This is a genomic window from Flavobacterium taihuense (assembly GCF_019351435.1).
GTDB lineage: Bacteria > Bacteroidota > Bacteroidia > Flavobacteriales > Flavobacteriaceae > Flavobacterium > Flavobacterium taihuense.
This window is the reverse complement of record NZ_JAHWYN010000008.1, coordinates 109,529-224,871: the sequence shown is the minus strand read 5'-3', so window position 1 is coordinate 224,871 and position 115,343 is coordinate 109,529. Positions and strand designations below refer to the sequence as shown.

Genomic DNA, 115,343 nt, shown 5'->3' with positions numbered 1-115,343 from the left:
TTCAGGATGCCTTCCATGGGTATTAAAAAAGTCAATCCCATTTTCTGTTTTGGCATACCATATTATAGCTTCACCATTTTTAAAAAAGGTGGTAGTATCGCAAACGTGAACCTTTTTAAGGGGTAAAATACTTTTATCTAAAGGAATTATTTTAAATTTTGCTGAATCATTGGGTAACTCGCAGTCAACATTTTCAAAGTGATCCCCTGACCACTGCATACATTGCTTCTTTTGAAATGCAAAATAATAAGTAGTTATCAAGCTAACCATCAATAATAGTATTACTATCTTTTTTTCATATTTTTTTTGATAAAAGGACTTATTGAAAAATTGTATTGTATCTGGATAAATAGTAACTTCTTCAGTTATTGCATGCCCCTCTTCAACTTCTTCACTTTCTCTGACAGGACTATTTCTTTCACTTTTTGAAAATTTCAAAAATGGTCTTGGTTGAAAATCTACCAAAATTGCAGCCAGATTTATGGCTTCAACATCCATCAAATTAGTTTCTCCTTTAAAGAATGTTTCAATGGGTCTAAATTTATCTGTTTGCCCTTTTAATTTACCGCTACAACTAGGACTAAAATCAAATCTAAAAAAAGAAGAAAAAACATTTAAATCGTTTTGATCTTTTTTTGATTTGAAAATTTCCAGGCACAAACTTCTTAGTTTGGCACGAGAAGGCTTTATAAAAATACTGGAATGCACCCCTCTTTTTTCTGTCTCATATTTTGCTTTTACTGCTATTTTATAATCTTCTAAAGTATTGTTCTCCATAAGCTGTGGTATTTTTAGGAATTGTCAGGAATGTCTAGGAATTGCAGGAATTATAGGAATTCCCAGTAAATACATGAGAAAAAGCATCTTTACTTTGCCTCAGAATTAGTTATTGTTCAATTCGCGATAAATGTACAAAACTAGTTCAATTAAAAGTGTGGCTGAACAGTGTAGTTTGTTTATCCGGGAAGTATAAATGACATTATACTGTTTTCGCCCACTTCACTTCCCAAAAGTAAAAATCAATTTTTAACGGCCAGCCCATTCAGGGTAATGATTCGATTTCAAAATCGAACGGCCAAACTTATGTCTAATTTTTAATTCTAAACCCATGAAAAAAATATTTTTAGTATCGTGTTTTATCATTGCAAGTGTAGCAATGACCTCTTGTACCAGTGATGATGTGGAAACAGCTGAAACAACCCCAAAAACGCTGAAGCAAGAATTGAGAGCTGATGCACCAGGAGATGGCTCAACTGGCCAAATTCCAGTTCCCAGACCCTAATAATAAGATAAAAATAAATTTATAACTGTTTTTAAATTATTTATGTAATTTCGGGAAATGATAACAAAAAAGTTACATTTCCCGATTTTTATTTTATTGCTGATGTTTTTTTATATCATTATGTCATGTAATGAAAAAAAGGTAAAACAGAGTGAATCTAATAATCATTCCCAATACAATACTTATTTAGATTTAGCCGAAAACTATTCCAGTAAGCAACATTATGATAGTGCTTTTTATTATTACAATAAGGCAAAATCAATTTGTAACGTACCACAAGACAATAACAAAATTATATATACACTACTCAATATAGCAATACTCCAACAAAATCAGGGCGATTATTCAGGCTGTGAAACCAGTGCAACGGAAGCAATCTCCTTTTTTGGCAAATCAACAAAATCGTATTATAAATGTGCCATTTATAATACCCTTGCAATTAATTATCAGAGATTATATGATTATGAAAATGCTGTTCATTATTATAGTGAATCGTTAAAACTAGCTGAAGATGAATTGCAAAAAATAATTCTTAAAAACAACATAGCTGTTGTCTATTTAGAACAGCAAAATTACCATAAAGCTATATTAAGTCTGTTGCCTCTATCCTTAAAAAAAGAGACACTAGAAAATACGGAAAATTATGCTCGTATTCTTGACAATTTAGGCTTTTGCTATTTCCGTCTGAAAAATTTAAAAAGTTTGCACTTTTTAAATCAGTCTTTACAAATAAGAGATTCCATTAAAGATAATATCGGATTAACTAAAAGTTATATTCATTTATCTGAATATTATAAAAGCAAAGACCCGCAACTATCCTACAGATATTCCAGGCAAGCTTACGATAAAGCCACTGAAACAAATAATGTTGACGACCGATTGAAATCTTTGACCCTTTTAATGCAAAATAGTGTAGGGACTGATTATAAGAAACATACTGAAACCTATCTCCGAATCAACGACAGTTTAACTCAGGCAAGACAAAAAGCAAAAAACCAATTTGCCAAAATCAAATATGATTCTACTGAAGAAAAGAATGAAAACCTGAAATTGAAGGCTCAAAAAACGGAAAATTTATTGCAATTGGAGCAACAAAAAAATGGCAATTATGTTTTGTCTTTTCTAATATTTATAGGATTTATATCTGCTTCCTTTGTGTTTTACTATCTAAAAAAGGAACGTCAAAAAGCTATTTACGAGAGTGAAACCCGAATGTCCAAAAAACTGCATGATGAACTAGCCAACGATGTTTATCAAACAATGACTTTTGCAGAAACGCAAGATCTGCAAGATCCAATAAAAAAAGAAACCCTTTTGGGCAATCTTGACAAAATATACGCCAGAACCCGAAACATTTCCAGAGAAAACAGTAAAATTGAAACGGGTACTAAGTTTGGGGAAGAATTAAAAGAAATGGTTTCGGCTTATTCCAGCGATCAAATCCAAGTAATTATTAGGGATAATGGTGATATCAATTGGTTAAAAATTCAACCCGAAAAGAAAATTGCTCTGCACAGAGTATTGCAAGAACTGATGGTCAACATGAAAAAACACAGTCAATGCTCATTCGCCGTTGTTAGTTTTGAATCGACTAACAAATGTATTGAAATCAATTATTCGGATAATGGAATTGGAATAGACAGTGCACTAATTTTAAAAAACGGACTACACAATGTGGAAAACCGTATTCATGCGATAAAAGGAACTATTACTTTTGACAAACAAACCAATAAGGGTTTTAAAGTAAAAATAACAATCCCTAAATAATTACTGAGTATGTTCAAAAAGGTTTTGATAGTAGATGACATCGATTTTAATGATATTGCAGCAGTTCAGGTTCTTGAAGAACTTGGAGTTCCTGAAATTGCTTTTACCAAATACTGTGATGATGCATTGTTAAAAATAAAAAAAGGCTTCAAAGACAACGAGCCTTATGATTTGCTGATTTCTGATTTGTCGTTTAAAGCCGATTATAGGGAAAATATCCTTAAGTCTGGCGAAGAATTAATAGCGTCAGTAAAACAATTGTTTCCGGAAATAAAAATCATTGCTTTTTCTATTGAGGACAAATCCTATCGCATAAAATCATTGTTTGATAAATACAGCATTAATGGTTTTGTGATGAAAGGCCGCAATAGTATTGCAGAACTTAAAAAAGCGATTGAAGTTGTTTATGACAATGACCAAAAATATTTGTCTCCGGAATTGAACTATATTCTTCAGGATAAAACCGTCAACGAAATCGATAATTACGATATTCAACTGCTCAAATACCTGTCTATAGGCGTGACCCAGGAAAATATGGAGTCCACATTTAAAAATGCCGGTATTACACCAAACAGCAAAAGCACTATCGAAAAGCGCCTCAACAAACTCAAAATTTACTTCAAGGCAAATAATCCGACACATCTTGTGGCAATAGCCAAGGACTTAGGATTGGTATGACATTAAATTAAGCCTATATCCAAAGTTTAAAATTTCACTTTTTTACGGTTTTCCGTAAAGGAGTTCGCTGCAGCAATTTTAAGTTTGCTTTATATTCCAAAATAATATGCGAGCCAATAATCAAACAAAACCTACTGCTTCAAAATACAATGTCAAAAGGAAAAACAAACTGAAAATAGTAGCTCACAAATCAAATTCATACGTTAAGCATTTATCTAGAAACAATACGTTTGTAATGTCTATTATTATAGCTACCGGGTGTATGACAAGTCTCTTCATTTTAGGGCTGACCAATTATTTTACTTCTCTAAATTGGAAAATCAGCTTTATTCCTCTTATGGTAGCTTTCTTACTCCTCTTTCTCTTGAACGCTTTGAAATATAGATTCAAAAAAATCTAGTTTATTTCTTCAGTTCAGCTAAAGCCTCGGGTGTTTTAGATAGTTGATCTACTTAGCGGGCACGGATTACAAATCCTCGATCGGGGTTTAACCGTGATTTATAGCGCTGGGTAATTGATTTGATATTAAAATAATACTAAAAAGTATAGTTTTATTTGGTAAATATGTAATTAGTTGTACTTTTGTCGCAACAGTACACACCACGCGATAGGTCTTTTTAACGAAGACACAGCGTCCCAGGGTGTGTCTTTTGCTTTATAAAGGTTTTTTTAAATTATAGTTTAACCCTGCTTTAGTTACATTTTTTTGTAGATTAGCAGGGTATATTTTTATATTATGTTTGAGAAAAAACCGACAACCATTCAGGAGCAAATAGACCAATTAATTAAAAGAGGACTAACCATAAAGGATAGAGACATAGCGGCTCACCATCTTTCACATATTAGTTATTATCGATTGGGAGAGTATTGGTATTCTATGCAGTCTGATAAGGAACAACATATTTTTAAAGAAAAAAGTAAGTTTGAAGATGTTATTGCTTTATATTGCTTTGATGGCGAACTAAAAATACTTTTGTTTGATGTTATTGAAAAAATTGAAATAAGCTTACGCACAAAACTTATTTACCATTTGTCGCATGAGATAAGTCCCTGGTGGTTCCAGAATTTTGATTTGTTTAATGATAGTAAGGCTTTAGTGAAAACCTTATCCAGTCTTGAAGAAGAACTTGAACGTACCAAAGATGACAGTATAAAGAATCATCATAGAAAACATAAGGACGATTTGCGTTTTCCTCCTGCTTGGAAATCATTAGAGCAGACTAGTTTTGGAGCTTTGTCCAAATTGTATGGAAACCTCAAACATACTGTAAGTTCTAAAGACATTATCGCCAAAGAATATGGAGCAGTCAACCACACTTACTTGCCTAGTTGGTTACAATCAATTGCTCAGATACGAAATTATTGCGCTCATCATTCTCGCTTGTGGAACAGAAATTTACCTGGGAATCCTAAATTATTGAGTGCACCACCTAACCCATGGATAGCGGATGTGCCAAAACAACATGAATTTCAGAAGCTGTACGTTCATCTTTGTTTGATGAAATATTTTTTAAATATTATACAACCCCAAAATTCATTTACGGAAAAGCTTTATGGGTTGTTTGAAAAGTATCCTAATGTTGACCCTAATGCTTTGGGAATGAAAAACAATTGGTATAATGAACCTTTATGGACTAAAGAATAAGACACAAAAACTTGTTTAAATTTTAATTACATTGTTTTACAAATCTATATTTGTTTTTCTTTTGAGAAATAATAGATTTCTCATTGCTAATTAATAAATTACTTCATTCGCAATCAGATTTTGGACAACTGACAATAGTTCGAGGCCATGAGACCTCGAAGAGTCTGGTTCAAAAAAATCTAGCCCACCATTACTTTAAATATAGAAACCATTAGCTTCTTGCAAGACTTGTTTTTCAGGAATACGTAAATATGTTTCGAAAAAAGCCTCTTTACGGATTCCCGTAAGGAATTGATTTTTATTGGGTTTAAGTTTGAATTAAATATTAATCAAATAAAAAAACCATCCATGAAGTTTCCAAAATTTATCATTAAAAAAAGTACCAACGATCAATTCTATTTTAATCTATGGTCAAAAGATGAAGCTATTGTTTTAAAAAGCGAAATGTACACTACAAAACAGAATTGCAAAAACGGAATTGAGTCCGTAAAAACAAATGCTCCATTGGACAAAAATTATGACAGAAAAATGTCTGATAACTCCAAATATTATTTTGTTCTAAAATCTCAAAATAACGGCCAAATAATTGGAACCAGTAATATGTACCCAAACGCATCGGATAGAGATACTGCAATTGAGAGCGTCAAAATTGATGCGCCAATTGCCGAAACGGAAGATTTATCTTAATTCATACAATCTATGGAACTCTCTACCCAACTGAAATCTTTGGCTGATAAAATTAATCAGCTCAAAGACAAAATTGAAACCGAAGAATCTACAAAACATGCTTTTGTGCTTCCTTTTATCAACATTCTAGGTTACGACACTTTCAATCCAACCGAAGTAGTACCAGAATTCACCGCCGATATTGGTCTCAAAAAAGGTGAGAAAGTTGATTATGCCATTATTCAAGATGGAGCTCCAATCCTGATTATCGAATGCAAGAATTGGAAGGAGAAATTATCCGTTCATAATTCGCAATTGTTTAGGTATTTCCATGTTACCAAAACTCGTTTCGCGCTTTTAACAAACGGAATTAGCTATCAGTTTTTTACCGACTTGGACGAAAAAAACAAAATGGACCCAAAGCCATTTCTGGAATTCGAAATCACCTCATTAAAAGATAATGTGATTAATGAAATAGCAAAATTTCACAAGTCCAGTTTTGATGTGAATCATATTGTAAGCAATGCCAGTGCATTAAAATACATACAGGAAATAAGAAAGCAGATTAATGATGAATTATCCAATCCATCCAATGAGTTTGCAAAATTGTTTGCCAATAAAGTCTATTCTGGGCGCTTGACCGAGAAAGTAATGGAAGAATTTAAAGATTTGGTTCAAAAAGGCTTCAATCAATTTATTAGCGACAAAATAAACGACCGCCTTAAGGCAGCTCTTACTAAAGAATCTCAACAACAAGAAGAACAAATTGAAACTTCGACAGAAGAAAGCAAAATTAATACCAGCGAAGAAGAACTTGAAGCCTATAAAATTGTAGTGGCCATTTTGAGACGGAAACTGCCAACCAGCAGAATTGTTTCTCGTGACACGCAATCCTATTTTGGAATTTTATTGGACGACAACAACAGGAAACCTTTATGCCGATTACATCTCAATGGTGGTAAAAAATATATTGGACTTTTCAATACTGATAAAACTGAAGTCCGCCAATCCATCCAAACCATTGATGATATCTATTTATTTGAGAAAGAGTTGTTGGAGACGGTGGGAGGATATGAAAAGGAATGAATCATATCTACTAGATGATGATATCTTTAATATTTATCAACATCAAACTAAATTTTAACAAAGAATAAAATATGAACGACATCATAACTAACGGAACAGAAATTAAACTAAGAATACTTTCTGAAATTAACAATGCAAGACAATGTATTTATGTAGCAATGGCCTGGTTTACAGATAGAGATATTGCAATGGCAATCATTGAAGCAAAAAATAGAAATTTAACAATTGACATTATTCTTTCTTCAAACGCTCAAAATGAAACTGTAAAATTAATGCTAAAAGGAGCAAACATAAGTGTACATGCTTTTGAAACAGGAGATGCACGCGGAATAATGCATCATAAATTTTGCCTTATAGACAACGGAATTTCCATTAACGGTTCCTATAATTATTCTATAAATGCAAGCAATAATAACGTTGAAAACATACAGGTTTCAGACGATATCAAAACATATTCTCAATTTTTGTCAGAATTTGAACGTTTAAGATATAACATTGACAACAATATAGGCGTAAATGAAATTATTCAAAGACCAGAAACAAAAATTCAACAACTTCAACCCATAAATGTTATAGACACTTTTGCACAACAATTACAAAATCTCATTTATTCGGCAGCACAAATTGACACGGAAAGCTACAAAGAGAAAGGTTATGAAAATTCAAAAGAAAACCAAGGCAGCATTGATATTTTCAGAACAGAGTATAACCGCATAAAAGAAACAATTAAAACTTATGCCACAGATGAAGGTTTGGGAAGTAAAAAAAATGTTCTAACATCTAATATTTCTAATGCTTTTGAAAGTACTAAATCAAATTTAGAAACAGAAAAACAAGAAAAAATAGCAGTTGAAAAAAGAAATTATGAATTAGAAAAACGACAAATCACAGATAAAATATCAAATTTAAAACAAGAAAAATCTATTTTAGAATCAGGTAATCAAAATACAGGCGAAAAAGGACTTTTCCAAATCAATAAGGAAATTGAGAAAAATAAACTTGAAAGAAGATCTTTAGAACAATCTTTTGTTGTAAAAAAGTTTTGGTCAATCGGTACTATTTTTATCGTGCTTGGATTAGCCATTTTTGTTTTTTATTTATCAGTATTTTTTGCTTCGGCTGTTTATAAAGTTTTTTTTGAAGGCAACGTAATTCGTGCTTCTTTGGAAGCGGGTATTAATCCTGGTATTCCGCAACTTGTAGATGCTAACGCAATAATTAAAATATTCAAACAACAAGGTTCATTATTCGGATTTATTGCTGCTCTTTTCTTTCTTATTCCAATTTTATTATCCAATTTAAAAATTATTGGAAGTGAGAAAAAATGGGTAAATGATCTTTTTTTTGTGGTTGGTTTATTAGTTTTCGATATTGTAGTTTCTACAATGGTTACTTTCAATACAGACGAAATAAAATGTTTGTTAGCAGGTAAAGAATCTACACTCCAAATTTGGCAAGTTGGAAAGCATGGTGAGTTTTGGTTGATTTTTGTTTTTGGTATGTTCCCTCTAATTATTACACACTTTTTAATTGATAACATAATCAATGCTTACAAAAATTCTCAACGAGAAATTGTTGACGCTGAAAAAAACAATAAAATTCAATTTTTAGATGAAGAAATGATAGAGCTTAATGCAGAAAAAGAATCTTACACAAACAAGGTTAAAGAAAAGGATAGTACAATTGATGAAAACAACAGTAAAATTGTTAATCTGGAAACAGAAATTAATAATTTCCAAAATCAAATAGAAAATAGATATGCAGAAATGCAAAGCCAAATTAAAGCTATATTCAATGATTTTAGTGCAAAAATAATAAGCGGTAAAATCTTTACTGATGTAATTTTGGCTAGTGTTATATCCGCTTACAAATCAGGTTTTATTGAGTTTCTTCCTCAATATTATTGCGCTGATGAAGTGGGTAAAAGGGTAAAAGAAATAGAACAATCAAACAATTTAATAACTCAATAGCAAAAGTGAAAAAAAATTTAACCCTTTGTTCGGTATTTCTCTTGTTGGTTTCGTGCGTACCCCAGCCTCAAAATAAAAATCTAACATATCAAAATATTGTTATCCTTTCTGATTTATCAAGCCGTATAGCCAATAAACAACCAAAAGACATAGGTGAGATTTATAAAATAGTTCAAAATTTCAAGACAGAATGTGTTAAACCCGGAGAAAAAATTGGAGACAAATCTTGCATATCTTTTTCAACGTTTTCAGATAAAGTAGTAGCCTCTATAGATATCCAAAAAATTAAAAGCCTAGAAGAAAAACAACGTTTTATAAACTCAACAAAAGAATATAAGAACAGCGGATTCGTGCAGAAAATTAACGATTTTGAACAGAAAGTAAAAAGCGAGTATTCAAACACAAGAAATCAGGGGCTTGACTTAATAAGTATCTTGATAGAAAAAATTGAAAACGAACCAATTATTAAAAAAGATACTCTTTATACAGATACCATAGATACAACATTCGTTAAATACGATAACCATATTTATATTTTCACAGACGGTTATTTAGAATATCTAAACAAAAATGCGAATAATCAATTCTATTTTGGAAGTTCTGAAATAGACAAAATAAGACAGTTTTGTAAAGCTAATAATGTAGATATAACAAATGCACTGGAAATTAATAGTTCATTATGTCTTCCTTCTAATAAAAGTAATAAGAATAAATACATCAACCTTCACATATTAGAAACACAGGAACGAGATAAAAATGATAAACTACAGACTTACAAGTATCCCAAAGGACAGAGGGATAATGAAATCCTTGAAGCAGTTTGGCGAAAATGGGCAAAAGAAAGTGGGTTCAAAAGTTTAGAATGGAAAAAGTATTAATGCCACTAAATAACACAAAACATTCTTATTACTTGCCAATCGAGCAGAATGTAAAGTCTTTATATATACATTCCTTATGGTTTCCCGTAAGGATTTCAACTATAATCCTTCTACATTTTAAATAAAATTAGCATGAATAAAAAATCACTTTTTATATTATTTTCGTTTTGGCTACTAACTTCCTGCAAAAAAGAGCAGCCAAAAATACAGCCCCAAACGCTCTATAAAGAAGTTGCTACTGTGGATGATCGAAAAACGATTACTCCCGAAGAAGCAAAAACGTATCATAATGATACCCATCGTCAATATGAGTACCGCACTGGTAAACCAGGTCATTATGAGTATAATTATGATGTAAGTGGCACTAATGCTATTGGAGATTCCGTGTCTGGGAACATCAATATTCAAGGAAAATATGGAGCTGGCATACTAATTGATATGGCTGGGGGAGAAATTGAGATCACAGCAGAATGGATTGATTATGGCAAACTAAAAGGGGTTGACAAGGAAGGGAATGAATACCATCTAGAAGTGAATTAATTCTAGTAACGCCAAAATAATTTAAATGAAAGCTACTATAATCCTACTTTTTATTTTTCTCACTTCTTTTCATCCTGCCGAAACTAAAGTATACATCTGTGGGCCAACGGTAGCAAAGAAATATCATTATACTGAAACTTGTCGGGGATTGGTTGCCTGCAAACATGAAATAGTAAAAACATCACTTTCTCAAGCGCAAAGCTACGGGCTAACATTATGTGGATGGGAAGATTGATTGTGGTAATTGATCAAAATGCTTTATTTATGATGATGTATGTTGAAAATAACATATGCAAAACACTTTTAAGCATGGGTATAATTAACAAAACCCACTTTTGATTATTACAAAAGTGGGCATGGTTATAATAATCTATTTTTTTATTATTTGTAAGTTATAGTCGCGAGCTGGGCGATAACGTTAGCCAGGATAATATTATAAATTCGTTTTAGCTCCTTCAAGTAAAGACAACAGTTTAGGCAAATCATCTATATCCAAAAACACATATGATTTTCCGTCATATCGCTCAAGTTTCATATAAACATCCCATGAAGTTTTTTTTGAAAAACAACCAGCTTCAAATCCGCTTCTACTTTTAAATGAAACTTCGGTATAGCTTGTTGCGGTGGTGGGTATTACTTTTTCTTGAATAAGTTTGAGAGATTTTATAAGTCCGTCGATTTCGTCCGCATCTAAAAGTGCAAGTTTTGTATCACTTGAGTATGTACTGACATAACTATACTCAAATCTTACTGCTGAAGTTTTTTGATTACTTACTAAATCTGTGAACTTAGCTATTTGAATTTTACATTTTTTTAAATCGCCTACATCAATAAATTCTTTTTGAATGAGTGTTCCAGATTTATCAGAAAATTTTTCTGCATTACTTCTTTCTTTCTCTTTTTCAACTTGAGCAATAGAATTAAATGTTAGTAAAAGACAAATTGATGCCATAAGGATTTTGATTGGTTTCATATTTTTTGTTGATTGGTTACGTTTTTTTTGTTGATATAGTTTAAAAATGAACTTGTCAAAATGTATATTTTTTCCAAGGAATTTGAGATATACCGACTGTTTATATTTCTCAAATCATTATTGTTTAAGCCAAGTTTTTTAAGGTGATCTTCGACATTTAGTTGGATTTAATAAAATAGAAACCACTCTTACGAGTGGCTTAATTTACAATCCGACAAATTCACTCGCTTTTACTGCGACAGCTTTTTCAAGTGTAACTTTTAAATCGGCACAAATTTTTTTCATATCAGCCATTGCCTGATCAGAAGACTTCGTTTTATGCCATAAAGTTGTGTTTGGCAGATAATGATTTTTACCATCTTGAGGAAAATAATCATAATAACTTAAGGCTTGCAAAGCCACTTTAACTTCTGGATTTTTAGCACTAACGTCGTACGATATTAATACATTGCCTACAGTTGTTCCCATATTATTGATTTTAGAATTAGCTGTAAATAAACAACTAATTTTCAACCATTTTTTACGGTAATCCGTAAGGTTCAGAGATTACATTGAAAATATTTTACTAATCAGTTTATTTTATTTATCAGTGTGAACTATTTCATAAATGGATGTTTATTAAAGGCCACTAGCGTCACGGTACTACAGCAGGTTTGGGCTTAAATTAAACCCACTATTTGGATTTGCCAAATAGCGCAAATACAATACCAATTTTCCATTAACCTAATTGCTCAAATCTGTTGTAGTAGCGGGAACATTCTGAAAGAATTCTCAGAAAAGTCAGGAGACTTTTATTATACTTAAGGCTTTCATGGTATATTTAAAAAAAATGGAAAGTCATGAGACATTTGCACAGCTTAGGGATTAACACTTCTGCAGCGGCGCAATTTTTGTGATAAGTAATTAGTGTAGTATAAATCTTGCAATATGAATAATTTTCTGTTGATTTTTTATTTGAATGTATTATGGTTTCCCGTAATGAAATGATTAATTTGTTAATGATATTTGTGATTGTATATTGACTTTATGGCAAACTATACAAAAGAAATAATTTAATTTAAAACAAGTATTATGGAAAACATTCATGCAATTAAACCAGGTCCAAAACCCAAAACGCCAGATGGAACACCAGATGAAAGAAGACGTGTAACACCTCCAAATCAGCCTAGATATCCTGATTTAAAACCACATATTCATAAGCCAAAAGATTGAGAAAATCTTAGAGAAGCCATTCTATAAAGGAGTGGCTTTTGTTTTACAGCTTTTCTTCAAACATATCGAAACACTAAAGCTCTGTTAATGCACTAAACTTAATTCATAAAATTTCTTCGAAATCAGGACTTTTGATGCTATTAGAAAAGGTGCAGATTGAAAAGTTACAAAGAGGACTATCCAATATATTTCCAGTAAATCGAAATATGAATATTTAGATGGTAGAGAGTTGATATTTTAACCTATAATTTATTTTGAGATTAAATTACGGTTTCCCGTAAAGAAATTACAATGATTTGTATTACTATTGTCTTTGAAGAATTTTCTTGTTTAAAAGAGGTAGTTTTTAGCTTGAAAATAAACTTTTTTTCTATCTTTAAACCAGATTAACAGCGTAAGCCCATTTAATGCTCAACCAAAACCCCGAACAAATCGCCAGAGACCATATCGACAAACAGTTGATTGCTTGCGGGTGGATTATACAGGACAAAAAAAGAATCAACTTAGCCGCTGGTTTGGGAATCGCCATTCGGGAATACCAAACAGATATTGGTCCAGCGGATTACGTTTTGTTTGTTGATAAAAACGCGGTAGGGATTATTGAAGCCAAACGCGAAGAAGAGGGCATTCACTTAACTTCTGTTGAAGAGCAATCCTCTCAGTATGCTAACGCAAAACTCCGTCTATTAAACAACGACCCATTACCTTTTGTGTATGAAAGCACAGGTGAAGTCACTCGATTTACCGATTATAGAGATCCTAAACCACGTTCCCGGAATGTATTTACCTTTCACCGTCCAGAAATTTTCTTGCAATGGTCGAAAGAAGCCAAAACACTTCGAGCTCGTTTACATGACATTCCTGTTTTGCCAGTTGATGGTTTGCGGGATTGTCAAATTACCGCTATTACCAATCTTGAAAAATCATTCAAGGAGCAAAAACCAAAAGCCTTAATTCAAATGGCAACGGGTTCTGGTAAAACTTTCACGGCGATTTCTTTTGTGTATCGCTTACTGAAATATGCCAAAGCCAAACGCATTCTTTTTTTGGTTGATACCAAAAATTTAGGGGAACAGGCCGAAGGTGAATTCCGTTCCTACACCGCCAGTGAAGATAACCGTTTGTTTACTGAATTGTATGGCGTAACCCGTTTGAGCAGTTCCTTTATTCCGAATGACAGTCAAGTGTATATCAGTACGATTCAACGGATGTATTCTATTTTAAAAGACACGGACTTAGACGAAAGTGCCGAGGAAGAAAATCCGAACGAAAGAACTTTCGAAACCAAAACGGCCGTTCCTGTTGGTTACAACGAAAAAGTGCCTATTGAGTTCTTTGACTTTGTAGTGATTGACGAATGCCACCGTAGTATTTACAATTTGTGGAAACAAGTTTTGGACTATTTTGATGTCTTTCAAATTGGACTAACCGCAACACCAGATAATCGAACCTTTGGTTATTTCAACCAAAACTTGGTTTGTGATTATGGTTATGAAAAAGCCTTGATTGATGGTGTTTTAGTACCCTACAATGTGTTTACCGTTGAAACCCAAATTACCAAAGAAGGTAGCGTCATCAAACTGGGCGAAAAAGTAGACAAACGAAAACGACTCACCCGCAAGAAATTCTGGGAATCTTTGGATGAAGACGAAGTCTACAGCGGCAAACAATTGGACAATGATATTGTAAACCCAAGTACGATTCGTACCATAATTAGGGCAGTCAAAGATAATTTGCCCGCCATGTTCCCCGATCGTATGGATGAAAAGGGAATTTTCGAAGTGCCAAAACTATTGGTATTTGCCAAAACCGATTCCCACGCCGAAGACATTATCGAAATGGTACGTGAGGAATTTGGAGAAGAAAATAAATTCTGCAAAAAGATAACCTACAAGAGTGACGAAGACCCAAAATCGGTCTTGCAGCAATTTCGTAACGATTATTACCCACGTATTGCGGTAACGGTGGACATGATTGCGACGGGTACCGATATTCGCCCGCTCGAAGTATTGTTGTTTATGCGCGATGTAAAAAGTCGTTCGTATTACGAACAAATGAAAGGCCGTGGGACCAGAACCTGTTCTGTGGAAGAATTGAAAGCCAAAGGAACACCTTCGGCAAAATTTAGCAAAGACCATTTTGTGATTATTGATGCCATTGGTGTCGAGAATTCTCAAAAAACCGATAGCCGACCGCTCGAAAAAGCGCCTGGCGTTTCCTTGAAGGATGTTTTGGCCAATGTGGCGATGGGAAACACCTCCGAAGACATGTTGACTACCCTTGCCAATCGTTTGATTCGTTTGGAACGTCAACTTTCTGAAAAAGACAAACTCAAGTTTGCCGAACAAGCCAATGGTTTTACGATCCATCATATTGTAAAGCAATTGTTAAACGCCTATGATCCTGATTCTATTGAAAAAGTAGAAAAGACAACCAAAGGCGCTATGCGGGGATTTCCTCCTATAGAGATTGATGCGGCTATAGCCAAAGGAAAACAGCAGTTAATAGAAGATGCCGTTGCCGTTTTTCACAATCCTGATTTGCGTGATTTTATTGTGGATATCCGCAAGCAATACGACCAGATTATTGATGTGGTTAATATGGATGCCATTACCAAAATAGGGTGGGTAAAAGACCATGCCGAACAAGCCAAAGTGGTAATCACTGATTTCAAAGCTTGGATACAGTTGCACAAAGACGAGATTACGGCTTTACAAATTTTTTATACTCAAGATTATAAAAACAGAAGCTTGACTTATAAAATGATTAAAGACCTTTACGAATTGTTGTTGATTGAAAAACCAGCCATTAAGTTGCCTGTTTTATGGGATGCTTACGCCACTCAAGAAGATACCGAAGCCGAAGGAAAACGGATACAGCGCATGCCAAGAACCGAAAAACCCAAACAAGAATTGGTTTTATTGGTTTCATTATTGCGAAAAGCCATAGGAACTGACGAATGGCTAACGGGTTATGATAAAACGGTAGACCGTAATTTTCAAGAATGGGTGTTCAAGAAACAAGCAGGAACTTTAAAGTTTACCGAAGCCCAAATGCAATGGCTGCGCATGATGAAAGACTATGTAGCCAATAGTTTTAGTATAGAGAAAGACGATTTTGATTTAAGTCCATTCAATGCCGAAGGCGGATTGAGTAAAATGTGGCAGTTGTTTGGCGATCAAACGGATGCTATAATTAATGAATTAAACGAAGTTTTAGCGGCTTAAAAATTTATTATTATGAAGTTAGAAAATCCAATGCCAAAAATAAAATTTGGAATCGATTATTTTATTCAAGAACAATTGAATATGCAAAATTGGACCAATGATTTATTGCTGGAAGAATTAGATCTATCAAAAGAAGAGTTTGATAAAGTTTTAGAAAGCAAAGAACCAATCACAGAAGAATTTGCAAATAAGCTCTCTATGCTTTTTTCAACATCTGCTAAATATTGGATAAATATTGATAGGAATTATAAAAAATGGTTAACAATTTCAGCTAATTTTTAGTTGAATTAAAAGAGGTATTAGCGACTTAAAAGTATAATTTTGTATCAACTTTAAATATAGAAATGTTCGAAAATCATTTACAACTGGGCAATGGAGTTTTTACTACGCAAGAGATTGCGCAGATTCTACGTGTGCCTTATTACAAAGTTAGCAAGTGGATCACTCAATATTGGGATGGAGAATTAGGAAAATGCTATGAACACCAATATTCTTGGTCAGTTGGAAACACACGTGCTGTAGGTTTTCATACACTTATCGAGTTTTATGTAATGATGCAATTTACACTAGCAGGAGTAAAAACTAAAGCAGTTTTAAAAGCACACAAAGAACTAGGTGAGCATTTTAGAACTAATTTTCCTTTTGCTAAAAAAGAAGTGTTAGACAATATTTCTACAGATGGTTTGAGAGTATATTTTAAAGTTGATGGAGTAAATATTACTCTTGACGGAAGTAAACAATTCAATTTAGACATTATTAAACTATTCTTTAAAAATCTAGATTTTGATAATGATATGTTGGCTTCTCGTTTTTGGCCAATGGGCAAGAACCATAAAGTTGTTTGTGATCCTCATAGAAAGTTTGGACAACCTGTTTTAGACGGAACAAGTATTCAATCAGAGGCTATTTATAGAATGTATCTTGCTAAAGAACCTATTTCTTTTATTGCTTCTATATATGAACTCCCATTAAAGTCGGTTAAAGATGCCATAGCTTTTCATAAAAATGCAGCTTAATGGTTAGAAAATACAAAATCTATATCGACGAAAATATGCCAAGTCAATTGGCTCGTGGTTTACATGCTTTACAACAACCTCAAAATGCAAAAGATGGTTTCGAGATAGAAGTACTTTCTATCAAAGAAGTTTTTGGACAAGGCGCACAAGACGAAGATTGGATACCAAAAGTAGGTGCCGAAAACGGAATTGTAATCACACAAGATTTTAATATTCAATTACAAAAACACCAAAGAGAGTTGTATAAAGAATCTGGCGTGGGTATTTTCTTCCTCAGCACCCCTTCTAAAAGTGGTTTCCAGTATTGGGATTTTGTAAAGAAACTAATCAATGAATGGGACGATATAAAAAAAATAGTAAGGAAGAACAAAACTCCATTTGCCTATCGAGCATCATCTAAAAAGAGTTTTGAAAGAGTGGAGTAAGTTTTATCGAAACAATTAAATCGCTCTTTTTTACCGCAATATTTTATTTGACGGTTATTTGACTGGGTTTAATTTTTAAAACCAAAAAGAGTCTTAAACTCCTTATTTTATTGAGTTTTTTTATTTGACTGTAACTCAAAATTATTAACAATTTGACATTAATGACACATAATAATAAATTACCAAAGGATTGGAAATGGGTTTCACTTTCTAAAGTAGCAAAATTTCATCAAGGATATGGTTTTCCAAAAGATTTACAAGGAAATAAAGTTGGGGAATATCCATTTTACAAAGTTGGAGATATTTCAAAAAATGTAAAAGCTGGAAATAGATTGTTAGAATTGTGTGATAATTTTATTGATGAAAATATTTTATTAAAGTTAAAAGCAAAGCCATATCCAATTAATACAATTGTATTTGCCAAAATAGGTGAAGGTTTGAAATTAAACAGAAGAGCAATTGTTAAAAAGCCTAGTATAGTTGATAATAATGCGATGGGGCTAAAGGCGATTGATAATCTTTGTGAAGATTTATTTTTATATCATTTTTTTAATACAGTTAAATTAGAAGATTATTCAAAGGCTACCACAGTTCCATCTGTTAGAAAATCTGAAATTGAAGAAATACAATTTCCACTTCCCCCACTCGAAACTCAACAAGCCATCGTCTCCAAAATAGAAGAACTGTTTAGCGAGTTAGACAAAGGCATTGAGGATTTAAAAACCGCACAACTGCAACTCAAAACCTATAGACAATCTGTGTTGAAATATGCTTTTGAAGGAAAATTGACGAATGAGAAAGTGAAGGATGGAGTTTTGCCGAAGGGATGGGAGAAAGTAACCATTGGAGATGTGTGTTATAATGTGGAATATGGTTCGGGAACAAAATCTAAAAAAGAAGGTAAAGTTCCAGTATTAAGAATGGGAAATATTCAAAATGGAATATTTGATTGGAATGATTTAGTATATTCAGATGATGATTTAGAAATTAAAAAGTACTTATTAAAAAAGAATGATGTCCTTTTTAACAGAACAAATAGTGCTGAATTAGTTGGAAAAACTGCAATTTATAAAGGAGAAAGACCTGCAATATTTGCGGGTTACTTAATTAGAATAAACAGAATTGAGGAGTTGATTGATGCTGCATTTATCACTTATTATTTAAATTCTAAAGAAGCTAAAAAATATGGAAATTCTGTTAGGAGTTTTGGTGTTAATCAATCAAATATAAATGGTACAAAACTAAAAACTTACCCATTATTACTTCCTCCACTAAAAGAACAAAATCGAATCGTCCAAGAAATAGAAAGCCGTTTAAGTGTTGCGGATAAAATGGAGGAAAGTATTACACAAAGTTTATTACAAGCCGAGGCATTGAGGCAGAGTATATTGAAAAAGGCTTTTAGTGGGGAGTTGATTTAAAAGATAAAAATATGGCAATACCAAATAACATTGAAAGAGAACACATTCTTGCAGCTATTTCTGAAATCAGCAGAGAAGGCATCAGAGCAGGTAGAGAGGGGCAGAGATATTTTTTAGTTGACGATAAGGGTATCAATTACCCCTTAAAATATATAATTTCAATTGCAAATAAATATGCTAACGGAGAAGAGCTAGACCCAAATCCAAATAATTTTAACACCTACTCTGCTTGGAATCATTTAGCTGACTTAAAGTTTAAATTAATAGATATTCAAGAAGATAAGGTCACAAAAAATAATGGTTTCAAACTGATTCGTTTAGAATTATATAATAATAGTTTAGTTTGCAAAAACTCATCAATAATTTACGATTTTATTGATGATAAAGATGATCAGGATAAAATTTACTCAACTGTCATTATTGGCTCTAATGGTACTGGGAAAAGCAACTTATTTAGAATTATAATTTTACTTTTTAAAGACATCTATGACAATAAAGAACTTAACCCAAGATCATATGGCGTAGATGGAAAATATAAATTAGAATATTCAATTGATGAGAACATATACACATATTCAAATTTTGTAGACATAGGTGAAGTAAAATTTAAAAATACTTCTCAAATATATAGAAATTCTGAACTTATCCCTTTTGAGGAGGCTGAACTTCCTTCCTTTATTGTTGCAAATTCTATTATGCTAACTGATAAATATCCATTTATTAGAGATAGTGATACTTTTCCTTTTTATAAATATTTGGGAGTTAGAAATATTGCTCAAGCTGCAAGTACTAGGTCATATGTTAGAAAAACTGTTGAGTTTATTGTAACCCAAATAAATTCAGATGTCTTCAAAAAAGGAATCGCTAAAACTGGAGATTTTTTAGGTATTAGTAAATCAATTGATATATTATTTTATACTTTAAACACTCCACTTTTTTTTAGAGGAGAATTAGATGTTAAGCAATTTGAAAACTACTTTAATGATATTCAAATCAAATATAAAGACAGTGAAAGAATACCTCCATTTAAATTAAATCATTATTTAAGTATATCAAAAGACGAAATCTTATTGAACAAAATTATTTCATTTTGCAACAACCTCTACAGCAAAAATAAACTAGAAAAAAAGCAAGACAGAAGTTCTGCAAGAAAAATAAAATATAATATTGTTGATGAAAATGATTATATTAATTTAAAAGAAAATTATGAATTATTAGACCATTTAAGAAAATTAGGAATCCTTTCTGCTCCTGAAATCAATTTAAATAAGGGAGATGAATATAATCTCACCGAAAGTAGTTCTGGTGAATATCACTTCTTTTCATCAATGATTGGATTATTAGCCACAATTAAACCAAATAGTTTAATATTCATTGATGAACCTGAAATTAGTTTACATCCAAATTGGCAAATGAAATATTTATCTTTTTTGAGAGAATTATTTTCAGAACCCGAATTTGCAACATCTCATATTATTTTAGCAACACATTCGCATTTTTTAATTTCAGATTTAAGAGGCGAAAATTCAAAAATAATAGGATTAAAAAAAGAAGGCAATGATAATGTTATTGTAGACTTACCTAAGGATATAAATACTTTTGGTTGGACCTCAGAAGAGGTTTTGTATAGGATATTTAGTTTGAGAACAACAAGAAATCACTATTTTGAATATGATATTACATTATTAGCATCATTAATACAAGAAAAATCAAATGACAAAGAAAAAATTATTGAAATTATCAATAAGTTAAAAAAACATGAATTTAGTAAAAATGATCCTTTAACTTATTTAATAAATGAAGGTGTAAAATTGATAAATTAGTAGAACATGATAAATATAGATATTAAGTCTGTGTACAATTATACAAATGCTGAAAAAAATCAATTGAAAAGATTAAGAAGCAAATATGGTAGGAAATACCAAAAATTATTTGGTTCAAGTAAAAAAAGAGTATGGTACGATGGTGAGCAATGTAGTTTAAGAATAAAACATAATGTTGTTAAATCATTATTAGCATCTAGTAAATTTAAGTGTGTATACTGTGGCAAAAGGCTTATACGAAGTGGAAAACCTGTAGATCATTTTTTACCAAATTCAATATATCCAAATCAATCTTTTCATCCATTAAATCTTTTGCCTTCATGTGATTTTTGCAACTCTACTTTAAAAAAAGCATTTGATCCATTAGTAGTCTATTCAAAAAAATATTCAAAAAATATTTTTAGCATCGTACATCCAATAATAGAAGATGTAGACCAACACATCTTCTATACTAACAATGATAGAACTATCCTTGATATTAAAAGATGCACAATTGAAGGATTAACATCAATAGAAATCTTTAGATTACATACATTTGAAATGCAAATGCAAAGAATAAATCAACATATAATTGACACAATAAACCCACTAACTAATGATGAATTAATAAGATTAGTGAATGAATGTGCAACTTATCAAATTAACCAATAAAATGAGCAAAGAAAAATCAGCAAGCACCTCAAGTATAGTTTCCAAAGTATGGGCCTTTTGTCAAACTCTGAGAGATGATGGTGTGGGCTATGGTGACTACTTGGAGCAATTAACGTATTTGTTGTTCCTGAAAATGGCTGATGAATACAGCAAGCCGCCACACAATAGAGAAATGCCCATTCCTGGAGAGTTTGCGTGGGAAACCCTGACCACCAAAAGCGGTACAGAACTAGAAACTCATTACAACATTATGTTGCGCGAATTGGCCAAAGAAAAAGGCATCTTGGGTCAAATTTTTGTCAAAAGCCAAAACAAAATACAAGACCCCGCCAAGTTGTATAAACTCATTGCCCTTATCAATGCCGAGAACTGGATCTTGATGGGCGTGAAAGACAAAGGTGATATCTATGAGGGTTTGCTCGAAAAGAATGCCGAGGACACCAAGAGTGGGGCAGGGCAATACTTCACTCCCCGTCCCTTGATCAAAGCAATGGTGGAATGTTTGCGTCCGGAACCCTTGAAAACTATTGCAGATCCAGCTTGTGGTACGGGAGGATTTTTCCTTGCCGCTTATGACTGGATTGTTGAGCATAGAAGTTTAGATAAAGAGGCTAATAAATTCTTGAAATACGAAACGTTTTTCGGGAATGAGATTGTGGCCAGTACCAGACGTTTGGCACTAATGAATTTGTTCTTGCACAACATTGGTGATATTGATTCGGATAACTTTATTTCTCCTAATGATTCGCTGATTACGGATTCTGGGACACGTTATGATTATATTTTGGCCAATCCGCCTTTTGGTAAAAAAAGCAGCATGACCTTTACCAATCAAGATGGCGAACAAGAGAAAGAAGATTTGACCTATAACCGTCAGGATTTTTGGGTCACTACTAGTAACAAGCAATTGAACTTTGTACAGCACATCCGCACGATGCTGAAAACAACCGGAATGGCAGCCGTGGTGTTACCCGATAATGTTTTGTTTGAAGGTGGAGTAGGTGAAACAGTGCGTAAAAAGTTATTAGAAACTACAGACTTACATACAATTCTTCGTCTGCCAACCGGTATTTTCTATGCCAATGGTGTAAAAGCCAACGTATTGTTTTTTGACGGAAAACCATCCAGCAAAGACGTTTGGACCAAAGAAACTTGGGTGTACGATTACAGGACTAATGTGCACCATACTTTAAAGAAAAACCCATTAAAACTAAGTGATTTAAAAGATTTCATAAAGCTCTACAATCCAGAGAACAGACACAAACGCAAGGAAACGTATGATGCAACGACCAACCCAGAAGGGCGTTGGAGAAAGTTTACCTACGATGAAATCATTGCCAGAGATAAAACAAGTCTGGACATCACTTGGCTTAAAGACAAATCCCTAGCCGATTTGGACAATCTACCGGATCCAGATGTTTTGGCATTAGAAATTGTGGAGAATATAGAGGCGAGTTTGGATAGTTTTAGAGCAATTATTGCCAGTTTGAAATAGTAAAATTTGACATAATAATTTATAAAATATAGTTTATGGTTTTTATACCCGTAATGGAAATTTCAGGTAAAATAATGACGTTGATAGAAGATGCAGAAAAGGAATTAATAATTGTATCTCCTTATGTTGATATAAAAAATTGGGATAAATTAAAAAGATGTTTAAAAAATGCAATTGAAAGAAAAGTAGAAATTACTTTTTATGTTAGGGAAAATGTCAAACAAGATTTAGAACCTATAAGGCAATTGAATGTTAAAATAGTTTTTGTTAAAGACTTGCATGCCAAAATTTATTTGAATGACACCTATGGGATTGTATCTTCTCAAAATTTATATCAATATTCAGATATAAATTCTATTGATTTTGCCTACAGTACAGAAATAGATAAAGAACGAAATCAATTAGTTAAATTAATAGATAAGTATTTAAAGAACTCAAAATTTATTGGAGAAAATATTTTAGAGACAAAAACGGAAGTTGAAAAAGAGCTTTTAAGCGACGTTATGATTGAAAATGAAGAAATGAAAAAAAACATTTTTCCTTTAAACGAAATAGATTTAGAAAAAATTAAAGAATGGTTTCAGGAAAAATTTCCTGAAATTAAAATAAATAGTTCTAAACAATATGTTTATTGCAAAAGTTTATTTCCCTTTGGAGATGTTATGTTCAGAGAAGGATTTGAGATTCGATTTTTTTTTAATGTAGAAAATAATGATCGATTTATTAAAATTATACAAGGACTTAATTTTGAAAACAATAATTATAGATATGAGAAAATATTAGCAACCAAAAAGTCTCAGTCTCCAGTCTTACTTTTTATCCCTCAAGAAGTAACTGATGTTCAAAAATTGGTATTTGATTATGTTTTTATGGCCAAAACAATTTTAGATAAAACGAGAAATATTAAGATTCAAAATATGTTTTACTAGTAAAGTAAATAGCAAACTGCCTAAAAAAGATACCTAATCAGTATTTTTTTTTTACATCTTTTATTCCAACTATCATTATGATACCTATTCTTCAAATACTCATAAAATTCGCCTCTTAGATAAAGTCCCACAAACCATACCACAATTAAACCTATAATTTCATACCATTCCATATTTTGAATCTTTTAAGTAAAGCTCAAAATATGTGTTTTTATTTTTTATTTAGGATGCAATTCGGGAATTTAAATATGCAATAATGGAGTATTGTAAAAAAACAAAAAAGATGCCTAGACTAGACATCTTATATATCATCAATTGTAAATAGATCTTTAATCGAAACATTAAGTCCTTTAGAAATCATTAACAGTGTTTCTAATTTTGGGTTTGTTACACCCCTTTCTAATTCTCCGATTGTTTTTTTTGCAACATTAGATATATAACCTAATTCTTCTTGAGAAATAGGTTTCCCGGTATCAGGATTTATAATCCTTTGTCGAAGCACTTGAATTCTAATTCCTAGTGCTTCCTTTTCTGCTATAAAATTATCGTTAATCATAAAAGTAAATTTCATTTTTAAAAAAGAAAATAACAGACACCTGTAGGTTACTTTTGAAATAATTTTATATATTTGTATTACAAATACATCATAAGATGTATTTTTGCGATTCTTCATATAAAAAATATTTGAAGCATTCGCTTTGAATCTCGTTATCGAAAACTGGCGTTTAAATAACCACGAGATGATAAGTACGATGCTCACGTCACTGGCGTGGGCTCACTTATTCGTGGTAAGGTACCGCCAGTACCCCGGTAACGATATAAGCTGAGTTCCATGCCTTTTTTTATGCCTATTATTTAGGTAAAAACTCCAGCTTTTATTCTTAGCGTTATTACTTCATTTATAAGTTTCGCAATTCCTTATTTTATCATTGATTCAAAAACTAATGCTAATCAATATCGTTGCCTATGATATAAAACGTAATATCTTTTTATTTAATGCCTGTGCTGATTCTTTATTTTGAATTAGTGGTTTCGGTGCAGGCTTTTTTAAGGGGCTGTGGGCAGAAGGCAGTGAGCAGAAGGCAGTGAGCAGAAGGCAGTGAGCAGAAGGCAGAAGGCAGAAGGCAGAGCAAAGAATAAAGAAGCAAGAACAAAGAAAAAAAGCTTCAATCTTTGTCGACCTAGCAACTGAGATCCTTCCTCCGTCAGGATGACAATATTGGGGAAAACAGACTGCAGATGGCAGAACAAAGAATTAAGAAAACTGATATAACAATTAAAAAAATATGCCTATGATATAACCAACGATATAATAAAGAAAGGCCCTCTAACCGTCTGGACAACATATAGAGGACCGATAGCTAAATAAACTAACGTTTCACTTAACCAACCCAATATTATGAATAATTTTTCATTATCCAGGGGTGGAAGGGCTTTTTGTTTCCTGTTTTTTATGGGAGCGATGCTGTCTTTTTCGCCTGTTCAAGCCAATAATTCCAGTAGGCAAAGCCTTGTCAATACACAACAACATCAGGTACAGGGAACTGTGACCGATGGGAGTAATCCCTTAGCGGGAGTCAGTATTTCGATACAGGGGAAATCCAATGTTGTCACTGCCACGGATTATAGTGGTCGTTATACTCTTTCTGTCGCTCCACAGGATGTTTTGGTTTTTGCCTATGTAGGGTATAGAACGCAAACGGTTTATGTGCAAGGACGCACTACCATTAATATTAGCCTACAGGAAAACACTACCCAATTGCAGGAAGTGAAGATCAATGCGGGATACTATTCCGTAAAGAATAGTGAACGCACCGGAAGTATCTCTAAAATTACCGCCAAGGACATCGAGAAACAACCCGTGACCAATGTGCTTGCCACGATGCAGGGCAGGATGGCGGGGGTTAATATTACCCAAAACTCAGGAGTACCGGGAAGCGGATTTGAGATCCAGATTCGGGGGCAGAACAGCTTGCGTGCCGATGGGAACCAACCGCTGTATATTATTGACGGTGTTCCCTATGCCTCGGACGCTATAGGGAGTTTTTATACTTCGAGTACCACACCACGGCAAACGAGTCCGATAAACAGTATTAATCCCGGTGACATTGAAAGTCTCGAGGTGCTTAAAGATGCGGATGCCACCGCCATTTATGGTTCTCGCGGTGCGAATGGTGTGGTGCTGATCACCACTAAAAGAGGAAAGGAGGGGACTACTCGTTTTAGTGCCACTGTTTCGAGTGGTTTTGGGCAGGTGACCCGTTTTATGGATTTGATGCATACCCCTGAGTATTTACAAATGCGCAGGGAAGCCTATGCCAATGACGGGATTACGGACTATCCTGCGGATGCCTATGATGTAAATGGTAGATGGGATCCCAATCGTGAAACAGACTGGCAAAAGGCACTTATAGGAGGTACCTCGAGTTATACCACAGTGCAGTCCTCCCTGTCTGGAGGTTCGGCGCAGACGCAATTCTTGTTGAGTGGTAATTACAGTAAAGAAACAACGGTTTTTCCGGGTGATTTTGAATACGTAAAAGGCAATATGCATGTGAATTTGAATCATGCCTCGGAGAATAAAAAGTTCCGAATTAATTTTACGGGTGGCTATACAGCGCAGGATAATTTTCTGCCCCCAACCGATTTTACCCGAGAGGCGCTTACTATTGCCCCCAATGCCCCAGCGCTTTATGATGCTAACGGAAATGTGAACTGGGAGGATAATACGTTTAATAATCCGCTGGGGAGTTTAGCGGGAAAATTTAGAAGCCTGACGGATGACCTGATTGCCAATTCGGTTTTATCCTATGAATGGGTTGAAGGATTGGTGTTAAAGTCGAGTTTTGGCTACAGTGATCTGCGGCATGATGAAACCAATACACAACCCTCGACGATGTACAATCCCGCTTATGGATTGGGCAGTGAAGCCTCGCTTATTTTTGAGAATAAAACCAATAGACAATCGTGGATTGTGGAACCACAGATTTCGTGGAACCGAAAGATGGGCAGCGGAAAAATGGAGACATTGGTCGGGAGTACTTTTCAAGAGCAGACCAGCGACCAACTGGTGACTATGGGGTCTGGATTTTCCAGTAACAGCCAGATGGATAATCCGGGCTCAGCGGCTCATTATGCTATCCAGAGCAGTAATCAAACCGTTTACAAATACCAAGCTTTTTTTGGTCGTGTCAATTTTAACTGGCTGGAACGGTATATCGTGAATGTTACGGGACGGCGGGATGGCTCGAGCCGTTTTGGTCCCGGGAAGCAGTTTGCCACTTTTGGTGCGCTGGGTGCTGCGTGGCTTTTTGGGAATGAAGCTTTTATGAAGAATCATGTTGGATTCCTAAGTTTTGGAAAACTCAGAGGTAGTTATGGAACGACGGGAAATGACCAGATTGGGGATTACCAATATCTGGATACGTATACGAGTTCAGGAAATAACTACCAAGGCATTAGTGGACTTAGTCCCTCACGATTGTTTAATCCGAATTTTGGATGGGAGACCAATACGAAATTAGAATTAGCGTTGGAGACTGGTTTTTTGGAGGATCGTATTTTTACTACATTGGGTTGGTATCGCAACCGCTCTTCGAGCCAGCTTGTTGGGATTCCGTTGCCGGGTACGACAGGGTTTACGTCATTGCAGGCGAACCTTGATGCTACCGTACAAAATACGGGGATTGAAATTAGTATCCGTACCGTAAATATCAGTAATTCTAATTTCAGCTGGATCAGCAACCTGAATTTTACTCAAGCCAGAAATGAACTGTTGTCGTTTCCTAATTTGGATGGTTCTCCCTATCGCAATCAATATGTGATTGGACAGCCGTTGAATATCACGAAAGTGTATCACTACACAGGGCTTAATCCGCAGACGGGTGTTTATCAGTTTGAGGATGTGAATGGTGACGGGGCTATTACCGCTGCCAATGACCGTAAAACCATTAAGAATTTGAATCCCCAGTTTTATGGCGGACTGCAAAACCAGTTGCATTATGGGCCTGTTCAATTGGATTTTCTTTTCCAGTTTGTGAAGCAGGAAAATTTCAACCCCACTTTTATGTTTGGTATGCCCGGTACTATGACTAACCAACCGGCAGCCGTGACGGAGCATTGGCAGCAGGCGGGAGATAATGAACCTTATCAGGTGTATAGCAGTGGTGTTAAGTCAAATATACAAAGAGCGAACACACGACATGCGCAGAGTGATGCGGGGATTAGCGATGCCTCTTATATCCGACTAAAAAATATTTCACTATCGTATGATGTACCGGAACGCTGGACTGGAAAAATGAAATTGAGGTTCAGTCTTCAGGGACAGAACATGCTAACCTTTACCAAATATAAAGGGGCGGATCCAGAGTTTAAGACAGCGGGCTTTCTGCCACCACTTCGCATCTATACCAGCAGTGTGCAAATTACTTTTTAACCTAAAAAATAGCGTAATGAAAAATAACAATAAAGTATCAGGCGATGCACGGTATTGCAGTGCCTTGATTTTGAGAATTATGGGGTTTGTGTGGGGAGCTGTCGGGTTTTGCTTGATGACGGGTTGCGAAAGCTTTATCGAAGTGGGTCTGCCTGCTTCGCAACTTACGGCTACGGCTGTTTTTGAAGACAAGGCCACGGCCAATGCAGCCATGGTTGATATTTATTCTAAAATTCGTGATAATGGCTTGCTCACCGGATCCTTGTCGGGACTCTCGAGCCAGTTGGGGCTTTATGCCGATGAACTAACCTTATATGGAGGGGAAGTTAATTTTTATAATAATGCTTTATTGCCGTCGGGGAGTGAAGTTGGTGAATTGTGGAACAGCAGTTATAACTCCATTTATGCCGCTAATGCTGTTATTGCCGGTGTGGAAAAATCGACATCCCTTGCGACAGCTGACAGAGACCAACTGAAAGGAGAAGCGCTCTTTGTGCGTGCTTTGCTTCACTTTTATTTGATGAATTGCTTTGGTGCTATTCCCTATGTCCGCACGACCGATTATGAGCAAAACAGGGTAGTGCATCGCATGCCCGAAAATGAGGTTTTGGCACTTATCAAAGGAGACCTTGAACAAGCCATTGCCGTACTGCCTGAGGAATATGTCAGTGCGGAGCGGGTTCGTCCCAACAAATGGACTGCCGAGGCATTGCTGGCAAGGGTAAACCTTTATGCGGAGGCTTGGGATGAAGCGTCGAATGCGGCTTCGGCTGTGCTGAACCAAACGGGGCTTTATGTTTTGGAGGCCGATTTGGATAAAGTATTCCTAAAAGAAAGTACCACTACAATCTGGCAGCTGATGCCCAGTATACCCGGTGACAATACCAAAGAAGCGGAGACCTTTAGTTTTGTCAGTGGGCCACCGCCATTGTCGGCATTATCGAACACTTTAATGGAAGCTTTTAGTCCAGACGACCAAAGAAAAGAGCATTGGACGACAGCCGTAACAGACGGTACGGATATATGGTATCATGCCAGTAAGTATAAAGCCGTGGCTAATACGGGAAGTTCTGTGGAATACTCGATTGTGTTCCGTCTTGCGGAGCAATACCTGATTCGTGCAGAAGCAAGGGCACATCAAGGAGACCTGATTGGAGCCAAAGAAGATCTCAACATCATCAGACATACAGCGGGATTGGCGGACACGGATGCCACAACCGCAGCTGCCATTATTGATGCTGTTATAGCGGAAAGACGGCTGGAACTGTTTACGGAGTTTGGACACCGTTTTTTTGACCTCAAAAGAACGGGAAGACTTGATGCTGTTTTATCGCCGCTAAAGGCAGGGTGGAATAGTACTGACCGTAATTTTCCGATACCTGAATCGGAACTGTTGCTTAATCCTAATCTAGAGCCACAAAATGATGGTTATTAAAAGTACTATTATGAAAAAAAGATGTAAAGCCTACCAACGTTTTATTCTCGAGTCTATGGGGATTTATTTTTTGTTCCTTTCCTGCTTGATGATGGGGCAGGTGAAACAAAAAAAGCAACTTACCGCCGCGGATTACCATCTGTGGAGTACGTTACGAACCAAAACCATTTCCGATAAAGGGAATTGGGCGAGTTATCAGTTGCAGTATGAATCGAAGAAGGATACCTTGTTCGTTAAAAGTACAAAAGGGAATATCAGGTATGCCTATCCACATGGTTATGAAGGAAGTTTTAACGGGGAAAAGTGGTTTGGCTGTAAAATGCATGATACACTAGTGATGCAAAATTTAGTGACCGGAGACCTACAGTATACCCCAAATGTAAGCAGTTTTGTTTTTACCAAAAACGGCAAGTACCTACTTCAGTTCCTAAAGCAAGCTGAAAATAAAAGCGAGCTGGTCATAAAAGACAGGAAAGGAAAAATTGCGGGGCGTATTGCTGATGTGAGCAGTTGGAAACTTGATGCCACAGGGAATGCTTTGGTTTATTGTGTGGATTCGGTTAGTCACTATTCTGTTGGAATGTTAGAGCTTGGAAAAACGATTGTGAAGCGCAACATTGTAACTGATACCAGTAAAGGATTTCAAAACCTTAGCTGGAGGGGTAATAGGATTGCTTTTATGCAGCAGGACATTAGCAATGCAAAAGTGTTTTACTATACTACCGATGATAAAAAGCTAATTCGTTTTGCTCCAGAAGGGCGGGAAGATTTTCCGCAGGATATGCAAATTTCAATGCGGAATGGTTCAATTATGCTATCCCCAGACGGTGAGCGCGTCTTTTTTGAATTAGAGGAAAATGCTGTGACCCCAGAGGCATCGGGAACAGGTGTTCAGATATGGAATGCGGCCGATAAGTTGCTTTATCCCAATAAACAGCTTTTTGGTGCGCCAGCAGAGCGGAATAAATTGGCAGTTTGGTGGCCAAAAAGCAACCGCTTTTTTCAGATTACGGATAAGAAGCTGCCAGAGGGTGCTTTGAACGGGGACTTTACTTATGCGATAAGCTATGATCCGCTAGCCTATGAGCCACAGTCTAATTATGATGGGGTACGGGATATTTTTATTACCGAATTGTCTACTGGCAAAAGAAAAATGATTCTGGAAAAACATTCGGGGGATATTATGACTCTATTAATGTCTCCTAACGGGAAATACATTTCGTATCCTAAAGCCGGGAGTTGGTGGGTGTATGATATAGCTAAAGAAACGCATACCAACATTACTGAAAATTTATCAGTATCCTTTTTTAACGAACAATATGATCGACCTAGCGATCCAATGGCTTATGGGAACCCGGGTTGGACGGCTAATGACCAATCGATTCTTTTGTATGATGAGTTTGATATTTGGGAAGTTTCGCCTGATGGCTCCTCCAGAGTCCGATTGACTCGTGGGAGGGAAAAGGGAATCAGCTTTAGAATTAAACCGTTAAATGCCCAGCAACAAACTAAAACGGATGCCTATGAATTGCATACTGGACAGTTTCATTTTAATGACCAATTGATTCTGGAAGCACATGAAAAAAGTACGGGATCCAGCGGTTATTATTCATGGAATAGGAGGGAAGGCGCAAAGCCTTTGGTTTGGGAAGCCAAGAAAACAAATCAATTCCTCAAAGCGGTTAACAGTGATGCTTTCTTGTATGTTGTGCAAAGCTATGAATGTGCACCAAGGATAGTATTCCAATCCGATTTTAAAGCCCGTGGGAGGGAATTAGTTCAAAGTAATCCGCAACAGGAGGATTATCATTGGGGAAAAGCGGAGCAAATCCATTATACTGTTAAGGGGAAACAGCTATCTGGATTACTTATTTATCCGGCAGATTATCAGATTGGGAAGCGCTATCCGATGGTGGTTCAAATTTACCAGCGTCAGTTTCAGTATCTACATGATTATAGTAATCCCACGGTGTTTGAAGAGGGTGGGTTCAATATCAGCAATTTTAGCGCACAGGGTTATTTTGTTTTGCGTCCTGATATCGTATATGAGTTGGGAGAAGTGGGTTCATCGGCTACTGCCTGTGTATTGGCCGCAACTGATGCTGTAATTGCAAAAGGTTTAGTTGATCCTTCGAAGATTGGCCTGATTGGTCATTCTTTTGGCGGGTATGAAACGGATTTCATCATAACGCAAACGGATCGATTTGCCACGGCTATAGCAGGAGCGGCATGGACTGATTTGGTCAGCGCCTATTTGTATATAGGTGGAAATTACCAAAAGCCAGACTTTTGGCGGGCTGAATATGACCAGTTGAGGGTTGGGAAATCGCTGTTTGAAGATACAGAGAGCTACCTTAGAAATTCTTCCGTGTTACAAGCAGCCAATGTTCATACGCCTTTATTAGCTTGGACTGGCGCCGAAGATCGACATGTTAATTACTATCAAAGTATCGAATTCTATCTTGCTTTAAGAAGGCTTGGAAAAACACACACGATGTTGATTTATCCCGGGGAAGGTCATATATTGGTGGATGGATCGCATCAAAAAGACCTGACGCAACGTACCGAAGAGTGGTTTGGGTATTATCTGAAAAATGAGCCTTTGAAGTCGTGGATGGTTGCAGACCCTCATTGATTATTTGTCTTGAAATAATAATGATAAAAAAAACAATGCCGCCTGAATTTGATTCAGACGGCATTGTAATAAAAAAAGCTTTTAGCTATTGTGTATCTCTAAAAAGCTGATTCGGACAGGTTGTGCCCGGTTTTGCATAGAGATTAGCTCCGTCGATGTCGGATGTACAGACGAAAGTTCCGTTATTGGAACACAGTTGTACCTGCTGACAAGGTATGGCAACACTTACATGTTTGTAGCCCATTACGGGAGCCAGTTTACTATTGCTTTTTTCCATCGCATTGGTTGTCAATGCTCCTGCCAATCCTACTGCAACTGCAGCCATTGGCATTACTAAATTTAAAAATGTAGTCTTCATAATAAGAAATTTTAAAATTTATGATCTACTCTTTTTTACAGGTTTTCGATCTTAGTCCTGCTACTTGGCCAATAGATTTTTATGTTTTTATTTTGTGCGCTTTTTGTTGTTTTGATAGTTTTTGATGATGGATTTGCCCAGATTGTACCTGACGATGCGATTGCCAATCAGTGCATACAACGCTGAATGCTCTACTACAAAGTTTTTCATTTTAGTATTCTCTTCATTATAGATATAAAAACTTAAGATGTAGCTATTCCCTGAAATGTCATATACGTCAATAATGCTTGCCTGTTCCCACATTTTTATGTTTTCATAGCGTCCCGGTATTCCGGAATTGACAAAGAGCAGATTATGGAATATCGTAACGTTTTTATTTACAATAAGGGGGTGTTGTCCCAGTTTTTTTTGATTGCGACTCTTAATAGTAACAATGTTGAGGTTGGCATGGCTCATTGTATCGATCGTATTTCCCCTATAATCGATAGTGAGATTTTTGTCAGCCACTGTGTACTGGTTGCGATACGCATACAAATAAACCAGTCGGTTCAACTGTTTGCTGTAAGCCATTTGACCATCCGTATCAAAAACACCGTCGATTTGTTTTTGCAAAAGGACTGGATTAAGTTGTGTTTTGGTAGTATCACGCAAATCTATTGTAGCCATAACGCTTTCGCCACTAACTCTTTTTTGTGTACGTACCGCCATTAAAGTTGAATCCATCGGTTCTGCAAGTGTAAAGTATTGTTTTCCTTTTTTTACCAGTTTGGCTTTCCAGTCCTTAATATTTCCCATGAAAATGCAGGGTACGGAACCATCGTAAGCATAGAAATAAGGAGCTGCCACTTTTATCTTTACGGATTTGAAAGGGAGGTTTTTGTGATCCAATTCAATCTGGTATTGTGTTTTTTGTTTTAAAGTAGAATCGAGTACCGTTACCAGTAGTTGCGCGGTGGTGTTACCGAGATATATTTTATTGTTATCACTACCTGCAATGTAATAAGAGTTTAACTCAAGGTTGGTTTCCCTCGCTTTTACAGCAGGAAAATGAAGAAAACGTCTTGTGAATTTATTATGATAGTGGATTATGTTTTCGGAGGCCAAGAACAGCCCTGATACGATCCCTATACTTAATATAGTAGATACTGCAAAAACAATGACAAGGTTACGAGGCTTTGAAATTGGAAGTTTTCTTACTGCTGAATTACGTAGTATTAGAATTCCAACGATAGCTAATAGGATGAATATTATATTGAATATCAGATGTTCATTCCATCCCATTTTTTCGAGGATTCCCCCACAGGAGCAAGGAATAAAGGAGCTGAAATGTAAAATGATATAGATGTATGAGGTAAACATCAGCATCAAATTAAAGGAAGCAAAAAGTGCTGTAAGACGAAATCGGGGAAAAAGTAGCATTACTACAATAAGGAGTTCTAGTATTGGAACGAACCTCGATAAAAAACCAGCAAAAGCACTCAGCAACGGGGACTGTCCTAATTGGACTTGAAAGTTTTCAAAATCAAGCAGTTTGCTTACTGCTGCATAGGTAAATAAGAGTATGTACAAATAACAGATGAATGCTGCAATTTTATTGGTTTGTGAAATCGATAGTTTCATATCAGTATTTTTTTATTTTTGTGTTGTAAAATTCTGATTATTAAAGCGATAGTTGTTTGCGTATTGGGAATTTCACTATGCAAAAGTGAAATGGGGATAACGGCACCCCAGCCCCTCCCAAAAAAGAGGGAGCTAAAAATTGAATTGCACCATTTACATTTCTATATTTTATCTTGTATATTCTCGCGCTTCAATTCACTTGGCGAATAGTTGAATCGTTTTTTGAACGCTTTATAGAAGTTGGTGTAGTCATTATACCCACTGATAAAAGCGATTTCCTTTAAAGGTATGCCAGTTTGCAAGATTAACAATTGCGCTTTTTTTAATCGCTCTTCGGTGTAAAACTGATAGATACTGGTGTTGAAGAAATGTCTGAAACTGTCTTTTAATTTGAATTCATTTACATGGAACATTTTTGACAATTCGTTTGTGTTTGGTAACGGATTTTCTAAGTTTTTTAAAATGTAAGTACGGACATTTTGAATTAGTATCGCATCTGATTGGCGGTTATTTACGGAATTTGATGCATCAGTTGCTTCCGGCAGGAGATCCTGAAGAATCGTTGTAATGGAATTGATGATAATCCAATTGCTATACAGGAGCCTTGAAACGGTACAGAAAGAGGGGATGAGGTGCTGACTTGATGTGAGAAACAAAAATTGAACAGTAGAATGAGTTTTTACATCGGCCGATGTTGCTGCTTTAATGACTTCCCATAGCGGAATGGATGGTCTGGCTAAGATTTCGTGAAAACCCAGTTCAAAAAGCTGGTCAGCGTGGTATTCCAAAAGGATAGGCACTTCAGGACTGAAGCTCTTGATCGTAAAGTTGTTGTCCAGAATTAGGGTAGCCCGAACCAAGTTTTGGTAGGAGTAATGCGGATTTATATATCCCAATTGCGAAATTAGCAACTCCATTTTTTCGGCGGTCGTATTGAGTAGGACTACAAGTTCATCCAGCTGATGATTCTCGGTATCTCGTTGTAACCTAAATGTAAGGTTGCCAGTTGCCAGTTCGAAAAGCATCTGGTACATGTTTTTTACCTTTTGTTGGGCTTGATGGTTCATGTAATTATAGTGACGAGAAGTATATATCCGCTGGGAAGAGAAACAAAACTAGATCATATAATTTTTTGAAACTAAAAGTGTATTGTTCAATTCGGGAATTGAATAGGGATTTTGAGGTAAAGAAGTGACTCCGAACCTTATTCTGTGACTCAATGTTTTTAATGGTTTAAATGCTTCATTAGCATCAAATTGCATTAAAAATATTGATTATTTATTTTTACCTTTATGTGGTACTAGTGATCATTAATAGAAAAGAGTAAAAAAACGATGCTATCGAAAAATGAAAAAACTGTTAAAAAATAATAGTGCTACGCTAGAGCTATGCTCTTAAAAACAGTTTTACTATATTGAAAATAAAACAACTTATTTTGTTTCGTTTAATTCTTAATGGCTTTAGTAGAACACTTAAATTCGAATCTTATGGAAATAAATTGGTTTATAGTATCGATAGTCTTTATTGGTGCTATTGTATTAGTTGTCATTCTAATACAGAAAAACAGGAAAGATGAAAGGAAAATTGAAAAGGAATTTAACTATTTTAAAAAAACCGAAGAAGAAGAGTTAAATGACGAGAAGGGTTTATAATAGGATAGATAGTAAATAATCATAAACATCCCACGGGCAAAGGCGATGCTCAGCAAAGTCTTATGACTTTGCTTTTTTTTAATCCTACCTATTTATCGGATCAATGGATTTTCAAATAGTCGCCTTAAATATTTTGAGAAAAATCTGTGTTAATCTGTGCTAATCTGTGGCTAAAAAAATTTGTACGTTTTGCGTCCCAATTTCCGAAGAATTCTCTAAAAACATTGAATACTAGCGTGTAAAAATGAATACTTCGTGGAATTTCGAAAGGATATTTTTGCTTTGAAAAGATAAAAACAGCTTTCTACTACAATAGTAAGCGGAATACGGAAAATTAAGACAGATGATTTGTTGAAATGGGAAGTAACACACCACAAAAAAAACAGCTAGAGGGAACAGCTGTTGTCTTGTTAGTGCTAAATATAATATTGCTGTTTGAACTGCTTATTGAACTGGTATTGTTAGAGTATGGTAGTGTGGTAGATCTTTTCATTTTTTCAATCCTATCCGATTATACAACGTAAAACATGCTCTAACTGAAGGCCTGAGTAACTACAAAATTCCTCTATGGAAATTAATTGATGTGGTTCTTTATTCAGCTTGTCCTTAATCTTATTTAAATACAATCTGGCCTGTCTGTATGTTTTACCGGTAATACGTTGTACATCTTTTGGATAAATACATACCCTGATGTTTCCTGCTATCACACTTTTGTTTTAATACATTATCTATTTTTATTTTCGCGCGTACTGTCCATTTGCTGGGTTGAATGACGCACCAAACAAATATAGGTAAATTTAACGGACTAAAAGAGGTTATTATAGGCTTTTTAGTACCGTTTTTGACCATCACCTTTTGAAATGTGTTTTAAATGATGAAATCTTTGCTGAAATCATTCCGGATTTAGTTGCAACGAATATTGAGGATGAAAGAGTAGTGAAATCATTTTTTAAACTTAAATTTTAAACTAGTATGGCAAAACAGAAAGGCATAATTAAATTGAAAGGTACTATCGGGGATATTACTTTTTATAAAAGCAAAGATGGGTATATTGCCCGAGAAAAAGGGGGTATTGATGCCAAGAGAATGGCGAACGATCCTGCGTTTCAGCGAACACGGGAGAATGGTTCCGAATTTGGCAGGGCAGGCAAGGCCGGCAAAACATTGCGTTTGGCTTTGCGTAGCCTGCTGTTGAATTCTTCCGACAATAGAATGGTGAGCCGACTTACCCAACTAATGGTGAAGGTGATTCAAGCCGATTTGGTCAATGAACGTGGTTTGCGCAACGTAATTGATGGTGAAGCGGAATTGCTTAGCGGTTTTGATTTTAACATCACCGGGAAACTGGCTACCACGTTATTCGCACCTTTTGTTGGAAACATTGATCGGGTTACTGGTGAGATTTCGGTTGGTATAGACTCCTTTGTTCCAGGTAATATGCTGATTGCGCCAAGCGGTACTACCCATTTTAAAATTAAATCGGCCGGTGCTGAAATTGATTTTGAGGCAGAAACATTTGTTACTTCGAATGCTGAAACGGCCATGCTGCCATGGGACATGACTCCAACAGTTGCTATCAATCATTTGAATATGGTTACGCCAAACAGCAGCAAACCTTTGTTCCTTGCCCTTGGATTAGAATTTTATCAAGAGGTAAATGGTCGCATGTATCCTCTTAAAAATGGAGCTTACAATCCATTGGCATTGGTTCAGGTAAACGGATTGTAAGATGGTATTGGTACTATCCAGAACGTATTTCCCTGACGGAACTAATGGAGAACTCGGATGCGAAGGTAAATTCATTTGTTATACTATTGAATTACCTAAACGCGAGAATCAAAAAAGAGTTTCCTGCATTCCGGAAGGGGAGTATTTAGTTAGAAAGCGATACAGTAAGAAGTTTCGATGGCACATGGAGGTGGTGAATGTGGAAAACAGAAGTTGTATTTTGTTGCATCCCGCCAATAATGCTTTGAAAGAATTGAAGGGTTGTATTGCTCCTGTAACGAAACTTTCCGGATCAGGTTTAGGTCTTGAATCGCGACAAGCTTTTATCAAATTGAAAAGTGTAGTTTATAAAAGTTTAGAGCGGGAGGAAAAAGTTTTATTAATTGTTAAATCTTAAAATTTTGAGTATGAATATAGTAAAAAGAGCGAAAGCTCCAACTCCAAAATTCTTTCAAGTGATTCGGAATATTGGATTGACATTGGCCGCTATCGGCGGTACTGTTTTGGCCGCGCCTATTGCGTTGCCTATTGTGATTAGTTCCATTGGAGGTTATTTGGCTGTTGCTGGTGGTGTGCTATCAGCAGTGAGCCAGATTACCACCCTCAACGATCATGCAAATGCACTCCGGTAATGCAACGTTATTTGGAACTGCTGGTGGTACATTTTTGAGTGTATTGCCGAATTTGCATTCGGAGGATGTTTTAAAAACTGTTTTATTGGCTTCGATTGGAGCTATAGTCAGTTTTGTAATGTCTATAACACTTAAATTTTTTGTCAAGAAGCACAAGAAATAGTTTAATGCTGTTTATAAAGAGACAGCGTTAAATGAAAGGAAGGCCCAAACCGAAAGGAATGGGTTTTTTTTTTGAATTTTTTTCTCCCACTATTTCGATTACTCCCAAAATTTTTTAAGTCTTGTCATAAAATAATGAAGAAACTCAAAGAAGTGATGGAAAGGCTATATTAAAAAGTATAACTATGATAAAGCAATTGTATAATAAATTTAGGATTAAGAATTATATTTGTATAGCTATAATAGGATTTATTTAATAATCTGTATAGTTAATTTAGGACGGCACATAGTGTATGGATAGTGTATGGAGTGTTACAAACTGCTTTTAGAATTCAGAATAATTAAAATACCTGATAAAGTGTCTGTTGCGATAACTATTTCTTGGTAGTGTCTCATACCTCACAACAGACAACTTACAACCCCCTAATCCTGGACATGCAGACAAAAAGTTAAGCTACAGTTTTGTAATTAGTTAGTTTGTTGAATTCTTCAATAGTTTGATAGATCAAACTTTAAAAAATGCGTTCAATTCAGAAAATATCGATTTCAAAAATGTCCTTTTGAGTTTTTACTCAGAGGAATTTTTTTAACAAAATTGCGACTTCGTAAAATTAGTTGGGGAACTTTTCTTTTTTTAAAGTAATTTGATAAACAATCTGTTTGATTGGGATGCGTTTATTTGTTTTTTTTAATATTCAACTTCTCATTCCTTATCTGAGTGCCGGATTATCTTAGCGCTTGTGTGATTGGATGTATAACATGTCCTAGGTTCTTTCAGCCTTTTCTTTAGGCATTAAAGAAAGGTGTTTTTATGTCTGCTAGTTGTAATTAATATTATATGTCATGATAATGAAGTACAGAAAAATGTAGATTAACTTTTTCTCAGCTTTCAGATATTAAATACGGTTACGAATTTGAAAATTAATTGAGTTGATAATTACATGAAATGAAATTATACCTAATATTTTAGAGCATTTTCTTAACCTATCATATGCTACAAAACAAAAAATTGAAATTATCCTATAATAAACTAAGATAATTTTGATAAAAAAACTGCTCATGAAAATAACTTTAAAGCTTTAAAAAAGTTTTTTTCTATACAGGACCCTATGCTTTGCTTTTTGTAATTAATTAAAAAACAAGTAATTACGTTCAGTATTTATATGTTTTTTTCTATATGCAATTTTATTTAGGTATTCGCTTAAAGTTATTTATGCAATTTTACTTCGATGATATTCTAAAAACAATATACTCATTAGTTAATTAGCTAAACTCAAAATCATTATATCATATAAAGAGTTTACCAAAACTTATTTTTTAAGATGATTCCCATATGATTTTACTAAGGCATAAAATTATTTAACAATATGTTTATTATAGTTTTAAAAAATTAATCTTCCATCAATTAGATATTGATAGTGTTGGAATATGACTGTAATAAAGATGTTTTTTTGCCAGTTCAAAATAGAAATAGTGAAAAAATCTAGATTATTATATAAATCGATTTCGTAAAAGTAAAATTATTAATAACCTTAAAACCAAAATTATTTTTAAAATGAAAAAATTCACAAAACCAATAATCGTTATGCTAACAAAAGTTAGGGCATCTAAATGTATTTGTACAACAGGTCTGTATTATCACAACCCAAAATCATTAAATTTATGAAACCAGAATTAACACATAATTGCAAAAATAATAAGCCCAATAGAGCTAATAAAAAGAAGGGTTTTTATTCTGATCCAATAATATGTTTTAAATTTTTCTTACTTATAGTTTTTCACATTGTATCTGCAACAGTTGTTGCGCAAATAAATCCCCCAAATCCTTTTAAAGCTCCTTTGTACTGGAGCGTTTACGAATATTGCTATACCAATAATAGTTCTATCCCTGAAGATGTTTGGTCACAGAATATTGATTGGGTAGAGGCAAATCTAAAACCTTATGGTTACAATATGATTTGCATAGATGGATGGGGAGACATTGCTGCAAATATAACTTATGATCAAAATGGATACCTAACATCTCACTCCGATAAATGGAGCCATGATTTTGCATGGTGGTCTGCTAATTTGCAATCACGTGGGATGACACTTGGAATGTATCAGAATCCGCTTTGGGTTAGTAGAACAGCAGCAGATGCTGGTGCAAAAATCAAGGGAACAAATATTCCATTATCAAACATTATTAATACATCAGAAAATGCTACTTGGTTTACTTGGGTTCAGGTTAACAATACCGGTGCAGAAGAATATGTAAAAGGGTATGTACAGCATTTTGCGGATATGGGTATTAAATTTTTAAGAGTAGATTTTCTTTCATGGTATGAATCAGGTTATGACCGTAATATGGGCATTGTTGGTCCTGCCAGACCAAAAGCGGATTATGAGAAAGCTCTACGTTGGATGAGGGAAGCCTGCGATGCTAATGGAATGTTGCTAAGCCTTGTAATGCCTAATCTTAATAACGAAGCCGAATTAGAGCAAAAGTATGGTCACATGATTCGAATTAATGATGATTGTGCCACTGGTGAATGGGAAAGATTCAATAATTTTGATCGAGGAGTAAGGCGTACTGAATGGTCACAATGGGGTAATACAATGGATGGTCTAGCATATTGGTCCTATATTGCTGGTCGCGATAAAATTACTTTAGACGGGGATTTTATCAGGCTGAATACTTTCGCTAATGATGAAGAAAAAAAGACTGCCATATCAGCTAACTTACTAGCTGGAGGACCAGTAACACCAGCTGATCAATACAATACTATCGGAACAAATTTATGGCTTTATCAAAACACCGAAATGCTAGCTCTCAACCAGGATAAATTTGTGGGCAAGCCAGTAAGCAGCGACCCCACTAATGTAAACAGTCAGGTGTGGAAAGGACAAATGTCTAATGGAGATTGGATTGTCGGACTATTCAACCGTGAAAACACAGTCCAAACGAGAAGTATAAATTTCGCAACAGATCTTGGATTAACTGCATCATCTGATGCAAGGGACTTGTGGGAACACACTGATCTTGGTACTATTACCGCTTATAGCGTCAGCATTCCAGCACACGGTTGTAAAATTATTCGTATTTCGCCTACAGTTTCAAACAAGGTTGTCTCTCCGGTCCTCAGTCCTGTGGGAGGAACCTACACCTCAGCACAGTCAGTTACACTTTCAACTACTACGGCAGGAGCCGTTATAAGATATACTACTGATGGGAGTACCCCAAATACTTCTTCTGCCGTCTATAGTGGTGCAATAAGTGTCACTGAATCAAAGACAATAAAAGCGTATGCGACAAAATCCGGAATGGTCGATTCAAATATATCTCAAGCTATCTACAGGATTAATCCTCCACCTCCAAGCCCTTGGTTACATGGCGATATTGGAAGCGTAAATGTAGGAGGTACTGCGGGATACTCAGGAGGATCTTTCAACAATACAGGTGCAGGAGCAGACATTGAAGGCACTACAGATGCATTCCATTATATTTATCAGCCTGTTTCAGGAGATGTTACAATTACTGCACGTGTTGAATCTTTGACCAATACCGATCCTTGGGCAAAAGCAGGTGTGATGATCCGATCAACAACTGCTGCTAATGCAATCAATACCTTGACTGCCGTAACGCCAAAAAACGGAGCAATGTTCCAAAAACGAACAACCAACGGTGGTTCAACTTCCTCAACTACTGCTGCAAACGTTTCGTCACCTGTTTGGGTTAGACTTCAAAAAATAGGAAATACTATATCAAGTTTCAGATCTATAGACGGCTTAATCTGGACACAAATTGGTGTGGCAGTTACAGTAACGCTACCTTCTACATTTTATGTCGGATTGGCAGTGACTTCACACAATATTGGTACCCTGGCCACAGCCACATATAGTGATGTTTCAATTAATACAGGAGGTACTGTAGCTACTCCTACTTTTAGTCCAGTAGCAGGTACCTATACCTCACCACAGTCAGTAACACTTTCCACCACTACAGCAGGAGCTGTTATCAGATATACAACTAATGGAAGTACACCTACTAATATATCACCGATTTATACTAGCCCTATTAACGTGAGCGCCTCCTCTACTATAAAGGCATACGCATCAAAATCAGGAATGACGAATTCAAATATAGCACAGGCGGTCTATACTATTAGCCCTCCTCTTCCAGCGCCTTGGCTCCATAGCGATATTGGAACTGTAAATCTTGCAGGCAATGCTTTATACTCGAGCGGATCTTTCAGCAATATTGGTGCAGGTGCGGACATTCAAGGCACGTCAGATGCATTCCATTATATTTACCAATCTATTTCAGGAGATGTTACAGTTACTGCACGTGTTGAATCCTTGAACAATACAGATCCTTGGGCAAAAGCTGGTGTAATGATCAGATCAACCTTGAACGCTAATTCTAAAAATGTTTTTACTGCGATAACTCCATCGAATGGAATTACATTTCAAAGCAGAGCTTCTACCGGAGGAAGCACAACTGCAACTGGTGCAACTGGTTTTTCGTCACCTTATTGGGTAAGGATTAAACGCTTGGGCAATATTGTCTCAAGCTTCAGATCTTTAGATGGTATTACATGGACACAGGTAGGCACCAATCTGACTACTTCATTAGGAACCCAGGTTTATATAGGGCTTGCTGTAAGTTCTCATACAACTGCAACTTTGGCTACAGCCGTATTTAAGAATGTAACGGTGACGACTTCTGGAGGAACAGTTACATATAAACAAGCTATGAATCCTTCAAAACTCGCAATTGAAGAAGAAGACGAAGGGCTAGTTTCAATTTACCCAAATCCTGCTAAAGAATTAGTCAACATTGATCTTAGAAAATTTAAAGATACTTCTGTCGAAATACAACTAGCCAATTTAACGGGTCAGATTCTAAAAGAAGAAAAAGTAATGGGAGGAGGTATGCATGAAATGAATACGTCAACTCTTAAGACTGGTGTTTATCTGATAACTTTGAGAGGGAATGATCTTATTTTAGTTAAAAGACTTTTAATTGAGTAAAAAATGAGTTAGAATAAAAATCTAAATCATAACTAATTTACCTGCCTGTATTTGATGATTGACCTCAAATGCAGACAGGTTTTTTTTTCAGGTCAGGACAAACTTATGACTTCTAAACTCTAAAATAATTTTTAGACTATATATCTTTGAATATTATATTGAATATTTTTTAATAATTAGTTATTTGCAATACATATATTAATATTTTGGGTTGGTCTAGCTATTAATCACTAATATTTTTTTGTCTAATTAAAATTCTAAAATTATATATTTTAATTACATATTAAAAGAGTCTATTATGATTTTTTTTTTAAAATATAATGAACTTAATTTTTTCCTTTTATTTTTTCCTACTAAAATTGTCATAATCCCAATTTTGGTTTAATAAATATAAAGCTCTAGAATTTAAAAGGAAAAATTATTTTAATGCAACTGTATTTTTATTTGGAAAGTTTGCATATATAGATTTCACATTTAATTTATCCTTTACATTGAATAAAACTATGAGAGAGTTGTACCTATTAAAAAAAATAATTATTGTTTGCTTTCTTACCTCTACAATAGGAATAAGTCAAACCAAAAATACTTTTAAAGATCTGGATCAAATCATAAAGAATTCTTCAAAATTTGATCGGAGAAGAATATTTGAGATTGATAGTGTTAGAAGTCTTTTAAAGAAAACAGAAAAAGATAACCTGTTGGCTCGATATCGTTTGAATGAACAAATGTTTTATCAATTTAAATTTTTTAAACGAGATTCGGCTTTTTACTATGGTATTCTATCTAAAAATTTGGCACTTAAAATAAATGATAAATCACTGATAGCTGATGCCAATATGAATTTGGCTGATATTTGTGTTTCATCAGGAATGTACAAAGAAGCCTTGGATTTTTTAGAGCCTTTGAGCATTAATGAAACTGATTCTACTTATGGGAGTCTTTATTATGGTGTGTTAGGACGCTGTTATGGAGATATGGCAGAATACAGTAATACGCCTTATTTTTATAAAGACTATGTCGAACTGGCACGTAAGTATAGGGAAAAAGCACTTTCTTTAACAGAAAAGGGTTATTTTTTTCATTACTTTTTAAAAGCATTTAACAAATCTATGAATAATCAGCTAGAAGAAGCCGTTGATGAATTCACTATACTTTTAAAGAAAAAGAATATACCCCACGACCAAGCCTTGGTTCATTATATGTTGGGTGATTTGTATAAGAAACAGGGAAAAGATGATAAAGCTATTTTTCATTTTAAGAAAGCGGTAATTTTTGATATTGAAACTGCAACTAAAGAATCTTTGGCGATTATTAAGCTTTCTGAACTGCTATTTAAAAAAGGTGATCTTCAAAATGCATCTCTACTTATTAAAAAAGCCAACGAAGATGCTATTTTTTATGGAGCGCAACAGCGTAAAATACAAGTGGGCGCTATTTTGCCACTTATTGAAGAGCAGATTCTTCTGATTGTTGAAAAGGAAAAGCAACGAATTTATTGGCAATATATTGTTGTGAGCATTTTTTTAGTTTTTGCCATTTGTTTGGTTTTTATTATCTACAGACAAAATCGAAAACTAAACAGAGCAAAGAAAATTATTGCCGTTGCACATCAAAATCTCGAAAGTACCAATATGCAATTAAGAAATGTGAATGAAAAAATTAAATCTAAAAATTTTGAGATAAAACAAGTAAATAAACAGCTTTTGGAGGCCAATAAAATTAAGGAAGAATATTTGGGGCTATTTTTTACACAATATGACGGAATTTTTGAGAAGTTTAATTCTTTTATGACTAGTGTGAAGAACCATGTTGACGAGGAAAACTATGAAAAAGTAAAACGTAGTATTTCCAATTATAATTTAAAAAAGGAAAAAGAAAAACTTTTAGAAAATTTTGATACGGCATTTATAAATCTTTTTCCAAATTTTATTGAAGAATTTAACTACTTAATGAAAGAAGAGCACAAAATTAAATTAAGTAAGGAACAGTTTTTGACAAAAGAGCTAAGAATTTATGCCTTAATTCGACTTGGAATTACGCATAATGAAATTATAGCTCAGATTTTAGGGTATTCCATAAATTCAATTTATGCATATAAAACCAAAATCCGTAACAATTCGGTAATAAATAAGGACGATTTTGATCAAAAATTAATCAAAAACACTACATTAAAGTTATAAAAAATGTTCTTTTTTCTATATGATATTTACATGTTTTAAAATTGTAAAAAACTATAAATCAATACATTGTTTATTTTTTTCAATGTAAATAATCTATATTTTTCTATACGTTTTTTTTGAGTGGTATTCCCACTAGGTTATTTATGCATTTTTGTACTGAATGTGTTCTGTATTAACACAATCAAATGCTATTTTAACTAACCAAAAAATTAATGTATTATGAAAATTATTTCATCTGGTAGGACAAAAAATGTTCTATTGCCCTTAATTTTTCTTTTTTCGTCATTACTAATGATGGCACAAAATGGAGAAATTAAACTGTCCGGTAAGGTGGTGGACGAAAATGGTAAGCCACTTCCCGGAGCGACTGTTTCTCTCAAAGACACCAAGGTAAATATCCTGACTGATTTCGATGGTAGCTTCATTTTTTCGGTGTCTAATGATCACCCTATTATTATTGTTTCTTATATGGGGTATAAATCTGTGGAAGTAAAAGCAGAAGGAAAAAATGTATTGCAGATTAAATTGTCACCAGAATCAACAACCTTGAACACTGTGGTGGTAATAGGTTATGGTCAAATGAAGTCGAAGGATATCACCGGATCGATATCCACAGTAAAAATGGCCGATTTAACCAAACAACCCGTAGCTAATATTGGAGAAGCTATTCAAGGGCGTGCAGCTGGGGTTCAAGTTATTTCTTCAGGTCAGCCAGGAAGCAATCCAACATTTCGAATTCGTGGTACGGGGACTATAGGCAATAATGATCCTTTGATCGTGGTTGATGGAATGCCTTTAAATGGTGGATTGAATCAGGTCAACATGAATGACGTAGAGAGTCTGCAAGTATTAAAAGATGCTTCTTCTACAGCTATTTATGGTTCCAGAGGTGCTAATGGTGTGGTTATTATCACCACAAAAAGAGGGGTGATAGGAAAAGCATCGGTAACTTTTGATGTGTCTTCCGGTGTATCTCAAGCAACGGAAATGCTGAAAGTTTTGGATGCGTCCCAATTTGCTAGTCTTCACAACGAAATTCTTACCAATGCAGGTTTAACGGCTAATCCAGATTTTCAAAACCCAAGTTCTTTAGGAAAGGGAACAGATTGGGTTAATGCATTTTTCAATGCTGGATTTCAGAATAGTTATACGTTATCCTATATGTCAGGAAATGATCAATCTAAAGTGTATACTTCCTTTAATGTTTTTGACCAGAAAGGTATCGTTCTGAACACTAATTATAAAAGATACATCGCACAGTTTAATAGTGATACTAAAATCTCCGAGAATCTAAAATTTGGGAGTAGTATTAAATTAAATTATGATGTGAAAAAGCAAGGGGATTTTAGTATTCAAAATGCTTTGTCATCCTTACCTACACAGCCTATCTATAGAGAAGACGGTGATTTTTCTGGTCCCGTTGGGCAGCCTCTTTATTCCGGTGATGTGGATAACCCTATCGGTAAAGCCACAATAATAGATAATGATACTAAAGGATATAACTTTCAAGGGAATGTATTTGGAGAACTTACCTTTTTAAAAGACTTAAAGTTTAAAACTCTTTTGGGTGCTGAAGCTAATTTTTGGAAAAATAGAACATGGGCACCATCGTATCAATGGGACACTAAAGGAAGTGAAAACGCTTATTTGTATGAATCAGCAAACCAATCCGTCACTTTACTTTGGGATAATACCTTGACATACCAAAAAAAGTTTGATAGTGGAATAAATCTGACGGGGGTAGTGGGAACAAGTGCCCAAGAAAACAAATTTGAATATATCAATGGATCTATTCAAAATTTTCCAAGTGAAAGCACACAAACCTTAAATAACGGAATAGATCAAACAACTTTGCATGGCAGTGGTTCTGAATGGGCTATATTTTCTGCTTTCGCAAGAGGTAATTTTGATTACAAAAGCAAATATTATGTAACAGCAACAATACGTAGAGACGGCTCTTCCAGATTTGGTGAGGGAAATAAATACGGAACGTTTCCATCGGGTTCATTAGCCTGGAGAATTTCAAACGAAGGTTTTTTCAAATCAAAAGTTATTAATGATTTGAAATTAAGACTCGGTTATGGAATTACCGGAAATCAGGAAATTGGGAATTATTCTTTTTCATCCAATTATAATACCTATCTGTATAATTTTAATGGTTCTTATGTTAGTGCTGCTATCCCAACGGTTTTACCAAATTCTAATGTGAAATGGGAAGAACAGGAACAATTTAATGTGGGTATTGACGCGAATTTTTTTGATAATAGAATTAATGTGGTACTGGATGGATACATAAAAAATACCAATGATATGTTAGTCCCACAAGCAGTTCCGGTCACGTCAGGTTATTCAGATATTTATGTTCCATACATCAATGCGGGTAAAATTCAAAATAAGGGTGTTGAGGTAGTAATAAATACCAAGAACATTTTGAATGAAAAATTTTCATGGACGACTGATTTTGTTTTCTCAGCCAATAAAAATAAAGTAATTGATTTAAATGGAGATGTTCCTCTGATTACGGGGAGTCTTGGATTAAATTATAATGTATCGAGAATTCAGGAAGGATATCCTGTTAATGTATTCTATGGTTTTGTTCAGGATGGAGTTTTTCAAACGCAAACTGAAATTGAAAATCATGCTGTTCAAGTGCCTGGAACTTCTCCAAGTAACAGTACTTCACCAGGTGATATTCGATTCAAAGATTTAAATAATGATGGTTTAATTACTGATGCGGATCGAACTTTTATTGGGAATCCCAATCCTGATTTTGCAGGCTCATTGAATAACACTTTTACTTATGGAGGTTTAAGTCTAGGTATTTATCTGCAAGGAGTGTATGGTAATGAAATATTTAATGCCAACCGCCTTTACACTGAGGCAATGTCAATTACCACCAACCAGTCGGCAGCTGTTTTAGATCGATGGACTGCCCCGGGTACCAGTAACAGTATGCCAAGAGCAGTTTATGGGGATCCAAACAATAACAACAGAGCTTCATCAAGATATATTGAAGATGGTTCTTATTTGAGAGTTAAAAATGTAACTCTTTCTTATAATATACCAATGGATTTGCAAGGAAAGAAAATCTTTAATTATGTAAAAGTATATGTGTCAGGACAGAATTTGTACACATTCACTGATTACACGGGATTTGATCCTGAGGTTGCAACTAATGGAATTGATAATAATGTATATCCATTGACAACCACTATCTCACTAGGTTTAAATGTTGGATTTTAATAAATAGAAAACATGAAATTTTTAAAAAAAATAGTTTTTGTACTGGTAATTTTTGCTTGTACACAATGTTCCAATGATTTCTTGGATAAAGCACCCTTGGATACGATAAACACTTCAAATTATCCAGCCAATGCAGAAGAATTGATCACATTGGTGAATGGGGCCTATCAGCCTATGCAAAGACCAAAATTATATAATCTTAGAATGTGGACTTCTGATATTATGGCAGGTAACAGTATCGTGGGTGCAGGAGGAGGATCTGACGGAATTGAAACTCAGGACATGTCCAACTTTGTGACCACTACAGATAATGCGGGAGTATTGGATATTTGGAGAGGACCATGGCCGGGAATATTGATGTCCAATATTATTTTAAAAGTGGCTCCTGATTTGGTGATAGATCAAAATATAAAAAATCGTAGTTTGGGAGAGGCCCATTTTTTGAGAGCTCATTATTATTTTGTTTTAGTACGTTATTTTGGGGACTTACCTTTAATCACGACTCCCCAAAGCTCGGATGATGATTTATTTCCGGCAAGGGTTTCCAAAGATTTAATTTACCAACAAATCATTGCCGATTTAGAAAAGGCAGTTGAATTATTACCTAATAAAAGCGAATATAGCGGAAGTGATATCGGAAGAGCCAATAAAGGAGCTGCTTTGGGGGAATTAGCCGAGGTATACCTAACGCTTGGGAATAATTGGCAAAAAGTAGTTGATTTAACCACACAAATTGAAGGTTTAGGATTTAATTTAAATCTTAATTATGGAGATAATTTTAATCCCTCTACAGAAAATTCTCGCGAGTCTCTTTTTGAGGTTCAATATGAAGGTGATGGAGGTTATAGTTTTTGGAGCGACGAAAATCAGGCATCTTGGTCTAGTACTTTTATGGGGCCTAGAGGAAGTAATTTCGTAGGAGGAGGTTACGGTTGGAATCAGCCTACGCAGGAGTTTATTGATTCTTATGAACCCAATGACAATAGAAAAGATGTGACGGTATTGTATGAAGGATCTCCTTCATTTGACGGAAAGGCGTACAGTGCTTCTTATTCTTATACCGGCTACAACGTCAGAAAATTTTTGATACCTCTAAGTGTTTCGCCTTCTTATGATAATAGCCCTTTGAATTTTCCGATACTGCGATTTTCCGATATTTTACTAATGAAAGCAGAGGCTTTGAACGAACTGGGTCAAACAGCGCAAGCCGAAGCTCCTTTGAATCGAGTTAGGAAAAGGGCAGGTCTGGCTGATGTGACAGTAGGCTTAAGTCAAGCCGATTTTAGGAAAGCCGTTTTACGTGAACGAAGAATGGAATTTGCTTTTGAAGGGCAAAGATGGTTTGACCTTATACGAGTGAATAAAGGCCAATACGGGCTTGATTTTCTTCATTCCATCGGAAAAACCAATGCGACCCAAAAACATTTATTGTTTCCAATTCCCCAAATAGAGATAGACAAGAATCCAAAATTAACCCAAAACCCAGGTTATTAAAAAACAGTATTATGAGAAAAATTTTTATAAGAACGCTGACTATTCTTGGTGCTATGTTTATAGCATTACTGAATACATCCTGTGAGGATTCCTTTAACGATCCTATTTTGAATAACAATAATGAATTGGCATTGACTGTTTCCAGTCCAGAAATGGTTTTAGATGAAAGCAAACCTAACGAGAACCTCACTTTTAATTGGACAACAGGAACCAATTATGGGACAAGTGCTTCCATTAGTTATGTATTACAGATTGATAAAGAGGGAAATAATTTTGCAACACCATTAGAATATGAGATGGGAACCAATAATTTCTCGTTTTCCATTAATGCGGTAACTCTCAACTTTATTATGTTGAACACATTTGGCATTACTCCGGGTACATCCCAAAAGTTTGAGGCAAGGATTAAGGCTACCGTTACAAAGTCAACAGCTGCACCCCAAGTAGCTGTTACCACTTTCGTAATCACGCCGTATTTGCCGGTTTCAAAAGAGCTGTATATAATAGGCAGTGCCACTTCGGCTGGTTGGGATGTAACCAAAGCAATAGCGCTCACTCCGTCCACATCCTCTCCAGGGAAATTCGTTTATCAGGGAATCCTAAGCCCTGGATCTTTTAAATTACCGATAAACAGGGATGCTTGCTGGTGTCAGGATTTTTATACCAAAAGCGCTTCAGACGATGCAATGATGGTTCATAATATTGGTGGAAGTGGAGATGATTTACAATGGCAAATTACACAGGGAGGTCAATATAAAATCACGGCAGATTTGTTGAAATTGACTATTGTCATTGAAGCAATAAGTGGCCCTTCATTTACACAAATTTGGATGGTTGGGGATGCTTCACCAAGTGGTTGGACGGTAGATTCTCCGCAGGCATTTACGCAGAGTGAGGATAATCCTTTTGTATTTACTTATGAAGCCAATTTTGTGCAGGGAGATTTCAAAATTTTTGCAGGCCCATTAGGGAATTGGTGTGGAGAATGGTTCAGGCCGTTAACAAATGGGCAAGCTTTGTCTTCAACGGCTGTCGCTCAGAATTCAGGTTGCGATGTGGATAATAAATGGAAAATATCGGCATCCGATGTGGGTAGGTATAAAATAACGTTGGATACACAAGCGAACACTATCCATATACAAAAAGTTAATTTATACATTGTTGGTGATGGAGGTCCAAACGGATGGAACATTGCAAGCCCTGTTGCTATGGGATATACTAATGGTAATTTTACATATAGCGGACCATTGGGTGAAAGTAACGCCACCGGAGAATTTAAAATTTCAAAATTCTATGGAGATTGGTGTGATGGAGATTGGATCAATGCAGCTACAGCAAATCAATCTTTATCAAATGGGAATTATATTGTTACCCATGGTTGTAATGGCCCGGACAATAAATGGAAATTACAGACCGGCAACGCAGGTTTGTATCAGATGACGATCAACCTAGATACGCAGTCGATGACTATTGTGCATCAATAATAAAAGTTTAAGACCGGGTCATTAGAGTAATGATCCGGTCTATTCTAAAATTTAAATATAAGTTAAAGATGAAACAAAAAAATGCAAGTATAGTAAAGTCCCTATTATTGGCTTTGCTTTTTGTCAATTGCGATAATAAGGATAAGGATTTTAATTACACTCCCGAAGAAACTTCTGTGGAGACACAGGCAGTAATTAAAGCAGATAAAGCAAAATATGCTCCCGGTGACGCTGTCGCTTTCAGTATAGATAAATTATCTGAAAATAGTACAATCAGATATAAATATTTGAACAAAATTCTGTCAGAGCAGCCTTTGACGACGAAGACTTGGACATGGACTCCTCCAGCGGATGATTATAGAGGATATTTGGTGGAGTTGTATAAAACAGTTGACGGCGCTGAAGTTATTATAGGTACGGTTGCCGTTGACGTATCCTCAGATTGGACCAAATTTCCACGATATGGCTTTTTATCTGAATTTGGGACTATAAGCGACAGTCAGATTTCCTCAACAATTGATAACCTAAAAAAATATCATATTAACGCCCTGCAATATTATGACTGGGGGAACAAGCACCACTCACCTTTGAAAATGAGCGGGAACAGCCCCGCCACAAGTTGGTTAGATATTGCTGGAAGGAATATGGCTTTTAGTACCGTTAAAAATTATATTGAAAAAGCGCATGGTATAAATATGGCTTCTATGAGTTACAATTTGCTTTATGGAGCGTGGGACGATTACAGCGTTGACGGTGTTTCGAGCCAGTGGCTTTTGTACAAGGATCAGAATCATTCCAATATTGATAAACATAATTTGCCGGATTCCTGGCAAAGCGACATTTTGGTGACCAATCCCGGAAATACGGATTGGCAAAACTACATTTTCGAGAAAACAAATTTGGTATACCAGAATCTGAATTTTGATGGTTGGCATTTGGATCAGTTGGGAAACAGGGGTAATGTATATGATTACAACGGAAATTCTGTAGCGTTGAATGAAACATTTACTCCTTTTCTGCAAAATCTGAAAGCTAAATTCCCTAACAAAAAGAACATGCTTAATGCGGTGGCTCAATACGGGCAGACGAATATTTTAAGAGCGCCTGTTGATGTGGCTTACACTGAGGTATGGGGACCACGAGACGGTTTCAAGGATTTAGCAGAAATCATTCAAGAAAATAATACACTTTCAGATAATAAACTCAATACAGTTTTGGCGGCCTACATGGATTATGATAAAGCAAATGGAACTGGTTTTTTTAATACTCCGGGTGTATTGTTGACTGATGCGGTAATTTTTGCTTTTGGGGGTTCTCATTTAGAATTAGGAGAGCATATGTTGGCAAAAGAATACTTTCCCAATAACAATTTACAAATGGATGGGGAGTTGAATAAAAAGCTTCCAAAATATTACGACTTCTTGGTCGGTTATCAGAATTTATTAAGGGATGGGGGAACTTTCAATAATCCTGTTTTAATTTCAGGAGACGGAAAAGTAAATCTGAATAGTTGGCCTCCTGTTGCTTCAAGTGTATCTGTTGTTGGTAAAAAAGTTGGGAACAAACAAATTATTCATCTGGTTAATTTTTCCAATGCAAACAGTTTGAACTGGAGAGATACAAATGGTGAGCAAGCTGTTCCTGTGGTTAAAAAGAATCTGACTATGAATATGCAGAATAATCAAACAGTTTCTAAAGTATGGTACGCTTCACCTGATTTGGATGGGGGTGCTTCAAAAGAACTTAGTTTTAGTCAAGTGGGTAGTTATCTGGTTTTCAAAGTCCCATCGCTGCAATACTGGGGAATGATAGTAGTTGAGTATCAATAAGATTAATCCTTTGTTCTTTACTGCTTGTCTTCTCGAGTTCTAGAATTAGTTTCTTTTGTCAAAGCTTTCCAAATTCAAAAGTTTAAGTTAGTTTTTTTGGGTAAAAGATGGAAAATTTGAATTAATAAATATCACTTGACGGACATTATTTTCTGAAGTGGAAAGACGGAGAGGAGATGGGCAGTTTTTTATCAAACCCAGATGCAGTAATTTATTATTGAAGCTGGGTTATAAATTAAAGAATGATTTGTTTAAGATTCCACTTTGTAAATGAATATTTTGCTGGAAATCAATTATAATTAATGAAAAATAAATAAAAAATAACGGACACAATAATACCACATGAAAATAAATATTAATTATTTGGTGACATCAATGCTAGCTGTTGCCGTTATTGTTGCTTCGTGTAAAAGCGATTCTTCTGTTTTATATAATTCCAAAAATTTTAGCATACACAACAATAAAGTAATTCAGGATCAAAATGTTGCCGAAGTAGTTTCACCCACCTTGATTAAATCAAATTATAAAAGTACCGAAAACGAGACCTATTCTAATTTGATTTCATTCAAGTTCAGTATCAATGAAAAGGACAATGATTTGGGGCAAGGAATAGATCGTACTGTTTTGATAACGAATCAAAAAGAGTCAGAGGTGTATGTTTTTGGGCAACCACAATTGAATAAAACAGATGTGCCCAAAGGGATTTTAAAAGCAGATACCGAATTTACTTTTAAATTGGATATGAGAGCGGTTTTTCAGCAATTCAAGGAGAAAGGATTTTATGAATGTCAGGACGGATCCAAAATTGCCCAGGCCGATTTCAAAGGGGTATTTATTGCAGGCGGTGCATTACCGCTTAGCTGGGATTTTGTAAATTTGGAAGAGCGCGGACTGCAAATGAATGATATCGATAATGACGGTATTTTTGAAATAAAATTAAAATTGAATCCATTAATTCCAGCAGAGGACAAAACATGGAAGCTTACCCAGGATATTTCAACTAAAGCCACATATATTTCAGAGCAACCTATCGTAGATGCTTTATATAATCTTTCATTAGAAGAAGCAAAATTAGCAATTGAACCGGACAGTACATTTAGAACTGGTGCAAAATGGTCAGGTGTTTGGACGAGGGATATCAGTTATAGTATTCTGTTGTCGTTTGCTTATTTGGAGCCTGAAGTAGCCAAAATAAGTTTGTTAAAAAAAGTAAAAAGAGACCGCATTATCCAGGATACGGGATCAGGGGGTGCCTGGCCAGTTTCTTCAGACCGAACTACATGGGCGTTGGCAGCTTGGGAAATTTATAAAGTAACAGGAGACAAAGGATGGTTGCAAAAAGCGTATACAATCATAAAGAATTCTGCAGCGGATGATTATAAAACCATTCGCAATAAGCAAACCAATTTGTATTGTGGAGAATCATCTTTTCTGGATTGGAGAGAGCAAACCTATCCAAAATGGATGTCTAATATGGATATTTATGTGTCACAAAATTTAGGAACGAATGTAGTGCATTACCAAACGCATCAAATTTTGTCCAAGATGGCAACCTTGTTGGGAGAACCGCATGGACAATATGATATCATTGCTGCCCAAATTAAGGATGCTATAAATAAGCAGTTATGGATGGAGGACAAAGGCTATTATGCTCAATATTTGTATGGAAAAAGCTTCTTTACACAATCCAAGCGTTATGAAGCTTTGGGTGAGGCTTTGGCTGTTTTATTCGATGTTGCCGATGCAAAACAAAGCAAAATGATTATATCCCAAAGTCCTTTGACCGAATATGGGGCAACCTGTATCTATCCTCAAATTCCGGGTATTCCTCCCTATCATAACAATGCTATTTGGCCATTTGTCCAATCCTATTGGAATTTGGCTGCTGCTAAAGTTGGAAACGAAAAAGCATTAAATCATGGACTGGCCTCGATATACAGAGCCGCAGGTTTATTTTTGACCAACTACGAAAATATGGTTGCAGACAATGGTGATTTCAAAGGAACCGAAATCAATTCGCACCGCATGCTTTGGAGTATGGCCGGAAATCTTTCGATGGTGTACCGCATTTTTATGGGGATGCATTTTGAAGAAGACCAATTAATATTTGAACCGGTAATTCCAAAAAACTATGGGGGCATCAGAAGCCTTACTAATTTTAAATACCGAAATGCCGCTCTGGATATTACTGTGGAAGGATTTGGGAACCAGATAGCAGCTGTGACGATTGATGGAAAAGAAGCTGCCAAAGCTATTATTCCGGCAGCATTTACTGGAAAACACATTGTAAACATCAAAATGAAAAATAATGATTTTTCAGCCGATGCTGTTAATCTGGTCGAAAATAAATTCACTTTGGCTAATCCTATTACAGCGCTCAATGGAGATAAAATAAGCTGGAAAAATGATGCTGGTGCAAGAGCATATAACGTTTATAAAAATGGAAAGCTCATAGAAACAGCAGCAGTTTCAACTTATCAAATTCCAGACGGCAGCTATGCTGAATATTCGGTTAGTGCAGTAGATGCAGCAGGGCAGGAGTCTTTCCTGAGCGAGCCATTGATATATAGTAAAATGAAACCATTAATTATTGAACCAGAGGATTTTGCTGTTAAATCCGATTTGAACTTTGTAAATTATTCAGGAAGAGGTTTTGTTGAGATTGCGACGGATAAAAACAGAAAAATAAGTATTCCGATTGCTGTTGAAGAAAGCGGCGAATACTTTATGGATATCAAATATTCAAATGGAAGCGGGCCTTGGAATACCGATAACAAATGTGCTGTCCGTTCTCTGTATTTGAATAAGGATTATGTTGGTGTGATGGTATTCCCGCAAAGAGGAACTAATGAATGGTCGGATTGGGGCTTTTCCAATTCGCATAAAATTAATTTGACAAAAGGCAAAAATGATTTGGAGTTGGTATTAGAAGAATGGAATAACAATATGAATATAGAGGTCAACCGCGCTATGATTGATTACATTCGATTGTACAAAGTGCATTAAAATAAATTCACGTTTCAGGAGTAAGGAGTATTTATGGAAGTTAAAACTATTAAAAGATATAGTTTTTTACAGCAAATAATTAAAAAAAAACAGGCATCTAGAATTATGAAAAAAATATCAATTTATTTGATTCTGATCCATTTATTGATTCAGATCAATCTAAGAGGACAAAATACTGAAAAAATGGGACAGACCCTTGGCAGCTGTTCCTCTTATTTAATAAACAACAATAAAGTGATTTTTAATTGTGAGAACAATGCAAAAGTGCTTTTACAATTCTGCAGTGGTCAGGTAATAAAAGTTTGGATTTCTACCGATGGTAATTTTAAGCGTAATAACCAATCGTTTGCTGTTATCAATGAAGATCTTGGTTGGTTGGGTAATGTTAATGTTAATGAAGAGACCACTGCCTATGAAATTTTTACGGAACAATTAAGAATAAGGGTAAATAAAAAACCATTTAAATTACAAGTATTTGATAAGTATCAAAAGTTGCTGTTTGGCGATTACAATGAGAAAGGATTCGTAAAAAATGATAAGCATATTGCGAGTTATAAAACATTAAAATCAGATGAGCAATTTTTTGGTCTGGGAGAAAAATCCGGAACTCTTAACCGACGTGGAAAGAGTTATAAAATGTGGAATAGTGATCAGCCGTGCTATGGTGTAAATGAAGACCCTCTTTATAAAAGTATCCCGTTTTTTATGAGTACCAATCATTATGGAATTTTCTTTGATAACACCTATAAAACAGAGTTTAAATTTGGCAGTGAATCAAATGAGTATTATTCATTTGAAGCTCCTGCTGGAGAAATGATTTACTATTTTATGTATGGTAATGATTATAAACAAATCATCCAGAATTATATAGCGCTTACCGGCAACCCTATTATGCCGCCTAAATGGGCTTTAGGTTTTTCACAATGCCGCGGTAATTATACAAGTGAGACTCAAGCCAGGGAAATCGCTGCTGAGTTTAGAAAAAGGAAAATTCCTTGTGATATTATATATCAAGATATAGGTTGGGTTGAAGGACTTCAGGATTTTGACTGGAAGAAAAGCAACTATCAAAATCCTAAACAAATGGTTAAAGAATTGGGAGACCAAGGTTTTAAAATGATAATCTCTCAAGATCCCGTTATTTCTCAAACAAATAAAAAACAATGGGAAGAGGCCAATTCTAAGGGATATTTTGCTAAAGATATTCGCTCAGGTAAAAGTTATGATATGCCATGGCCTTGGGGTGGGAATTGTGGAGTAGTTGATTTTACAAAACCAGACGTAGCTGATTGGTGGGGAGACTATCAGCAAAAACCTTTGAATGATGGTGTTCGGGGATTTTGGACCGACATGGGAGAGCCAGCCTGGAGTAACGAGGATGCTACTGATCGACTTAGTATGAAACATTATTTAGGGATGCATGACGAGATCCATAATGTATATGGTTTTACATGGGATAAGGTCGTAACGGAACAATTTTACAAGCGTAATCCTAATAAACGTATATTTCAAATGACAAGAGCGGCTTATGCGGGATTGCAACGGTACACCTTTGGTTGGTCTGGAGACTCTGGAAACGGTAATAATGTTTTAGAGGGATGGAGTCAATTTGCCAATCAAATTCCTGTGGGACTTTCTGCCGGGATGGGTATAATTCCATTTTGGACTTCTGATATTTCAGGTTATTGTGGTGATATTAAAGATTATGATGCGATGTCAGAATTATATGTTCGCTGGATGCAATTTGGTATTTTTAATCCTCTAAGCCGTGCACATCATGAAGGTGGGAATGCTGTTGAACCTTGGGTTTTTGGTACCGAAGCGGAGAATATCACTAGAACAGCCATTGAATTAAAGTATAAATTATTCCCTTACATCTATACGTATGCTCGAGAAGCACATGATACAGGACTGCCTTTGATGAGAGCATTGTTTCTGGAATACCCCAATGATACGGAAACATTCGAATTAAACGGGCAGTTTTTGTTCGGAAAAGAATTATTAGTTGCTCCTGTTGTCGAAAAGGGAGCTGTTACCAAAAAACTCTATTTGCCCGAAGGAGAATGGATTAATTTTAATGATGGTAAAAGCGTTTATAAAGGAAAACAATGGATAACCGTTGAAGCTGCTTTAGATGTTATACCTCTATTTGTAAAAAAAGGGGCTATTATACCTAGTATGCCAGTAATGCAATACATACATGAAAAACCTATTTATCCTGTTAGTTTTGATTTTTATCCTGATAAAGTAGGTAAAGAATCTTCCTTTGTTTTCTATGAAGATGATGGAGAAAGTAGGGATTATGAAAAGGGCATTTTTTGCAAAACAAAAATTACCGCCATTGCTAATTCATTAAGCTATGCAATACATATAAGTGCCAGAGAGGATAAGGGCTATAAACCTTTAGGATCTCGAAATTTCATTATAAAATTGCATACTAACAGTAAGCCTAAAAGTGTATTTGTAAATTCCATAAAAATTAAAAAAGAGAAACCAGAAGTTTTAAATGCAAAGGGATTCGTTGATTATGAAAGTTTATCTTTTAGTTGGGATGAAGAAAAGGGAATAATTTATGTGAAACTACCGGATAATGCTCTAGATTATCAAGTAGTTGTTAATTCTGGAGAATAAAGTAGGTCTATTTGTAAGTGTGCGAGGCAAGAAAGTAATTTCAAAGAATAAAATCAATTTTTACGTGAATTTTCTGTATATATAAACAAAAAGTACAGAGAAATATTAAGCTAGATTTTGTTTGCAGTTTCATCCAGTTTCTTAACCACTTATTGTTACCTTATTTTGTTAGTTTGAATAAATAGAAATTTCTGGATTATTAATTCACATACAAATTCGCAGCCATTTGCGTGAACAACCGAAAAAAGGGATGTTCTGGGAAGTGGCTGTAACCGCTTAGACCGACCCGAAATTGTCTTGCTGCCACAGGGCAATTTCGGGGCGACGAGCATCAACTCACTATTATGGGCTGTGACCTAAAGTTTGAAAGGTTCAGAAAGCAGCCCCTGTACCCAATCATTCCCTCTCGAAAGAGCTTCAATAGTAGGGATGCTCCCAAATTGGCAAGTGTGGAATTGATAAATAAGTCCTGTTTTTCCAAGGCCTCAGCAAAGGAACAGCTCGGCTCATTATTGCTTGTTTCTGCTTCCAAGAGTTCCCTAAATTCTTCTCTGACCATAGGAAGTCATTAAACTGTTTTGTATGGATTGGAATTGGGCTGTTTGTTTTCTTAGTGTTTTATACTTATTTCAAATTTAAGGATTTTGAAAACGGGACAGGGACAGAGCATCGAGTATGGATAGTGTATGGATAGTGTATGGATAGTGTATGGGATGTTTCAAACTGCTTTTAGAATTCAGAATAATTAAAATACCTGATAAAGTGTCTGTTGCGATAACTATTTCTTGGTAGTGTTTCATACCTCACAACAGACAACTCACAACCCCCTAATCCTTTATAATATCGAATGACGATTAGGCATATAAACAAAAAACCCGAAACTTTCGTTTCGGGTTTAAAATACTGGCGGAGAAAGAGGGACTACAATTCTACAAACTCCAAATTCCAAAACAAATCCAAAAATATACAAAGTGTCAATAAATCCAATACTTAACAAATGTTTTTAAAATTATGAGTTTGGATAAGTTTGGATATATTCTTATGTTTTTGAGTAAATGTGGGCTAAATGTGGACTAGATTTTGTATCTTTATGTAACATAAAAAGGGAAAAATATGGCTTCTATTTATTTACTATTGCAAAGCAAAAAAAGTCCAGCAGTAATATACATCCGACTACGTGACGGAAGAACTTTGGATATAAAAGCAAAAACAAATTATCATATAGACCCAATAAATTGGGATGATGAAGAGCAAAGACCAACTAAAAAAGCTTTAAAAGACATTGATATTGCAAATCTAGATACAGATTTAGCGACACTAAAAACCGACCTTTTAAAAGATTACAACCGAAGCAAAGGCGTTAAAGTTGTAGATGCCCAATGGTTAAAAGATTTCATTAACCCACCACAGGAACAAGAAAAGCATCCCGATAAATTAGTAGATTATATTGACACCTTCATTGAGTTTAAAAAAGCCGATGTAAAAAGCAGCACTATAACAAAATGCAATGTTATCAAACATTTATTGATGCGTTACCAGGAACACACAAAATCAACAATTTTCATTCGTGATGTTGATGCAAAATTCAAAATGGATTTCGAAAAATACTGTATTAGTGTTGGATATGCACCAAACACAACAGCAAGAAATATTCGGTTTATCAAAACATTTTGTCGCCACGCAAAAGCGAACGGAGTAGAAACACATTATCAGTTAGACAGCATCAAAGCAAAATATCATAAAGTAGAAAACATCTATTTAGACGAAAAAGAAATTGAAGCAATAGAAAAAATAAAAATCAGTGAATTAACCGATGGTTTAGAAAATGCTCGTGATTGGTTATTAATAAGTTGTTATTGTGGCCAAAGGGTTTCTGATTTTTTACGTTTTGATAAATCGATGATTCGATACGAGAAAAACAAAGCAGGCGATTTAAAACCATTAATCGAGTTTACACAGGTCAAAACCGATAAAATAATGACAATACCTCTTCATTCAAAAATAATTGAAATAATGAAGAAATACGAGGGCGATTTTCCAAGAAAAATTTCAGACCAGAAATACAACGAGCATATCAAAAAAGTTTGTGAAAAAGCGAAAATAGAAACACCAACTCACGGCATTTTATTTGACCATAAATTGAAACAAAAAGTAGAAAAAGATTATCCAAAATGGAAATTGGTTTCTTCGCATATCGGAAGACGCTCATTTGCAACAAATAATTATGGAAAAATTCCAACTTCTTTTTTAATGTACATCACAGGACACACAACAGAAGCGATGTTTTTAACCTACATCGGAAAAAGCAACAAGGATATTGCAATGGAATTAACGAACTACTTTTAATTTGTTAGGATTTATTTTATAAATTCACGCTTTTTTCAAAGCACAAAATTCAATATGATAAGCAGCACTTTAAATCAATACAAACAAAGTTTTAAAACTAACTTATTGGCTTTTTTGAATGAATACGAAGATAATACTAAAGCCTTCTTTCTTCAAAATGAAAAAACAAAATACAAAGCCTACCAAAGAGCGTTGACTAAAATTGCTGACCAAATGAAGTTCTTTACTCGCGAAGAACGCAATCAAAATTTGGTACATAGAAATATTGCATCCGATTTAAAAAAGCTTGATATAAATATCTACAATTCAATTATAACAGAACTTAATCCCAACCAAGACGAAACTATCTTATCACTTTCGGCACTAAAAAATGACAGAATTAAAATTAATGAAACCGCTCTTAAAAATCATATCAAAAGTTCAATTGTGATTTTAAAATTCATTTCGGAAGAAAATACTGAAACGAAAGAGATTAATAAATTTACTTATCCGTCAGAAGATGGTGAAACAGGTTTAAAATTTCAAACCAAAGATCAGCTTGATCGTAATCTTGAAGAATGGTTGAAAATATACGAAGCCAATTTTGAGTATTTACCCATTCCAATGATAATTGATGTAAAAGCGGATTATGTAACAGATACTTACAAAAATTACGAACAGCGTTATTTTGAATACCAAATAGAAGTTTGTGATATAATTTTAAATAAAGTACCAAACGACACAAAAATTATTGATTTAAAAAAGCAATTCCAAAATAGTTTAATCGAATTAAGAAAGCTATTTCCAATTCCAAGTGTAAATATTGAGACAATTATTTCGGATATTAATAACGCTTTTTTCAGGCTTGAAAACTTTATGAAAGGAACGGTTTCTATTTATCAAAGTTTTTTGTTTAATGATGCTTTTACCATATTTTTCAATGAATTAAAAAAAGTCGAAAACATTAATCAACGTAATTTTGATTTAAGAGATGGGTATCATAGTTTGCTTTATCATATTGATTATGCTCACGATAAAAGCGAGTTTAAAAATCACAATGCTTATAAAAATGATGATTTTAATAGAGATTGCAACGAAATTTGTTACATCCATTTTCATAGAGCAGCTGAATTCGGCATTAGTAGTGATTTAGACGATTATCAATTTGAAATGCCTTCGATAGTCGATATTGTATCAGAAGCAAATAATGCAATATTAAATCAAGTTATTGAACCCCCTGGTAAAGTTGTTACTGCTCCAAAAAAAACAATTCCTAAATTTATTGTTTCTCACGAAAATTTAGTTAACGATCCTTTATTCAATTCAGATAACGAACACATTATTTTAGAGAAAGAATTAAAAAATAAAACTAATGCACGTTTAGATCAAAATAGGCTTAACGACATTTTTTATGTAGATGATTTTGATGATGAGTTTAAAGAATGGCAAAAAAAACAAAATTTAGCAATTGTAGATTCTTTTAAGCAATTGATAAAAAAATTAAATCAAGAGAAGACATTCTTTTTTGGTTGTTCATTTGATAATTACAAACACAATTATGAAAAAAGACTAAAATGTTTTTTGGATAATTTTTACGATGCAGAAGAATCAGATTTTATTAAATCTGAAGAAGAGTTTTTAGAAAATATTCTTTATGATCTCCAAAATCCTGAAGGAGCTTATGATGGTTATGCAATTTCAGGATTTGATAATTTTAGTAAAGCATACAGTATTGTATCAACTCTAGGATTTGATCAATATATTTTTTCTTACAACAAAAAATCAGCTTTTCTTAATGAATGTAAAAGCAAATTAAAATCAATAGAAACAAATAATATTCAAAATTCTGAAGTTTCGGCAAGTAATATGATTTTAAAAATTAAGGAAAATACCGCAAAAAATGTTCCTGCAAAATATTACGCTCTAACTTATATTATTGAATTACTAACTGAAGAAAATAAACCTCCACAGGATATTGAAGGTAATTTTAAAAAAGACGAAATAATTAAAATAGGGAAAGAAAGATGCGGTAATTCGGGACAAAGTTTTTACAATTTTGTAAAAGATCATTTCGAACTTATTTCATCTAAAAAAATTAAAAATTCAGTTTTTAAAAGTAATTGGAAAGAGATTGTTTTAAACCTTACCAATAATAAAAAGGATGTAGAATTATATATCAAAAATAACAAGTTGTAATTCAGTTAGATACATATATCTCAACGTATCTGAACTTACCCTTAAAATATATCCCGAAAAATTTGTCCTGTATAACATAAAAAATACAGGACTTATGCAAACAAATGCAATTTTACTAGAAACACTATCGGTTGAACAACTTCAGCAACTAATAGGCACATCCGTAAAAAACGGAATCCTAGAACTTCAAAAACAACTTCAAGAAAAAGACAATTCAGAAGAATTGCTCACCAGAGAAGAAACTTGTAATTTCTTAAAAATCGATAGTAGCACACTTTGGGCGTGGACTAACAACGGTAAAGTCAAAGCCTACGGCATTGGAGCGCGTCGCTACTACAAACGAAGTGAATTATTAGAATGTCTAACCTTATTAAAAAAATAAGAAATGGAATTCTACGAAAACACCGAAAAAACACTTGCTAAAATCGAAAGCAATGTTGTTGAAATATCAGCAAAAATGAAATTGGGTTACAAACTAGATCCTGATACTATTTTCTTCGACAGTCAAGAGTTTATGCAAATAATGAATATTAGCAAAAGGACAGCCCAACAATGGAGAGATAATAAAACCATCGGTTTCTCTCAAGTGGGAAACAAAATTTACTACAAACTCAAAGACATATTGCAATTGTTAGAAGAAAACTACAACCCTAAAAAGGAAATACTTAAATAATCCAATACAACTGATGGTATCAACATATATAGATTTCAAAACCAAATTGGAAGACAATAGTATTTTTAATATTTTTCAAGACATCAAAAACGGGAAATACGAAAGCGAAATCAATTCTATTCGTTATGCGATGCATTCGGGAAAAGAAAAACTTGCCGATGAATTAAAAAGTAAATTACTTGGTTTTACCACTTCGGGAACATTTGACAAACAAAGAAAATCCGAATTTATAAAAAACTACACTCAAATTATAAACCTCGATTTCGACCACATCCCACTAGAAGAATTGCAAAGTCTTATTGCAAAAATCAATGATTGCCAATTTACATTAGCATCATTCATTAGTCCAAGAGGCGAAGGAATCAAAGTATTTATTAAAATCAATTCCAATGCCGATAAACACGCATTGGCTTATAGTCAAGTAGCCAATTTTTACAAAGAACGTACAGGCTATGATTTTGACCGAAAATGCAAAGACATAACCCGATTGTGTTTTGTTTCTTTTGACCCAGAATTGTATATAAACGAAAAAGCAACTGTTTTTGAAGTAAAAGACGAAATTAAAGCCATTCCAAAAACGCAAATAAAAGAGCAATTTCAAACACAATCTTCGGATGATTTATTGGATAAATGCTTAAAATTCACAGAGCAAAAAGAACAATATTATAACGGAAACCGAAACAATTTTATTCATCTCTTTGCGAGTAATGGCAATCGTTTTGGAATTAACGAAGCCGATACGTTAGATTTTTGTATCAATAATTTTGATTTAGAAGAAACAGAAATCAAAACAGCAGTCAACAGCGCATACAAAAATCAAAGTGCCGACTTTGCAAAGTTTGCAAAGTTTGCAAACCTGCAAACTATCGAAACCATAACAAAAAAGGATGCAGTTGCAAAACCAATTGAAGAGGAAGAAGATTATCTAAAACACACACCTATAATTCCGCAATCGGTTTACGATAATTTACCGCCAATATTATTCGAAAGTTGTCAAGCATTCAAAGAAGCAAGAGAAAAAGACGTATTTCTAACAGGAGCTTTAGCCATTCTTTCGGGTTGTTTGCCTAATGTTTCCGGATTGTATAGCGGAAGTATTGTTTATCCAAGTTTGTTTTCTTTCATTTTAGCACCCGCAGCTTCAGGAAAAGGAGCGTTGAAATTCGCCAAAGCTTTAGCCGACAAATACCACGATTTTACATTGGCTACTTCGATAGACGAAAAGAAACGCTATGAAGAAAATTTAGCAGCTTACAAATTGCTAAAATCAAAAGGAAAATTAGAAGAAGGACAAGCAATGCCAATGGCACCAAAATTCAAAGTAGTTTATATTCCTGCCAATACCAGTAATGCTAAAATAATTCAGCATTTAGACTGTAACGAAGGCAAAGGAATTATTTGTGAAACCGAAGCCGATACGTTAGGACAAACCTTTAAAAACGAATGGGGTTCGTATTCGGATATGCTTCGAAAATCCTTTCATCACGAAAAAATATCGGTCAGCCGTAAAACCGAAGGCGAGTTTGTAGAAGTAAACAATCCGCAACTTTCAGTTGCCTTGTCAGGAACCCCAAAACAAGTCTTTAATATCATTGCTTCGGCAGAAGATGGGTTGTTCAGTCGTTTTATTTTCTATGTTTTCAAAACAGATGCCGTTTGGTTAGACCCGTCGCCAAAAGGAAATCCAATCAATTTAACCGACTATTTCAAAACCCAATCCAACGAAGTTTTTAAAATGGTAGAATACTTTGAAAGAGACGAAATGATTATACAACTCACAGACGAACAATGGAACAAATTTAATCCTACATTCAGCGCCTATTTGCAACAAATAAACACTTTTGTTAGCGAAGATGCTTTAAGCGTAGTAAAGCGTTTAGGAATAATTTTATACCGTTTTTGTATGCTTTTTACTGCCATCCGAAAATTCAAAGCAAACGATTACCACAAAGAAATCTTTTGCTCTGATGTAGATTTTGAAACCGCTTTATCCTTAATAAAAGTCTATTTGCAACACAGTATTATAATGTTCGAAAACTTGCCAAAACAAGGAGAACAAAGTGTTTTTAAATCAGGTCAAAACAAAAAACTGTTTTTCGAAGCCTTACCGAATGAGTTTCAACGAAAGGAAGCCATAGAAATAGCCAAGAGTTTCAATATGAGTGAGCGTTCCGTAGGTACTTTTTTAAAATCGTGTTTGGGTAAATTTTTAAACCAACCAAAAACAGGCTTTTATCAGAAAACAGAAAAATAACTTTTTCCAGTTTAAGAGTTTATACCTACTTTAGCCCATATTCAAAAAACAGTCAAAAATTTACAATGTCAGACGAACAAAAAAAACTCCTCGAATCCCAACTTTGGGCTATAGCCAATATTTTACGCGGAAAAATTTCAGCCAATCAATTTCAAGATTATATTCTTGGTTTTATTTTTTACAAATACCTTTCGGAAAAATTAGAAAAAAAAGCCAATGATTTTCTAAAACCCGATGGTTTGGTTTTCAACCAAATTGATGAAACTACGGCAGAAGGTCAAGAAATTTTAGCGCACTTAAAAGAAGCTACTGTGGATGCTTTGGGTTATTTCTTAAAACCGTCTGAATTGTTCACTAACATAGCCAAAAAAGGAAATGCCAAAATCATTAATCAAGACGATGAGGAGCAAGTGCAAAGTACTTTTATTCTCGAAGATTTAGCCAATGTTTTGAATTCTATCGAAAAAAGCACGATGGGTTCCGAGAGTCAGGATGACTTCGACAATCTATTCTATGATATCGATTTAAACTCCACTAAAATTGGGCGAACGACCAAAGACCGTAACGATGTGATTGTGAAAATACTAACGGCTTTAGATGAAATTGATTTTGATTTAGACAATACCGATGGCGATGTGCTGGGCGATGCTTACGAATATTTAATCGGACAGTTCGCCGCAGGAGCCGGACAAAAAGCAGGGGAATTTTACACACCGCAACAAGTATCAACCATCTTGGCAAAAATTGTAACCACACGCAAAAGCAAATTAAAATCGGTTTACGACCCTACTTGTGGTTCGGGTTCTTTATTGCTTCGGGTTGCCAGAGAAGTGGACGAAGTTGGGCATTTTTATGGACAAGAACAAAACCGTACCACCTACAACTTGGCGCGAATGAATATGATTTTACACGATGTCAATTACCATAAATTCGATATAAAAAACGAAGACACACTCGAAAAACCACAACATTTAGACTATAAATTTGATGCCATTGTAGCCAATCCGCCTTTTTCGGCCAAATGGTCTGCCAATCCGTTGTTTTCTAACGACGAGCGTTTTTCGCAATACGGACGATTAGCACCAGGAACCAAAGCCGATTTTGCTTTTATTCAGCACATGGTGCATCAGTTGGACGATAGCGGCATCATGGCGTGTATTGCGCCACACGGCGTTTTGTTTCGTGGCGCTGCCGAAGGACATATACGTAAATTCCTGATAGAAGACCGCAATTATATCGATGCGATTATTGGTTTACCGTCTAATTTGTTTTACGGCACGAGTATCCCAACTTGTATTTTGGTCTTGAAAAAATGCAAAGAAACACCCGAAAACATTTTGTTTATAGATGCCAGCAACGATTTTGAAAAGGTAAAAAACCAAAACGTTTTACGAGACGAACACATTGACAAAATTGTAAACACCTACCAAAACCGAGCGGTAATAGACAAATACTCCAACATTGCCACGCTCGAAGAGGTAAAAGCCAACGATTACAACCTGAACATTCCGCGTTATGTAAATACGTTTGAAGAGGCCATTGCGATTGATGTAAACGCCATTGCCGATAAAATTCAAGGTTTGGATGCCAAAATGAAAACAATCGACAGTACTATTGCTTCATTTTGTAAAGAGTTAAATATTAAAACCCCTTTTTAAGATGGAAACACTACAACCAAAATTACGGTTTCCTGGGTTTGAGGGGGATATGAATTATTTATATAAAAAGCATTCTTTTGAAGATGTTTTTCTTTTTTCTACAGGTAAAAATATAAAACAAAATGAAGCATCACCTGAATTTGAAACATTATGTGTTAGATATGGTGAATTGTATCATATGTATAATGAAGTGATAAAAGTCGTTATAAATAGAACAAACCTTGATAAATCTGAATTAATTTTTAGCGAAGGAGATGAAATTTTACTTCCATCGGCTGGAGAAGATCCTTTAGACATTGGTTCTGCATCTGCTCTTACAGTAGAAAATGTTGCTATTGGTCGAACCATAAATATTTTAAAACCTTTGAAGCAAAATGTTTATTCTAATATTTATGCATCATATTATATCAATCATAAATTAAGGCCAAAAATTGCAACATTAGCAAAAGGTGTTAGTATTAGTAATGTTTATAATTCAGATTTAAAAACATTAGATATTATTCTTCCAACCTTACAAGAACAAACCCGCATCGCCAATTTTCTTTCTTCGGTAGATGAAAAATTGAACCTTTTAAAAGAAAAAAAAGCCCTTTTAGAAGACTACAAAAAAGGCATCATGCAAAAAATCTTCAATCAAGAAATTAGATTTAAGGATGATAATGGAGAAGATTTTGAGGAATGGGAGGAGAAGGGTTTGGGGGAAATTGCTGATTTTTATAAAGGTAAAGGATTGCCTAAAAATCACATTTCAGATGATGGGGAATATAAATGTATTCATTACGGTGAACTATTTACAAAATATGATGAATTGATTAAAAATATTATAAGTAAAACTAATATTTATGTAAAACCATTTTTATCAATTTCAAATGATGTTTTAATGCCTACTTCAGATGTTACACCAAATGGATTAGCAACAGCAAGTTGTATTAAAGAGGATGATGTAATTTTAGGTGGAGATGTTTTGGTTATTAGACAAAAAACTAAAATTTTAGATGGTCTTTTTTTAGCATTCTATATTAAACAATATAAAGATAAAGTAATGAAATTAGTTTCGGGTTCTACAGTATATCATTTGTATGGTTCCGACATGAAAAATTTAGATATTAAATATCCTCGTTTAGAAGAACAAACCAAAATCGCGAATTTTCTATCGGCCATTGATGAAAAAATAGATTTGGTTTCAAATCAAATAGAAGAAACGCAGGAATATAAAAAAGGATTATTACAGCAAATGTTTATTTAGTATGAATATCGAAGCTAACGATTTAAGAGGTAATTGGTATAATAATGAATTTATAGTATATTCATTTTATCCACAAGATAAAAATTCAACAGATTTAAAATGTTCAATTAATATGCATAATGATGGTAAATTAATTTACGACGGTGATGTGTCCTTGGAGAAGAATATTGATAATAATAGCTATATTTTAACGGCTGGTGAGCATATCTTTGAAATAAAAGGGTTAAATAAAGCCACAAATTCAATGTCGATATATAGTAATGATTTTGGTAACATAGAAGTTGATAAAAAATGAGTATAAATATAGATAGCCTTTATTGTTTAAAATCGATTAAGCAAAAGAAAATTGATGTAACAACCATTTATTTAGAAATATGGAAGTAAAGAAAACATGTAATATTTATTGTGACGAAAGTACACATATTGAAAATGATGGGCAACCTTATATGATATTAGCTTATGTAAGTACGCCTTACCATTTGTTGAAAATGCACAATAAAAATATCCGCAAAATGAAAATGGAGCATTTTTATCGTGGCGAAATGAAATGGAGTTCTATATCAAAATCACAATACCCATTTTATAATAAATTGATTGATTATTTTTTTAGTAATGACTCTCTAAATTTTAGGGCTATTGTTATCGATAAATCACAGTTAAATCATAAGTATTACAAGCAGAGTCATGATGATTTTTATGACAAAATGTATTATCAATTATTAAATAAAAAAATCTTTCATGATATAAATTATAATATTTATCTAGATGTAAAGGATACTTATTCGTATAAAAAAGCTAAAAACTTAAAGCTTTATCTAGAGAGAGATTATCAAAACATTAGGAATCTTCAAATTATCCGTTCTCATGAAAGCGAATTAATGCAATTAACAGATGTGTTGATGGGAGCAATAAATTATAAATTACGAGGATTAAATCGGGTAACCGCTAAAAATAATATTATAGCAAAAATTGAAAATTTTTGTGGCAAACCTTTAACAGAAAAGACAAGTAAGTCAGAAAATAAGTTTAATCTTTTCTTTATAGATTTAAAAAATGGCAATTAATTATACTAAAAAATATAATGATTTACTTGAAATAAATCACTTTAGCGTAGGAGACAGGACAATTTCTATAAGAAGTATTTTTGATCGAGACATAGCTGATAATTTAAATTTTACATTTAAGCAGAAGATTATAAGACCACTTAAAAAAGAAGATGTTTATGATGTAGAATCGCTTTTTAAACATTTAACTCATAGAACTTCTGAAGAGAAAGATTATAGGGGTGTGGTGGTCAAAAAAAGAGATGATTTTGATTTTGAAAGATCAAAAAGAATTCATTGGATATTACCACACATCAAAGAAAATGTAAATGATGAAATCAGGTTGTTTAGTAGTATTGTGAGAATAAAGAATAAAGACGTAACACGTACATTTATTCATAATGTAACTGAAAATTACTTAGTTGTTTTAGAACCCCAAAGAAGTGGATTGGACTATTATTTAATTACTGCATATTATTTAGAAAAAAAATACGGTGGGCCAAATGCAGTTAAAAGTTTGTATAAAAGACGGTTGGAAGAAGTCTATTAAACCGCAAAATCCGGTACACATCGGGGTGTATCGGATTTCGTAATTCAATTCTCCTAGTGTGGTAGAATGAACAGTGCAAATATATAAAAATAAAGTCATAGTTTTAAACATATTAACGAAGTTATTAACATTTTTTATAAATGACATCACAATCCGAATTAATTTTAGAACAAAATTTAGTCAATCAATTAGCTTCCAATGGTTACGATAAAGTAATTATTAAAGATGAAGATGATTTGCTAGTCAATCTTAAAAAGCAATTAGAAAAACACAATAAAAAAGTGTTTTCGGATGCTGATTTTAAGCAAATACTAAATCATTTAACCAAATCGAATAATGTTTTTGAAAAGGCTTTATTGCTTCGCGATAAGTTTGCTTTCAAAAATGAAAACAACGAATTGGTGTATGTAGAGTTTTTAAATATGGATTTTTGGTGTCAAAATGAATACCAAGTTACCAATCAAATAACAGTCGAAGGAACGTATAAAAACCGCTACGATGTAACGATTTTAATCAATGGTTTGCCCTTGGTTCAAATCGAATTGAAGAAAACAGGATTGGAATTAAAAGAAGCCTACAATCAAATCACGCGCTATCAAAAACATTCTTTTTCAGCCAACACAGGTTTATTTAATTATGTACAATTATTTGTCATCAGTAACGGAGTAAATACCAAATACTTCAGCAATTTCGGGAACAAAAAACCCGATTTCAAACAAACCTTTTATTGGACTGACGAAAACAACAAACGGATTTCTAAACTAGAAGATTTTGCGAATACTTTTTTGGAGAAATGTCATTTGTCTAAAATGATTACTAAATACACTGTATTACACGATTCTGACAAAATGCTTATGGTTTTGCGTCCGTACCAATTCAACGCCGTAGAACGCATTATTGATAAGGTAAAAAACAGTAATCATAACGGATATATTTGGCATACTACAGGTTCAGGGAAAACATTAACTTCGTTCAAAGCCAGTCAAATATTATCGCAATTACCCAAAGTAGATAAAGTAGTTTTTTGTGTTGACAGACAAGATTTAGATTATCAAACTGCTAAAGAATTCAATGCCTTCAAACCCGATTGTATTGACCCAACTAATAATACAACTAATTTAGTTCGTCAGTTCAAAGACACCAATAGCAAATTGATTGTGACCACCATTCAAAAGTTGTACAATGCCATAACACGAGAACACCATCTCAAAACAATGGACGATTTGAAACACAAAAAGATTGTCTTTATTTTTGACGAATGCCACCGTTCTCAATTTGGCGACACCCATAAAAAAATAACCCAATATTTTGAAAATTATCAAATGTTTGGGTTTACAGGTACACCTATTTTTGTCGAAAATGCGTTGTCTAAAAACAGACAAAACCAAACTACAGCTAGTTTATTCGGAGAGCAACTGCACAGTTATGTGATTACGGATGCTATTAAAGATGAAAACGTATTGCGTTTCTCGGTAGAATATGTGGGTAAGTATAAAGAGCGTGAGAATTCTCAAAACGAAATAGATATTGAGGTAGAAGCAATTGACACCCAAGAACTATTAGAAAGCAAAGACCGCATTGAAAAAATAACCAATTACATCATCCAACAACATCCCATTAAAACACAGAACAAAACTTTTACAGCAATGTTTTGTGTCAGTAGCGTAGAAATGTTGATTAAGTATTACGATTTGTTTCTGAAATTAAAACAAGAAGGAAAACACAATCTAAATATGGCAACTATTTATAGTTTTGGTGCCAATGATGAAATGATTAGCGATACCGATGATTATGATGCTAAAGACTTTAACGAAGTAGCCGAACCGCTAGACGTTTATAATGCCTACCATAAAAGAGATAAACTCGAAAGCTATATTGAAGAATATAATAAAACCTTTAAATCCAATTGGACTACAAAAGACAGTCAATCCTTTTACAATTATTACAAAGACATTGCGCAAAGAGTACGTGCCAAGCAAATAGATATTTTATTTGTAGTCAATATGTTTTTAACAGGATTTGATAGCAAATCATTGAACACCTTATTTGTCGATAAAAATTTAAAATACCACGGTTTAATTCAAGCTTATTCCAGAACCAATAGAATACTTGGAGATAAAAAATCACAAGGAAATATAGTAGTATTTAGAAATCTTAAAAAGGCTACCGATGATGCAATTGCTTTGTTTTCGGATAAAAAAGCAAAAGAGATTATTATCTTAAAACCCTATGAAAGCTACGTTAAAGAAATTAATGAAGCCTACGATAATTTAATAGCAATTACACCAACCTATGAATCCGTTGACGATTTATATACCGAAGATGAAGAATTAGAATTTGTAAAAGCATTTCGTGAAATCATTCGATTAAAAAACATCATTGCTTCTTTTGTCGATTTTAGTTTTGATGATATTGTTTTAGAAGAACAAGAATTTGATAATTATAAATCAAAATATTTGGAGTTATCCGATAAAGGTAAAAAAGAAAAAACCTCTATTCTAAACGAAGTTGATTTTGAATTAGAATTAATTCATCGTGATGATATAACAGTAACTTACATTTTGGGATTATTAGCCAAACTAAAAGCAACAAGCCCACAAGAAAAAGAACGCCGACAAAAAGAAATATTAGATTTAGTTGCAGGTGATGTCAAACTACGAAGCAAACGCGAATTAATAGAACGTTTCATTGAAGAAAACTTACCACTACTTGAAGATACATCAGTCGAAGAAGGTTATACTGCTTTTATGATAGAAGAGCAACAGAAAGCATTCAATCAGTTCGTAGCCGATGAAAAGTTAAATGCCGACAAACTAAAAAAACTAACCGAAGATTATTTATTCACCCAAAGAATCCCAACCAAACAAGAAGTTGTCGAAGTATTAGAAAATCAACCCTCTATTTTACAAAGAGCAAAAGTGGGCGATACTATTTTAAGCAAATTCCTTACTTTTATCGATACTTTTTTTAATGATTAAATCAGGAGTTATATGTAATTACTTGATAATTAATTATTTAAAAACGTAATATATTTATGTAGATTCACTATATTTACAGAGGACAATTATATGAAAAATCTTTTTTCCAATATGCAAAACGAATTCATTATAAAAATCAATAAAGATAGAAATGGTGAAGAAGTATCTTTAGAAAATATTTCTATTGGTGCTGCTGATGCTTTAAATATTTTTATTAGCTCTTTGTCTGATTTTGCAAAAGCTGAAAAAGATATTTCTGATTTTAGAATATCATTAAAGAATGGTTGTATTGAAACTTCATTATCATATCCATCTACAAAGACAGAAGTTGATGAAGATATTCAGAATATTTTTGATGGAAATTCGTCTGAAGAATATAAGGTAAAGATTTTTAAAAATATTCAAGATAAAATAAAAGCCAACGGTCTAGATTACTCAATTATACATAGAAACGACGGCAACGAAAAAGATGTCACAAGCATTTTTAAAGCTAAAAAGTTTACTGTAAAAAAAACACCTGAAATCCCTTGGTTTTATGATGTTATCTTTGTAGAAGGTGAATTGTTTGATTTAGGAGGTAAGGTTAAGGTAAATGCACACATTGCAGATAAAAATGATTTTCAGTATTTAATTGACTGTAATAAAGAACAAGCAAAGAAATTTGGCCCTATATATGAAAACACATTTGTATCTATTTTACGAAAGTATAGACCAAACTCTAAAGCACAACACGAATTGATAGATGTTTATCTTGAAAAGAATAAATTTCTTGAATATAAATCTCTTTATGAAACTATCGTAAAAAATAAAACATTAAATAGATTTGATATTATTCACGATAAAATTGAAAGCATTTTAAATGATGATATTTCAAATGGAGAGCTTCTAAAATTAATGAGGCTTTATAATAATCCTCAAGCAGACAGAGGTATAATAAGAACAATTTTAATGGCTTTAAAAAGAGTAGAAAAATCAGAAGAAATAACTTTTATGTATAATACACTTGCTACATTATTAAAAGCAGGAAATGATAATAAAGCTATTTAAATTATGATTATAAATGATACTCTTTATAAGTTTAATGATGAAAAACTACCTGCTAATTTTGTTTCGATTGCAACTAAAATAGAGGATAATATACCCACACACGCAGCTATTTTAATTAGATATCAAGATAGAAATTTTTTACATCATTTTCCTGGTGCTACAAAACCAGAAGTTATTGCAGATTTTAATGAAGATGGTTGGTATGTGTACAAGATTATAGATGCTTTGAGTAGTAGTGAAGATGAAGTAGGTTCTATTTTGCAATACTGTAATCGTATTTGCAAAAACAGTAATATAACATATAGCTATATTGCTGACGGTTCCTCATATACAGATAAAGGTGATTTTATTAGTAAAATTGGTTTACCTGAATTTGGGACTTGCGTTGGTTTTTGTACTAATACATTAACTAATACCATAATTGATATTGAAGATTCTTACTTAAATCTTGAGGATTGGGATGATTCTGATTTATTAGAATGGGTTGATAATTGGAGTATTAAACAAGCACAAAAAAAATATCCTGATTTAGATTGGACATTGTATAATGCTTTTAAAAAAAGAATAACCCCACTAGAATATCTTTGTTCAGCATTCATTGACGAATACCCCATTAGTAAAATTAAAATTGACGAAATAAAAACTACTGTTCAGGAAAGTATAAACAATTTGTTCCCTATAACTTAAGATTTAATATTTTCCCGATTGTACAAACGTATTATTCTTGTCAAATAGTAGCAAATGCAACTAGTACAATTTTTTAAAAAGATAATACGGAATAAAATAAAAAGTTATAATTCCTTTCGCTCAATTTTATATTTTTGTAAGAAATTAATCAGCAAACAGGCTGTTTTTATTTTATCGTTCTAATTTCTTCTTTTATAGAAAACATTATTTAAAAGCAAGAACACTAAAAAGAAATAGGAACGCTATCGCTGACCTTTTTGCGCCCACCCAGCCAACGCACTCCCCACGCTCCTGTGTTTTTGGGCTTCTGCCAACGCTCCTGTAGCACATTGCAGCTTGCTCCGTAAACTTCACAACTGCAATAAGCTACTCCCAACCCTCGAAAGCCCAAAACCACCCCCAAGCTATGTTACATAATAAGCCATTATGGTTCAGTATGGCTGAACACCAGCCACACCGAAACCATAAGCTTATTATGTAAAATAGCCCCGCCCCAACGCGCCCGCCCTGAATAGGATAGTATTTGCATTGTTTTTTGAAGATGCCACAACGTCTCACAACAAATTTTCTACTGAATACTAACACCTGATTTCTGAACACATTTTCAGGCATCCTCAAAAAACAAAATTCCCCACAAGAGTATTTTTATTTGCAAGAAACCCTCTGCTAAAAATGAAGTTCACGAAAGCAAATAAAAATACCCTTGTTTCGCTACTGCCACCGCACTAGGTAAGTTCAGTTGGGGCAATCTTCCATTTCCCCAAACCCCTATGGATGCAATTTTTTTTGAAAGAATGCCACAACATCCGACTCCAAAAGAAAGTTCCCGATAAGCATTCTCTCAAAAAAAACAGCGCTGATTTCCCCTTATCCGATTGACCTCTCCCAAATTTGATGATTAGGGCTTTCTTGGATTTTTCTCTCGTTAAACTGACGCTTATTAATTTGCATTTTTTTGATGTTTATTCTATCCTTAAAAGCACTATAAGCCCCATATGATTGCACATTATAGACAAATAAGTGTAAAATAAAAAAGCCCTCTCATTAGAAAGGGCTTCATTTGCAACATTGCAAACTTTGCAGTCTTGCAAAACTGATGGTTTTTTTAGAAAGTCTCTTGGATTTTTAAAGCATTACCGGCATTGAACAAGTAATAATTAGATCCTACCATTTGATAAAATTCTATTCCAATACTACCCAAAACAGCAACATTTATCGTCATTGTTGGCGCACCTGGTAAGGAAGCAGTAATGTCAATTAATGGGGTTATAACATCTACCGGAGTATAATCTGAATATGCAATGTTTGACATTTCATTTAGAGTAGGCTCGGCAGGTTCGTATGCTCCAGTAATTGGATTAAAAACAGTGTCTGAAACAACAGATATAGCATTGATAAATCTAAAGTGAGTTGCTCCTGATGGAATGTTTAAAAAATTAAGCGGATTAAACTCTGGAATACTTAATGTACTCTCGTTTCTGTCAACCGTAGCAGTTAATGTGAATGGAGCTCTGAAAACACCATTAAAAGAAATGTTGCGATTGAAATCCAAACCTTTTAAATATTGTGGTTGTTGTGAAACCAAAACGGCTCTTTGTCCTCTCGCTTCAGAACCATCTTCAATATTGATTTTTTTCATAATCGCGGTTAGCCTTCCTGTTAGTTGACTATCGGACATTTGTTTCATTAAAGCTGACAAACCAACTCTTAAAGATTTACCTGCGTTTGCACAAGCAGTAAATTCACTCATATTTTCACGAGTACGAATAAAACCAGGATCGTTTTTCACTTGTTCAGCAGTTGGTCCACCTTTTAAACCTGCAAAATAACCTTCGTTACCTTTAATTTTGAAGTGTCTCACTTCGCCCAATGTTCCGACATATTTTATATGCCCTTTTTGTCTTGCCATTTCTTAATATGTATTTAATTAAACTTATTTTTTAAATTTACAAAGTACATATCTAACAATCAATCACTTAACAAATGCTATTTAAGGCATTTTAACGCTAATAAACGTATGACAAGAAATATTATTCTGAAAATAAAGAGATTCGTCGATGGAGACGGTCTTATTGCAGAAGATTTTATAACAAAAAAACAGTTTGAAATACGACTATATGGCATTGATGCGCCCGAAATGACTTATTGTAATAAAATAAAAAAGGATGAAAAAGAGCTACATATTCCAGCTGCATTTTTAATAAAGCTTGGTTATATGTCTTTTGAATTTTTAAAAAGCAATATATCAATAGGCGATAAATGCACATTGATTCAAGAAGAAAATAACCTTCAAGACAAATACGGAAGAAGTCTTGGTTATCTTATTTTAAATGATGGTAGAGTTTTAAACGAAATTATGATAAAAGAAGGGTATGCAAAGCCGTATAACGATGTTTTTTGTGAAATGCTTCCAATGTATCAGGAATGGAATTTAGAAGCTAAAATCGAGTCAAAAGGATTGTATAGTATTGTAAATAAGTTTTAAAATCGTTTTCCGATGGTTGTGGGCTAAATGTGGGCTAAAAGTAAAAACAAAAAACCCTAACTCCTTTATTTATAAGGATTAGGGTTTTAATTCCGCGGAGAAAGAGGGATTCGAACCCCCGGACCTGTTACAGTCAACAGTTTTCAAGACTGCCGCATTCGACCGCTCTGCCATTTCTCCAGTATGTCGCTATCATTGCTGATTGCGAGTGCAAATATAAGAACCTTTTTTGGTTATGCAAATGTATTTTTAGAAAAAAAGCATCTTTTTTTTATGCGCCTTTTTAACCATTTCATTTGCTTTGCTTTAGATTAAAAATATTTTTTAAAAAAAGTTTTTGCAATAACGGTATAATCTATAAGTAGTGATTAATAATTGACTTTTACCCGTTATACAATTGCTTATTCAGAATAAAAATGATCAAAAAAAATCCTTCGGAATTATTTCCGAAGGATTTTACTATTCACTTTTGACGTTTCACTAAAAAACTAATACTTCACATATTCTTTTATTTCCAAACCGTATCCTATCATACCAACGCGTTTGGTTTGTTCGGTATTCGACAATAATCGAATTTTAGAAATGTCAATATCGTGTAATATTTGGGCACCAATACCAAAATCTTTATTGTCCATCTTGATTTGTGGGGCTTTAAATTCGCCTTTGGCTTGTAATTCTTTCAATTCAACAATGCGGTTCAATAAATCTATCGATTGTAATTCTTGATTAATAAACAAAACAGCACCTTTGCCTTCATCATTGATTATTTGAAACATATCATCCAACTTTTTATGGGCATCGTTGGTCAACGTACCCAATATATCATTGTTCACCGAAGTTGAGTTGATACGGGTTAGTATTGGTTCACCAATATTCCAGGTACCTTTGGTCAAGGCTATATGTATTTGCTTATTGGTCGTTTGTTGATACGCTCTAAGTCTAAAAGTGCCAAAACGGGTTTCGATATCAAAATCCTCTTTCTTTACAATCAAACTGTCGTGTTGCATTCTATAGGCAACCAATGCTTCGATAGAAACCAATTTAAGGTCGAATTTCTTAGCCACTTTGGCCAGTTGTGGTAAGCGAGCCATAGAACCATCTTCATTCATGATTTCAACGATCACCCCAGCCGATTTAAATCCTGCCAATCGTGCAAAATCAATCGCTGCTTCGGTATGTCCTGTTCTTCTCAAAACACCTCCTTGTTTAGCTATCAATGGAAAAATGTGTCCTGGACGTGCCAAATCATGTGGTTTAGTATTCGAATCTACCAATGAAAGTATCGTTTTGGCTCTATCTCCAGCCGATATTCCTGTGGTTACTCCATTACCCCTTAAATCCACAGATACAGTAAAGGCAGTTTCCATCGGATCGGTGTTGTTGCTTACCATTACATGTAATCCTAATTCTTTGCAGCGGCTTTCAGTAAGTGGTGCACAGATCAAACCGCGACCATGCGTAGCCATAAAGTTGATCATTTCGGGTGTTACTTTCTCGGCAGCAGCCAAAAAGTCGCCTTCATTTTCTCGATCTTCATCATCAACGACAATGATTATTTTGCCTTGACGAATATCTTCAATGGCTTCTTCTATAGTGTTGAGTTGTATTGTGGTAGTAGACATCTTATTCTTTATTTTGAGAGGGAATTATTTTTTGAAACAGTTTTTGAAATATTTTTTGCACGGGAGCCAATATAACGTCCATATTGATTAAACCAATATCATTGGTCGCACGATAGGTTAATAAAACAGCCAGTGGCGTTAGTATCATCGATGACATCCATGAGCCAAAGAAAGGGGGTAAGCCATCTTCTTGTGAAATCCTTTTCCCAAAAGTATTGATAAAGTGAAAGGATATAAAAATTAAAACAGCAAACACTATAGGCAGACCTAGTCCTCCTTTTCGGATAATGGCACCCAATGGAGCTCCAATAAAAAACATCAGAAAACAGGCATACACAATAACAAATTTGTCATAAAGCGCCAAAATATGACCATTTATGTTTTTCTTCTTATTGTCAAGTTCACTTCTTGTGGCATCAATAGTATACAATGTGCTTTGGGCGTTACTGCTGGCTGCATTTAAAATTTCACTTTTTTGTTTGTTGTTATATAGCGATAGTAAATTTTTTACTAAGGGCTTTTTCTTTGTAATTGCGTGAGCGTTATTATCGGTTAAAGTACCCAGTCTTGCGGCGCTGTTTTCGGAGAAAGAAACGATTTCAGTATTCCTGTTTTTATTCAGGGAATCCAAGGTATATCGCAAATCGCTTACATTCAACATCGTGTTGGTATTAGACACGGTTTCGTCTTTGGTATCCACTTTGTTCAGTTGGGATAAATCAATATTGATACGGTATTTCTTGAACGAACTTTTGGCAAAGGGTAATTTATCGCGATCCTCATATTTTTTGGGCACAATATCTTGGTAATAATTACCGTCATTCAAAACCAACTGCAGAATACTCGTTTTATCACTACTGATTAATTCTCCATCTGTAGCGCGAATCACTGTTTTACTTCCGTCGCCATTTTGGGATTTTTGATGGATGGTAATTCCTGTAAGATGATTTCCGTTTTCACCCGATTTTTTATTCACCTTTATATTGTAAAGACCAACGTCACTAAACTGGCCTTCGGTAATGGCAAGCGCAGGTTTGGCCTGAGCAATATTTTTTCTAAAATTAACAAACCTAAATTCGGCATACGGAATCACATTATTGGCAAATAAAAAGGCCACAATACTCAATAACGCGATAGCGATAGTCAAGCTTCGCATCGCTCTTTGCAGCGAGATACCTGAAGACTTCATGGCTGCAAATTCATAATGCTCGGATAAGTTTCCAAATGACATTATCGAAGCCAATAAAATAGATAGCGGCAAAACCAAAGGCACAATTCGAGGCATCGAAAAAGCCAGAAATTTGATAACCATTACAAAATCCAAATCCTTACCGGCCAATTCGGCAATAAACAACCAGACGGTTTGCAATATGAACACAAAAAAAAGGATAACAAATACCGTAGCAAATGTACCCAAGAATGTTTTTAATAAGTATCTGTCTAGAATCTTCACCTAAATAATTAGTCTAATTTATTGATGTAATAATTGGGATATTTGCTTGCAACAAAGGTAAACTGATTTTTCGGCAATGCCTGATTTGTTTTAAAAGAATTAACCGTCAATGTTGTTTTGGTTCCCTTTTTTGCAATTTCTATAACATTATAGATGTTATTGGTTTTAGAATCAATACCCACCAAAATCTCTTTTCTTTGATCTTTCACATTGGTAGGGGTAAGTTTGATATATTGTATTTTTTTACCGGCCACATTCTGGGTAATATCCATAGTGAATTTATAACCCGTATTAAAAAAAGTCAGCATTTTTGATGGAGTAATAGCGGAGTCATCCTTCTCATCTACTTTCGAGATAGTGATTTCCTCATCCTCTGGAACAATGGTGTAATTCTTTTTACCGTCAAAAATCTTGGTAATTCCCATAAAATTCAGCACATACTGATTCCCTTTCATCACTACAGTTCCCTTGCTGTCCTGATTGATGTTCTCTTTGGCATTGTTCAAAGAATACTTAAAATCGATAGTAATGTTATCATAACTTTTTACTTTGGCAGTTACTTTATCCAGCAAAACCTTCGCTTTTTTATCTTGTGCTTGAGTCGAAAATCCAATAAAAAAGGCGACCAAAAGTCCCATTACCAATCTCACTCCTATTTTGTGTTGTAATCTCATTTGTTCTGTGTTTTGTTGTATGCTTATTAATGTATTCTTGTATGGTATTGATTTTAATAATTATTTGGGGGTGTCCCCATTGAGAAAAGGGGCTTACCGATAGCACCGCTTACAAAGCCCCTTTCCTCAACGAGGTCGGGCTATCCGCGCTACTTCGGTAGCTAGCTATTATCCCTCACGCATCCGTGTAATATCATATTTGGTGCAAATGTAAAGACCTAAAAAATGAAAAGCATCTAAAAAAAAGCTAAATTTCTGTTATCAACGCTATTCCAAAGTCTAATTATCCAAAATCTGCAATCTAAATTCTTTTCTCTTTATTCTTTTCTCTTTATTCTGAAATCTGAAATCTGAAATCTGCAGTCTAAAATTCTAACTTTCGTTATTAAAAAACTGATCCAGTCCCGTCATATCCTGAATGTTCACGCTTCTTGCTTTGCTTCCTTCAAAAGGACCCACAATTCCGGCAGCTTCCAATTGATCAATCAATCGTCCGGCTCTGTTATATCCCAGTTTTAATTTTCGTTGCAATAACGAAGCTGAACCTTGTTGGGCATTAACAATTACTTCAGCAGCTTCTCTAAACAAAGTATCTCTTTCAGAAATATCCATTTCCAAACTAATCCCTCCATCTTCTCCTACGAATTCAGGAAGTAAATAAGCGGTGGCATAAGCTTTTTGTGATCCAATAAATTCGGTTATCTTTTCTACTTCTGGAGTATCAATAAAGGCACATTGTACACGAACCACATCATTTCCGTTAGTATACAACATATCTCCACGTCCTATCAATTGATCTGCCCCTTGAGTATCCAAGATCGTTCTGGAGTCTATTTTGGAGGTTACCCTAAAAGCGATTCTCGCAGGGAAGTTGGCTTTGATCAAACCTGTAATTACATTCACCGATGGTCGTTGTGTGGCAATAATTAAGTGAATACCAATAGCACGGGCTAATTGTGCCAAACGCGCAATAGGTACTTCAACCTCTTTACCGGCTGTCATAATCAAATCGGCAAACTCGTCAACTACTAATACGATATAAGGCAAAAATCGGTGACCGTTTTCTGGATTCAATTTTCTTCCCTTGAATTTCTCGTTGTATTCCTTAATGTTTCTTACCATCGCATCTTTCAATAGCGAATAGCGGTTGTCCATTTCCACACAAAGCGAATTCAATGTGGCCACAACCTTGGCATTATCGGTGATGATAGCATCTTCGGTATCAGGCAATTTCGCTAAATAATGTCTTTCTATTTTATTAAAAAGGGTAAGCTCTACTTTTTTTGGATCGACCAATACAAATTTTACTTCAGCCGGGTGTTTTTTGTATAAAAGGGAAGTCAATACGGCATTCAACCCTACTGATTTTCCTTGTCCCGTAGCACCCGCCATTAATAAGTGGGGCATTTTGGCCAAATCGACAACAAAAGTTTCATTTGAAATGGTTTTTCCAAGGGCAATAGGCAATTCCATTTCTGCTTCTTGAAATTTGGCAGAACCAATAACACTTTTCATAGAGACCATGGTTGGATTCTTGTTCGGAACCTCGATACCAATAGTTCCTTTTCCAGGAATAGGAGCAATGATACGAATCCCTAAAGCCGAAAGTGACAAAGCAATATCATCTTCTAAACTCTTAATTTTGGAAATACGAATTCCCGCTTCGGGTACAATTTCATACAAAGTTACTGATGGTCCGACAGTGGCTTTGATTTGTGCTATTTCTATTTTGTAATTGCGAAGCGTATCTACAATTTTGTTTTTGTTTTCTTCCAGTTCTTCCTGATTAATCGTAATACCACCAGTTGAGTATTCTTTTAATAAATCAATGGTTGGAAACTTGTAATTAGACAAATCCAAAGTAGGATCAAATAAACCAAAATCCGACACCAGACGTGAAGCCAGATTGTCCTCGATAATATCTTCCTCTACAGCTTTTTCAATTACAAATGCTTCTTCTTTTACCGGTGCTACCGTAGGCAAAATTTCCATTGGAAGCGGTTTAAGAGTCGGTTCCAAATTAATTTCGGAAGCATTGGAAATTGTTGGTTTCAAAGCTTCTTTATTGATTTCAAACTGTGACCCTGATGTTTTTAGATGGATATCATCCAATAACTCTTCTTCTTCAGGTTCCGCTACAGCAAATTCTTCCAGATTATAAACACTATCATTTGGAGATAGTATTGGACCACTAGCCAAATCATCTTTGATCTCTTTTTTGGTATTTTCAAAAAAGGATTGCACTTTTTCGGGTGAAACCTGCATTTTGAAAATCAAATAAATAACCAAACCAAAAACAAGAACCAATAATGTTCCTGTTTTGCCGATATAGTCTTGCGAAAATAAATTCAATTCATATCCAATGGTTCCTCCCAATTCTGGTACAGATGTGGCGAAAAAGCCAAATAGAACTGATAAAATGATAACGGCAAATAAATCCCAAAACCAAATGGCTTTTAGTTTTTTTATCGAAAGATCCAATACCAAATACATTCCTGTTAAGAAAAATAAACGTACAAATAAAAATGAAGCAACACCAAAACCCTTGTATACGAATAAATTGGCGAGATAGGCTCCAAATTTACCCAGCCAGTTTTGCGCCACTTCTTTACGGTTAGATAATTCGGAAACTGCGCTTTGGTCTATTTGGCCGTAGATGAAAAAAGATACAAACGCAACCAATAGGGCTATAGAAAATAATACCAGCAGAAAACCCAAAACAATTTTGTGTTGTTTGGTTAATTTCCATGATTTTAAGTCCTTAGACTCCGATTCTTTTTTTTTATCTAAAGATTCTTTTTTTGTAGATTTTGCCATTCTTGAATTTAATTGAGCCTATAAAAACTTTGGGATATAAATGATAAGACCAATTGCGATTGCTGTTAATGCTGCGAAAAATACGGCTCCAGCTGCAATATCTTTGATAAAACCTATTCTTTCATGGTAATTGGGATGAATAAAATCGGCTATTTTTTCAACAGCGGTATTCAATCCTTCGATACTCATTATTAAACCAATGGCCATAGTTTGAAAAAGCCATTCGGTAGTGGAGATATGAAAATAAAAACCGGCGATAGTCATTAAGATTCCAATTGAAAATTGAACCATAATACTGTGCTCGGTAGTAATCAATTTTACGGCACCCAGAAAAGCGTATTTCACGCTTTTCAATCGGCCAGTAAACAATGTGTTATCTTTTTGAAATTCCATACAGGTTATTAAAGTGTAGCTAAAGCAGCTTCGTAATTAGGTTCGTTTGCTATTTCGCCTACTTGTTCGGTGTGCGTTACTACTCCGTTTTCATCAACCACGATAATAACTCTTGAGTGCAATCCCGCTAATGGGCCATTCACAATTTCTAAACCATTGTCTTTTCCGAAAGTTCCTTCTTGAAAATCAGATAAGTTGACAACATTCTCAAGACCTTCAGCACCACAAAAGCGTTTTTGGGCAAAAGGTAAGTCTCTTGAAATACACAAAACTGTTGTGTTTGGTAAAGTACTTGCGCTTTCGTTGAATTTTCGAACAGATGTAGCACAAGTTCCAGTATCGATACTAGGAAAAATATTCAATACTAATTTTTTACCTGTAAAATTGCTCAATGAAGCAACTGATAAATCATTTTGAACCAATTTAAAATCAGTTAGTTTAGTACCTACTTTTGGTAATTCACCTGTAGTGTGTATTGGATTTCCTCCTAATGTTATTGATGCCATAGTGTTTGTTTTTTTATGAGGTTCAAAAGTAAGGATTAATATTTGAATCTAAAAGTATTTGTTGTGGGTTGTCAGTTAGGGGTTGTTGGTATTGGATTTTAGTGTTTTTGTTCGCGAGAGGGATAGGAGCAAGCTACCAAAGTAGCGCGTATAGCCCGACAGCATTAGGGAAAGGGGGGGGATCCAGTCAAAGAGGAGTAACCCCCTTTTCCTAATGGTGGCTCGCCCAAATGATTATTTCCTGCTTTGTATAAAAAAACGCACCCTGAAATGGAGTGCGTTTTACAATGCTTATCAAATGATTTTATTTATCGATTGACCCAAGAACTCTTTTCATGAAAGTGTTTAAGGCTTCCTTTTTGTCAGTTCCTTCTTTAATCAATTTATGTACTTCGAGTGCGCCGTACATGTTCGAAATCAATTCGCCAATGACGTCCAATTCTTCATCTTTTAATGAGGCAATTTCGGTCATGGCTTCCAATACTTCGATGGTTTCGATAATGTAATCCTGATCGTTTTCCTCTATGAACTGAGTAAGGTGTTTTATTACTGGTAACTTCATGTTTTGTTGTTTAATCGGTTGTTTGTTTAATTGTTTATTCGTTAGGTCAAACGTTTTTTTTTGCGATTAACCGATTAACCAAATTAACGGTTAAACAATTTCATTAACCAATTCAATTAAAACTTCTTGTTTGTTGGTTTGGGTTTCGTTGACCAATTTTCCATTTACAAAAGTGGCGAAAGTTGGCAAATTGCTGACATTGGCTAGTTTTCTGGATTCCGGAGAATTCTCGGCATCTACCAAAACAAATGAAATTCCTTCATTCTCTGAAGCTAATTTTTTGAATTTTGGTTTCATGATTCTGCAATTTCCACACCATGAGGCTGAAAATTGAACCACTACTTTTTCGTTTTGTGCTATTAAAGCTCCTAACGTATCTTCGTTTAATTCGATTAACATAGATTTTTAAATTTCAATGTCAATTTCAATAACAATGGCAATTCTTAACTATTGAAATTGCCATTGTCATTGCTATTGATATTATTAGTTAAGGCTTAGGTATTCAGCAGTGCTTTTTCTGTCAGCATTCATCGCTTCTTTACCGGCTTCCCAGTTTGCAGGACAAACTTCACCTTTTTCTTGAATGTGGGTATAAGCATCAACCATACGTAAATATTCGTTTACGTTTCGGCCTAATGGCATATCGTTTACGCTTTCATGGAAGATTTTTCCAGTTTCGTCAATTAGGTAAGTAGCTCTGAATGTTACATTTGAACCTTCGATGATTACAGAATCAGTTTCTTCGCTATATTCGGTTGAATCAATATCAAGAATTCCTAAAATATTAGCTAAGTTTCTGTTGGTATCTGCAAGTATTGGGTATGTTACACCTTCAATTCCACCATTGTTTTTTGGAGTGTTTAACCAGGCAAAGTGAACTTCGTTAGTATCACAAGATGCACCAATTACGATAGTGTTTCTTTTTTCAAATTCCGGTAACGCCGCTTGGAAAGCATGTAATTCAGTTGGACAAACAAAAGTAAAATCTTTTGGGTACCAAAACAAAAGTACTTTTTTGTTGTTTTTTGTAGCTTCCTCAAAAATATTGATTTTCAAATTATCACCCATTTCTGAGATAGCATCTACTGCAATACTTGGGAATTTTTTACCTACTAATGACATATTTTTAGTTTTAAAGTTATTTTATGCCGCAAATATAATAGATATAAAAAGACACTTTAAATAAATTTTGATTATTAATATTTATTTAACGATAGTGTTTGGTTATTAAAATCTATTAAATAGTTGTAATTGAAACAGGTAGACTGCCCTTTCCTTTTTTGTCTTCCAGTAATTGTTCGGCTGCACTTTCTTGAAATTCTGTAAAATCCTGATACATTTCGACAATTCCGTTGGTGAGTTCTAAATTTGGAATCACTTGTATAGCATAGGGATTTCCAAAAACATATAAAATACATCTTTTGGTTTGAAACAATTGCCCTAAAAATTCCAAAACCGAATCTTCCAAATCAAATTTGTTAAGTGGTTTGGCTTTGGGTACAAATAAAGAAATAAGTATTGTGTCAAATGGAGCTAGATCTTCCTTGAGTGTTGTATTTATTAAATCAGCTGCATTTTCAATAGCATATTCAGGCGAAGGCAAGAAAGAACCAAGCGTTTTAAAAAACGGATTGTCAATCGTTTTGTAGATACTCAATTTGGCGAGACGTTCTCTGTTTTTGGCATCAAAAATCACGACAGAACTGTTGTTGTCTTTGAGGTCTGTAATGCAATAATCGGCTATTTTTCGGTTCAATTCCGAAGTGGTTTTAAAATCAAAATCAGCAGCCGGGCTTGGGTTTTTATCAAAAAGACCTGCTTTTTGTTTGCATTTCATGATACGGTTCAAACTCGCTTCAATGCGTTCTGGTGTTGCATTTTTTAGTATTTCCTGAATACCTTCGGCTACATTTTCGGCAAAGCAAAGTACATCGTTACCTGCGTTGAAAGCTTCCCATTCCAATTGACCTTTTACATCGTATAATTTCGAAACACTGTGCATATTCAAAGCGTCTGAAATAACCAATCCATCATATCCTAATTGCTCGCGTAACAATTTTTCAATTATGTTTTTGGATAAAGTGGCCGAGGTTTCTTTTCCGTCGTTTAAGGCGGGAACTGCTAAATGACCTATCATGATGGAGTCAACTTGATTCTCAATTCCTTTGATGAATGGCACCAATTCATTTTCGAGTAACTCTTCCAAATTCTCGGCTAAAACGGGTAGTCCTAAATGTGAATCGACACTAGTGTTTCCATGACCAGGAAAGTGTTTCAGGCAGCCTAGGATCCCCACATCGGACATACCGCGAAGGTATTCCAACGCATATTGAGCTACTTTTTCTTTATTGGAACCAAAAGAACGGTAGCCAATCACGGGATTGTTTGGATTGTTATTGATGTCGGCCAAAGGCGCCAAATTGTAATGAATCCCTGCTGATTTTAGGTCTAATGCAATTTGTTTTCCTACTTGGTACACTAAATCTATTTTTCTTTCGGGCAACGCGCCAAGGGTAATGGCATAGGGATATTGTGGCGTTTTTTCCACGCGCATGGCTAAGCCCCATTCGGCATCTATACTCATTAATAGGGGAGTAGTGGCACATTTTTGATAACGAACAATCAAGTTTTTCAAACGTTGATAGCTATCATCGTTGAATTCTACTTTTTTCTTGCTCTCATAGTTGGTTGCTGCGCTGGCTCTGCTATGAAAAAACGTCAATCCACCAATGTTGTGTTCTTTGATTAAACGCTCTGTTTCCTGAATGTTTTCTTCGGTGTCGTTAATGAAAACGGCTGGAAAAAAGAATTGCCCTATTTTTTGTTCTAGTGTCATTTTAGTCTTTTATAAGTTTCTCACTTTTTAAGAATTTTGAAATTGATGCTCGTAAAGGCGTAAAGGCTTAGAAGAAACAGCTATCAATGTTCTTAAATAGATAAAATGTTATTATTAAAATCCAAAGGTATATTAGTGTTTTCTCTTTTGCGTCTTAGTGACTTTGCGAGAAAATAAGATGTTAATTTTGTTTGAATTTAAACTTTATTTTCTTCAATTTTTTTACCAAAATCAGCCGGATATTTTAAAAATTGTGATAAAATCAATCCTGGAATAGTGGCGCAAAATACCCAAATAAAGAAATTACCATATCCTAAATATTGCTGAATGTAACCGCTTAGCATTCCCGGAAGCATCATTCCCAGAGCCATAAAACCAGTAGCGATGGAATAATGTGAAGTCTTAGATTCCCCTTCAGCAACATAAATCAAGTACATCATAAAGGCTGCAAAACCAAAACCGTATCCAAATTGCTCTATAATTACTGAAAGTACGACATATGGATTATAATGAAAAACAGAAGTAGTTAAGTTTAAATAAAAAGGATCTAAGGAATATTCGATATAGGGAAGATTCAGATTGAAAATAATTTCAGGATGGAAATTAGAAATCAAAATAAATCCGATAATTGGCAAGTGCATAGCTAAAATCATTGGTAACATCCATTTTCCTAATCCATCTCTTGAGATAACAAATCCTCCAATAAGACCTCCAACAACAAGAGCAATAACTCCAAAAATACCATAAATAATTCCGTAGTCCATATTTGATATACCCATACCTTTTTTTGGTATTGCCTCGATATTACCTTTTTCTTTTATTAATTCATCAATAAATTTTGTTCTTTTTGACATTACATCATTATAAGTTGTAACGTCGGTTTTAGGTATGGTTTTCAGATCTAATACTGTTTTTTCATTTTGCATTACTGCTACTATTGGCAATTCAGAATAGATTAATTCTAATTCGATTTTAGATGCGAGTCCGCCATTTTTAATGATAGAATGATAAGATTTTAATACCTCTTTTTGTTTGTTATTTATATTAGATTCATTTAGTTCGTACTTAATAGGTTCAACTAAAAATGGGTTAAGCATTTTTAATAATTGTGATTCTCCCAATCTGAATAGTAAAATAAAAGCTAGTATTATAAATATTTGTTTTTTTTGAAAAAAAGTAGAAAAAACTTTGCTGAAATTGAGATTTTTTTTAGTTTCTAATTGCCCATTAATTTCAGTATTTGGAGTAAAAAAGAAATTATAAATTGTAATAGCAATCATAAATACTGCTATGAGTATCATTGTGTAAGACCAAGCTTTATGTTTGTCTCCATATGCAATTTCTAGATATCCTGCTAAAATTACAATTAATCCATTTCCTGTAAGTATTGCAATTTTATAAAAAGTACTTCTAATCCCCAAAAAGAAAGATTGTTGTTCTTTTTCTAAAGCCAACATATAAAAGCCATCGCTAGCCACATCATTCGAAGCGGAAGCAAAGGCAGCTACCCAAAAAATAGCTAAACTCAAGATAAAAAAATTACTGGTTGGAACAACAAAACCGATAACTAGAAAAGCTATTGAAATGAATAATTGCATACTCAAAAACCATTTTCGTTTGGTTCCATGTAAGTCAATAAAAGGACTCCAAAGCGGTTTGATTACCCAAGGTAAATACAATAAACTGGTATAGACTCCAATGTCTTCATTACTAACTCCAAGACTTTTATACATAATTCCTGAAACCGAAATAATAATGGCATACGGAAAACCCGAAGCAAAATTTAAAAACGGAATCCAATACCACGGTTTGTTGTTTTTCATTGTTTGAAAAGGTTTAAATAGTTTAAGGGTTTAAAGTTATTTTTAGTTAAAGGTTGATTATACGTGAAACAATTAAACTTGAAACCTTAAACTTGAAACTTTACTTTGTTTGAGTTTCTACTTGTAAATCGATTATGGTTTCAGGGCTTTCATTGGCATAATAATCCACGAAAGTAAAGGCAAAAGCCGTTTTTCCTATCATTTTATAATCTGGTACTTCGATGTTGAATGCTCCATTTTCTTCTGTAACGGCAATTTTGTCCAGAATTTGGCTGGCATCATTGGTGTTGATTTTCGAAACATCTTTGGCGCCGTACACCACTATGTATCTGACTTTGGTCAGCTGTTTTGGTTTCTGAAACGAAATATAATAATTGGTGGTGTCTTTCGTGATGGAATTAATCAGTAAACTTTCGGTAATTGCCTTTTTGAAATTAGGAACCGGCAATGGCAATGCTGGATATTTGTATTCGTAGTCTTTAAGTACTTTGACCACCTCTTGGTTTTTATTTATGAACCATTTGGCACTAAAAAAACCATTGCCTTGCACGTTATCATAACTGCGTGTGAGGTCAATTTGATTTGGAATTTCATATTTGTTATTCCAATGTTTATCTGAATCGGCTTTGATCTTATAAGTGCTGTTTCCTACGTATAGGGCGGTGTTGCTCGGTACATTTTCAGACCACCATTTGATTAGTTTGGCATACGAAGCCGTTTTGTGGTCGATGCTCCAGTACAATTGTGGCACGATGTAATCAATCCAGTTGTTCTTCATCCAATCTAGAGGATCGGCGTAAAGATCATCATAATTGGTTTGCCCTGATGATGTGTCGGAGCCTTTTGGGTCAACTGATTTGTTACGCCAAACTCCAAACGGACTGATGCCAAATTGTACCCAAGGTTTTAGTTTTTTGATATCAAGCGAAATATTTCTTACAAAAGTAGATACATTAGAACGTCTCCAATCGGCAATGGAAAGACCTTTTCCAAACTTTTGATAGGAAACTGCATCATTGAATTCAATTCCTTTTATTTTGTAAGGATAAAAATAATCATCAAAGTGTATAGCGTCAATATCGTATTTTATCACCACCTCTTCAACTATCGATGTTAGGTGTTGCTGTACCTCGGGTAGGGCAGGGTTGTAATAGTATTTGCCTCCGTATTCAATCATCCATTCGGGATGTTTGTAATAATCGTGATTGAGACTAAGTGCTTCGGTTTTCAAGTCGAAAGTGGCGCGATAGGGATTGAGCCAAGCGTGAAATTCAAAACCACGGGCATGGGCTTCGGAAATCATCCACTCGAGCACATCATAATTAGGACTTGGCGCTTTTCCTTCTCTTCCAGTTAAGTAACGAGACCAAGGTGCCAGTATGGTAGGATACAATGCATCACCCACAGAACGGATTTGCACAATTACCGCATTGTAATTGAGTTTTTGATAGGTATCTAAAATCTCGATATAATCGGTTTTTTGCTTCTCCACCGAATCGGTACTGCTTTTTGGCCAGTCGATGTTGACCACCGTGGCAATCCAAACGGCTCTAAACTCATTTTTGGGGTGCATCTCTCTTTTTTGGGCGTGACCAATGACAGCAAAAAACAGGAGGTAGATAGTTAGGAATAGCAGGGACTTCTTTAGAATCATTTTTACTCTTTTTATGCAGCATTCAAAAGTAGTTTTTTTAGCTAAGTTTATTAAATTAATTGCTAATAAAATTTGGCTTAAGGTTTTTGTTTTGAATTATTCCTAAAAGAATAATAATGTGCCTGATCTAGCTATCCGCTATAGCCCTCGATTGGAACACTTTTTTGTTAGCCACTGCATGGAGCTCCGATGACTGTCGGGGTTGATAGTTATGTATTGGCTGTAATAAATAGTTTTCTAATTTACTGAAGCGATGTGAAAAAACATTGTTTAGTAATCTGAGGGCACGGATTGTCTCCGTTTATAGTCTTTAAAGTTGTTTGTAAAGTGCTTAAATATAAAGAGATATGATTAAATAAAAGTTATCTTAAGAATAAAGAAAAAAGAACAAAATTTGATGGTTTTTTCATAATAGCGTTTTTAATACGGTTGAATCAAATATATTGTGGAAAATACTCTTGCTTTATTTCTTGTATTTTTTCTAAAGTCAATACTTTGTTCTTAAAATTAGTGATGGATTTATATGTTTTGGCTTTTATTATGTCATCTGGATTATTGGAACTGCTAAGCATGATAATTATTGTTTTTTCTTTTTTGTTGTTGTCTAATGCTTGATAGGCTTCTATAAATTCCCAGCCATCCATAACAGGCATATTGATGTCCAATAAAATTAATTCTGGGATGGGAAATTCTTCAGGATTCGTGCTTTCATATTTTCCACTTTTGCTCAAATAATCAAGAGCTTCTTGGCCATTCAAAGTAACTTCAATTTTATCCGTAATTCCATATTTTTTAATCAACATCTTGTTTATGAAGTTTGTAGCACTATCATCGTCGACTAACAATATACAATTTAGTTTTTGGTTCATACTTAGCTTTTTAATTTAAATGGTAAGATATAGTTATTAAGGTGCTTTTTCTATTTTATTGGAATTTTTGGAATTGTAAATTTGAAACTGGATCCTTGCCCCAATTGCGATTCTACCCAAATTGATCCGCCATGTAATGCTATAATTTTTTTGCATTGTGCCAAACCAATACCAGTACCTTCATAGTCATCCCGATTATGTAGCCTTTTAAAAATCACAAAAATTTTATCGTAATTTTTTTCTTCAATCCCAATGCCGTTGTCTTTTATGGTAAAAATCCAATCATTTTCTTGTTCGCTTGCGCTAATTGTAATTTCAGCGAATACCTCTTTTTTTCTGAATTTTATTGCATTACTTATCAAATTTTGGAAAAGTAAGCGGATTTCGATTGGATATCCATTAATATATGGCATATTAGTAATTGATATTTTGACGTTGTTTTTATCAATCGTGATGCTTAAATCTGCAATGATGTCTTTTATTATACGGTTGCAATCTACTTTTGGCATATTGCTTTCTCTGCCAATTCTGGAATATTCCAGTAAGCCCCTTACCAACTCCTGCATTCGAGTTGATGATTGAAATATGAAATTGAGATATTCTTTTCCTTGATCGTCAAGTGTGTCTTTATATTCTTCTTGAATAAGATCCGTAAAGCATTTTAATGTAATAAGTGGTTCCTGTAAATCATGTGATGTCACATAAGCAAATTGTTCCAATTCTTTATTTTGAACCTGTAATTTGGTGTTTTGGTTCGCAATTTTAATTTCGATTATCTTTCTTTGGGTTATATCTCTCATTACCCCATCGATATGACTTGGTTTACCATTTGTGTCGTAAATTAATTTCGAACTAACCGAAACATGTCGTAATTCGCCTTTTTTTGTTTTAAGTTCCAATTCGTAATCCCTGACTTGTACTTTTTGCTGTAATATTTTAATGTATCTTTCTCTCTCTTGAGGTTTATTAAAAAACACAATTACTGGCGATCCAATGACTTCTTCTCTAGTGTAGCCAGATAGCGTTTCGCAGGAAGGACTTACCTCTTGGACTAGATTATTAGCGATCGAAGTTTGAAAAAAGACATCTTGTACATTTTCAAAAATAGTACGGTATTTTTCTTCACTCTTTTTTAGGGCTTCTTCTGATTCTTTTCGTTCAGTAATATCTCTAAGTACTGATTCTACGCGGATAGGTTTTCCTTCTGCGCCAAAAATTAGTGTTGCATCGACTGAAACATCTATTGTTTTTCCATTTTTATGAATGATTTGGGTTTCAAAACCTTTTATTCTGTTATTTTTAATTAAGGTTTCAATAAATAATTCTCTTTGAGTTATATTACTGTAAAAATCGCGAGCCTTGACTCTAATCAATTCACTTGGTTCATAACCTGTTACCGTTTTAATCGATGGGCTTATTTCGATGAAAGTTCCGTCCATTTCAGTAATGTAAAATACATCCTGTACATTCTCGAAAACGGATCTGTATTTTTCTTCGCTCTTTTTCAGATCCTCTGCTGCTTTCATTCTATCGGTAATATTTAGAGAAAAAACTGTGAGCCCAATAATTCCATTAGCCTTACTGGAAATAGGGCTGCATTTTATTTCCCAATATGATAAATCATTTTTGGAGTGTGTAATGATATTTAAATTCTTACCCTTAAGAACACTGTCAAATTTATTTTTAAATTCTAATTTTTCTTGTTTATCCTCAATGCAATCGAGAATACTCATGCCTTTTTCAATTTTGACACCATTCTGCTGCATCATTAAAGTTTGATGTAAACGATTGAAATTTAAATATTGGTAGTTTAGATCTAAAGAATAAATGCTAATGTCGTTCGGACTTTCAATAGTAGAGCTCAGGATAATCTTGCTTTTTTGAAGTTCCTCCATCATTTGGATGCTTTCAATCTTTTTTCCAAGAATATCGGAAACAGATTTTAAAAGATTAGCTTCTTCCAATAAAAAAGGCCCATCGTACTCAAATGTTTTTTCTTCTAAATAATACACTTCAATTTTACCCAAGGCTTCTTCATTGACAAAAATATAGCATTCTTGTGCCCACATTGTTTTCCTGAAATTGGGCATCTTATACAATGAATCCATTAAAGAAATACGACAAGTGGTGATTTCTGGATACTGGAAGGCATTGGCTATAACGGGAAGACTCTTTCTTATGATTTTATCGAGGGAAATACCTTTTTCCTTAACCATTTCGGAAACAGTATAAAGACACTTGAGTTCCTTGATACGTTCTTTTAACGAAGATGCTTGTTTTTCTAGAATTTCATGAGCTTGCTTTCGTTCTGCAATAACTCCTGCAAATAGTAAAGTTGCGACCGTCGAAACGCTCAGGAACGCATCTAGAACAAGAATAGAGTCATTACTGTTTACCCTTATGAAAGGACCGATCCCATAAGATGTGGCAACTACCGAAAAAAAAGCAATGATTTGAATGACGGCAACTGTAAATCGCATATCAAATCGATATGCTGTTATTAATAATACGGTTAACATGAGGTATTTATTTTCTTTAGAATACAGAAAGACGACCGAACATAACAAAAGAGTAAGAGCTGTTATTCCAACTAATTTTGCGAAATAGACCAGATTCAACTTAGTTGTATTTCTATGAAGCCAAGCAAGGATGAGCGGAGCTAGGACAATAAATCCGACTGCATCCCCCAAAAACCAAGTAAGCCAGGTGTATGCTATTTGTTGTGAAGCTATGTATCCTTCCATGAATAAAGAAGATACCCCCACCAAGGCATTTATAACGCAAGTTACGAATACCCCAATAAAAATGAAGCTCAAAACATTCTTTCCGTTTTTTAGAGCATATTCTTCTTTATTGTGTTTTTTTATTAATGAAACACCTAATGATGACGCAACGCAAGTGCCAGAGGCTATTAAAGAGGCCAACAGAAAAATTTTTAAAAAAGAATATCCATTTCCGTTGAAATTTTGAGTAAGGGTAATCATATTGGTGGTAAAAGACCCAATCCATATTGCAAAAAGCATTCTACGGCCCAAAATAATAACGGATGTAATTGCTAGCCCAATGGAAGGATATATAGGGGAAACTTTTCCTAGTTCAATTGAAAACAGTAAACTCACTTGTGCTAACAAAACATATAGCGAGGCGATTGTTAGAATGGCAATTGGTTCCGAATTTAAAAAAGTGGGAATGTGATAATCTTTTGCTGTTTTGTTTTCAATTATGTTGTATTTGTCACTCATTGTTTTTTGTTTTGCAATTTTTTAATGGAGCCAGTGTGATTTGGTTTATTTCATAATTGTAACTGTTTCATTTAGTCTTTAAAGTCAAATAATTATTTGTGTTTGATATAATTTATTTAATTTTTTTTTAAGATAACTCGCTAAAAGTAGTAAAAATATGGTTTTCATTCTATCAAAATGTAAAAATGATTTCAAATAGATAAACCTGCTTATTTGGGATTATTCGTTGGGCTTTATTGTTTTTTATTGCATGGAAATATTGTATGAATTGCATTTGGTAAGAGTTTGATTTATGTTTTTCGTTTCACGCAGTCAATCTATATATTTATATTGTTCATTTTATATTTGAACTGACAAGGAATATTTGAAAATTGTTTTTTATAAATGTTAATTGTTGATTTTCAAGTTGTTGAAATGTTATTAAACTCAGAATTTATAATAAGCTAATTTTAAAAAAAGGTATATGAAAAAAAAAATCTATGTAGGATTGAGCATAGGTAATAATTAATTTTAATTTGTTTTTTGGTATTTACGGTAATAATTGATGCTTTTTATTAATATTTATTAAGTTTCAATTTACAATTTTTTCATTTTAAACTTTTTTAAATAAAAAATGAATTATATTTTGTTTAATTATGTTTTTTGAATGTATATTTGACTTTTTTTAAGGTTAAAAAGAGAAATATTTTTTTATTATCCCAATATTATAAAAAATCATAATCTGGACTTCAAAGATTAAATTTGTTTTATATATTTGGACTTTAATAATTTTTCTTTTTTATTTAAAAATTATTGCAAAATATACAATTAATTAGTTTTTAACGATAAAATTTACAATATGGCATTAAAAGGGCTTTTTAGAAAAAAAACAGTTCAGGATATCTTAAAACAGGTCGAAAAAAATAATTTGGATGGGCATGAAGCCCTAGGCAAGCATTTAACAGCTAAAGATTTAACTGCTTTTGGAATTGCCGCAATTGTTGGGGCCGGTATTTTTAGTACTATCGGGAAAGCTAGTTTTGATGGAGGTCCTGCCGTAATTTTCCTATTTTTGTTCACCGCAATTGCCTGCAGTTTTGCCGCCTTTGCTTATGCAGAATTCGCTTCGATGGTTCCAGTCTCCGGGAGCGCCTATACCTATTCGTATGTCGCTTTTGGAGAAATCATCGCTTGGATAATTGGTTGGGCATTGATTATGGAATACTCGGTTGGAAATATAACGGTTGCCATATCTTGGAGCGATTACTTTACGGGATTGCTCTCCAGCGGGGGGATCGATTTACCACAATGGGTTCAAATGGATTATTTAACAGCTTCTAATGGTTTTAAAGATGCAACGGCCTTGATGGAAGGAGGGAAGACTTTTGAAAATTTAAGTTCGGGTTTACAAAACGCTTATATGGCTTGGACAACGTCGCCTATGATTGGTTCTTTTCATTTAGTAGCGGACTTACCAGCATTGTTAATTATTATCTTGATTACCGCATTAATTTATCGTGGTATGAAAGAATCCCGTAATGCTAGTAATATAATGGTTGTTGTAAAATTGTGCATCGTCCTTTTGGTTATTGCTGTTGGGATATTTTATGTAGATACAACAAATTGGCATCCTTTTGCACCAAATGGAGTTTCTGGAGTCTTGAAAGGTGTGTCGGCCGTGTTCTTTGCTTATATTGGTTTTGATGCTATTTCGACAACTGCTGAGGAATGTAAAGATCCACAGCGTGATTTACCTCGCGGAATGATGTGGGCTATTGTTATTTGTACTATTTTATACATTGCTATTGCATTAGTACTTACCGGAATGGTGAGTTACAGCACATTGAATGTAGGTGATCCATTGGCTTTTGTGTTTGATGAATTGCATTTGAAATGGATGTCAGGAATTATTGCTGTAAGTGCTGTTGTGGCGATGGCAAGCGTATTGTTGGTTTTTCAAATGGGACAACCGCGTATCTGGATGAGTATGAGTCGTGATGGATTATTACCAAAGAAATTTGCAACGGTGCATCCAAAGTTTAAAACACCTTCTTTTGCAACTATCGTAGTAGGTTTTGTTGTTGCTGTTCCTGCTTTGTTTATGAATTTGACCATGGTTACGGATTTATGCAGTATTGGTACTTTGTTTGCCTTTGTTTTGGTTTGTGCAGGTGTTCTTGCTTTGCAAAATAGAACTGATATTCCAAGAGGAAAATTTAAAACACCGTATATCAATTCCAAATATATTTTTCCTGCCTTAATCGTTATTGCTTTGATTTTCTCTTTTGGTTACAACAAAAAAGCGACAATGGGTTTTATTATGAATGAAACCAAAACGAATAATTCGGAATCTATTATTACTTCATTAAATAAAGAAGAAACACAAAAAGTGTATGATTATTTGGTAAGCATTGAAGGAAAAACAAATGCAACCGAAAAACTGGATGTGGAGCATTTATTGAGCCAATATCAGGAAGATGACGCTAAATATGAGTCGGTTGTAGCGGGATTGCCTATTTCTGATTCTATAAAATATGAAAGCGGTTTTGATTTGTTCAAACACAAGATTCCAATGTGGATTTTCTTGATTGTCATCGTTGGACTTGTATTTTGGTCTCATAAAGAAAATCTATCTTTGATTCCGCTTTTGGGTTTAATTTGTTGTTTGTATATGATGGCGGAGTTAAGTGTTTGGAACTGGATTTATTTCGGAATTTGGTTGCTTTTCGGATTGGTTATTTACTTTGGCTTTAGCCGTAAAAACAGTAAGCTGAATAATCAAGAAGTTTAGTAAAGTTGTTAAAACATAAAAGCCGTTCTGAAACAATCTCAGAACGGCTTTTTTATTTTAAAGATCCTTTGAAATAAAAGGTAGGAACTTATTTTTTAATGATTTTTTGCATGGTTTCTTCTCCGTTTTCTAATCGGATGACAATAAAATAAAGTCCAACGCTTAAACGACTTACATCAATGGTGTTTACGTTTAGCTTTCCTTCTTGAACAATACTTCCCTGTGCAGAAATGATAGTGTAATTATTTATTGGACTCGTTGAACTGATTTGCAATGTCTCATTTACCGGATTTGGATATAAACGGATAAGATAAGTTTCTTGTTTTTGGGTTGTTAATCCCAAATTATTCTCCTCTTTAGCGGTAGTTACACCCCAAGTATAAGAGTAGCCATTTGTTTTGTTTAGTAAATCGGGTGTTTGATTTGCGGAACCACTTGAGCCATTATTGAAAATTATATTTACAGATGTAGGACCTGTAATAGTGTATTTATAAAAACCGTTTGTGTGAGCAATCATCGTTACCCCAGGCCAAGTTGTGTTAGCGACACTTCCTGAAGGAACAGCATTCCAATAATGCAATTTAGGGGCAGATGTCCAGCTTGTTGGTGGTTTAAAGTAAACAGTAAGAGTGGTTGCTGCACTAAAAGTATAAGTTTCAGTTTTAACGGCAGAACTTATTCCGGCTACATTTTTGACAAAAGCCTTAACGGTCTTTGTGCTTGTTAACGCGAATGATTTACTTCCAATTGCAGACGGAGAAGCCATTGTGGGTGTTGTTCCGTCTAATGTGTAATAAATAGTCGAAGTTGTTTCATTAGCGGTCAAAACAATATTTACGGTTGTTCCTGTTGTAAAAGTTCCTCCTGCTTGTGAGTTGGTGAAATCTGGCGCAATAACGGGACATCTGTTGGTTGGTTCGGCAGACAGCCAAGCGGAATCATAATATTTAATTCCCGCAGTTGCTGTTAAGTCTGCTGTTTTTAGAGTTCCATCATTGAATAATAAATTTGATGCAGTTACAGTTGATGGGAAAGTGTATTTATACCAATCTCCGCAATCCTTTGTCATTGCCACTCCTGGGTAAGTTACCGCTGGAGCAGTACCAGTTGGTAACCAGTAGTATATTTTTACGGCAGCATTCCAATTGGACGGTTTTTTAAAATAAACTGTGAATGTCGTTGGAGCGTTAAACGTATAAGTTTCTGTTTTAATAGCAGAACTAATACCGGCCACATTTTTGACAAATGCCTTAAGAGTTGTTGTGCTTGTTAAAGAGAATGTTTTACTTCCAATTGCAGACGGAGAAGCCGTTGTTGGTGTGGTTCCGTCTAATGTGTAATAAATAGTCGAAGTTGTTTCATTAGCGGTCAAAACAATATTTACGGTTGTTCCTGTTGTAAAAGTTCCTCCTGCTTGTGAGTTGGTGAAATCTGGCGCAATAACGGGACATCTGTTGGTTGGTTCGGCAGACAGCCAAGCGGAATCATAATATTTAATTCCCGCAGTTGCTGTTAAGTCTGCTGTTTTTAATGTTCCATCATTGAATAATAAATTTGATGCAGTTACAGTTGATGGGAAAGTGTATTTATACCAATCTCCGCAATCCTTTGTCATTGCCACTCCTGGGTAAGTTACCGCTGGAGCAGTACCAGTTGGTAACCAGTAGTATATTTTTACGGCAGCATTCCAATTGGACGGTTTTTTAAAATAAACTGTGAATTCTGGGATTGCTCCAATCGTGTATGTTTTTGTGATAATTTCAGATTGGTTTCCTTCATTATCTACAGCAAAAGCTTTAACTGTTGTAGTTTGAGCGATGGTAATTGTTTTTGTAGATTCAGCAAATGACGATGTAAGAGTAGGAGTAGAGCCATCTGTTGTGTAATACAATTTTGGTTTTGGATCCGTGCTGTCTGTAGCCGTAATAGTTATATCAAAAGCTGTTGGCGAGTTAGTAGTGTCAGGAGTAAAAGCAACTTTTGGAGCTACATCCAGATTTTTTCCAACCCATACATGTTGAATTTTTGATTTAGTTATGTTTCCTTTTTTATCAGTCACTTCAACATAATAATCTAATAATTTTTCTGATATTCCTGCAATTTCAGCAGAATATTGACTGGCAATTACGTCTGGCAACATGTATAAATCGGCTTGTGTGCTATTGGTGAAATTTCCTTTTGGAAAAACTCTTTCGGTCATTGGCAATGATATCCATGCTCCAACTTCGCTACCACCTGCGTAAATTTCGTTTTGATTTGAACTAACAGTGTTTTTACCATCCATATCAATTCTGTATTTTAATTCTGACTTTTGAATGCCACTCACATCATAAGCAAAAGTATAAACAGTAAAGTCGGCTGAATTCAAGAAATCCTTGTAGGCATAAGGCGCTCCATATCCTTTTTCACCTGGATTATAAGGCCAACGTTGCGGAATAAATACTGAAGGTTTTGTTGAATCAACACCAGGGTGGGCGTCAAGGGTTGGTTTTGCAAATTGCACACATCGGTTAACGGCAAGCGTTGTTTTTATTTCTAAGTCTTCGGCCAGACCGTAATAAGCATTTCCACTGTCATAGCCAGCCATCAAAAAGTGCCATGCTTTTTCAGCTGGACTTATAGCAGCAGTTGGATTTACAATTTCGCTCATTCTAAGGTTGTTTCCTTCTAGTTGCTCTGCCATGATAGCATGGTTTTCACCTGCAGTAGTTATGGCTTGGTTCATCATGTCTTCGGTCCAGCCATTTGGATTGAATTTTTTTGAAACCGGATCAAAGAATGGCCATAACCAGTTTGTAAATTGTGGGTGTCCAAAATCGCCATCTGCATTTACCCAAGCACCATCTTCCACATGGACTACTTCTGATTCTGGAACAGGATTGTCTTGTAAATACTGCGGTATTGTCGTTGGGATATTTCCATTAGCTGCCGATGCATGCGAAAATCCTGTAACTGATTCGTTGTAATAGGAAGAGCCACCTCCCCAGGCATTATCTCCATCGTGGGCAAATAAAACTAATGGGCGTCTTGGAGATGTTGAAGCTTTGGCTACAATTGGATCTATTAAAGAAGTACCAATCGCTGCATATCCATCTTCATAACTTTCGTAATCTGCCATAGGAACTACTGTGATTTTGTATTCCTTCGCGGTTTCTGGATCTACATATTTTGCCTTATAAGGAAGATAAGAATAGGGAATCGCAAACTGACCGCCACGGGCATCTTTTTGAGCAGAAAACCAGGTATTTCCTTTTGTGTCTACCTGATCTGCTTTGTTAGGAAGATCACACATAGTTCCGCCAGAACCATATTTCACAGGATAGTCAGATAAAGTTCTGGATAAATGACTGTTGGCTATCACCGACCATTCAATACCACATTCGGTTAATGTTTTTATAATTCTTTCAGAGAAAGCGCATTCAGCTGGCCAATATCCTTTTGAATCGTGAGATCCAAATAACTGTGCCGAGTAATATTGATGTGCTTTTATTTCTTTTTTTAGGGCTTCATCACTTAATAATGGAGAAAGTGCATGATGCATTGTAAAGGAAACCACTTCCATGCGTGCGAAACCACCAGAAGTTTTCCATGCTTTAGCATCTTTAATGTTTTGTGCCCAAGAATTTGAGTATCCCCATTGATTGGCTTGTGCCAGTTCATTAATGTTTTCCATCAATGACCCTCCGTAGGTGATTTGTGCTCCTGCTTTGGGTAAATCCCGGATGGAATTAATAGCATTTTTTGGGGCAAATTGATAAGCGGCTACCCGATCGCCAATACCAAAAATTTCTTCCAGGTTGTTTGTAGGGTGAGCAAGTCCGTTTTTGTCGTTATTGGCACCAGAAACTTTTAGATCTTGGGATTCTTTTACGATCTGATACCGATTTGGATTTTTTTTACTAACATCTCCCCAATAAGTTGGCTGATGCAGGTGCCATAAATAGGAGGTATTTACTTGTGCTTTTAAAAAAACAAAAGGAATTAATAGGGCATAAAATAATAGTAGGTTTTTTTTCATGACTTAATTATTTTCTCATTTATATTGTAATTTTTTGTTAAATGTATATTTAATTAACATTAAAATTACAGGTTTTGTTTTTGTAAGGTTACTATTTCGTTGTAGTGTTTGTAACTTTTTCTTATTTAACAAAAAGAAAGAAACTATTTGTGTTTTTTTTTTTTTTATTTAATTAGTTGTAATTTAATCTGTTGTGTTTTTTGTTGTGAGGGTGTTTGTTATTTAGAACTAAAAATAATTTGGTTTGGAAAATTGTTTTAAAGTTTTAGAGATACTTTTTAGAATTACTGATTGCTTTTTAATCTAAATTGTGATTTGTTGTTTTATTTAAAAGGTTTGGCTATAATTCTTGATGAAATCGTTATAATCCGAACAAAAAACCTCGAAAATTAAACTTTAAACAAAACTTTATTCCTTAATTTTGCATCACTAAAAATAAAAATTAGATACTATGAGTTCATTTGACGTAGTCATTATAGGTTCTGGGCCAGGCGGATATGTTTCAGCTATTCGTTGTGCACAATTGGGTTTCAAAACTGCCATTATAGAAAAATACTCCACTCTTGGGGGAACTTGCTTAAATGTAGGATGTATTCCATCAAAAGCATTGTTGTCATCTTCTCATCATTATGCAGAAATCAAGCATTTTGCGGATCACGGAATTGAAGTTTCGGGTGAAGTAAAAGTGAATCTGGAGAAAATGATTGCTCGCAAACAGAGTGTAGTGGATCAGACATCGGGAGGTATTAATTTCTTGATGGATAAAAATAAAGTGACTGTTTTTAATGGTTTAGGATCTTTTGTGGATGCTACTCATGTTGCGATTGCAAAAGCCGATGGAACATCAGAAACGATTGAAGCTAAGAATATCATTATTGCTACAGGTTCAAAACCTTCTTCTTTGCCTTTTATCAAAATTGATAAAGAAAGAATAATCACTTCAACAGAAGCTTTGGCTCTCAAAGAAGTGCCTAAACACCTTGTGATTATAGGTGGTGGTGTTATTGGTATTGAGTTAGGTCAAGTGTATTTACGATTAGGGGCGCAGGTTTCGGTTGTGGAATTCATGGACAGAATTATTCCAGGAATGGATGGGGCTTTGTCTAAAGAATTGACCAAAGTCTTGAAAAAACAAGGAATGAAGTTCTACGTTTCGCATAAAGTGAAATCGGTAGAAAGAAATGGTGATACGGTAATTGTTCAAGCTGAAAATGCCAAAGGTGAAACGATTACTTTAGAGGGTGATTACTCTTTAGTGTCAGTAGGTCGTCGTCCATATACAGATGGATTGCATGCAGATAAAGCAGGTGTTAAAATATCGGATAGAGGGCAAGTGGAAGTAAACGATCATTTACAAACATCAGTTCCTAATATCTATGCTATTGGTGATGTGGTTCGTGGGGCTATGTTGGCTCACAAAGCGGAAGAAGAAGGAACTATGGTGGCTGAAATCATAGCTGGTCAAAAACCGCATATTGATTATAATTTGATTCCTGGTGTGGTTTATACTTGGCCTGAGGTTGCTGCTGTTGGACAAACAGAGGAGCAATTGAAAGCAGCTGGTGCAGAATATAAAGTGGGAAGTTTTCCGTTCAAAGCATTAGGTCGTGCCAGAGCAAGTGGAGATTTGGATGGATTTGTAAAAATCCTTGCTGATGCCAAAACAGATGAAGTTCTAGGAGTACATATGATTGGTGCTAGAACTGCAGATTTGATTGCTGAAGCAGTTACTGCAATGGAATTCAAGGCTTCTGCCGAAGATATTTCAAGAATGTCACATGCACATCCAACATTTGCGGAAGCGATAAAAGAAGCAGCATTAGCAGCAACAGATAATAGAGCTTTACACGTATAGTTTAAACTATTAAAAATAAAAAGTCCCGTCTCGTTATAAAATGAGACGGGATTTTTGTTTCAAGTATTTTCTATTTATGCAGTAAATAATCCTTTGTAACTATCCCATTTGGTATAAATCAGGAATATGTTTCCCAAGAATAAAAAACTGGCGACCGGAATACCTTCTGGAGCCAGAAATAGATGTGTGCAAATAATATTGACTGAAATTGGCATCAATAGGATGAAAGTTAGTTTGTTGAATTTTCCAATTACAAAAGACAGTCCGCAAATAAGTTCTATTGTTTTTACCAAGGGCATCAAATACCCTGATGCCTTAATTCCATCATTGAAGAGTTTCATGTTCCCTGTCAAAGGAGGTTCTGGAAATAAATGCAAAAAATAACTTATTGAAGCAAATAACAACAATAGTCCAATTAATGAACGGATAATAATAGTGGCAATTTTCATAAGTTTATAGGTTTTGATTTGAGGGTGATTTGTTATTTTTTATATTCAAATATAGTTTTTTTTAATCAAAATGCATTACGGATTTTCTGGTAAACAGATTTTTATAACTTTTTCTATGGGCATATATTAAAAATAAATTTCCGAAAAAAATAAATATAGCAAGTGGCAATCCGTTTGGATTTAAAAAGAAATCGATGAATAATATATTTGTGCTTACCGGTAAAATAATGATATTGGATAAGACTACGTATTGACCAGTGAGGTATGAAATTCCACATAATAATACGATTGTTTTAATCAATGGCATTAGATAAACTGAAGAAATCAATCCAACATTGAAAGCTTTGAAATTTTCTGTGCTTTCTAGTTCAGGCATTAAGTTGAAAAAATAGGCTATTGCTATACAAATTAATAATAAGCCAATTATTGTGCGAATAAAGAAAGTTGCAGTTTTCATATTTCGAGTATTTAAGAAGTTAAATGTTTAAGCGATAATATGTGATCACAAGGGTAATCATCTTTTCATCCATTTACTTACATTGATAGCTTTCGGAGGCTGAAAACTAAGTCCATTTCAATAACAAATTTAGTTAAATTTTTTCTTATTTATTAAGTTTTTATTATTTTATTAGTGATAATTTCTTAGAATTGAGGTATTTATGTGTTTTTTGTTTTTGTGATGGTATGTTAAGCATATCGAGTGAAGCCATAAACTTTTCTAGTTTTTTGGCTTTGCTGGATATAGTAATTGACTATTGGATTAAATATAGTTTTTTTTATTGTGTTTGTATCCTCTATTGCTTTTTGAGATACTTTTTGTAAAGAAAGAATCCTCCAATGACGATAAATAGGAACCACCAGATTTCTATTATAAAAACAATAACATCGAGTAGAACGTACCAACCAGTTTTTAAAGAATCGATGATGCGAATTCCAATATTGGGTTTGTAGTAGTTGTAATCCTTAGTGTTGGCAATCATTTCTTGTTTTACCGATTCATGTTGGTATATTTGAATGGTCAGCGTACTAAAGTTTATTTGGTCTTGGATTGATAAATTTTCCAGTTTGGAATTGTCATTTTGTTCTTTTTGGTTAGCCAAATTATTTTCGGCCTCCATAATATCGCTGATTTTTTTTCCTTTTGTGTCGATAGCCTTTTCCACTCTTTTTTCATTAGTGCTACTTCTTTTTTGGGAAAGCTGATTTGATAGTATTTTTAGGGAAACATCATCTGCTTTTATAATGCGGTAATCGAGAAAATCAATTTGTTTTGAAATAGATTTGATGACTGTATCAAGACGCTTGTTAGGCACTCTTATCGTGATATTGTTTTCTACGTTGTAACGGGTCGTTTCGAGAGTGCTATCTTGACTTATTTTGGTTTCAAATTTATCAATAATGTTGCTTTGTAAATTGGTGTAGGTAACAAATCCATCAAACTTATTGGTGATGTTTTCGATGGTATAGGTAGATTGGGTTACATTTTTGACTTTGAATTTTAAATCGGCGGTACGAATAAATTTTCGAGTACTGCCTTCTTTTTCAACTGCTGCCGAGGAGGAAATACTGTCAGCTTTCACAGCGATGTCTGAGGTTAATTCTTCGCTGGCAACTTCACTTTTTTTGCAGCTGATGATTAGGGTAATTGCGGCCAATAAGAATAAGCTTCGTTTTGCGATTTTGTTCATAAATTAGGATTTAAGGATTGATGATTGTTTTCTTTCGTGTAATTGGTTTTAAATTTTTAAGCTTGAATTCTGTATCAAATATATAACGTTTTAACAAGTAAAAACTTTTTTAATATTTATTTAACTAAGGATCAGTTTTATGAAATTTCTACTTGAGAAGCGATTTTTTTTGTTGTAATTTTGAAGTCCATAAACAGATTAATTTTTGAGAACTTCCATTTATAAATTTATTGAAAAACCATTGCTGTTCAAGCAGCAGCTTGTCGCTTGGGGACAACAATTTCGAGAAATAACTTTTCTGGATAGCAATTCATTTTCTAATGAATATTCTAGTTTCGATTGCGTCTTGGCGGTTGATGCTTTTACGTCCATAAAAACGGATTACCACAATGCTTTCGAGGATTTAAAGCAATACCAACAAACATCCAAAGATTGGTTGTTTGGCTATTTGTCTTATGATTTAAAAAACGGTGTAGAGCATTTGCAATCCAATAATTTTGATGGTTTGGATTTTCCTGATTTATTCTTTTTTCAGCCTAAAAAGTTGTTTTTATTAATAGGAAATCAACTTGAGATTCAATATCTAAATATGTGTGATGATGAAGTTGAAGATGATTTTGATGAGATAATTAAGAGTCAAATTTCGAGAATCGAAAATCAAAATAAAATAGCTATTGAACAACGAATTTCGAATCAAAATTACATAGAGAAAGTTTCCAAATTGTTGAAACATATCTATCACGGAGATTTGTATGAAGCTAATTTTTGTATGGAATTTTTTGCTCAAAATGCCATAATCAATCCATTGGAAAAATTCTTTAGACTTAATGAAATTTCGCAGGCTCCGTTTTCTGTGTTTTTTAAAAATAACAAGCAATTTTTAATTTCGGCATCACCGGAGCGTTATTTGAAAAAGGAAGGAGAAAGTTTAATTTCACAACCTATAAAAGGAACTTCCAAACGATTTTCTGATCCATTGGAAGATGAAAATTCTAAAAATACTTTGGCTCAAGATCCTAAAGAAAGGGCCGAAAATATTATGATAACCGACTTGGTTCGTAATGATTTATCTCGAACAGCCCAAAAAGCATCCGTTGAAGTGAAAGAGCTATGCGGAATTTATTCTTTCTTGCAGGTACACCAAATGATTTCGACCATATCGTCTAAAATTGATCCTCAATATACAGCTGTAGATACGATTAGAACCACATTCCCTATGGGAAGTATGACGGGAGCTCCTAAGTTTGCTGCAATGAAAATAATTGAAGAACTTGAGGAAACCAGGCGAGGGTTGTATAGTGGAGCAGTAGGTTATTTTTCACCCAATGGAGACTTCGATTTTAATGTAGTTATTCGCAGTATTCTCTACAATCAAGAAAATAAATATGTGTCTTTCTCTGTTGGAAGTGCCATAACTTCATTATCTATTCCAGAAAAAGAATACGATGAATGTTTGCTTAAAGCAAATGCGATGCTAGAAGTTTTGCAGTAAGTGAGTGGGCTTTCATTGGATTAAATAATAATCAGTATTTTTGATATATAAAATCACCATAATTTAAAAATGTGGACTGAAATGAAAAATGTTGCGACCTCTCGATAGCTTTCGGAATCCTTTAAAAAAAAAACAATAGTAACTTCGTATGAAAAATACACTTCAAAATCATATCGATAAAGAAATTCCTTTTTTGAAACAAAAAAAACTACTTCTTGCTGTAAGTGGTGGTTTGGACAGCATGGTTTTATTGGATTTATTTCTAGAATTAGAATATGATATTACTATTGCTCATTGTAATTTTCAGCTTCGTGGAGTGGAAAGTTTTGGAGATCAAAAGTTCATACAAGATTATGCCGAGGCTCATGCAATTCCCATTTTTGTAACACAATTTGATACTGAGGCTTTCTCCAAAGATTATAAATTATCGACTCAAGTGGCTGCAAGAGAGTTACGATACAATTGGTTTTATGAGTTATTAGATACTGAAAAATTTGATTTCATACTCACAGCTCATCATGCGGATGATAATTTAGAAACTTTTTTGATTAATCTCACGCGAGGAACTGGATTAGAAGGATTGACTGGTATTCCGGAGCAAAATGATAAAATTATTCGACCTTTACTTTTCTCTTCCCGACTAGAAATTGAGAATTATGCAAAGCAACATAATATTCAATGGCGAGAGGACAGCAGTAATGCATCGGATAAATATTTAAGAAATAAAATAAGGCATCATTTGATTCCCGTTCTGAAGGAATTGAATCCTAATCTTATAACTTCGTTTTTGAAGACCGAAAGTTATTTGCAGGAATCATTGGCTATGGTCGAAGATGCAGCTGTTATGGTTTATCAGCAAGTGGCTAGCGAGGAAGGGGATACAATCCATTTTGATTTGAATCAGTTGCTAAAATTGCCTAACTATCGGTCGTATTTGTACCAATGGCTCAAAGAATTTGGTTTTACAGCCTGGAATGATATTTATGATTTGGTTGATAGCCAATCAGGTAAGCAGGTTTTTGCTGTTGATTTTCGTCTGTTAAAAGACAGGGATTTTTTAATATTGTCACCTATTATCCATTCAGAAACTCAGAAAGAGTTTTTTGTTAATGAAAATCAAACAGAAGTTAAGATTCCCTTAAATATCTCGTTTAGTAAAGTAACTGACATTTCGGTTGCTACAAATAAAACTATCTTTGTCGACGCTGATCAATTAGTTTATCCTTTGCTGTTGCGCAATTGGAAAACAGGAGATGTTTTTATGCCTTTTGGGATGGATGGTAGGTCAAAGAAAGTGAGTAAACTTTTTAAAGACGAAAAATTATCCTTGATAGAAAAGGAAAACACTTGGCTTTTATGTTCAAACGATCAAATAGTTTGGATTGTAGGAATGAGAGCTGATCATAGATTTAGAACAACAAACGCAACACAAAACATACTCAAAATAGATTTAATTTAGATATTTATAATGAAGAAAATATTTTTTATACTTTTTGCTTTTTTAGCATTTGCCAAAGTAAATGCTCAAGTTTTAGACCCGGTAAAATGGACTACTTCAATCGAAAAGAAATCGGAAACCAATTATGTTTTGACTTTTAATGGTGTAATCGAAAAAGATTGGCATTTGTATTCGCAATTTACTCCCGATGGAGGACCATTGCCTTTGGAGGTTATTTTTAAAGATCAAAAAGGGAATTTTGATTTAGTTGGAAAAGCCAAAGAAAGTAAAACGACGACGGCTTTTAATGATGTCTTTGGCGTAAACGAAACGTTCTTTCATGATAAAGCCCAGATTAAGCAAGAAATAACGCTAGTAAATCCAAAGACTACTACTATTCAAGCTGAATTGAATTATCAGGTTTGTAAAGAAGTATGCATCAATCTGGAAAAGAAACTTACATTTAAAATATCTAGTAATGAAGCGATAACAACTCTTACTGCCCCAGCTGCAGTTGTGAAATTGGATACAGCTAAGGGCGATACAAAAAAAACTTTTTCTGTAGTGAAAAATGAAACTGCAGAAGCAATTGCAAAAAAGGCTGTTGAACAACCAAAACCAACTTCACAAAGAGGATTGTGGTCTATTTTCTTTATCGCCTTTTTCTCTGGTTTTGCGGCTTTATTGACTCCTTGTGTGTTTCCAATGATTCCAATGACTGTTAGTTTTTTTACCAAGCAGAGTAAAAATAAAGCTGCAGGAATCAGAAATGCGATTATTTATGGAATTTCGATTATTCTAATTTATGTATTGTTGGGGTTCTTGGTTACTTGGGGTTTTGGTGCCGATGCGCTTAATGCTTTGTCAACCAATGTTTGGTTTAATATCCTATTCTTTATCTTGTTAGTTGTATTTGCGACTTCATTTTTGGGAGCTTTTGAAATTATGCTGCCTCATTCTTGGGCAAATAAAGTAGATAGCCAAGCCGATAGAGGAGGGATTATCGGCATATTATTCATGGCATTGGCCTTAGCGATTGTTTCTTTTTCTTGTACAGGGCCAATAGTGGGAACGCTTTTAGTGGATGCAGCTTCCAAAGGGGGAATCGCTCCCATAGTTGGAATGTTAGGATTTTCATTGGCTTTGGCCTTGCCTTTTATGCTTTTTGCAATGTTCCCGGGTTGGTTGAATTCTTTGCCAAGATCAGGAGGCTGGTTGAATACCGTTAAAGTTGTTTTAGGATTTCTGGAATTGGCTTTGGCATTCAAATTTTTATCGAATGCTGATTTGGTTTTGCAATTGCATTTATTGGAAAGAGAAGTGTTTTTGGTAATTTGGATTGCGATTTTCGGAACCTTAGCCTTTTATTTATTTGGAAAAATTACGCTGCCTCATGACAGTCCGTTATCTCATATTTCGGTAGGGCGATTGTCTTTGGGATTGGTCGTTTTGTCTTTTACCATTTATTTAATACCAGGACTTTGGGGTGCGCCACTTAAGTTAATAAGTGCATTTCCGCCTCCGATGGAATATAGTGAAAGTCCGCTTGGTGTAGGTGGTTCCAACTCAGGAAGTACAGCAGCGGTTATTTTGCCGGAAGGAGCAAAATTAGGGACAAATCAAATTGTTGTTTTTGATGATTATGATAAAGGATTGGCTTATGCCAAAACAGTAAATAAACCAATAATGCTTGATTTCACAGGACATGCTTGTGTGAATTGTCGGAAAATGGAGAACAATGTTTGGTCGGATAGGAGTGTACTTCCAATTCTTAAAAATCAGGTTGTAGTAATTTCATTGTATGTGGATGATAAAAGAGTATTGCCGAAAAGCGAACAATTTACTTCTAAATCTACAGGAGCCGAAATAGAAACCATTGGTGATAAATGGACTGATTTTATGATTTCAAAATACAATACCAATACGCAACCTTTATATGTTTTGACTGATTTGCAAGGAAATAATCTCAACGGGAAGCAACCTACCATAAGCTATGTGAGTGTTGAAGAATATGAGGCTTGGTTGAAAGAAGGTATTTCGAAGTTTATGGAATAGTTTTTAGTTGCTAAGATTTTAAAGTTTGATCCCAATCTAGTTTAGATTGGGATTTTTTTGCAATATCTACTCATAAAAATAGAATTTTAATACGGATGATTATACTTATAATAATTAAAATATAGCTTAAATACTAATAAATAAAGCATTGATTTTTAAGTGGTTGTTCTTATTTCTGATTAAAAATTTTTTAATAGATCTTTTTGATTATTATATAAATATAAATAATGCAGTTTAAAGTTTTTTTAAATCCTTTTATCGAAAATAATAGAAAAAGTAAGGTTGTGTTTTAAGAATGATGTAGCTTAGTAAGAAAATTTTTGAAGATTGCATAACAAGGTTGTCTTTTTATATGATAACCAAAAAAATATCCACTTTTCCCAAAGAAAATAGTTATGCAAATTAAGTAAGAACAAGAACTCCCCATTCTATTGTTTTTGCTATAAATTATTTTAGTGTTGTATTCGTTATTTATTATTCTAAATTATTAAATATGAAAACATTTCTACCTAATGCTGGATTTTTATCGTTTATTTTTTTAATTGCAAATTTATTTTTTGCAAATGTATCTTTTGGTCAAACACTTGTTTCTGATCAAGCTGATTATGCCCCAGGAGCTACTGCAACTCTTACTGGTAGCGGTTTTTTGCCAGGAGAGACTATTACTTTACAAGTCATGCATGCTGATGATGTACCTAACGATGGAGAAGAACATTTTCATTGGGATGTAGTTGCTGATGCAAACGGAGATTTTGTAACTACTTGGCATGTCTGTGAGGATGATTGTTTGGGATCTACTTTGAAAGCAACAGCTGATGGAGTAACTAGTGGTTATCACGCTGATACTCTGTTTACAGACGGTAATATTAGAGTCCAAATTAATACAAGTGGAAGTGCTGTAATAACAGCAACTTTTTATGGAGGTTCTGCTGTTTGTTCAGGTGTGGGGACGATTGTGTCAGGCTCACCATTTACAGTAAATAATACTTTCACAAATATTGGCAGTGCGAATGCATCGCAGAGTTTTACATTAACGGCAGCACCTTTTAATAGTATTGGTGGTGCATTTACAGGATGGAGTGGTCCTGCCAGTTTTTCAAGTACTAGTTTATCAATTTGTGCACCTGGATCTGGAGGTTCTGGAAATCTTACTTACAGTGCAAATTATATGGCGTGCGTATCCCCAGCATTTTCGACTTGTCCTACGAATATAGTTTCAACAACTGATATTGATGTTTGCACAAAAGTTGTTAATTATAATGTTAGTGCATCAGGACCTATAACATACAACTTTACTGGAGCAACAACTGGAAGCGGTTCTGGTACGGGCAGTGGGGCTATATTTAATAAAGGAATTACAAATGTTGTATTAACTACTTCTTTAGCTTGCGGTTCTTCTACTTGTTCTTTTACAATTACTGTGAATGACGCACAGATTCCTACTATTAGTTGTGTTAGCAATCAAATAAAAAATGCGAATACAGGAAGTTGTGCCTATACAGTGGTTGGCACAGAGTTTAATCCAATTGCATTTGCCGATAATTGTGCAGGCCCAACAATCAAAAACAATTATAACAATACAGCATCATTAGCAGGAGCAGTGTTTCCTAAAGGAACAACTACTGTAATTTGGACAGTAACAGATGGGGCTACAATTGCCAATACAGCTTCTTGTAGCTTTACTATAACTGTAAAAGACGTAACGGCGCCATTGGCTGATGTTGCCACGCTTGCCGACGTAACGGGCGAATGCTCTGCAACGGTTACCGCACCTACAGCCACCGATAACTGCGCAGGAGTCATCACCGCGACAACGCTAGACCCGGTTTCTTATTTCGCACAGGGAACCTATACCATTCATTGGACTTATAATGACGGCAGTGGGAATACTTCGGCGCAAACGCAGACAGTAATTGTAAAAGACGTAACGGCGCCATTGGCTGACGTTGCAACGCTTGCCGACGTAACGGGCGAATGTTCCGCAATGGCTACCGCACCTACAGCCACCGACAACTGCGCAGGAGTCATCACCGCGACAACGCTAGACCCGGTTTCCTATTTCGCACAGGGAACCTATACCATTCATTGGACTTATAATGACGGCAATGGGAACACTTCTGCGCAAACGCAGACAGTAATTGTAAAAGACGTAACGGCGCCATTGGCTGACGTTGCAATGCTTGCCGACGTAACGGGCGAATGCTCTGCAACGGTTACCGCACCTACAGCCACCGACAACTGCGCAGGAGTCATCACCGCGACAACGCTAGACCCGGTTTCTTATTTCGTACAGGGAACCTATACCGTTCATTGGACTTATAATGACGGCAATGGGAATACTTCTGCGCAAACGCAGACAGTAATTGTAAAAGACGTAACGGCGCCATTGGCTGACGTTGCCACGCTTGCCGACGTAACGGGCGAATGCTCTGCAACGGCTATCGCGCCTACGGCCACCGACAACTGCGCAGGAGTCATCACCGCGACAACGCTAGACCCGGTTTCCTATTTCGCACAGGGAACCTATACCATTCATTGGAATTATAGTGATGGCAACGGGAACACTTCGGCGCAAACGCAGACAGTATTTGTAAAAGACGTAACGGCGCCATTGGCTGACGTTGCCACGCTTGCCGACGTAACGGGCGAATGCTCTGCAACGGTTACCGCACCTACAGCCACCGACAACTGCGCAGGAGTCATCACCGCGACAACGCTAGACCCGGTTTCCTATTTCGCACAGGGAACCTATACCATTCATTGG

Annotated in this window: 82 protein-coding genes, 1 tRNA gene and 1 pseudogene (1 of these 84 cut by a window edge); 55 read left to right on the top strand and 29 right to left on the bottom strand. The window is 34.6% G+C overall.

Going from position 1 to position 115,343, the window contains the following annotated elements:
• Positions 1-777: the 5' portion of a hypothetical protein gene (locus tag KZH69_RS11320; protein WP_219317552.1), read on the bottom strand. 57 nt of this gene lie to the left of the window's left edge; 777 of the gene's 834 nt are visible here — the first part of the coding sequence; the start codon lies at positions 775-777; its stop codon lies off the left edge, out of view.
• A gap of 331 nt (positions 778-1,108) precedes the next feature.
• On the opposite strand from KZH69_RS11320, the gene KZH69_RS11315 reads away from it, so the two are divergent.
• From KZH69_RS11315 to KZH69_RS11270, 10 genes are all read left to right on the top strand, one after another.
• Positions 1,109-1,282 carry a hypothetical protein gene (locus KZH69_RS11315; protein ID WP_219317551.1) on the top strand — a complete coding sequence of 58 codons (174 nt, stop codon included), beginning with the start codon at positions 1,109-1,111 and terminating at the stop codon, positions 1,280-1,282.
• Between the two features lie 120 nt (positions 1,283-1,402).
• The gene (locus KZH69_RS11310; RefSeq protein ID WP_219317550.1) at positions 1,403-3,049 is read left to right on the top strand and encodes a tetratricopeptide repeat-containing sensor histidine kinase; all 1,647 of its coding nucleotides are present in this window, start codon (positions 1,403-1,405) and stop codon (positions 3,047-3,049) included.
• A gap of 9 nt (positions 3,050-3,058) precedes the next feature.
• Positions 3,059-3,727 carry a response regulator gene (locus KZH69_RS11305; RefSeq protein ID WP_219317549.1) on the top strand — a complete coding sequence of 223 codons (669 nt, stop codon included), beginning with the start codon at positions 3,059-3,061 and terminating at the stop codon, positions 3,725-3,727.
• 736 nt (positions 3,728-4,463) lie between these two features.
• On the top strand, positions 4,464-5,372 hold the full coding sequence (locus KZH69_RS11300) for an Abi family protein (protein WP_219317548.1): 909 nt from the start codon (positions 4,464-4,466) through the stop codon (positions 5,370-5,372).
• A gap of 348 nt (positions 5,373-5,720) precedes the next feature.
• On the top strand, positions 5,721-6,059 hold the full coding sequence (locus KZH69_RS11295; protein ID WP_219317547.1) for a YegP family protein: 339 nt from the start codon (positions 5,721-5,723) through the stop codon (positions 6,057-6,059).
• A gap of 12 nt (positions 6,060-6,071) precedes the next feature.
• Positions 6,072-7,124, top strand: coding sequence for a type I restriction endonuclease (locus KZH69_RS11290; protein WP_219317546.1), 1,053 nt, complete (start codon positions 6,072-6,074; stop codon positions 7,122-7,124).
• Positions 7,125-7,195: 71 nt separating this feature from the next.
• Complete coding sequence (locus KZH69_RS11285) at positions 7,196-9,094, top strand: phospholipase D-like domain-containing protein (protein WP_219317545.1); 1,899 nt, start codon at positions 7,196-7,198, stop codon at positions 9,092-9,094.
• Between the two features lie 5 nt (positions 9,095-9,099).
• A complete protein-coding gene (locus KZH69_RS11280; protein WP_219317544.1) occupies positions 9,100-9,972 on the top strand; it encodes a hypothetical protein in 873 nt (290 codons plus the stop codon).
• Between the two features lie 132 nt (positions 9,973-10,104).
• On the top strand, positions 10,105-10,512 hold the full coding sequence (locus tag KZH69_RS11275) for a hypothetical protein (protein WP_219317543.1): 408 nt from the start codon (positions 10,105-10,107) through the stop codon (positions 10,510-10,512).
• 25 nt (positions 10,513-10,537) lie between these two features.
• The gene (locus KZH69_RS11270) at positions 10,538-10,747 is read left to right on the top strand and encodes a hypothetical protein (protein ID WP_219317542.1); all 210 of its coding nucleotides are present in this window, start codon (positions 10,538-10,540) and stop codon (positions 10,745-10,747) included.
• Positions 10,748-10,945: 198 nt separating this feature from the next.
• On the opposite strand, the gene KZH69_RS11265 is transcribed toward KZH69_RS11270, so the two are convergent.
• Both KZH69_RS11265 and KZH69_RS11260 read right to left on the bottom strand, forming a co-directional pair.
• Positions 10,946-11,485 (bottom strand): hypothetical protein, encoded by a 540-nt coding sequence (locus KZH69_RS11265; RefSeq protein WP_219317541.1) that lies wholly within the window; start codon positions 11,483-11,485, stop codon positions 10,946-10,948.
• A gap of 204 nt (positions 11,486-11,689) precedes the next feature.
• A complete protein-coding gene (locus tag KZH69_RS11260) occupies positions 11,690-11,953 on the bottom strand; it encodes a hypothetical protein (RefSeq protein WP_219317540.1) in 264 nt (87 codons plus the stop codon).
• Positions 11,954-12,556: 603 nt separating this feature from the next.
• Between KZH69_RS11260 and KZH69_RS11255 the strand changes: the two genes are divergently transcribed.
• The 10 genes from KZH69_RS11255 (at position 12,557) to KZH69_RS11210 (ending at position 23,684) form a co-directional block, all read left to right on the top strand.
• On the top strand, positions 12,557-12,697 hold the full coding sequence (locus KZH69_RS11255) for a hypothetical protein (protein WP_219317539.1): 141 nt from the start codon (positions 12,557-12,559) through the stop codon (positions 12,695-12,697).
• A gap of 407 nt (positions 12,698-13,104) precedes the next feature.
• Positions 13,105-15,924 (top strand): type I restriction endonuclease subunit R, encoded by a 2,820-nt coding sequence (locus KZH69_RS11250; protein ID WP_219317538.1) that lies wholly within the window; start codon positions 13,105-13,107, stop codon positions 15,922-15,924.
• Between the two features lie 12 nt (positions 15,925-15,936).
• Positions 15,937-16,206, top strand: a complete 270-nt coding sequence (locus tag KZH69_RS11245) for a helix-turn-helix domain-containing protein (protein WP_219317537.1) — start codon at positions 15,937-15,939, stop codon at positions 16,204-16,206.
• A 62-nt stretch (positions 16,207-16,268) separates the two neighbouring features.
• A complete protein-coding gene (locus KZH69_RS11240; protein ID WP_219317536.1) occupies positions 16,269-16,940 on the top strand; it encodes a DUF433 domain-containing protein in 672 nt (223 codons plus the stop codon).
• On the top strand, positions 16,940-17,365 hold the full coding sequence (locus KZH69_RS11235) for a PIN-like domain-containing protein (RefSeq protein ID WP_219317535.1): 426 nt from the start codon (positions 16,940-16,942) through the stop codon (positions 17,363-17,365). Before KZH69_RS11240 ends, KZH69_RS11235 begins: the two co-directional genes overlap by 1 nt.
• A gap of 161 nt (positions 17,366-17,526) precedes the next feature.
• The gene (locus KZH69_RS11230; RefSeq protein ID WP_219317534.1) at positions 17,527-18,786 is read left to right on the top strand and encodes a restriction endonuclease subunit S; all 1,260 of its coding nucleotides are present in this window, start codon (positions 17,527-17,529) and stop codon (positions 18,784-18,786) included.
• An 11-nt stretch (positions 18,787-18,797) separates the two neighbouring features.
• Positions 18,798-20,609 (top strand): AAA family ATPase, encoded by a 1,812-nt coding sequence (locus KZH69_RS11225; protein ID WP_219317533.1) that lies wholly within the window; start codon positions 18,798-18,800, stop codon positions 20,607-20,609.
• 6 nt (positions 20,610-20,615) lie between these two features.
• A complete protein-coding gene (locus tag KZH69_RS11220) occupies positions 20,616-21,260 on the top strand; it encodes an HNH endonuclease family protein (protein WP_219317532.1) in 645 nt (214 codons plus the stop codon).
• Position 21,261: 1 nt separating this feature from the next.
• Positions 21,262-22,755, top strand: a complete 1,494-nt coding sequence (locus KZH69_RS11215) for a class I SAM-dependent DNA methyltransferase (RefSeq protein WP_219317531.1) — start codon at positions 21,262-21,264, stop codon at positions 22,753-22,755.
• Between the two features lie 35 nt (positions 22,756-22,790).
• Entirely contained in the window at positions 22,791-23,684 is an 894-nt protein-coding gene (locus tag KZH69_RS11210) for a phospholipase D-like domain-containing protein (RefSeq protein WP_219317530.1), read from the top strand.
• A 301-nt stretch (positions 23,685-23,985) separates the two neighbouring features.
• Here the strand turns inward: KZH69_RS11210 and KZH69_RS11205 are convergent, their stop codons facing one another.
• The gene (locus KZH69_RS11205; RefSeq protein ID WP_255557858.1) at positions 23,986-24,357 is read right to left on the bottom strand and encodes a helix-turn-helix domain-containing protein; all 372 of its coding nucleotides are present in this window, start codon (positions 24,355-24,357) and stop codon (positions 23,986-23,988) included.
• A gap of 726 nt (positions 24,358-25,083) precedes the next feature.
• Between KZH69_RS11205 and KZH69_RS11200 the strand changes: the two genes are divergently transcribed.
• The 3 genes from KZH69_RS11200 to KZH69_RS11190 are packed head-to-tail and all read left to right on the top strand — an operon-like array spanning position 25,084 to position 32,189.
• Positions 25,084-28,119 (top strand): SusC/RagA family TonB-linked outer membrane protein, encoded by a 3,036-nt coding sequence (locus tag KZH69_RS11200; RefSeq protein ID WP_219317529.1) that lies wholly within the window; start codon positions 25,084-25,086, stop codon positions 28,117-28,119.
• A 16-nt stretch (positions 28,120-28,135) separates the two neighbouring features.
• Positions 28,136-29,554 carry a RagB/SusD family nutrient uptake outer membrane protein gene (locus KZH69_RS11195; RefSeq protein ID WP_255557856.1) on the top strand — a complete coding sequence of 473 codons (1,419 nt, stop codon included), beginning with the start codon at positions 28,136-28,138 and terminating at the stop codon, positions 29,552-29,554.
• Between the two features lie 10 nt (positions 29,555-29,564).
• Positions 29,565-32,189 (top strand): alpha/beta hydrolase family protein, encoded by a 2,625-nt coding sequence (locus KZH69_RS11190; RefSeq protein ID WP_219317528.1) that lies wholly within the window; start codon positions 29,565-29,567, stop codon positions 32,187-32,189.
• An 85-nt stretch (positions 32,190-32,274) separates the two neighbouring features.
• Here KZH69_RS11190 and KZH69_RS11185 read toward each other — a convergent pair whose 3' ends face one another.
• The 3 genes from KZH69_RS11185 to KZH69_RS11175 form a co-directional block, all read right to left on the bottom strand.
• The gene (locus KZH69_RS11185; RefSeq protein ID WP_219317527.1) at positions 32,275-32,547 is read right to left on the bottom strand and encodes a DUF6520 family protein; all 273 of its coding nucleotides are present in this window, start codon (positions 32,545-32,547) and stop codon (positions 32,275-32,277) included.
• Between the two features lie 87 nt (positions 32,548-32,634).
• Positions 32,635-34,167 (bottom strand): DoxX family protein, encoded by a 1,533-nt coding sequence (locus tag KZH69_RS11180; RefSeq protein WP_219317526.1) that lies wholly within the window; start codon positions 34,165-34,167, stop codon positions 32,635-32,637.
• Between the two features lie 161 nt (positions 34,168-34,328).
• On the bottom strand, positions 34,329-35,234 hold the full coding sequence (locus KZH69_RS11175) for an AraC family transcriptional regulator (protein ID WP_219317525.1): 906 nt from the start codon (positions 35,232-35,234) through the stop codon (positions 34,329-34,331).
• A 420-nt stretch (positions 35,235-35,654) separates the two neighbouring features.
• On the opposite strand from KZH69_RS11175, the gene KZH69_RS11170 reads away from it, so the two are divergent.
• The 12 genes from KZH69_RS11170 to KZH69_RS11115 all read left to right on the top strand — a co-directional run bounded on the left by KZH69_RS11170 (position 35,655) and on the right by KZH69_RS11115 (position 59,221).
• On the top strand, positions 35,655-35,819 hold the full coding sequence (locus KZH69_RS11170; protein WP_219317524.1) for a hypothetical protein: 165 nt from the start codon (positions 35,655-35,657) through the stop codon (positions 35,817-35,819).
• 972 nt (positions 35,820-36,791) lie between these two features.
• Positions 36,792-37,547, top strand: a complete 756-nt coding sequence (locus KZH69_RS11165; protein WP_219317523.1) for a hypothetical protein — start codon at positions 36,792-36,794, stop codon at positions 37,545-37,547.
• 1 nt (position 37,548) lies between these two features.
• On the top strand, positions 37,549-37,944 hold the full coding sequence (locus KZH69_RS11160; RefSeq protein ID WP_219317522.1) for a DUF5675 family protein: 396 nt from the start codon (positions 37,549-37,551) through the stop codon (positions 37,942-37,944).
• 10 nt (positions 37,945-37,954) lie between these two features.
• Positions 37,955-38,179, top strand: coding sequence for a hypothetical protein (locus KZH69_RS11155; protein ID WP_219317521.1), 225 nt, complete (start codon positions 37,955-37,957; stop codon positions 38,177-38,179).
• Between the two features lie 1,824 nt (positions 38,180-40,003).
• Positions 40,004-43,354: a chitobiase/beta-hexosaminidase C-terminal domain-containing protein gene (locus tag KZH69_RS11150; protein ID WP_219317520.1), complete on the top strand. Its 3,351-nt coding sequence runs from the start codon at positions 40,004-40,006 to the stop codon at positions 43,352-43,354.
• A 503-nt stretch (positions 43,355-43,857) separates the two neighbouring features.
• Complete coding sequence (gene susR, locus KZH69_RS11145) at positions 43,858-45,534, top strand: SusR family glycan utilization regulator (RefSeq protein WP_219317519.1); 1,677 nt, start codon at positions 43,858-43,860, stop codon at positions 45,532-45,534.
• A gap of 219 nt (positions 45,535-45,753) precedes the next feature.
• Positions 45,754-48,777, top strand: a complete 3,024-nt coding sequence (locus tag KZH69_RS11140; RefSeq protein WP_219317518.1) for a SusC/RagA family TonB-linked outer membrane protein — start codon at positions 45,754-45,756, stop codon at positions 48,775-48,777.
• Between the two features lie 12 nt (positions 48,778-48,789).
• A complete protein-coding gene (locus KZH69_RS11135) occupies positions 48,790-50,271 on the top strand; it encodes a RagB/SusD family nutrient uptake outer membrane protein (RefSeq protein ID WP_219317517.1) in 1,482 nt (493 codons plus the stop codon).
• Between the two features lie 11 nt (positions 50,272-50,282).
• Positions 50,283-51,755 carry a SusE domain-containing protein gene (locus KZH69_RS11130; RefSeq protein WP_219317516.1) on the top strand — a complete coding sequence of 491 codons (1,473 nt, stop codon included), beginning with the start codon at positions 50,283-50,285 and terminating at the stop codon, positions 51,753-51,755.
• Between the two features lie 68 nt (positions 51,756-51,823).
• Positions 51,824-53,584 (top strand): endo-dextranase, encoded by a 1,761-nt coding sequence (locus KZH69_RS11125; protein ID WP_219317515.1) that lies wholly within the window; start codon positions 51,824-51,826, stop codon positions 53,582-53,584.
• 342 nt (positions 53,585-53,926) lie between these two features.
• Positions 53,927-56,590, top strand: coding sequence for an alpha-L-rhamnosidase-related protein (locus KZH69_RS11120; RefSeq protein WP_219317514.1), 2,664 nt, complete (start codon positions 53,927-53,929; stop codon positions 56,588-56,590).
• Between the two features lie 105 nt (positions 56,591-56,695).
• On the top strand, positions 56,696-59,221 hold the full coding sequence (locus KZH69_RS11115; RefSeq protein ID WP_255557850.1) for a glycoside hydrolase family 31 protein: 2,526 nt from the start codon (positions 56,696-56,698) through the stop codon (positions 59,219-59,221).
• A gap of 331 nt (positions 59,222-59,552) precedes the next feature.
• Here the strand turns inward: KZH69_RS11115 and KZH69_RS20750 are convergent.
• Together KZH69_RS20750 and KZH69_RS11110 are read right to left on the bottom strand one after the other, a co-directional pair.
• Positions 59,553-59,765: pseudogene (locus tag KZH69_RS20750) on the bottom strand (PRTRC system ThiF family protein); the annotation flags it as partial.
• Positions 59,766-59,856: 91 nt separating this feature from the next.
• The gene (locus KZH69_RS11110; protein ID WP_219317513.1) at positions 59,857-60,021 is read right to left on the bottom strand and encodes a hypothetical protein; all 165 of its coding nucleotides are present in this window, start codon (positions 60,019-60,021) and stop codon (positions 59,857-59,859) included.
• A gap of 313 nt (positions 60,022-60,334) precedes the next feature.
• On the opposite strand from KZH69_RS11110, the gene KZH69_RS11105 reads away from it, so the two are divergent.
• The 13 genes from KZH69_RS11105 to KZH69_RS11045 all read left to right on the top strand — a co-directional run bounded on the left by KZH69_RS11105 (position 60,335) and on the right by KZH69_RS11045 (position 75,878).
• A complete protein-coding gene (locus KZH69_RS11105; RefSeq protein WP_219317512.1) occupies positions 60,335-61,567 on the top strand; it encodes a phage integrase SAM-like domain-containing protein in 1,233 nt (410 codons plus the stop codon).
• A gap of 54 nt (positions 61,568-61,621) precedes the next feature.
• Positions 61,622-63,742: a hypothetical protein gene (locus KZH69_RS11100; protein ID WP_219317511.1), complete on the top strand. Its 2,121-nt coding sequence runs from the start codon at positions 61,622-61,624 to the stop codon at positions 63,740-63,742.
• 94 nt (positions 63,743-63,836) lie between these two features.
• Complete coding sequence (locus KZH69_RS11095; RefSeq protein WP_219317510.1) at positions 63,837-64,124, top strand: helix-turn-helix domain-containing protein; 288 nt, start codon at positions 63,837-63,839, stop codon at positions 64,122-64,124.
• 3 nt (positions 64,125-64,127) lie between these two features.
• Positions 64,128-64,415, top strand: a complete 288-nt coding sequence (locus KZH69_RS11090; RefSeq protein WP_219317509.1) for a helix-turn-helix domain-containing protein — start codon at positions 64,128-64,130, stop codon at positions 64,413-64,415.
• 13 nt (positions 64,416-64,428) lie between these two features.
• Positions 64,429-66,669, top strand: a complete 2,241-nt coding sequence (locus KZH69_RS11085; protein ID WP_219317508.1) for a DUF3987 domain-containing protein — start codon at positions 64,429-64,431, stop codon at positions 66,667-66,669.
• A gap of 65 nt (positions 66,670-66,734) precedes the next feature.
• Positions 66,735-68,327, top strand: a complete 1,593-nt coding sequence (locus tag KZH69_RS11080) for a type I restriction-modification system subunit M (protein WP_219317507.1) — start codon at positions 66,735-66,737, stop codon at positions 68,325-68,327.
• Position 68,328: 1 nt separating this feature from the next.
• The gene (locus KZH69_RS11075; protein WP_219317506.1) at positions 68,329-69,573 is read left to right on the top strand and encodes a restriction endonuclease subunit S; all 1,245 of its coding nucleotides are present in this window, start codon (positions 68,329-68,331) and stop codon (positions 69,571-69,573) included.
• A 1-nt stretch (position 69,574) separates the two neighbouring features.
• Positions 69,575-69,868 carry a hypothetical protein gene (locus KZH69_RS11070; RefSeq protein ID WP_219317505.1) on the top strand — a complete coding sequence of 98 codons (294 nt, stop codon included), beginning with the start codon at positions 69,575-69,577 and terminating at the stop codon, positions 69,866-69,868.
• A gap of 79 nt (positions 69,869-69,947) precedes the next feature.
• Positions 69,948-70,637 (top strand): DUF3800 domain-containing protein, encoded by a 690-nt coding sequence (locus KZH69_RS11065; RefSeq protein ID WP_219317504.1) that lies wholly within the window; start codon positions 69,948-69,950, stop codon positions 70,635-70,637.
• Complete coding sequence (locus KZH69_RS11060) at positions 70,627-71,166, top strand: hypothetical protein (protein ID WP_219317503.1); 540 nt, start codon at positions 70,627-70,629, stop codon at positions 71,164-71,166. Before KZH69_RS11065 ends, KZH69_RS11060 begins: the two co-directional genes overlap by 11 nt.
• A 140-nt stretch (positions 71,167-71,306) precedes the next feature.
• Entirely contained in the window at positions 71,307-74,144 is a 2,838-nt protein-coding gene (locus KZH69_RS11055) for a type I restriction endonuclease subunit R (protein WP_219317502.1), read from the top strand.
• A 111-nt stretch (positions 74,145-74,255) separates the two neighbouring features.
• Positions 74,256-75,191 (top strand): hypothetical protein, encoded by a 936-nt coding sequence (locus tag KZH69_RS11050; RefSeq protein WP_219317501.1) that lies wholly within the window; start codon positions 74,256-74,258, stop codon positions 75,189-75,191.
• A 3-nt stretch (positions 75,192-75,194) separates the two neighbouring features.
• Positions 75,195-75,878, top strand: a complete 684-nt coding sequence (locus tag KZH69_RS11045; protein WP_219317500.1) for a hypothetical protein — start codon at positions 75,195-75,197, stop codon at positions 75,876-75,878.
• A 1,105-nt stretch (positions 75,879-76,983) separates the two neighbouring features.
• On the opposite strand, the gene KZH69_RS11040 is transcribed toward KZH69_RS11045, so the two are convergent.
• Entirely contained in the window at positions 76,984-77,787 is an 804-nt protein-coding gene (locus KZH69_RS11040; protein WP_219317499.1) for a hypothetical protein, read from the bottom strand.
• A gap of 108 nt (positions 77,788-77,895) precedes the next feature.
• Between KZH69_RS11040 and KZH69_RS11035 the strand changes: the two genes are divergently transcribed.
• Entirely contained in the window at positions 77,896-78,363 is a 468-nt protein-coding gene (locus KZH69_RS11035; protein ID WP_219317498.1) for a thermonuclease family protein, read from the top strand.
• Between the two features lie 95 nt (positions 78,364-78,458).
• Here KZH69_RS11035 and KZH69_RS11030 read toward each other — a convergent pair.
• From KZH69_RS11030 to KZH69_RS10960, 15 genes are all read right to left on the bottom strand, one after another.
• A tRNA-Ser gene (locus KZH69_RS11030) sits at positions 78,459-78,543 on the bottom strand.
• Between the two features lie 308 nt (positions 78,544-78,851).
• A complete protein-coding gene (gene ribB / locus KZH69_RS11025) occupies positions 78,852-79,985 on the bottom strand; it encodes a 3,4-dihydroxy-2-butanone-4-phosphate synthase (RefSeq protein ID WP_219317497.1) in 1,134 nt (377 codons plus the stop codon).
• Between the two features lies 1 nt (position 79,986).
• The gene (locus KZH69_RS11020; RefSeq protein ID WP_219317496.1) at positions 79,987-81,438 is read right to left on the bottom strand and encodes an LptF/LptG family permease; all 1,452 of its coding nucleotides are present in this window, start codon (positions 81,436-81,438) and stop codon (positions 79,987-79,989) included.
• A gap of 8 nt (positions 81,439-81,446) precedes the next feature.
• Positions 81,447-82,112, bottom strand: a complete 666-nt coding sequence (gene lolA1, locus KZH69_RS11015; RefSeq protein WP_219317495.1) for an outer membrane lipoprotein periplasmic chaperone LolA1 — start codon at positions 82,110-82,112, stop codon at positions 81,447-81,449.
• Positions 82,113-82,484: 372 nt separating this feature from the next.
• Positions 82,485-84,929: a DNA translocase FtsK gene (locus KZH69_RS11010; protein WP_219317494.1), complete on the bottom strand. Its 2,445-nt coding sequence runs from the start codon at positions 84,927-84,929 to the stop codon at positions 82,485-82,487.
• A gap of 18 nt (positions 84,930-84,947) precedes the next feature.
• Positions 84,948-85,322 carry a diacylglycerol kinase family protein gene (locus KZH69_RS11005; RefSeq protein ID WP_219317493.1) on the bottom strand — a complete coding sequence of 125 codons (375 nt, stop codon included), beginning with the start codon at positions 85,320-85,322 and terminating at the stop codon, positions 84,948-84,950.
• Between the two features lie 8 nt (positions 85,323-85,330).
• On the bottom strand, positions 85,331-85,828 hold the full coding sequence (tpx, locus tag KZH69_RS11000; protein WP_219317492.1) for a thiol peroxidase: 498 nt from the start codon (positions 85,826-85,828) through the stop codon (positions 85,331-85,333).
• 304 nt (positions 85,829-86,132) lie between these two features.
• A complete protein-coding gene (locus tag KZH69_RS10995) occupies positions 86,133-86,390 on the bottom strand; it encodes a DUF6952 family protein (RefSeq protein ID WP_116760933.1) in 258 nt (85 codons plus the stop codon).
• A gap of 90 nt (positions 86,391-86,480) precedes the next feature.
• The gene (locus KZH69_RS10990) at positions 86,481-86,789 is read right to left on the bottom strand and encodes a thioredoxin family protein (RefSeq protein WP_219317491.1); all 309 of its coding nucleotides are present in this window, start codon (positions 86,787-86,789) and stop codon (positions 86,481-86,483) included.
• Between the two features lie 84 nt (positions 86,790-86,873).
• On the bottom strand, positions 86,874-87,512 hold the full coding sequence (locus KZH69_RS10985) for a peroxiredoxin (protein WP_219317490.1): 639 nt from the start codon (positions 87,510-87,512) through the stop codon (positions 86,874-86,876).
• A 115-nt stretch (positions 87,513-87,627) separates the two neighbouring features.
• The gene (locus KZH69_RS10980; RefSeq protein ID WP_219317489.1) at positions 87,628-89,226 is read right to left on the bottom strand and encodes a glycoside hydrolase family 3 protein; all 1,599 of its coding nucleotides are present in this window, start codon (positions 89,224-89,226) and stop codon (positions 87,628-87,630) included.
• 197 nt (positions 89,227-89,423) lie between these two features.
• On the bottom strand, positions 89,424-91,049 hold the full coding sequence (locus KZH69_RS10975) for an MFS transporter (RefSeq protein WP_219317488.1): 1,626 nt from the start codon (positions 91,047-91,049) through the stop codon (positions 89,424-89,426).
• Between the two features lie 100 nt (positions 91,050-91,149).
• A complete protein-coding gene (locus KZH69_RS10970; protein ID WP_219317487.1) occupies positions 91,150-92,703 on the bottom strand; it encodes a glycoside hydrolase family 10-like protein in 1,554 nt (517 codons plus the stop codon).
• 434 nt (positions 92,704-93,137) lie between these two features.
• Positions 93,138-93,572 carry a response regulator gene (locus tag KZH69_RS10965; RefSeq protein ID WP_219317486.1) on the bottom strand — a complete coding sequence of 145 codons (435 nt, stop codon included), beginning with the start codon at positions 93,570-93,572 and terminating at the stop codon, positions 93,138-93,140.
• A gap of 50 nt (positions 93,573-93,622) precedes the next feature.
• Positions 93,623-96,814, bottom strand: a complete 3,192-nt coding sequence (locus KZH69_RS10960) for a PAS domain S-box protein (RefSeq protein ID WP_219317485.1) — start codon at positions 96,812-96,814, stop codon at positions 93,623-93,625.
• A gap of 838 nt (positions 96,815-97,652) precedes the next feature.
• Here KZH69_RS10960 and KZH69_RS10955 point away from each other — a divergent pair.
• On the top strand, positions 97,653-99,584 hold the full coding sequence (locus KZH69_RS10955; protein ID WP_219317484.1) for an amino acid permease: 1,932 nt from the start codon (positions 97,653-97,655) through the stop codon (positions 99,582-99,584).
• Positions 99,585-99,672: 88 nt separating this feature from the next.
• Here the strand turns inward: KZH69_RS10955 and KZH69_RS10950 are convergent, their stop codons facing one another.
• Positions 99,673-103,602 (bottom strand): starch-binding protein, encoded by a 3,930-nt coding sequence (locus tag KZH69_RS10950; RefSeq protein WP_219317483.1) that lies wholly within the window; start codon positions 103,600-103,602, stop codon positions 99,673-99,675.
• 451 nt (positions 103,603-104,053) lie between these two features.
• On the opposite strand from KZH69_RS10950, the gene lpdA reads away from it, so the two are divergent.
• Positions 104,054-105,457 (top strand): dihydrolipoyl dehydrogenase, encoded by a 1,404-nt coding sequence (gene lpdA / locus KZH69_RS10945; protein ID WP_219317482.1) that lies wholly within the window; start codon positions 104,054-104,056, stop codon positions 105,455-105,457.
• Positions 105,458-105,531: 74 nt separating this feature from the next.
• Here the strand turns inward: lpdA and KZH69_RS10940 are convergent, their stop codons facing one another.
• The 3 genes from KZH69_RS10940 to KZH69_RS10930 all read right to left on the bottom strand — a co-directional run bounded on the left by KZH69_RS10940 (position 105,532) and on the right by KZH69_RS10930 (position 107,594).
• Entirely contained in the window at positions 105,532-105,906 is a 375-nt protein-coding gene (locus KZH69_RS10940) for a DoxX family protein (protein ID WP_219317481.1), read from the bottom strand.
• A gap of 61 nt (positions 105,907-105,967) precedes the next feature.
• Positions 105,968-106,363 (bottom strand): DoxX family protein, encoded by a 396-nt coding sequence (locus tag KZH69_RS10935; RefSeq protein ID WP_219317480.1) that lies wholly within the window; start codon positions 106,361-106,363, stop codon positions 105,968-105,970.
• Positions 106,364-106,700: 337 nt separating this feature from the next.
• The gene (locus KZH69_RS10930; protein WP_219317479.1) at positions 106,701-107,594 is read right to left on the bottom strand and encodes a DUF4349 domain-containing protein; all 894 of its coding nucleotides are present in this window, start codon (positions 107,592-107,594) and stop codon (positions 106,701-106,703) included.
• A 205-nt stretch (positions 107,595-107,799) separates the two neighbouring features.
• On the opposite strand from KZH69_RS10930, the gene KZH69_RS10925 reads away from it, so the two are divergent.
• The 4 genes from KZH69_RS10925 to KZH69_RS10910 all read left to right on the top strand — a co-directional run.
• Entirely contained in the window at positions 107,800-109,086 is a 1,287-nt protein-coding gene (locus KZH69_RS10925; protein WP_219317478.1) for an anthranilate synthase component I family protein, read from the top strand.
• 148 nt (positions 109,087-109,234) lie between these two features.
• A complete protein-coding gene (gene tilS, locus KZH69_RS10920) occupies positions 109,235-110,545 on the top strand; it encodes a tRNA lysidine(34) synthetase TilS (RefSeq protein ID WP_219317477.1) in 1,311 nt (436 codons plus the stop codon).
• A 9-nt stretch (positions 110,546-110,554) separates the two neighbouring features.
• Positions 110,555-112,579: a protein-disulfide reductase DsbD family protein gene (locus KZH69_RS10915; protein WP_219317476.1), complete on the top strand. Its 2,025-nt coding sequence runs from the start codon at positions 110,555-110,557 to the stop codon at positions 112,577-112,579.
• 493 nt (positions 112,580-113,072) lie between these two features.
• A partial coding sequence (locus tag KZH69_RS10910; protein WP_219317475.1) for an HYR-like domain-containing protein occupies positions 113,073-115,343 on the top strand: 2,271 nt, incomplete at its 3' end.

What these genes read in the sequence shown, in the direction of transcription:
- KZH69_RS11315 (WP_219317551.1), top strand. Translation starts at nt 1,109, where the DNA reads ATGAAAAAAATATTTTTAGTATCGTGTTTTATCATTGCAAGTGTAGCA.
- KZH69_RS11310 (WP_219317550.1), top strand. Translation starts at nt 1,403, where the DNA reads ATGTCATGTAATGAAAAAAAGGTAAAACAGAGTGAATCTAATAATCAT.
- KZH69_RS11305 (WP_219317549.1), top strand. Translation starts at nt 3,059, where the DNA reads ATGTTCAAAAAGGTTTTGATAGTAGATGACATCGATTTTAATGATATT.
- KZH69_RS11300 (WP_219317548.1), top strand. Translation starts at nt 4,464, where the DNA reads ATGTTTGAGAAAAAACCGACAACCATTCAGGAGCAAATAGACCAATTA.
- KZH69_RS11295 (WP_219317547.1), top strand. Translation starts at nt 5,721, where the DNA reads ATGAAGTTTCCAAAATTTATCATTAAAAAAAGTACCAACGATCAATTC.
- KZH69_RS11290 (WP_219317546.1), top strand. Translation starts at nt 6,072, where the DNA reads ATGGAACTCTCTACCCAACTGAAATCTTTGGCTGATAAAATTAATCAG.
- KZH69_RS11285 (WP_219317545.1), top strand. Translation starts at nt 7,196, where the DNA reads ATGAACGACATCATAACTAACGGAACAGAAATTAAACTAAGAATACTT.
- KZH69_RS11275 (WP_219317543.1), top strand. Translation starts at nt 10,105, where the DNA reads ATGAATAAAAAATCACTTTTTATATTATTTTCGTTTTGGCTACTAACT.
- KZH69_RS11270 (WP_219317542.1), top strand. Translation starts at nt 10,538, where the DNA reads ATGAAAGCTACTATAATCCTACTTTTTATTTTTCTCACTTCTTTTCAT.
- KZH69_RS11265 (WP_219317541.1), bottom strand. Translation starts at nt 11,485, where the DNA reads ATGAAACCAATCAAAATCCTTATGGCATCAATTTGTCTTTTACTAACA.
- KZH69_RS11260 (WP_219317540.1), bottom strand. Translation starts at nt 11,953, where the DNA reads ATGGGAACAACTGTAGGCAATGTATTAATATCGTACGACGTTAGTGCT.
- KZH69_RS11255 (WP_219317539.1), top strand. Translation starts at nt 12,557, where the DNA reads ATGGAAAACATTCATGCAATTAAACCAGGTCCAAAACCCAAAACGCCA.
- KZH69_RS11250 (WP_219317538.1), top strand. Translation starts at nt 13,105, where the DNA reads ATGCTCAACCAAAACCCCGAACAAATCGCCAGAGACCATATCGACAAA.
- KZH69_RS11245 (WP_219317537.1), top strand. Translation starts at nt 15,937, where the DNA reads ATGAAGTTAGAAAATCCAATGCCAAAAATAAAATTTGGAATCGATTAT.
- KZH69_RS11240 (WP_219317536.1), top strand. Translation starts at nt 16,269, where the DNA reads ATGTTCGAAAATCATTTACAACTGGGCAATGGAGTTTTTACTACGCAA.
- KZH69_RS11235 (WP_219317535.1), top strand. Translation starts at nt 16,940, where the DNA reads ATGGTTAGAAAATACAAAATCTATATCGACGAAAATATGCCAAGTCAA.
- KZH69_RS11230 (WP_219317534.1), top strand. Translation starts at nt 17,527, where the DNA reads ATGACACATAATAATAAATTACCAAAGGATTGGAAATGGGTTTCACTT.
- KZH69_RS11225 (WP_219317533.1), top strand. Translation starts at nt 18,798, where the DNA reads ATGGCAATACCAAATAACATTGAAAGAGAACACATTCTTGCAGCTATT.
- KZH69_RS11220 (WP_219317532.1), top strand. Translation starts at nt 20,616, where the DNA reads ATGATAAATATAGATATTAAGTCTGTGTACAATTATACAAATGCTGAA.
- KZH69_RS11215 (WP_219317531.1), top strand. Translation starts at nt 21,262, where the DNA reads ATGAGCAAAGAAAAATCAGCAAGCACCTCAAGTATAGTTTCCAAAGTA.
- KZH69_RS11210 (WP_219317530.1), top strand. Translation starts at nt 22,791, where the DNA reads ATGGTTTTTATACCCGTAATGGAAATTTCAGGTAAAATAATGACGTTG.
- KZH69_RS11205 (WP_255557858.1), bottom strand. Translation starts at nt 24,357, where the DNA reads ATGAAGAATCGCAAAAATACATCTTATGATGTATTTGTAATACAAATA.
- KZH69_RS11200 (WP_219317529.1), top strand. Translation starts at nt 25,084, where the DNA reads ATGAATAATTTTTCATTATCCAGGGGTGGAAGGGCTTTTTGTTTCCTG.
- KZH69_RS11195 (WP_255557856.1), top strand. Translation starts at nt 28,136, where the DNA reads ATGAAAAATAACAATAAAGTATCAGGCGATGCACGGTATTGCAGTGCC.
- KZH69_RS11190 (WP_219317528.1), top strand. Translation starts at nt 29,565, where the DNA reads ATGAAAAAAAGATGTAAAGCCTACCAACGTTTTATTCTCGAGTCTATG.
- KZH69_RS11185 (WP_219317527.1), bottom strand. Translation starts at nt 32,547, where the DNA reads ATGAAGACTACATTTTTAAATTTAGTAATGCCAATGGCTGCAGTTGCA.
- KZH69_RS11180 (WP_219317526.1), bottom strand. Translation starts at nt 34,167, where the DNA reads ATGAAACTATCGATTTCACAAACCAATAAAATTGCAGCATTCATCTGT.
- KZH69_RS11175 (WP_219317525.1), bottom strand. Translation starts at nt 35,234, where the DNA reads ATGAACCATCAAGCCCAACAAAAGGTAAAAAACATGTACCAGATGCTT.
- KZH69_RS11170 (WP_219317524.1), top strand. Translation starts at nt 35,655, where the DNA reads ATGGAAATAAATTGGTTTATAGTATCGATAGTCTTTATTGGTGCTATT.
- KZH69_RS11165 (WP_219317523.1), top strand. Translation starts at nt 36,792, where the DNA reads ATGGCAAAACAGAAAGGCATAATTAAATTGAAAGGTACTATCGGGGAT.
- KZH69_RS11160 (WP_219317522.1), top strand. Translation starts at nt 37,549, where the DNA reads ATGGTATTGGTACTATCCAGAACGTATTTCCCTGACGGAACTAATGGA.
- KZH69_RS11155 (WP_219317521.1), top strand. Translation starts at nt 37,955, where the DNA reads ATGAATATAGTAAAAAGAGCGAAAGCTCCAACTCCAAAATTCTTTCAA.
- KZH69_RS11150 (WP_219317520.1), top strand. Translation starts at nt 40,004, where the DNA reads ATGAAACCAGAATTAACACATAATTGCAAAAATAATAAGCCCAATAGA.
- susR (WP_219317519.1), top strand. Translation starts at nt 43,858, where the DNA reads ATGAGAGAGTTGTACCTATTAAAAAAAATAATTATTGTTTGCTTTCTT.
- KZH69_RS11140 (WP_219317518.1), top strand. Translation starts at nt 45,754, where the DNA reads ATGAAAATTATTTCATCTGGTAGGACAAAAAATGTTCTATTGCCCTTA.
- KZH69_RS11135 (WP_219317517.1), top strand. Translation starts at nt 48,790, where the DNA reads ATGAAATTTTTAAAAAAAATAGTTTTTGTACTGGTAATTTTTGCTTGT.
- KZH69_RS11130 (WP_219317516.1), top strand. Translation starts at nt 50,283, where the DNA reads ATGAGAAAAATTTTTATAAGAACGCTGACTATTCTTGGTGCTATGTTT.
- KZH69_RS11125 (WP_219317515.1), top strand. Translation starts at nt 51,824, where the DNA reads ATGAAACAAAAAAATGCAAGTATAGTAAAGTCCCTATTATTGGCTTTG.
- KZH69_RS11120 (WP_219317514.1), top strand. Translation starts at nt 53,927, where the DNA reads ATGAAAATAAATATTAATTATTTGGTGACATCAATGCTAGCTGTTGCC.
- KZH69_RS11115 (WP_255557850.1), top strand. Translation starts at nt 56,696, where the DNA reads ATGAAAAAAATATCAATTTATTTGATTCTGATCCATTTATTGATTCAG.
- KZH69_RS11110 (WP_219317513.1), bottom strand. Translation starts at nt 60,021, where the DNA reads ATGAAACACTACCAAGAAATAGTTATCGCAACAGACACTTTATCAGGT.
- KZH69_RS11105 (WP_219317512.1), top strand. Translation starts at nt 60,335, where the DNA reads ATGGCTTCTATTTATTTACTATTGCAAAGCAAAAAAAGTCCAGCAGTA.
- KZH69_RS11100 (WP_219317511.1), top strand. Translation starts at nt 61,622, where the DNA reads ATGATAAGCAGCACTTTAAATCAATACAAACAAAGTTTTAAAACTAAC.
- KZH69_RS11095 (WP_219317510.1), top strand. Translation starts at nt 63,837, where the DNA reads ATGCAAACAAATGCAATTTTACTAGAAACACTATCGGTTGAACAACTT.
- KZH69_RS11090 (WP_219317509.1), top strand. Translation starts at nt 64,128, where the DNA reads ATGGAATTCTACGAAAACACCGAAAAAACACTTGCTAAAATCGAAAGC.
- KZH69_RS11085 (WP_219317508.1), top strand. Translation starts at nt 64,429, where the DNA reads ATGGTATCAACATATATAGATTTCAAAACCAAATTGGAAGACAATAGT.
- KZH69_RS11080 (WP_219317507.1), top strand. Translation starts at nt 66,735, where the DNA reads ATGTCAGACGAACAAAAAAAACTCCTCGAATCCCAACTTTGGGCTATA.
- KZH69_RS11075 (WP_219317506.1), top strand. Translation starts at nt 68,329, where the DNA reads ATGGAAACACTACAACCAAAATTACGGTTTCCTGGGTTTGAGGGGGAT.
- KZH69_RS11070 (WP_219317505.1), top strand. Translation starts at nt 69,575, where the DNA reads ATGAATATCGAAGCTAACGATTTAAGAGGTAATTGGTATAATAATGAA.
- KZH69_RS11065 (WP_219317504.1), top strand. Translation starts at nt 69,948, where the DNA reads ATGGAAGTAAAGAAAACATGTAATATTTATTGTGACGAAAGTACACAT.
- KZH69_RS11060 (WP_219317503.1), top strand. Translation starts at nt 70,627, where the DNA reads ATGGCAATTAATTATACTAAAAAATATAATGATTTACTTGAAATAAAT.
- KZH69_RS11055 (WP_219317502.1), top strand. Translation starts at nt 71,307, where the DNA reads ATGACATCACAATCCGAATTAATTTTAGAACAAAATTTAGTCAATCAA.
- KZH69_RS11050 (WP_219317501.1), top strand. Translation starts at nt 74,256, where the DNA reads ATGCAAAACGAATTCATTATAAAAATCAATAAAGATAGAAATGGTGAA.
- KZH69_RS11045 (WP_219317500.1), top strand. Translation starts at nt 75,195, where the DNA reads ATGATTATAAATGATACTCTTTATAAGTTTAATGATGAAAAACTACCT.
- KZH69_RS11040 (WP_219317499.1), bottom strand. Translation starts at nt 77,787, where the DNA reads ATGGCAAGACAAAAAGGGCATATAAAATATGTCGGAACATTGGGCGAA.
- KZH69_RS11035 (WP_219317498.1), top strand. Translation starts at nt 77,896, where the DNA reads ATGACAAGAAATATTATTCTGAAAATAAAGAGATTCGTCGATGGAGAC.
- ribB (WP_219317497.1), bottom strand. Translation starts at nt 79,985, where the DNA reads ATGTCTACTACCACAATACAACTCAACACTATAGAAGAAGCCATTGAA.
- lolA1 (WP_219317495.1), bottom strand. Translation starts at nt 82,112, where the DNA reads ATGAGATTACAACACAAAATAGGAGTGAGATTGGTAATGGGACTTTTG.
- KZH69_RS11010 (WP_219317494.1), bottom strand. Translation starts at nt 84,929, where the DNA reads ATGGCAAAATCTACAAAAAAAGAATCTTTAGATAAAAAAAAAGAATCG.
- KZH69_RS11005 (WP_219317493.1), bottom strand. Translation starts at nt 85,322, where the DNA reads ATGGAATTTCAAAAAGATAACACATTGTTTACTGGCCGATTGAAAAGC.
- tpx (WP_219317492.1), bottom strand. Translation starts at nt 85,828, where the DNA reads ATGGCATCAATAACATTAGGAGGAAATCCAATACACACTACAGGTGAA.
- KZH69_RS10995 (WP_116760933.1), bottom strand. Translation starts at nt 86,390, where the DNA reads ATGAAGTTACCAGTAATAAAACACCTTACTCAGTTCATAGAGGAAAAC.
- KZH69_RS10990 (WP_219317491.1), bottom strand. Translation starts at nt 86,789, where the DNA reads ATGTTAATCGAATTAAACGAAGATACGTTAGGAGCTTTAATAGCACAA.
- KZH69_RS10985 (WP_219317490.1), bottom strand. Translation starts at nt 87,512, where the DNA reads ATGTCATTAGTAGGTAAAAAATTCCCAAGTATTGCAGTAGATGCTATC.
- KZH69_RS10980 (WP_219317489.1), bottom strand. Translation starts at nt 89,226, where the DNA reads ATGACACTAGAACAAAAAATAGGGCAATTCTTTTTTCCAGCCGTTTTC.
- KZH69_RS10975 (WP_219317488.1), bottom strand. Translation starts at nt 91,049, where the DNA reads ATGAAAAACAACAAACCGTGGTATTGGATTCCGTTTTTAAATTTTGCT.
- KZH69_RS10970 (WP_219317487.1), bottom strand. Translation starts at nt 92,703, where the DNA reads ATGATTCTAAAGAAGTCCCTGCTATTCCTAACTATCTACCTCCTGTTT.
- KZH69_RS10965 (WP_219317486.1), bottom strand. Translation starts at nt 93,572, where the DNA reads ATGAACCAAAAACTAAATTGTATATTGTTAGTCGACGATGATAGTGCT.
- KZH69_RS10960 (WP_219317485.1), bottom strand. Translation starts at nt 96,814, where the DNA reads ATGAGTGACAAATACAACATAATTGAAAACAAAACAGCAAAAGATTAT.
- KZH69_RS10955 (WP_219317484.1), top strand. Translation starts at nt 97,653, where the DNA reads ATGGCATTAAAAGGGCTTTTTAGAAAAAAAACAGTTCAGGATATCTTA.
- KZH69_RS10950 (WP_219317483.1), bottom strand. Translation starts at nt 103,602, where the DNA reads ATGAAAAAAAACCTACTATTATTTTATGCCCTATTAATTCCTTTTGTT.
- lpdA (WP_219317482.1), top strand. Translation starts at nt 104,054, where the DNA reads ATGAGTTCATTTGACGTAGTCATTATAGGTTCTGGGCCAGGCGGATAT.
- KZH69_RS10940 (WP_219317481.1), bottom strand. Translation starts at nt 105,906, where the DNA reads ATGAAAATTGCCACTATTATTATCCGTTCATTAATTGGACTATTGTTG.
- KZH69_RS10935 (WP_219317480.1), bottom strand. Translation starts at nt 106,363, where the DNA reads ATGAAAACTGCAACTTTCTTTATTCGCACAATAATTGGCTTATTATTA.
- KZH69_RS10930 (WP_219317479.1), bottom strand. Translation starts at nt 107,594, where the DNA reads ATGAACAAAATCGCAAAACGAAGCTTATTCTTATTGGCCGCAATTACC.
- tilS (WP_219317477.1), top strand. Translation starts at nt 109,235, where the DNA reads ATGAAAAATACACTTCAAAATCATATCGATAAAGAAATTCCTTTTTTG.
- KZH69_RS10915 (WP_219317476.1), top strand. Translation starts at nt 110,555, where the DNA reads ATGAAGAAAATATTTTTTATACTTTTTGCTTTTTTAGCATTTGCCAAA.